119 protein-coding genes, 2 tRNA genes and 5 pseudogenes (2 of these 126 only partly in view) are annotated in these 109,860 nt (G+C 52.5%); 43 read left to right on the top strand and 83 right to left on the bottom strand.

Features of this window, described 5'->3' with window-relative positions:
• The 18 genes from mraY to ylxM all read right to left on the bottom strand — a co-directional run.
• Nucleotides 1-31 carry the 5' end (the start) of a phospho-N-acetylmuramoyl-pentapeptide-transferase gene (gene mraY / locus VSQ30_RS07145; RefSeq protein WP_160641132.1) on the bottom strand. The gene continues 971 nt to the left of window position 1, outside the view, so only the first 31 of its 1,002 coding nucleotides appear in the window; its start codon is at nt 29-31; its stop codon lies beyond the left edge, outside the window.
• A 52-nt stretch (nt 32-83) separates the two neighbouring features.
• On the bottom strand, nt 84-2,354 hold the full coding sequence (locus tag VSQ30_RS07140) for a penicillin-binding transpeptidase domain-containing protein (protein ID WP_237076105.1): 2,271 nt from the start codon (nt 2,352-2,354) through the stop codon (nt 84-86).
• A 188-nt stretch (nt 2,355-2,542) separates the two neighbouring features.
• The gene (locus tag VSQ30_RS07135) at nt 2,543-3,073 is read right to left on the bottom strand and encodes a hypothetical protein (RefSeq protein ID WP_160641130.1); all 531 of its coding nucleotides are present in this window, start codon (nt 3,071-3,073) and stop codon (nt 2,543-2,545) included.
• 66 nt (nt 3,074-3,139) lie between these two features.
• A complete protein-coding gene (rsmH, locus tag VSQ30_RS07130; RefSeq protein WP_334463043.1) occupies nt 3,140-4,072 on the bottom strand; it encodes a 16S rRNA (cytosine(1402)-N(4))-methyltransferase RsmH in 933 nt (310 codons plus the stop codon).
• Between the two features lie 195 nt (nt 4,073-4,267).
• Nucleotides 4,268-4,687, bottom strand: coding sequence for a division/cell wall cluster transcriptional repressor MraZ (mraZ, locus tag VSQ30_RS07125; protein WP_334463042.1), 420 nt, complete (start codon nt 4,685-4,687; stop codon nt 4,268-4,270).
• 295 nt (nt 4,688-4,982) lie between these two features.
• Nucleotides 4,983-5,462 (bottom strand): ATP synthase subunit B family protein, encoded by a 480-nt coding sequence (locus tag VSQ30_RS07120; RefSeq protein ID WP_160641124.1) that lies wholly within the window; start codon nt 5,460-5,462, stop codon nt 4,983-4,985.
• Between the two features lie 56 nt (nt 5,463-5,518).
• Nucleotides 5,519-6,013, bottom strand: a complete 495-nt coding sequence (coaD, locus tag VSQ30_RS07115; RefSeq protein ID WP_334463041.1) for a pantetheine-phosphate adenylyltransferase — start codon at nt 6,011-6,013, stop codon at nt 5,519-5,521.
• Between the two features lie 23 nt (nt 6,014-6,036).
• Nucleotides 6,037-6,621 (bottom strand): 16S rRNA (guanine(966)-N(2))-methyltransferase RsmD, encoded by a 585-nt coding sequence (rsmD, locus tag VSQ30_RS07110; protein WP_334463039.1) that lies wholly within the window; start codon nt 6,619-6,621, stop codon nt 6,037-6,039.
• Between the two features lie 107 nt (nt 6,622-6,728).
• Nucleotides 6,729-8,624 carry an excinuclease ABC subunit UvrC gene (uvrC, locus tag VSQ30_RS07105; protein WP_334463037.1) on the bottom strand — a complete coding sequence of 632 codons (1,896 nt, stop codon included), beginning with the start codon at nt 8,622-8,624 and terminating at the stop codon, nt 6,729-6,731.
• Between the two features lie 196 nt (nt 8,625-8,820).
• Nucleotides 8,821-9,375, bottom strand: a complete 555-nt coding sequence (locus VSQ30_RS07100; RefSeq protein WP_334463035.1) for a GNAT family N-acetyltransferase — start codon at nt 9,373-9,375, stop codon at nt 8,821-8,823.
• A gap of 270 nt (nt 9,376-9,645) precedes the next feature.
• A complete protein-coding gene (locus tag VSQ30_RS07095; RefSeq protein WP_160577729.1) occupies nt 9,646-9,909 on the bottom strand; it encodes an HPr family phosphocarrier protein in 264 nt (87 codons plus the stop codon).
• Nucleotides 9,910-10,142: 233 nt separating this feature from the next.
• Entirely contained in the window at nt 10,143-10,835 is a 693-nt protein-coding gene (gene trmD, locus VSQ30_RS07090; protein ID WP_334463032.1) for a tRNA (guanosine(37)-N1)-methyltransferase TrmD, read from the bottom strand.
• Entirely contained in the window at nt 10,835-11,359 is a 525-nt protein-coding gene (gene rimM, locus VSQ30_RS07085) for a ribosome maturation factor RimM (protein WP_160641119.1), read from the bottom strand. The genes trmD and rimM overlap by 1 nt, the downstream gene beginning before the upstream one ends.
• 100 nt (nt 11,360-11,459) lie before the next feature.
• Complete coding sequence (locus VSQ30_RS07080) at nt 11,460-12,203, bottom strand: phosphotransferase family protein (RefSeq protein ID WP_334463029.1); 744 nt, start codon at nt 12,201-12,203, stop codon at nt 11,460-11,462.
• Nucleotides 12,204-12,272: 69 nt separating this feature from the next.
• Entirely contained in the window at nt 12,273-12,503 is a 231-nt protein-coding gene (locus VSQ30_RS07075; RefSeq protein ID WP_160577725.1) for a KH domain-containing protein, read from the bottom strand.
• A 53-nt stretch (nt 12,504-12,556) separates the two neighbouring features.
• Nucleotides 12,557-12,799, bottom strand: coding sequence for a 30S ribosomal protein S16 (gene rpsP, locus VSQ30_RS07070; protein ID WP_160641117.1), 243 nt, complete (start codon nt 12,797-12,799; stop codon nt 12,557-12,559).
• A gap of 56 nt (nt 12,800-12,855) precedes the next feature.
• On the bottom strand, nt 12,856-14,190 hold the full coding sequence (gene ffh / locus VSQ30_RS07065; protein ID WP_160641116.1) for a signal recognition particle protein: 1,335 nt from the start codon (nt 14,188-14,190) through the stop codon (nt 12,856-12,858).
• 15 nt (nt 14,191-14,205) lie between these two features.
• The gene (gene ylxM, locus VSQ30_RS07060; protein ID WP_160641127.1) at nt 14,206-14,574 is read right to left on the bottom strand and encodes a YlxM family DNA-binding protein; all 369 of its coding nucleotides are present in this window, start codon (nt 14,572-14,574) and stop codon (nt 14,206-14,208) included.
• A 390-nt stretch (nt 14,575-14,964) separates the two neighbouring features.
• On the opposite strand from ylxM, the gene VSQ30_RS07055 reads away from it, so the two are divergent.
• The 5 genes from VSQ30_RS07055 (at nt 14,965) to VSQ30_RS07035 (ending at nt 18,987) form a co-directional block, all read left to right on the top strand.
• The gene (locus VSQ30_RS07055) at nt 14,965-16,017 is read left to right on the top strand and encodes a threonine aldolase family protein (RefSeq protein ID WP_334463021.1); all 1,053 of its coding nucleotides are present in this window, start codon (nt 14,965-14,967) and stop codon (nt 16,015-16,017) included.
• Nucleotides 16,018-16,196: 179 nt separating this feature from the next.
• On the top strand, nt 16,197-16,415 hold the full coding sequence (locus VSQ30_RS07050) for a hypothetical protein (protein ID WP_334463019.1): 219 nt from the start codon (nt 16,197-16,199) through the stop codon (nt 16,413-16,415).
• Nucleotides 16,412-16,999, top strand: coding sequence for a histidine phosphatase family protein (locus tag VSQ30_RS07045; RefSeq protein ID WP_334463017.1), 588 nt, complete (start codon nt 16,412-16,414; stop codon nt 16,997-16,999). Before VSQ30_RS07050 ends, VSQ30_RS07045 begins: the two co-directional genes overlap by 4 nt.
• Nucleotides 17,000-17,010: 11 nt before the next feature.
• A complete protein-coding gene (locus tag VSQ30_RS07040) occupies nt 17,011-17,415 on the top strand; it encodes an NUDIX hydrolase (protein WP_334463015.1) in 405 nt (134 codons plus the stop codon).
• 201 nt (nt 17,416-17,616) lie between these two features.
• Complete coding sequence (locus VSQ30_RS07035; RefSeq protein ID WP_334463012.1) at nt 17,617-18,987, top strand: MATE family efflux transporter; 1,371 nt, start codon at nt 17,617-17,619, stop codon at nt 18,985-18,987.
• A 115-nt stretch (nt 18,988-19,102) separates the two neighbouring features.
• On the opposite strand, the gene VSQ30_RS07030 is transcribed toward VSQ30_RS07035, so the two are convergent.
• The 4 genes from VSQ30_RS07030 to prfB form a co-directional block, all read right to left on the bottom strand.
• Complete coding sequence (locus tag VSQ30_RS07030) at nt 19,103-20,056, bottom strand: 2-hydroxyacid dehydrogenase (protein WP_334463010.1); 954 nt, start codon at nt 20,054-20,056, stop codon at nt 19,103-19,105.
• A 54-nt stretch (nt 20,057-20,110) separates the two neighbouring features.
• Nucleotides 20,111-20,998: a M15 family metallopeptidase gene (locus VSQ30_RS07025; RefSeq protein WP_334463008.1), complete on the bottom strand. Its 888-nt coding sequence runs from the start codon at nt 20,996-20,998 to the stop codon at nt 20,111-20,113.
• 51 nt (nt 20,999-21,049) lie between these two features.
• Complete coding sequence (locus tag VSQ30_RS07020) at nt 21,050-21,556, bottom strand: GNAT family N-acetyltransferase (RefSeq protein WP_334463007.1); 507 nt, start codon at nt 21,554-21,556, stop codon at nt 21,050-21,052.
• Between the two features lie 118 nt (nt 21,557-21,674).
• Nucleotides 21,675-22,802 carry a peptide chain release factor 2 gene (gene prfB / locus VSQ30_RS07015; RefSeq protein ID WP_334463006.1) on the bottom strand — a complete coding sequence of 376 codons (1,128 nt, stop codon included), beginning with the start codon at nt 22,800-22,802 and terminating at the stop codon, nt 21,675-21,677.
• A gap of 552 nt (nt 22,803-23,354) precedes the next feature.
• Here prfB and VSQ30_RS07010 point away from each other — a divergent pair.
• Together VSQ30_RS07010 and VSQ30_RS07005 are read left to right on the top strand one after the other, a co-directional pair.
• Entirely contained in the window at nt 23,355-24,398 is a 1,044-nt protein-coding gene (locus VSQ30_RS07010; RefSeq protein ID WP_334464816.1) for an RING finger protein, read from the top strand.
• Nucleotides 24,399-24,638: 240 nt separating this feature from the next.
• Complete coding sequence (locus VSQ30_RS07005; RefSeq protein ID WP_334463005.1) at nt 24,639-25,514, top strand: UTP--glucose-1-phosphate uridylyltransferase; 876 nt, start codon at nt 24,639-24,641, stop codon at nt 25,512-25,514.
• A 59-nt stretch (nt 25,515-25,573) separates the two neighbouring features.
• Here the strand turns inward: VSQ30_RS07005 and VSQ30_RS07000 are convergent, their stop codons facing one another.
• The 6 genes from VSQ30_RS07000 to VSQ30_RS06975 all read right to left on the bottom strand — a co-directional run bounded on the left by VSQ30_RS07000 (nt 25,574) and on the right by VSQ30_RS06975 (nt 30,414).
• A complete protein-coding gene (locus VSQ30_RS07000; protein WP_334463002.1) occupies nt 25,574-26,488 on the bottom strand; it encodes a SufB/SufD family protein in 915 nt (304 codons plus the stop codon).
• A complete protein-coding gene (locus VSQ30_RS06995) occupies nt 26,485-27,204 on the bottom strand; it encodes an ATP-binding cassette domain-containing protein (protein ID WP_334463000.1) in 720 nt (239 codons plus the stop codon). The genes VSQ30_RS07000 and VSQ30_RS06995 overlap by 4 nt, the downstream gene beginning before the upstream one ends.
• Before the next feature lie 31 nt (nt 27,205-27,235).
• Nucleotides 27,236-29,101 carry a heavy metal translocating P-type ATPase gene (locus VSQ30_RS06990; protein ID WP_334462999.1) on the bottom strand — a complete coding sequence of 622 codons (1,866 nt, stop codon included), beginning with the start codon at nt 29,099-29,101 and terminating at the stop codon, nt 27,236-27,238.
• 122 nt (nt 29,102-29,223) lie between these two features.
• Nucleotides 29,224-29,442 carry a cation transporter gene (locus VSQ30_RS06985; protein ID WP_160641101.1) on the bottom strand — a complete coding sequence of 73 codons (219 nt, stop codon included), beginning with the start codon at nt 29,440-29,442 and terminating at the stop codon, nt 29,224-29,226.
• A 26-nt stretch (nt 29,443-29,468) separates the two neighbouring features.
• Nucleotides 29,469-29,831, bottom strand: a complete 363-nt coding sequence (locus VSQ30_RS06980) for an ArsR/SmtB family transcription factor (RefSeq protein ID WP_334462998.1) — start codon at nt 29,829-29,831, stop codon at nt 29,469-29,471.
• A 133-nt stretch (nt 29,832-29,964) separates the two neighbouring features.
• Nucleotides 29,965-30,414 (bottom strand): manganese catalase family protein, encoded by a 450-nt coding sequence (locus VSQ30_RS06975; protein ID WP_334462997.1) that lies wholly within the window; start codon nt 30,412-30,414, stop codon nt 29,965-29,967.
• Here VSQ30_RS06975 and VSQ30_RS06970 point away from each other — a divergent pair.
• From VSQ30_RS06970 to VSQ30_RS06945, 6 genes are all read left to right on the top strand, one after another.
• Nucleotides 30,401-30,613 (top strand): hypothetical protein, encoded by a 213-nt coding sequence (locus VSQ30_RS06970; protein ID WP_334462995.1) that lies wholly within the window; start codon nt 30,401-30,403, stop codon nt 30,611-30,613. The genes VSQ30_RS06975 and VSQ30_RS06970 overlap by 14 nt on opposite strands.
• 178 nt (nt 30,614-30,791) lie before the next feature.
• Complete coding sequence (locus VSQ30_RS06965) at nt 30,792-31,400, top strand: type IV toxin-antitoxin system AbiEi family antitoxin domain-containing protein (RefSeq protein ID WP_161472684.1); 609 nt, start codon at nt 30,792-30,794, stop codon at nt 31,398-31,400.
• Nucleotides 31,400-32,332, top strand: coding sequence for a nucleotidyl transferase AbiEii/AbiGii toxin family protein (locus VSQ30_RS06960; RefSeq protein ID WP_161472683.1), 933 nt, complete (start codon nt 31,400-31,402; stop codon nt 32,330-32,332). Before VSQ30_RS06965 ends, VSQ30_RS06960 begins: the two co-directional genes overlap by 1 nt.
• Nucleotides 32,316-33,461, top strand: coding sequence for an ABC-three component system protein (locus VSQ30_RS06955; RefSeq protein ID WP_325237718.1), 1,146 nt, complete (start codon nt 32,316-32,318; stop codon nt 33,459-33,461). Before VSQ30_RS06960 ends, VSQ30_RS06955 begins: the two co-directional genes overlap by 17 nt.
• Nucleotides 33,458-33,946: a three component ABC system middle component gene (locus VSQ30_RS06950; RefSeq protein ID WP_325237717.1), complete on the top strand. Its 489-nt coding sequence runs from the start codon at nt 33,458-33,460 to the stop codon at nt 33,944-33,946. The genes VSQ30_RS06955 and VSQ30_RS06950 overlap by 4 nt, the downstream gene beginning before the upstream one ends.
• Nucleotides 33,943-35,655, top strand: coding sequence for a DUF3732 domain-containing protein (locus VSQ30_RS06945; protein ID WP_334462991.1), 1,713 nt, complete (start codon nt 33,943-33,945; stop codon nt 35,653-35,655). The genes VSQ30_RS06950 and VSQ30_RS06945 overlap by 4 nt, the downstream gene beginning before the upstream one ends.
• A gap of 19 nt (nt 35,656-35,674) precedes the next feature.
• Here VSQ30_RS06945 and VSQ30_RS06940 read toward each other — a convergent pair whose 3' ends face one another.
• A complete protein-coding gene (locus VSQ30_RS06940; RefSeq protein ID WP_334461212.1) occupies nt 35,675-36,982 on the bottom strand; it encodes an IS4 family transposase in 1,308 nt (435 codons plus the stop codon).
• A gap of 168 nt (nt 36,983-37,150) precedes the next feature.
• On the opposite strand from VSQ30_RS06940, the gene VSQ30_RS06935 reads away from it, so the two are divergent.
• Both VSQ30_RS06935 and VSQ30_RS06930 read left to right on the top strand, forming a co-directional pair.
• The gene (locus tag VSQ30_RS06935; RefSeq protein ID WP_334462990.1) at nt 37,151-37,390 is read left to right on the top strand and encodes a hypothetical protein; all 240 of its coding nucleotides are present in this window, start codon (nt 37,151-37,153) and stop codon (nt 37,388-37,390) included.
• 144 nt (nt 37,391-37,534) lie between these two features.
• The gene (locus VSQ30_RS06930) at nt 37,535-38,830 is read left to right on the top strand and encodes an ATP-binding protein (RefSeq protein ID WP_334462989.1); all 1,296 of its coding nucleotides are present in this window, start codon (nt 37,535-37,537) and stop codon (nt 38,828-38,830) included.
• 125 nt (nt 38,831-38,955) lie between these two features.
• Here the strand turns inward: VSQ30_RS06930 and VSQ30_RS06925 are convergent, their stop codons facing one another.
• From VSQ30_RS06925 to VSQ30_RS06890, 8 genes are all read right to left on the bottom strand, one after another.
• Entirely contained in the window at nt 38,956-39,159 is a 204-nt protein-coding gene (locus VSQ30_RS06925; RefSeq protein ID WP_334462988.1) for a hypothetical protein, read from the bottom strand.
• Between the two features lie 15 nt (nt 39,160-39,174).
• Nucleotides 39,175-39,744 (bottom strand): TetR/AcrR family transcriptional regulator, encoded by a 570-nt coding sequence (locus VSQ30_RS06920; RefSeq protein ID WP_066534041.1) that lies wholly within the window; start codon nt 39,742-39,744, stop codon nt 39,175-39,177.
• A gap of 248 nt (nt 39,745-39,992) precedes the next feature.
• Nucleotides 39,993-40,367 carry a TnpV protein gene (locus tag VSQ30_RS06915; protein WP_066534039.1) on the bottom strand — a complete coding sequence of 125 codons (375 nt, stop codon included), beginning with the start codon at nt 40,365-40,367 and terminating at the stop codon, nt 39,993-39,995.
• Between the two features lie 131 nt (nt 40,368-40,498).
• The gene (locus tag VSQ30_RS06910) at nt 40,499-41,215 is read right to left on the bottom strand and encodes an ABC transporter permease (RefSeq protein ID WP_334462987.1); all 717 of its coding nucleotides are present in this window, start codon (nt 41,213-41,215) and stop codon (nt 40,499-40,501) included.
• Complete coding sequence (locus VSQ30_RS06905; protein WP_347280596.1) at nt 41,212-42,030, bottom strand: ABC transporter ATP-binding protein; 819 nt, start codon at nt 42,028-42,030, stop codon at nt 41,212-41,214. The genes VSQ30_RS06910 and VSQ30_RS06905 overlap by 4 nt, the downstream gene beginning before the upstream one ends.
• Nucleotides 42,027-42,824, bottom strand: a complete 798-nt coding sequence (locus VSQ30_RS06900) for a MerR family transcriptional regulator (protein WP_172464020.1) — start codon at nt 42,822-42,824, stop codon at nt 42,027-42,029. Before VSQ30_RS06900 ends, VSQ30_RS06905 begins: the two co-directional genes overlap by 4 nt.
• Nucleotides 42,825-42,926: 102 nt before the next feature.
• On the bottom strand, nt 42,927-43,301 hold the full coding sequence (locus tag VSQ30_RS06895; RefSeq protein WP_172464019.1) for a TnpV protein: 375 nt from the start codon (nt 43,299-43,301) through the stop codon (nt 42,927-42,929).
• Nucleotides 43,302-43,512: 211 nt separating this feature from the next.
• On the bottom strand, nt 43,513-44,049 hold the full coding sequence (locus VSQ30_RS06890) for a PadR family transcriptional regulator (protein ID WP_016301204.1): 537 nt from the start codon (nt 44,047-44,049) through the stop codon (nt 43,513-43,515).
• Nucleotides 44,050-44,170: 121 nt separating this feature from the next.
• Between VSQ30_RS06890 and VSQ30_RS06885 the strand changes: the two genes are divergently transcribed.
• The 6 genes and pseudogenes from VSQ30_RS06885 to VSQ30_RS06860 all read left to right on the top strand — a co-directional run.
• On the top strand, nt 44,171-44,638 hold the full coding sequence (locus VSQ30_RS06885; RefSeq protein WP_334462982.1) for a hypothetical protein: 468 nt from the start codon (nt 44,171-44,173) through the stop codon (nt 44,636-44,638).
• Between the two features lie 200 nt (nt 44,639-44,838).
• On the top strand, nt 44,839-45,315 hold the full coding sequence (locus tag VSQ30_RS06880) for a DUF998 domain-containing protein (protein WP_334462980.1): 477 nt from the start codon (nt 44,839-44,841) through the stop codon (nt 45,313-45,315).
• Nucleotides 45,316-45,369: 54 nt separating this feature from the next.
• A complete protein-coding gene (locus tag VSQ30_RS06875; protein WP_334462978.1) occupies nt 45,370-45,819 on the top strand; it encodes a hypothetical protein in 450 nt (149 codons plus the stop codon).
• Nucleotides 45,820-45,859: 40 nt separating this feature from the next.
• Nucleotides 45,860-46,171: a hypothetical protein gene (locus VSQ30_RS06870; RefSeq protein WP_334462977.1), complete on the top strand. Its 312-nt coding sequence runs from the start codon at nt 45,860-45,862 to the stop codon at nt 46,169-46,171.
• 61 nt (nt 46,172-46,232) lie between these two features.
• Nucleotides 46,233-46,418: a hypothetical protein gene (locus VSQ30_RS06865; protein WP_022741251.1), complete on the top strand. Its 186-nt coding sequence runs from the start codon at nt 46,233-46,235 to the stop codon at nt 46,416-46,418.
• Nucleotides 46,419-46,558: 140 nt separating this feature from the next.
• Nucleotides 46,559-47,617: pseudogene (locus VSQ30_RS06860) on the top strand (recombinase family protein); the annotation flags it as partial.
• Between the two features lie 588 nt (nt 47,618-48,205).
• On the opposite strand, the pseudogene VSQ30_RS06855 reads toward VSQ30_RS06860, so the two are convergent.
• The 3 genes and pseudogenes from VSQ30_RS06855 to VSQ30_RS06845 all read right to left on the bottom strand — a co-directional run.
• Nucleotides 48,206-48,418 (bottom strand): annotated as a pseudogene (locus tag VSQ30_RS06855) (manganese catalase family protein); the annotation flags it as partial.
• Entirely contained in the window at nt 48,419-48,670 is a 252-nt protein-coding gene (locus tag VSQ30_RS06850; protein ID WP_160641098.1) for a spore coat protein CotJB, read from the bottom strand.
• The gene (locus VSQ30_RS06845; protein ID WP_237076103.1) at nt 48,667-48,873 is read right to left on the bottom strand and encodes a spore coat associated protein CotJA; all 207 of its coding nucleotides are present in this window, start codon (nt 48,871-48,873) and stop codon (nt 48,667-48,669) included. Before VSQ30_RS06845 ends, VSQ30_RS06850 begins: the two co-directional genes overlap by 4 nt.
• A 474-nt stretch (nt 48,874-49,347) precedes the next feature.
• On the opposite strand from VSQ30_RS06845, the gene VSQ30_RS06840 reads away from it, so the two are divergent.
• Both VSQ30_RS06840 and gltA read left to right on the top strand, forming a co-directional pair.
• Nucleotides 49,348-50,190: a sulfide/dihydroorotate dehydrogenase-like FAD/NAD-binding protein gene (locus VSQ30_RS06840; RefSeq protein WP_334462975.1), complete on the top strand. Its 843-nt coding sequence runs from the start codon at nt 49,348-49,350 to the stop codon at nt 50,188-50,190.
• Nucleotides 50,191-50,229: 39 nt separating this feature from the next.
• Nucleotides 50,230-51,618, top strand: coding sequence for an NADPH-dependent glutamate synthase (gene gltA, locus VSQ30_RS06835; protein ID WP_334462973.1), 1,389 nt, complete (start codon nt 50,230-50,232; stop codon nt 51,616-51,618).
• A gap of 209 nt (nt 51,619-51,827) precedes the next feature.
• Here gltA and VSQ30_RS06830 read toward each other — a convergent pair whose 3' ends face one another.
• On the bottom strand, nt 51,828-52,658 hold the full coding sequence (locus VSQ30_RS06830) for a Cof-type HAD-IIB family hydrolase (protein WP_334462971.1): 831 nt from the start codon (nt 52,656-52,658) through the stop codon (nt 51,828-51,830).
• A 348-nt stretch (nt 52,659-53,006) separates the two neighbouring features.
• Between VSQ30_RS06830 and VSQ30_RS06825 the strand changes: the two genes are divergently transcribed.
• Complete coding sequence (locus VSQ30_RS06825) at nt 53,007-55,346, top strand: SpoIIE family protein phosphatase (RefSeq protein ID WP_334462969.1); 2,340 nt, start codon at nt 53,007-53,009, stop codon at nt 55,344-55,346.
• 109 nt (nt 55,347-55,455) lie between these two features.
• Here VSQ30_RS06825 and VSQ30_RS06820 read toward each other — a convergent pair whose 3' ends face one another.
• Together VSQ30_RS06820 and VSQ30_RS06815 are read right to left on the bottom strand one after the other, a co-directional pair.
• Nucleotides 55,456-56,208 (bottom strand): hypothetical protein, encoded by a 753-nt coding sequence (locus tag VSQ30_RS06820; RefSeq protein WP_334462967.1) that lies wholly within the window; start codon nt 56,206-56,208, stop codon nt 55,456-55,458.
• 75 nt (nt 56,209-56,283) lie between these two features.
• A complete protein-coding gene (locus tag VSQ30_RS06815) occupies nt 56,284-56,907 on the bottom strand; it encodes a recombinase family protein (RefSeq protein ID WP_334462965.1) in 624 nt (207 codons plus the stop codon).
• Nucleotides 56,908-57,127: 220 nt separating this feature from the next.
• On the opposite strand from VSQ30_RS06815, the gene udp reads away from it, so the two are divergent.
• Complete coding sequence (gene udp, locus VSQ30_RS06810) at nt 57,128-57,913, top strand: uridine phosphorylase (RefSeq protein ID WP_334462963.1); 786 nt, start codon at nt 57,128-57,130, stop codon at nt 57,911-57,913.
• Between the two features lie 66 nt (nt 57,914-57,979).
• Here udp and VSQ30_RS06805 read toward each other — a convergent pair whose 3' ends face one another.
• The 8 genes from VSQ30_RS06805 to VSQ30_RS06770 all read right to left on the bottom strand — a co-directional run bounded on the left by VSQ30_RS06805 (nt 57,980) and on the right by VSQ30_RS06770 (nt 66,716).
• Nucleotides 57,980-58,798, bottom strand: a complete 819-nt coding sequence (locus VSQ30_RS06805; protein ID WP_334462961.1) for an ABC transporter ATP-binding protein — start codon at nt 58,796-58,798, stop codon at nt 57,980-57,982.
• Nucleotides 58,791-59,801 carry an ABC transporter ATP-binding protein gene (locus tag VSQ30_RS06800; RefSeq protein WP_334462959.1) on the bottom strand — a complete coding sequence of 337 codons (1,011 nt, stop codon included), beginning with the start codon at nt 59,799-59,801 and terminating at the stop codon, nt 58,791-58,793. Before VSQ30_RS06800 ends, VSQ30_RS06805 begins: the two co-directional genes overlap by 8 nt.
• Nucleotides 59,802-59,816: 15 nt before the next feature.
• Nucleotides 59,817-61,058: an ABC transporter permease gene (locus tag VSQ30_RS06795; protein ID WP_334462957.1), complete on the bottom strand. Its 1,242-nt coding sequence runs from the start codon at nt 61,056-61,058 to the stop codon at nt 59,817-59,819.
• Nucleotides 61,059-61,071: 13 nt separating this feature from the next.
• Complete coding sequence (locus tag VSQ30_RS06790; protein ID WP_160644912.1) at nt 61,072-62,082, bottom strand: ABC transporter permease; 1,011 nt, start codon at nt 62,080-62,082, stop codon at nt 61,072-61,074.
• A 224-nt stretch (nt 62,083-62,306) separates the two neighbouring features.
• Nucleotides 62,307-64,241 (bottom strand): ABC transporter substrate-binding protein, encoded by a 1,935-nt coding sequence (locus VSQ30_RS06785; RefSeq protein ID WP_334462954.1) that lies wholly within the window; start codon nt 64,239-64,241, stop codon nt 62,307-62,309.
• 326 nt (nt 64,242-64,567) lie between these two features.
• The gene (locus VSQ30_RS06780; RefSeq protein ID WP_334462952.1) at nt 64,568-65,269 is read right to left on the bottom strand and encodes a helix-turn-helix domain-containing protein; all 702 of its coding nucleotides are present in this window, start codon (nt 65,267-65,269) and stop codon (nt 64,568-64,570) included.
• Between the two features lie 31 nt (nt 65,270-65,300).
• Nucleotides 65,301-66,257, bottom strand: coding sequence for a helix-turn-helix transcriptional regulator (locus VSQ30_RS06775; RefSeq protein WP_334462950.1), 957 nt, complete (start codon nt 66,255-66,257; stop codon nt 65,301-65,303).
• A gap of 312 nt (nt 66,258-66,569) precedes the next feature.
• Nucleotides 66,570-66,716, bottom strand: a complete 147-nt coding sequence (locus VSQ30_RS06770; protein ID WP_160642307.1) for a hypothetical protein — start codon at nt 66,714-66,716, stop codon at nt 66,570-66,572.
• Nucleotides 66,717-67,008: 292 nt separating this feature from the next.
• On the opposite strand from VSQ30_RS06770, the gene VSQ30_RS06765 reads away from it, so the two are divergent.
• Both VSQ30_RS06765 and VSQ30_RS06760 read left to right on the top strand, forming a co-directional pair.
• Entirely contained in the window at nt 67,009-68,001 is a 993-nt protein-coding gene (locus VSQ30_RS06765; protein ID WP_334462947.1) for an SPFH domain-containing protein, read from the top strand.
• Between the two features lie 23 nt (nt 68,002-68,024).
• Nucleotides 68,025-68,216: a type II toxin-antitoxin system antitoxin gene (locus VSQ30_RS06760; protein WP_160642308.1), complete on the top strand. Its 192-nt coding sequence runs from the start codon at nt 68,025-68,027 to the stop codon at nt 68,214-68,216.
• A gap of 111 nt (nt 68,217-68,327) precedes the next feature.
• Here VSQ30_RS06760 and VSQ30_RS20750 read toward each other — a convergent pair whose 3' ends face one another.
• On the bottom strand, nt 68,328-68,885 hold the full coding sequence (locus tag VSQ30_RS20750) for a DUF4368 domain-containing protein (protein WP_502876271.1): 558 nt from the start codon (nt 68,883-68,885) through the stop codon (nt 68,328-68,330).
• Nucleotide 68,886: 1 nt separating this feature from the next.
• Here VSQ30_RS20750 and VSQ30_RS06750 point away from each other — a divergent pair.
• Nucleotides 68,887-69,540, top strand: a pseudogene (locus VSQ30_RS06750) (VirB4-like conjugal transfer ATPase, CD1110 family); the annotation flags it as partial.
• Nucleotides 69,541-69,604: 64 nt separating this feature from the next.
• Here VSQ30_RS06750 and VSQ30_RS06745 read toward each other — a convergent pair.
• The 13 genes and pseudogenes from VSQ30_RS06745 to VSQ30_RS06685 all read right to left on the bottom strand — a co-directional run.
• A pseudogene (locus tag VSQ30_RS06745) lies at nt 69,605-69,982 on the bottom strand (response regulator transcription factor); the annotation flags it as partial.
• A 206-nt stretch (nt 69,983-70,188) separates the two neighbouring features.
• A complete protein-coding gene (locus VSQ30_RS06740; RefSeq protein WP_334462944.1) occupies nt 70,189-70,557 on the bottom strand; it encodes a TnpV protein in 369 nt (122 codons plus the stop codon).
• A gap of 282 nt (nt 70,558-70,839) precedes the next feature.
• The gene (gene ilvB, locus VSQ30_RS06735; protein ID WP_334462942.1) at nt 70,840-72,459 is read right to left on the bottom strand and encodes a biosynthetic-type acetolactate synthase large subunit; all 1,620 of its coding nucleotides are present in this window, start codon (nt 72,457-72,459) and stop codon (nt 70,840-70,842) included.
• Between the two features lie 36 nt (nt 72,460-72,495).
• On the bottom strand, nt 72,496-72,966 hold the full coding sequence (ilvN, locus tag VSQ30_RS06730) for an acetolactate synthase small subunit (RefSeq protein WP_334462940.1): 471 nt from the start codon (nt 72,964-72,966) through the stop codon (nt 72,496-72,498).
• A 40-nt stretch (nt 72,967-73,006) separates the two neighbouring features.
• Entirely contained in the window at nt 73,007-73,603 is a 597-nt protein-coding gene (locus VSQ30_RS06725; RefSeq protein WP_334462937.1) for a GNAT family N-acetyltransferase, read from the bottom strand.
• Nucleotides 73,604-73,759: 156 nt separating this feature from the next.
• Nucleotides 73,760-76,585, bottom strand: coding sequence for an excinuclease ABC subunit UvrA (gene uvrA / locus VSQ30_RS06720; protein ID WP_334462935.1), 2,826 nt, complete (start codon nt 76,583-76,585; stop codon nt 73,760-73,762).
• A 344-nt stretch (nt 76,586-76,929) separates the two neighbouring features.
• Complete coding sequence (locus tag VSQ30_RS06715) at nt 76,930-77,463, bottom strand: nitroreductase family protein (RefSeq protein WP_334462933.1); 534 nt, start codon at nt 77,461-77,463, stop codon at nt 76,930-76,932.
• Nucleotides 77,464-77,856: 393 nt separating this feature from the next.
• Entirely contained in the window at nt 77,857-79,857 is a 2,001-nt protein-coding gene (gene uvrB / locus VSQ30_RS06710) for an excinuclease ABC subunit UvrB (protein WP_334462931.1), read from the bottom strand.
• Entirely contained in the window at nt 79,847-80,605 is a 759-nt protein-coding gene (locus VSQ30_RS06705) for a JAB domain-containing protein (RefSeq protein WP_334462930.1), read from the bottom strand. Before VSQ30_RS06705 ends, uvrB begins: the two co-directional genes overlap by 11 nt.
• Nucleotides 80,606-81,184: 579 nt before the next feature.
• Entirely contained in the window at nt 81,185-83,140 is a 1,956-nt protein-coding gene (locus VSQ30_RS06700; RefSeq protein ID WP_334462928.1) for an ABC transporter ATP-binding protein, read from the bottom strand.
• On the bottom strand, nt 83,127-84,860 hold the full coding sequence (locus tag VSQ30_RS06695) for an ABC transporter ATP-binding protein (protein WP_334462926.1): 1,734 nt from the start codon (nt 84,858-84,860) through the stop codon (nt 83,127-83,129). Before VSQ30_RS06695 ends, VSQ30_RS06700 begins: the two co-directional genes overlap by 14 nt.
• Before the next feature lie 195 nt (nt 84,861-85,055).
• Nucleotides 85,056-85,544, bottom strand: a complete 489-nt coding sequence (locus tag VSQ30_RS06690; protein WP_334462925.1) for a MarR family winged helix-turn-helix transcriptional regulator — start codon at nt 85,542-85,544, stop codon at nt 85,056-85,058.
• Between the two features lie 85 nt (nt 85,545-85,629).
• On the bottom strand, nt 85,630-85,908 hold the full coding sequence (locus VSQ30_RS06685) for a helix-turn-helix domain-containing protein (protein ID WP_160641573.1): 279 nt from the start codon (nt 85,906-85,908) through the stop codon (nt 85,630-85,632).
• 97 nt (nt 85,909-86,005) lie between these two features.
• On the opposite strand from VSQ30_RS06685, the gene VSQ30_RS06680 reads away from it, so the two are divergent.
• Nucleotides 86,006-86,275 (top strand): hypothetical protein, encoded by a 270-nt coding sequence (locus VSQ30_RS06680; RefSeq protein ID WP_160641572.1) that lies wholly within the window; start codon nt 86,006-86,008, stop codon nt 86,273-86,275.
• Nucleotides 86,276-86,420: 145 nt separating this feature from the next.
• Here VSQ30_RS06680 and VSQ30_RS06675 read toward each other — a convergent pair whose 3' ends face one another.
• From VSQ30_RS06675 to galE, 5 genes are all read right to left on the bottom strand, one after another.
• Nucleotides 86,421-87,191: a type III pantothenate kinase gene (locus VSQ30_RS06675; protein WP_160641571.1), complete on the bottom strand. Its 771-nt coding sequence runs from the start codon at nt 87,189-87,191 to the stop codon at nt 86,421-86,423.
• Nucleotides 87,188-87,865, bottom strand: a complete 678-nt coding sequence (locus VSQ30_RS06670) for an ECF transporter S component (protein WP_334462923.1) — start codon at nt 87,863-87,865, stop codon at nt 87,188-87,190. The genes VSQ30_RS06675 and VSQ30_RS06670 overlap by 4 nt, the downstream gene beginning before the upstream one ends.
• A 263-nt stretch (nt 87,866-88,128) precedes the next feature.
• Nucleotides 88,129-88,728 carry a pentapeptide repeat-containing protein gene (locus tag VSQ30_RS06665; protein WP_334462922.1) on the bottom strand — a complete coding sequence of 200 codons (600 nt, stop codon included), beginning with the start codon at nt 88,726-88,728 and terminating at the stop codon, nt 88,129-88,131.
• A gap of 24 nt (nt 88,729-88,752) precedes the next feature.
• Nucleotides 88,753-89,340, bottom strand: coding sequence for a Maf family protein (locus VSQ30_RS06660; protein ID WP_334462921.1), 588 nt, complete (start codon nt 89,338-89,340; stop codon nt 88,753-88,755).
• Nucleotides 89,324-90,346, bottom strand: a complete 1,023-nt coding sequence (galE, locus tag VSQ30_RS06655; protein ID WP_160641569.1) for a UDP-glucose 4-epimerase GalE — start codon at nt 90,344-90,346, stop codon at nt 89,324-89,326. Before galE ends, VSQ30_RS06660 begins: the two co-directional genes overlap by 17 nt.
• A gap of 185 nt (nt 90,347-90,531) precedes the next feature.
• On the opposite strand from galE, the gene VSQ30_RS06650 reads away from it, so the two are divergent.
• The 5 genes from VSQ30_RS06650 (at nt 90,532) to VSQ30_RS06630 (ending at nt 92,625) form a co-directional block, all read left to right on the top strand.
• Nucleotides 90,532-90,951: a putative ABC transporter permease gene (locus VSQ30_RS06650; RefSeq protein ID WP_334462918.1), complete on the top strand. Its 420-nt coding sequence runs from the start codon at nt 90,532-90,534 to the stop codon at nt 90,949-90,951.
• Between the two features lie 86 nt (nt 90,952-91,037).
• The gene (locus tag VSQ30_RS06645; RefSeq protein ID WP_334462917.1) at nt 91,038-91,610 is read left to right on the top strand and encodes a TetR/AcrR family transcriptional regulator; all 573 of its coding nucleotides are present in this window, start codon (nt 91,038-91,040) and stop codon (nt 91,608-91,610) included.
• Nucleotides 91,604-92,332 (top strand): class I SAM-dependent methyltransferase, encoded by a 729-nt coding sequence (locus VSQ30_RS06640; protein WP_334462916.1) that lies wholly within the window; start codon nt 91,604-91,606, stop codon nt 92,330-92,332. The genes VSQ30_RS06645 and VSQ30_RS06640 overlap by 7 nt, the downstream gene beginning before the upstream one ends.
• Nucleotides 92,333-92,429: 97 nt before the next feature.
• Nucleotides 92,430-92,506, top strand: a tRNA-Asp gene (locus tag VSQ30_RS06635).
• A 43-nt stretch (nt 92,507-92,549) separates the two neighbouring features.
• Nucleotides 92,550-92,625, top strand: a tRNA-Thr gene (locus VSQ30_RS06630).
• A 40-nt stretch (nt 92,626-92,665) separates the two neighbouring features.
• Here VSQ30_RS06630 and VSQ30_RS06625 read toward each other — a convergent pair.
• From VSQ30_RS06625 to VSQ30_RS06600, 6 genes and pseudogenes are all read right to left on the bottom strand, one after another.
• Nucleotides 92,666-93,925 (bottom strand): tyrosine-type recombinase/integrase, encoded by a 1,260-nt coding sequence (locus VSQ30_RS06625; RefSeq protein WP_334462915.1) that lies wholly within the window; start codon nt 93,923-93,925, stop codon nt 92,666-92,668.
• Between the two features lie 14 nt (nt 93,926-93,939).
• A complete protein-coding gene (locus tag VSQ30_RS06620) occupies nt 93,940-94,986 on the bottom strand; it encodes a GNAT family N-acetyltransferase (RefSeq protein ID WP_334462914.1) in 1,047 nt (348 codons plus the stop codon).
• 64 nt (nt 94,987-95,050) lie between these two features.
• A pseudogene (locus tag VSQ30_RS06615) lies at nt 95,051-95,425 on the bottom strand (helix-turn-helix domain-containing protein); the annotation flags it as partial.
• A gap of 177 nt (nt 95,426-95,602) precedes the next feature.
• On the bottom strand, nt 95,603-96,205 hold the full coding sequence (locus tag VSQ30_RS06610) for a DUF2589 domain-containing protein (protein WP_334462912.1): 603 nt from the start codon (nt 96,203-96,205) through the stop codon (nt 95,603-95,605).
• Between the two features lie 71 nt (nt 96,206-96,276).
• Nucleotides 96,277-96,813 carry a DUF2589 domain-containing protein gene (locus VSQ30_RS06605; protein WP_334462911.1) on the bottom strand — a complete coding sequence of 179 codons (537 nt, stop codon included), beginning with the start codon at nt 96,811-96,813 and terminating at the stop codon, nt 96,277-96,279.
• 14 nt (nt 96,814-96,827) lie between these two features.
• Nucleotides 96,828-97,325, bottom strand: coding sequence for a hypothetical protein (locus VSQ30_RS06600; protein WP_334462910.1), 498 nt, complete (start codon nt 97,323-97,325; stop codon nt 96,828-96,830).
• Nucleotides 97,326-97,999: 674 nt separating this feature from the next.
• On the opposite strand from VSQ30_RS06600, the gene VSQ30_RS06595 reads away from it, so the two are divergent.
• On the top strand, nt 98,000-98,194 hold the full coding sequence (locus VSQ30_RS06595; RefSeq protein WP_334462909.1) for a type 1 periplasmic-binding domain-containing protein: 195 nt from the start codon (nt 98,000-98,002) through the stop codon (nt 98,192-98,194).
• A 160-nt stretch (nt 98,195-98,354) separates the two neighbouring features.
• Here VSQ30_RS06595 and VSQ30_RS06590 read toward each other — a convergent pair whose 3' ends face one another.
• Entirely contained in the window at nt 98,355-98,705 is a 351-nt protein-coding gene (locus tag VSQ30_RS06590) for a type II toxin-antitoxin system PemK/MazF family toxin (protein WP_160644276.1), read from the bottom strand.
• 251 nt (nt 98,706-98,956) lie between these two features.
• Between VSQ30_RS06590 and VSQ30_RS06585 the strand changes: the two genes are divergently transcribed.
• The gene (locus tag VSQ30_RS06585) at nt 98,957-99,763 is read left to right on the top strand and encodes a hypothetical protein (RefSeq protein ID WP_237076404.1); all 807 of its coding nucleotides are present in this window, start codon (nt 98,957-98,959) and stop codon (nt 99,761-99,763) included.
• Between the two features lie 314 nt (nt 99,764-100,077).
• Here VSQ30_RS06585 and VSQ30_RS06580 read toward each other — a convergent pair whose 3' ends face one another.
• The 5 genes from VSQ30_RS06580 to VSQ30_RS06560 all read right to left on the bottom strand — a co-directional run bounded on the left by VSQ30_RS06580 (nt 100,078) and on the right by VSQ30_RS06560 (nt 103,279).
• Nucleotides 100,078-100,206, bottom strand: coding sequence for a hypothetical protein (locus VSQ30_RS06580; RefSeq protein WP_334462908.1), 129 nt, complete (start codon nt 100,204-100,206; stop codon nt 100,078-100,080).
• A 38-nt stretch (nt 100,207-100,244) separates the two neighbouring features.
• Complete coding sequence (locus tag VSQ30_RS06575) at nt 100,245-100,391, bottom strand: hypothetical protein (RefSeq protein ID WP_334462907.1); 147 nt, start codon at nt 100,389-100,391, stop codon at nt 100,245-100,247.
• A 313-nt stretch (nt 100,392-100,704) separates the two neighbouring features.
• Nucleotides 100,705-101,052 carry an SPFH domain-containing protein gene (locus tag VSQ30_RS06570; RefSeq protein WP_334462906.1) on the bottom strand — a complete coding sequence of 116 codons (348 nt, stop codon included), beginning with the start codon at nt 101,050-101,052 and terminating at the stop codon, nt 100,705-100,707.
• Nucleotides 101,053-101,060: 8 nt separating this feature from the next.
• A complete protein-coding gene (locus VSQ30_RS06565) occupies nt 101,061-102,482 on the bottom strand; it encodes a sensor histidine kinase (protein ID WP_334462905.1) in 1,422 nt (473 codons plus the stop codon).
• A 92-nt stretch (nt 102,483-102,574) separates the two neighbouring features.
• Nucleotides 102,575-103,279 carry a response regulator transcription factor gene (locus tag VSQ30_RS06560; protein ID WP_334462904.1) on the bottom strand — a complete coding sequence of 235 codons (705 nt, stop codon included), beginning with the start codon at nt 103,277-103,279 and terminating at the stop codon, nt 102,575-102,577.
• A gap of 153 nt (nt 103,280-103,432) precedes the next feature.
• Between VSQ30_RS06560 and VSQ30_RS06555 the strand changes: the two genes are divergently transcribed.
• From VSQ30_RS06555 to VSQ30_RS06530, 6 genes are all read left to right on the top strand, one after another.
• Nucleotides 103,433-104,188, top strand: coding sequence for an ABC transporter ATP-binding protein (locus VSQ30_RS06555; protein WP_334462903.1), 756 nt, complete (start codon nt 103,433-103,435; stop codon nt 104,186-104,188).
• Entirely contained in the window at nt 104,185-104,907 is a 723-nt protein-coding gene (locus tag VSQ30_RS06550) for an ABC transporter permease (protein WP_334462900.1), read from the top strand. The genes VSQ30_RS06555 and VSQ30_RS06550 overlap by 4 nt, the downstream gene beginning before the upstream one ends.
• Entirely contained in the window at nt 104,904-105,674 is a 771-nt protein-coding gene (locus VSQ30_RS06545) for an ABC transporter permease (RefSeq protein WP_334462899.1), read from the top strand. Before VSQ30_RS06550 ends, VSQ30_RS06545 begins: the two co-directional genes overlap by 4 nt.
• Before the next feature lie 6 nt (nt 105,675-105,680).
• Nucleotides 105,681-105,965, top strand: a complete 285-nt coding sequence (locus VSQ30_RS06540; RefSeq protein ID WP_334462898.1) for a hypothetical protein — start codon at nt 105,681-105,683, stop codon at nt 105,963-105,965.
• A 183-nt stretch (nt 105,966-106,148) separates the two neighbouring features.
• Entirely contained in the window at nt 106,149-106,448 is a 300-nt protein-coding gene (locus tag VSQ30_RS06535) for a COG3415 family protein (RefSeq protein ID WP_334462897.1), read from the top strand.
• A gap of 66 nt (nt 106,449-106,514) precedes the next feature.
• Nucleotides 106,515-107,075: an IS630 family transposase gene (locus tag VSQ30_RS06530; protein WP_334462895.1), complete on the top strand. Its 561-nt coding sequence runs from the start codon at nt 106,515-106,517 to the stop codon at nt 107,073-107,075.
• Nucleotides 107,076-107,369: 294 nt separating this feature from the next.
• Here the strand turns inward: VSQ30_RS06530 and VSQ30_RS06525 are convergent, their stop codons facing one another.
• Entirely contained in the window at nt 107,370-109,283 is a 1,914-nt protein-coding gene (locus VSQ30_RS06525) for an S-layer homology domain-containing protein (protein ID WP_334462893.1), read from the bottom strand.
• 458 nt (nt 109,284-109,741) lie between these two features.
• Between VSQ30_RS06525 and gdhA the strand changes: the two genes are divergently transcribed.
• A protein-coding gene (gene gdhA, locus VSQ30_RS06520; protein WP_334462892.1) for an NADP-specific glutamate dehydrogenase crosses the window boundary here: on the top strand, nt 109,742-109,860 show its 5' portion. Its footprint extends 1,213 nt past the window's final position; 119 of the gene's 1,332 nt are visible here — the first part of the coding sequence; the start codon lies at nt 109,742-109,744; its stop codon lies off the right edge, out of view.

Raw genomic sequence — 109,860 nt, 5'->3', positions numbered from 1 at the left:
CCGCTGCCATGCAATAAATCACGTTGTTCATGTTTTATCCTGCCTTCCCTCTTTTTTCCTCTCGCTGCCCCTGCCCTATGGCGCTACTCGTCTAGCTCCACTGTGGGCACGTCTGTCACCACATTTTCCACGAATGTCAGGGTGATAACCGTTCCCAGCTTCACTCTGTCGCCTGGGTCTATGCTTTGCAGGCTGACAGTGGTGCCATTGACGGAAGCGCCCTTGACGCTTACCTGCAGGCCGTTAATGCTGGCAACATAGATGGCGTTTGCCAGGTCATAGCCGCTGAAATCAGGCACTTCCACCAGGGTGCTGTCCTCGTCATAGCCCTCAGTGTACAGTACCACCTTGCCGCCCTTGGGTACGGCCCCGCCGCTTTCAGGAATCTGCTGGGTGATAACCGCGTCCCCGTCCTCGCTGCCGATTACGCTGTAGGTAAGGCCCATATCCTCCAGCAGGCTATAGGCTTCCTCCAGGGTTTTGCCTGCAACAGAGGGGGACACCATGTCAAGCTGCTCATATTCGTCCTCTGTATACTGGGCGTCCACCCCCAGGTAAGGCAGCACCTCCTCCATAATTTTAGAGAAGATAGGCCCTGCCACCGCGTTGCCGCCGGTCTGGTTGTTCTGGAGATCGTCCCCGCCAGGCTCGTCAAAGAACACCAGCAGGGCATACTGGGGATCCTCTGCCGGCGCAAAGCCGCAATAGGAGGCTATGTATTCCATGGGCTTGGATCTGTCCTGGTTGTGCTTATCCACCTTTTCCGAGGTGCCTGTCTTACCGCACACCCGGTATCCCATCACATAGCCGCCGTTGGCCGTTCCCACCTCCGCGTTCTGCCGGAGGATGTCCGCAATGGTGGAGGCTGTCTTTTCCGAAATCACCTGCCGGCGGTAGGTGGTGTCCGCCGTCTTGACAATGTTCCCCTCCTCGTCCACAATGCGATCCACCACATGGGGCCGCACCAGATATCCGCCGTTGGCAATTACGCAGCTTGCGGTAATCATCTGCACAGGGGTGATGGTAAAGTTCTGCCCGAAAGATTCGCAGGCAAGCTCTACCGGGCCTAAAGCTTCCGTGCTGTGGTAGATACTGTAGGATTCACCAGGCAGGTCTATGCCTGTCTTTTCCGTAAAGCCAAAAGCTTCCCGGTATTTGGAGAAGGTTTCCGCCCCCAAAAGCCCGCCAATATGCATAAACCAGGGGTTGCAGGAGTTGCACAGCCCTTCCCGGAAGGTGGTAGTGCCATGGCCCGCATGTTTCCAGCAGGAAATGGGATCCTTCATGCCGTCAAATTTCACAGATCCATCGCAGGTGTAGCTGCTGGCCTCCTCAATCACGCCTTCCTCCAGGCCCATGGAGCCTACGCACATTTTAAACACCGAGCCGGGGATATACGTATCCGCCACAGCCTTGTTGCGCCACTGGCGGTTCAAAGCGGCGCTGTAGGCCTCATCCTGCTCATCGTCCGGCAAAGCCTCAATATCCGCCAGCATACTTTCATCCAGGACTGTAAAGGGATCGTTGGGGTCATAGTCGGGCTTTGTGGAAAGGCCGATAACCCCGCCGGTTTTCACGTCCATCATAATGGCCACCGCGCCGTTTTTCACCTGGTATTTTTCAATGCCCTCTGCCAGGTACTTTTTCAAAATGCTCTGCACTGTCTCGTCAATGGTGAGCACCAAATCATACCCATTCTCCGCCGGCACCATCTGCTCCTTTTCAAAGGGCATATCCAGGTTCCAGCCGTTGCGGGCGGAAACCATGCGGCCCGGCGTGCCGCTAAGCTCGTCGTCATAATAAAGCTCCAGCCCCTCCAGGCCGTTGCCGTCCATGCCTGTAAAGCCCAGGATGTTGGAGGCCACTGTTCCGTAGGGGTAATAGCGCTTGTAATCGTCAATCAGCCGCACGCCAGAGTCAATCCCATGCTCTTGCAGGAAATTATTCACCGCGTCCCGGGTGTCAGATTCAATCTTGCGCTTTATCACTTCATAGAAAGAGTCTTTCTTCCCGGTTTTCTGGTAAAGCTCCTCCTCGTCCAGATCCAGTATGGGCGCAAGGCCGGAAGCTATGGTGCGCCGCAGCTCCTCGTCCCCCGCTATAAAGTAGGGTTCCAGCACCACTGTCCACACGCTGGCGCTCTGGGCCAGCACCTTGGTGCCGGTAGCGTCGTAAATAGATCCCCGCATGGCAGGCAGGGAGGTGCTTCGCAGGCTCTGATCCATGGCCGCGGTTTTCATCTCCTCCCCCCGCATAATCTGCCAGTGGAACAGGCTTACAGCCGCCGCCCCAAACCCTATTATCACCAGCGCCGCCGTCAGCCCCATGGCCTTATGGCGCATTTTCTCCGCCATTCCTTTTGGCATCCGCCTTCACCGTCCTTTTCAGGGCCTATGCCCGGATTTTTCAGCCGTACTGTTTTCAAGCATGCCGCTATAAAGAAAAAGCGGGGCAGGCCGCATCTCCCCCCATTTCACCGCTTTTCTGTTACTATTGTTATTCCCGCCAAGCCCCCGCTATAACCCCGCAGGAGCAAATTCCTTTAGGCAAACAGGCTTCTTAAAGAGGCCAGAAGCTTGTCCAGCACCGAGCCGCCGTCCAGATCCTGCAGCACCCTGCCCTGGTCGGCCCGGGCCACGTTGATGTATGTTACCTGGGTGCCGGAAATTTTGCTCATCCCCAGCTTCCCGGCAGCATACTGCTCCACCTGGGCGTCGTTCATCCGCAGGGCCGCCTGCATATTCAACTGGATTTCCACGCTCTCCGCCTTGGCAAGATCATCTGTCACTGTGTTTATTTCCTGGGTAAGCTCTGTAAGCAGCACCTGGCTTTGCACCACGGAAACCACTGTGATAAAAACCACGCTGGAGAACAGGAAATACACCACAAACCGGAACACGTGCCTCTTGGGCTTAACCTGCTTTTGCGTACCCTCCTGTGGCAGCTCCACCACATTCTCCCGGGCTTTGCGCTCCCTGCGGGGCTGCTGCTGCGGCTGTTCCACAACAGCAGGCGCTGCCGCACTCCGTTCCTCGAACAAGGCGAAATCATATGCTTCTGAAAAGTTTGCCATGGCGCTCACCTCCTTTTGGCTTTCTGCCAGCCGAACCGCTTCTATAGTAAAGGAGCCGCGCCCCTGTTATTGTCCGTTTTTCTCAAAAACCCGCAGCCTCGCGCTTCTGGCCCGGGGATTTTCCAGCAGTTCTTCCGCCGAGGGGCTAAGCCCCTTTTTGTAAACCAGCCTCCCCTGTGGCTTTTTCCCGCACACGCACACGGGGAAATCCGGAGGACAGGTGCATCCCTGGCACCAACGGGCCATTTCCCGCTTCACCATCCGGTCTTCCAGGGAGTGGAAGGTGATAACCGCCAGCCGCCCCTTGGGGGCCAACAGTGCAAAGGCTGACTCCAGCCCTTCCCGGAGCCTGTCCAGCTCTCCGTTCACCGCAATGCGCAGCGCCTGGAAGGTGCGCCGGGCCGGGTGCCCTTCTGCCCTGCGCACAGCCGCCGGGACAGAACCCTTGATAATCTCCGCAAGCTGCAGGGTGGTGGCAATCTCCCCCTGCTCCCGGGCCTTGCAGATGCCCGCCGCAATCCGCCCCGCACTGCGATCCTCTCCATACCGGGCAATAATCCTTGCAAGCTCCTCCCGGGGCAGGGTGTTCACCAAATCCCTGGCGGAAAGGCCGGCCTGGCTCATGCGCATGTCCAAGGGCGCGTCGTGATGATAGGAAAAACCGCGCTCCGGGGCATCTAACTGGTGGGAAGAAACGCCAATGTCCAGCAAAATGCCGTCTGCCGCTTCAATGCCATGCTTCCATGCCAGTTCCTTCATCTGGGCGAAATTCCCCTGGGCCACTGTAGACTGGGGATATTTTGCAAGCCTCTCCCCTCCTGCGGCGATAGCGTCCGGATCCTGATCGATAGACAGCAGCCGTCCGCCTGCAAGGCGCTGGAGAATCGCCTCCGAGTGCCCCCCTCCCCCCATGGTGCCGTCAATGTACAGGCCGTCAGGGCGGATATGAAGAGCTTCTATAGTTTCCCGAAATAAAACGGGCTTGTGGTTAAATTCCATATATGCTTCCTGTTTTAGAGCGTGTTCACATAAGTTGAATATGCAGATTTTCGAGGGGATTTAGTGGGGTTCAAGGCAGGAACCGCAAGAAAGGCGAACGTTTGAAAAGCGTTTTCGCATCTTCGAGGATTCCTAACACAGAAGCCCATAAAATAACCCGAAAAGATGCGTGTGATTGCTTTGTGTGTACACGCTCTAGAAATCCAACAGATTCATGGAGGCCTCAATGGCCTCGTCGGTCTGGCTTTCATTGTAGGCGGCCCACCGGGCCGTGTCCCAGATTTCCGCCCGCACTGCCGCGCCGATAACGGTTACGTCCCGGGTAAGCCCCGCGTGATCCCGCAGGTTCTGGGGAATGAGAATGCGCCCCTGCTTGTCCGGCTCCACCTCGGCGGCGCCGGAGAAGAAATAGCGCTGGATGCCCTTGCCCTGGGCCAGGGGGATGGCCGCGACCTTCTCCACCAGGCTGTCCCACTGGGACTGGGACAAAAGGAACAGGCAACCGTCCAGGCCCCGGCAGACATAAAACTTGTCCCCCAAGTCCTCCCGGAACTTGGAAGGCACTGTCACCCGGCCCTTCTGGTCCATATTATGCTGATATTCACCAGTCAACATAATTCCTGCGCCCTTCCGATTTTTGCCCCGGAGAAAAGCGCCTGCACCAGAAGCCACCCTGCCCCACTTTTATGCCACAGCGTGGAACTTCTCCCCACTTTTCACCACCCGGCTTCATTATTATACCCTAGAAGCCCACTGAATGCAATTCGGAAAATCCGTTCGACCCCTTCTGAGAAAAGGAACGATGGTATGTTCGGGCAGATAGTGGGGGAACAGAAATTCCCCTCGCTATATCTAGCGAGGGGAATTCTAAAAATCATGGGATTTATTGAATTTGCTGGAATCTTCCGGGTCACATTTGTGAATTTCGCTGGGAAGCCTTGATATTCTGCCTGGTTTTCCGCAGTTCAGACAGTCCTTCCGCCAAAGCTTCGTCTGTGCGGCGCATTAAATCGTCTACATAATCATTGCTGGCCTTGCGCATTTCCTTGAATTTTGCCTGGGCCTGGGCGATAAGCTCGTTGGCCTTCTGCTGGGCCTGGCGCACAATCTCCTGCTGATCTACCAGCGCCCTGGCCTTTTCTTCTGCCACGCGGATAATGGTTTCTGCCTCCCGCTGCGCCTCGTTGAGAATCTGCGCCCGGTCTGCCACAATGGCCCTGGCCTTATGCACCTCTGCGGGGATTTCTTCCTTAATTTCGTCCAGAATCTGCCGGACCTCCTCGCCGTCTACAAACAGCTTGCCGCCGGACATAGGCATTTTCCAGCCCTTTTCCAGCATGTCATACATTTCGTCGATGAGATCTTCAATAGTCGCTTGGTTATTTGCCATGGAAAACTCTCGTCCCTTTCTTTGCTGATTCCTGACGGGAAGCCCGCAGGCTGCCGCTAACCCTGTTTACAAAGGCGTTCCTGGATGGTATGCAAAATGCAGTCGGGCACAAAATGGGAGATATCCCCTCCGAAGCCCGCAATCTGCTTGACAACGCTGGAGCTTAAAAACATGTTGTCAGAGCTTGTGGGCAGGAACATGGTTTCTAAATGCGGGTTCAGCTTTTTGTTTGCCAGCGCCTGCTGGAATTCATATTCAAAGTCTGACACGGCACGCAGGCCCTTCACCACCACCATGGCGCCCTTCTCCATGGCGTAATCCGCCAGCAGCCCTGTCACCCGGTCTATTTCCACATTTGCAAGGCCCGCGCCGTCGCACACTCGCTGCAAAAGCTCCATGCGCTCCTCCACAGAGAAGCTGAAATGCTTCTGGGGGTTCACCGGCACCGCCACAATAATCCTGTCAAATATCTTGCACGCCCTGCTGATAATGTCCAGATGGCCCATGGTCACCGGGTCAAAACTGCCGGGGCAGATTGCTGTCCGTATCATAGCTTGTCTCCTTTTCGGGGGTACTATTCTCCCACAGGCCTGCAATAGCTTGTCAGCATAATCTTCCCATACCGATACTGCCTGTACAGGGCAAAGCCCTCCGCTGCCTCCGGCATCTGTTCCTCCCTGGGGTGCTCGCACACAATAATACCGCCAGGGTTCATGTGCCTGGCTACCGCGGGTAAAGCCTCCTGCAAAAGGCCTGTGCGGTAGGGCGGGTCTAAAAAGGCTATGTCAAAGCTACCCGGGCCGCTGTGCAGGAAAGCCCTGAAATCCATGGGCGCCAGCCGCGCCCGGCCCTCAAGCCCCAAAGCCCGCAGGTTTTTTTCTATCACCTGCTGGGAGGCCCGGGAGGCATCCACCAGCACAGCCTCTCCCGCCCCCCGGCTGAGGGCCTCCAGGCCAATCTGCCCGGAACCGGCAAACAGGTCTAAAAACCTGCGCCCCTCAATGCGGAACTGCAGTATATCAAACAGGGCTTCCTTCACCCGGTCAGAGGTAGGGCGCACTGCGTCCCCTTCCAATGACAAAAGCTTTTTGCCCCGCATAGTGCCTGAAATAATGCGCATATGCTTGTCTCCACGTAATAAATCAAGGGATATGGCCATCCTGCCTGAAAACTTGTTTTTCCAGTGTATTCACTGTATTATCCCATTATTTTCTCCATATGTCAACTGTTTAAACCATTTTATCGCGGTTTATTCCCTGTTTTTCTTCAATTTTCAGGGCTTTGCGCCCCTGTTTCCCCTTCCGCCTCCAGGCTCCCATGGAAAAATTCAAAAACCCGTCGGGCAGCGGGCTTTGTCATGCCCGGGGCTGTTTCCAGCTCCCGCAGGTCTGCCCCCGCCACATTGGCAACGGTTTTGAAGTGCTTCAAAAGGGCCTTGGCCCGGGTCTGGCCGATGCCCTCAATAGACGTAAGGGTGGAGGAAATGGCGGCCTTTTTCCGCTGCTGCCGGTGATATCCGATGGCAAAGCGGTGTACCTCGTCCTGAATGGAGGACACCAGGGTGAAGGCCCGGCGGGTGGAACTGATGGCAATCTCCCCCCCTGTCAGGGCGATAGCCCGGGTGCGGTGCTTGTCATCCTTTACCATGCCGAAAAGGGGCACCGCTATCCCCATTTCGTCTAAAAGGGGCTGCACTGCCGCCACATGGCCCTTGCCGCCGTCTAAGAGGATTAAATCCGGCAGGCGGCCAAAGCCTGTGCCGTCCCCCTCCTGCTGATGGGCCTTATATTCCTCAAACCTGCGGCGGATAACCTCCCGCATGGATCCATAGTCGTCCTGGCCCTCCACAGTCTTGATTTTAAACTTCCTGTAGGCAGACTTCAAGGGCCTGCCGTTTTCAAACACCACCATGCCTGCCACATTCTCCCCGCCCTGGAGGTTGGAGATGTCGTAGGACTCGATATAGGCCGGGGCCTTTTCCAGCCCCAGCAGGCGGCGCAGCTCGTCTAAGGCGGAAGCGTCCCGCCCTGCGGTGCCTGTGTGCTGGGCAATGCTCTCGGCGGCATTGGTGCGGCACATCTGCACAAGCTGGTGCTGCTCTCCCCGCTGGGGCGCCGTAATGTGTACCGCCCGCCCCCGCTTTTCCGAAAGCCACCGCTCCAAAAGCTCCCTGTCCTCTATCTCCCCATCCAGGGCAATCACAGGAGGAATCCGATCCCGTATGCCGTAATACTGCCGCAGAAACTCCGACCGGGCTTCCGGGTCAGGCTGGCAGCCTTCGGTGAGGAAGCTTTCCCGGTCGCTGAGCTTCCCCCCTGTAAAGCGGAACACCTCAAAGGCGGTGTGGGTTTCACCCTGGGCCAGGGCAAACACGTCCTGCTCCTCCACCCGGCTTGCCACCACTTTCTGGCGCTCCTTCATCTTGTTGATGGCGCTTATCCTGTCCCGCAGCCGGGCCGCCAGCTCAAACTCCATGTTCCCGGCGGCTTCCTCCATTTTGGCGGTAAGGGCGCGCACAGAGGTGCTGCTGCCCCCCTTGATAAAGTCCAGGGCCTGCTGGAAGGCCTCGTTATATTCTTCCTCCCCCATGCGGCCCCGGCAGGGGGCGCAGCACTGCTTGATGTAGTAGTTGAGGCAGGGCCTGCCCTTGCCGAAATCCTGGGGGAATTTCTTATTGCAGTCTGGCAGGCGGAAAATTTTCCGGGCGGAGTCAACGGTTTGCTTAATAGACCAGGAGCTTAAATATGGCCCGATATACTTGGCTCCATCGTCCTCCATTTTTTTCACCTCGGTAATCCGGGGCCAGCTTCCGCCGCTAACCCGGATATAACTGTACCCCTTGTCATCCTTCAGCAGGATGTTATATTTGGGCTGGTTCTGTTTAATGAGGCTGCTTTCCAGCACCAGGGCTTCAAACTCGCTGTCCGTGATGATGTACTCGAACCAGTCCACATTCTGCACCATCCGGCGCACCTTTTCCTCGTGGTTGCGGTCGGAGCCGAAATACTGGCTCACCCGGTTTTTCAGGGCCTTGGCCTTGCCAATGTAGATAATCTCCCCAGTTTTGTCGTGCATAATGTACACCCCTGGGGACAAGGGAAGCTGCATGGCCTTTTTCCGCAGTTCCTTCTTCTTTTCCGCCCGTTCCTCTATGCTGTCCATTGCGCCCTCCCCTATGCGGTTACCGTATATATGGGGCTGCCGCCCCATGCCCCGCCCAAAGGGGCTTTTTGAAAAAAGCCCCTTTGGAATCCTCAAAAACTTTTATATTACTTCTGCACACAATAGCAGGAAATTGGGTATATTCCCCCGCCCTGCGGGCGGGGGAATATATGGCTATCCTTTCCTATTATTTCTTTCAGAAATAATACTCTGACGCCAGGATGCTGTACATGCAGGCGTCTACAATGCCCTTGTTGCTGTGGTCGGCCTGGCGCAGGGTGCCTTCGTAAGTGAGTCCGCACTTTTCCATCACCTTGCCGGAGTTGGGGTTATTGGGATCGTGCTGGCTTTCAATGCGGTTTGCCCCCACTTCCTCAAACAAAAAGGGGATGATGGCGGAAAAGGCTTCGCTGGTAATCCCCATGTGCCACCAGCGGCTGCCAATGCAGTAGCCGATGTGTACCTTATCTGTGGCTTCATCCTGCTCCACCACGCTGATGCTGCCAATAGGCTCTCCCAGTTCCTCCAGCACAATGGCCCACTGGTAGTAAGAGGGGTTCTGATAAGAGGCTGTCCACCCCTCCAGCACCCGCTGGGCGTCCGCTATGGACTTGGCTGTGGGCCAGCGCAGGAATTCCGTCACCTTTGGGTCGCTTTCCCAATTGCGGAACATGGCCTCCTTGTCCTCCATGCGGAAGGGCCGCAGGGTAAGCCGCGGGGTCTTTATCACTTTTGTGCCTAAGTGCGTCATATGCAAACACCTCCGTAAAAACGTCATGCCATATTAAGTTTAAAAAGCAAACACAGTCCTCAAATATTTTCCGTCCCGGGAGCACGCCATGTACGCGACGGCGCACGAAAGCCGCATAAACCCTTTATGCGGCGGAAGCTTCCATCCCTGTCCCCCGCGTCTTGGGTCAAGCGTCACGCTTGCGCGTCTTGAGTGCAGCGCCGCAATGCTAAAAAGAAAGCACCGCTGTAACGCGGTGCCTATCCATGCAGTGCCCCTGCCGGGGAAAAATTACTCGGCAAAGCCAGACTCTACCAGCTTAACCAAAGCGTCTACCGCGTCCTGCTCGTCGGAGCCATCGGCAATAATACGGATGGTGACGCCGCCTACGATGCCCAGGGACAATACGCCCAGCAGGCTCTTGGCATTAACCCGTCTTTCTTCCTTCTCCACCCAGATAGAGGCCTTGAACTCATTAGCCTTCTGGATAAAGAATGTTGCAGGACGTGCATGAAGGCCCACCTGATTCTGAACCAAAACTTCCTTAGCGCACATGTACATTCACCCTCCTAGTAATTTAACAGCATAAAATAGGCTCTGGAAAAAAATCCGTCTAAAAGGCGGAAAGCTTTTGGAAATTGAGTTAATTATATCATATTTGCGGCGAACGTCAACAGATTCCAGCCAATTTTGTTTCCATGAACAGTCTATGAATTTTTTTCTAGCCTTCCTTTGTGCAGCTTGCCCGTTATGTTGAAAACTTTTTGAGGGTTTTGCGCCTTTCTGCTTCAGCCCTTCCCATACTTTTCCAGCAGATCCGGCCTGTTTTGGGCGGTGACAGCCAAAGCCTGCTCCTGCCGCCAGGCCCGGATGTTCCCGTGATGGCCGCTGAGCAGCACAGAAGGCACAGCGCGGCCCCGCCAAACCTCCGGGCGAGTATACTGGGGATATTCCAACAGCCCGGAAAAGTGGCTCTCCTCCGTAAAGCAGGCCTCCTCCGACAGCACTCCCGGCAGCATCCGGCTTACAGCATCCGCCAGAATCATGGCAGGCAGCTCCCCCCCGGTAAGCACATAATCCCCAATGGAAACCTCCTCTGCCCCATACTCGTCCAGCAGCCGCTGATCTACCCCCTCATAATGCCCGCAGAGAATCACCAGGTGGGAAAAGCCTGCCAGCTCCCTGGCCTTCCCCTGGTTCAATACAGGCCCCCTGGGAGACATATACAGGATATGCGGCAGGCTTCCCGTATGTTCTTTTATGGCGTCAATGCCCCGGGCAAAAGGTTCTGCCAGCAGCAGCATCCCCTTCCCCCCGCCGAATACGGTATCGTCCACCCTGCCTCTGGGATCCGGGGAAAAATCCCGGAGCTGGTGGCAGCAAATCTGCAAAAGGCCCTTTTTCCTGGCCCTGCCCACAATGCTTTCCCCCAGCACCGGGGGGAACAGCTCTGGAAACAGGGTGAGGATATCCATGCGCATCAGGCTTCCTCCTCCCCGCCGTCAAAGATGCCGGGAATGGGCAGCAGCCGGATCACCCCGCCCTCCAGGTCTGTCTCTTGTATCATATGTGGCACAGCCGGGAACAAATACTCTTTCCCTTCCTTTGACACAATGCGATATACGTCATTGGCCCCGGTTGGCAGAATTTCCTGTAAAACGCCGTATTCCTGCCCGGTAATGCCGTCAACAGCCCGCAGGCCAATCAAATCCTGCAAAAAGTACTGTCCTGGCGCAAGGCCCACGTCCGCCCGGTTCAGGTAGAGGATTTTTCCCCGCAAAGCGTCTCCCTGCTCCACAGAGTCCACCCCCTTCAGCCGCATAAGCAGCCTCCCCTTGTGAACCCGGGAAGCCAGCAGCCCCGCGTCCCGCTCTCCCGCGCTGTCAAAATAGAAGCGCTGTATCTTTTGCAAAAACTCCGGGGAGTCTGCCCAAGGCTCCAGGCACACCTCTCCCCGCACTCCATGGGTGCGCACAATCCTTCCCGCTTCCAAATACTGTTTCATATGCCCTCCTTGCTGCCCCTGCCTCCGGCGGCCTATTTAAGAAGCCCAACCGCATCGAAAGCGGAAGGCTTCCGGTCCGGCGGCCGGGGACTTGCTTCTGTTATGGTTTTAGAGATTCCTTTATGAGGCCCATAAGGGTTCCCTGTTCCTCTTCAAAGCCCTCGGAAAGCCGCGCTCCCGCCAGCACAGGCAGCCAGTGCAGGATTTCCTCCCCCCGCCGCCCTGTCTGGGCGCAATAGGCCTTTAAATACCCCTCTGCCAGCAGGGGCATGTGCAGGAGGTATATCATATAGGTGCGGCAGGCGTCTGCGTCCGGGTGGCCCGCTGTGGCGTTTGCCCAGTCGATAACGGTATGGCGTGCGCCGTCTGTCAGCACATTCCCTCCATGGAAATCGCCATGGCACAGGGCATTTCCCTGGGGAAGCCCTGCAAGCAGGGCGAAAAGCCTGCTTTTCTGGCTTTCCTCCAGCACATTGCCCCCTTCTATGCGGCCCCGCAGCCAGTCTGCCAGGGCAAACGGCAGGGACACCGGGGCCTGGTGTATTTCCGCCTGCAGCCGGGCCAGAATTCCCACGGCTTCCTCCCACCAGGCAGGCTCCTGCTCCAGCAGCCCATGGAGGGTTTTCCCCGGCACGCTCTCCATCTGTATGGCCGGGCAGCCTTCCACGTCTGCCACCCCATATACCGCCGGGACGGGCAGGCCCGCTTCCGCCGCCAGCGCCCCGATATACGCTTCCCGGAATACGCTTGAAATCCTGGCGCCTGCATGAAACACTTTGCAGGCTCGTCCGTCTATACTGTATACGTCTGCCCGGGCGCCCCTGCCCATTAACGCACCTGCCATTTTTTCTCCTTCCTAAAACAAAAAGCGGGCCGGTAAAGGCCCGCAAGCTTGTTTTTCCCGCTGCCCGCGTCAGTCAATCTCAACCATAATCTTCTGGTCGTTGCGGGTGGCGGCGGCACGCATAACCACGCGGATTGCCTTAGCAATGCGGCCCTGCTTGCCGATAACCCGGCCCATGTCGTCCTCTGCCACATGGAGGTGGTAGATGGTGGCGCCGTTTTCGGCTTCCTCACTGGTAATAACGATCTCTTCCGGCTTTTCTACCAGCCCGGAGGCAATGGCTTTTAATAAATCCTGCATTGTTTTAGAACGTTCCTTTCTCTATGCGTATTTTTCCCTTATGGACGTTTTTCTCAGATAACGCCGTGCTTCTTGAACAGAGCCTTCACCGTATCGGTGGGCTGGGCGCCGTTTGCAATCCACTTCTTGGCCTTCTCGGGATCAACCTTCACCACGCTAGGCTCTTCCATGGGGTTGTAATAGCCGATTTCCTCAATAAAGCGGCCGTCGCGGGGGAAGCGGGAGTCCGCCACCACAATGCGGTAAAAGGGGTTCTTCTTTGCGCCCATTCTTCTCAGTCTGATTTTCACTGCCATAATTCGTTTCCTCCAAAATAATGATAATATATGATAGGGCCTTGCGGCCTGGTCAACTAAAACGGCATTCCGCCGCCCATGCCCCGCAGCATCCTGCGGCCTTTTTTCCCGCCAAACTGCTTCATCAGCTTCTGGGTCTGCTTAAACTGGTTTAAAAGGCGGTTCACGTCCTCCACCTTCTGCCCGCAGCCTGCGGCAATGCGCCGCTTCCGGGAAGCGTTGAGGCTTTCCGGATGGGAGCGCTCATAAGGGGTCATAGAGAGGATAATGGCGGCGGTGCGATCCATCACCCGCTCGTCAATGTCCAAATCGTCCACCTTGCTGCCCATGCCGGGCAGCTTTGAGAGGATGCCTTTAATCGGCCCCATCTTCCGCACCTGCTCGAACTGCTCCAGCATATCGTTTAAGTCCAGCTTATTGTGCATCAGCCGCTCTGCCGTTTTGGCGGCTGCCTTTTCGTCCAGCTTCATCTGGGCGTCTTCAATCAGGGACAGCACGTCCCCCATGCCCAGGATGCGCCCTGCCATGCGGTCGGGATGGAAAACCTCCAGATCCCCCAGCTTTTCCCCTGTGCCTGCAAACTTGATGGGCTTGCCTGTCACAGCTTTTACAGACAGGGCCGCGCCGCCCCGGGTGTCGCCGTCCAGCTTTGTGAGGATAACGCCGGAGATGTCCAGCAGATCGTCAAAGGACTTCGCCACGTTCACAGCTTCCTGGCCTGTCATGGAGTCCACCACCAGCAGGATGTCCGTAGGCTCCACCGCCTCTTTAATGCGGCGCAGCTCCTCCATCAGCTCTTCATCAATCTGCAAGCGGCCCGCTGTATCAATAATTACATAGTCATTGCCGTAATCCTTTGCGTGCTTTACGGCTTCCTTTGCTGTAACAACCGGGTCTTGGGCGCCTTTTTCATACACCGGCGCCCCGGCTTTTTCCGCCACCACCTGTAGCTGCTTGATGGCTGCCGGGCGGTAAATATCCCCCGCCACCAGCAAGGGCCTGTGGCCCTGGGTTTTCAGCATATGGGCCAGCTTTGCGGCGTGGGTGGTTTTGCCCGCGCCCTGCAGGCCGCACATCATAATCACAGCAGGCGGGTGGGCAGGCATTTTCAGCCTTGCCTCCGCGCCCCCCATCAGGCCGGCAAGCTCTTCGTTTACAATCTTTATCACCATCTGGGCGGGGGTCAGGCTTTCCATCACCTCCGCGCCAATGGCCCGTTCTGTCACCTTGCCTGTAAATTCTTTGGCAACCTTATAGTTTACGTCCGCTTCCAGCAGCGCCAGCCGCACCTCCCGCATGGCTTCCTTTACGTCTGCCTCGCTGAGCTTGCCCTTGCTGCGCAGCTTTTTAAACGAATTGCTAAGTTTTTCCGCTAAGCCCTCAAATGCCATGGCGCTCCCTCCTCATCAGCTTTCTCCCGCAATTTCCTCTGCCTTTTCCAGAATAACCGCGGCGTTTTCGTCAATTTCCGGCACCTGCCCCTTTTGGGCGTTTTGCTCTTGTATGTTCAAGGCGCAGTCGCAGATAACCGCCAGCGCCCCCTGTATCTCCTGAAAGCGCCGGGCCAGCCCCAAACGCTCTTCCATCTCGAAAAGCTGCTGCTCCGCCCGCTTGATGGCGTCCCGCACCCCCTGCCGGGTGATGTCCCATTCCTGGGCTATCTCCGCCAGGGACAAGTCCTCATTATAATAGGCGTCTATAACCTCCCGCTGCTTCTGGGTGAGCATATCGCCGTAAAAATCCAGCAGATATGAAATTTTCAAGTCCTTTGCCATCAAAGCCACCTGCCGCTTTCTCTTTGTGTAAAGTCTTTTTCTTTACAGCTTCTTTATTATACATGAGCGGCCTTTGTTTGTCAATACACCTGTTTTCTTTTTTTAAATTTACTTTTTACTGCCCTTATGGTATAATTTACAGGCGTCTTGCAGGAAACCCTGGACGCTTATACCAATCCGGATCACCTGCCGCCCCCTGTTTTTGAAGCGCCGGATTTTTGAAAAGCCGCTGCCGGATGCGTCTGTTTCATCCAGCCTTATGCCCTGAAAAAGTGATGAACAAACTGTGAATTATGGTAAAACACGGGCAAAAAACGTCATTTTGTAAAACTTTTGTAATCTTTTATACCAAACTGCCTGTATAGAGAAAATTTCCAGGAGGGAAAAAACATGGTTTATTTTAACTGCGACTACACCGAGGGCGCCCATCCCCGGATTATGGAAAAGCTGCTGGATACAAACCTGGAGCAGACCCCGGGCTACGGCACAGATATCTACTGCGAGCAGGCCAAGGCCCTGATTTTGCAGGCCTGCCAGTGCCCCAAAGCCCAGGTGCATTTCCTGGTGGGAGGCACCCAGGTTAACTTTACCATTATCCGCGCCGCCCTGCGGCCCCACCAGGGGGTTATCGCGCCGGAAACCGGGCACATTCATGTCCATGAAACCGGCGCGGTGGAGGCCACGGGCCACAAAATCCTGGCCCTGCCCTGCGGGGTGGAGGGGAAGCTTACCGCCGCCCAGGTGGAGAAAGCTGCCGCCGAGCACTTTGCAGGCAGCATGCCTCCCGCCCATATGGTGCAGCCCAAGATGGTGTATATCTCCCAGCCTACGGAAAACGGCGCGCTGTACTCTCTGGAGGAACTGGAAGCCCTCCACACTGTCTGCCGGAAATGGGGGCTTTTCCTCTTTGCCGACGGCGCGCGCATGGGTTATGGCCTTACGGCCCGGGGCGCGGACGCGGCCCTTCCCGATATGGCCCGGCTGTGCGACGCCTTTACCATTGGCGGCACAAAATGCGGGGCGCTGTTCGGGGAGGCGGCTGTGCTTGTAAACCCGGCCCTGCAGGAGGATTTCCTCTATGCTGTGAAGCAAAACGGCGGGATGCTGGCAAAGGGACGGCTTTTGGGCCTGCAGTTTTCAGGGCTGTTTGAAAGCGGGCTGTACTATGAAATCTGCCAGAAGGCAAATGCCTTTGCCTATGAGATTGCCGATGCCTGCAAAGAAGCTGGCTTTCCCGCATACGCCCCCTCCCCCACCAACCAGCAGTTTTTTATCTTCCCGGACGATGTGCTGGAAAAGCTGCAGCAGCATTTCCATTTCTCCTTCTGGGAAAAGACAGACGAGGGGCATACCGCTGTGCGCATCTGCACAAGCTGGGCCACCACAGAGGAAAACGTGCAGGCGCTTATAAGCGCCATCAAAGCCGCCGGGGCAGAAAAATGAAAGTGCTGAGCCTGCGGGAGCCTTGGGCTTCCCTTATCCTGCTGGGGAAAAAGCGCATCGAGACAAGGAGCTAGCGGACAAACTACCGGGGGCCGCTGTGCCTCCACGCCAGCGCCGCCAGGATAAACCACAGGGATCCCCACATACAGGAACTGCTGGCCCTTATCCCCGGGGCGCCCATGGCATATGGGAAAATCCTCTGCCGCTGCGTGCTGGCAGACTGCGTGCCCATGGACGGGGCTTTCCTGGAGGAGATGGAGCGGCACAAAACAGAGAGGCTGTGCGGGGAGTATGCCCCCGGGCGGTTTGCCTGGATGCTGGAAAACATAGAACCTTTAGAGCGCCCCATCCCTGCCAAGGGGATGCTGGGGTTGTGGGAATGGGAGGGAGAAGGATGACGGAGCTGTATTTTATCCGCCACTGTGAGCCGAATTATGAAAACCATGACGACCTCACCCGGGAACTGTCCCCGAAAGGGCAGGCCGACACCGGGCTTGTCGCAGGGTATCTCCGGGACAAGAACATCAGCGCCGTGCTTTCCAGCCCTTTTAAACGGGCGGTGGACACAGTGGCACCCTTTGCCCGGGAGGCTGGCCTGCCCGTTATAACAATGGAAGATTTACGGGAGCGCCGGATAGACAGCGGCTGGATTGAAGACTTTGAAGGCTTTGCCCGCAGGCAGTGGGCAGACTTTTCCTATAAGCTTTCAGACGGGGACGCTCTGGGAGAAGTCCAGGCGCGCATGGAGGCCGCCCTGGAAAAAATCCTGACAGACTATGAGGACGGGCGGGTTGCCATCGGCTCTCATGGCACAGCCTTAAGCGTGCTGGTACACAGCCTGCGGCCCGGCTTTGGCTATGAGGGCTTCTCCCGGATACGGGGCCTGATGCCCTGGGCTGTGCATTTTACCTTCCTGGGCATGGACTGCATACGGGTGGAGGAAACAGACCTGTTTACCAGGGAAGCCAGGGAAATTTTATGAGGGGGAATACCATGCAGGGTTATAACATTATTGTGGTGTTTGATGAACGCCGGGAAAGGGTGCTGCTGTGCAGGCGGCGCAAAGAGCCGTATAAAGGGCTTTTGAACTTTGTGGGCGGCAAGATAGAGCCGGGAGAGGAAGGGCTTGCCGCCGCTTACCGGGAGCTGCGGGAGGAAACCGGGCTGGCGGAGGCGGATATTTCTCTGTTCCACTTCATGGATTTCACCTATTACCTCCATGCCCCCTGCCGGCTGGAGGTGTACGCCGGCAGGCTGAAAGGCCCCGTCCAGGTGCGGGGAGAGGAAAACCAGCTTATCTGGCAGGACGCCAAAGAGGACATGTTCGACAGAACCCGCTTTGCAGGCATGGGCAACATGGGCCATATTATGGCCCTGCTGGAGCAGGAAGAACTATAAGATTATGAGCAGGAGGAAAACCATGAGGATTCTTAAAACCATACCCGGTGTGAACGCCTTCCGGGCCTGAAGGTGGCCAGGCGGAAGCCTCTTTGGAGCGGGCGCTCCAGAGCGGAAGGCGAGCTTTAAACACACACCTTTGCAGGCCTCTTTTCATGAAATGCGGCAAGAAAAAACAAACTGAAGAAAGAGGCTTTATCTATGAAAAAAACGACTGATATGACCCAGGGCAAACCTTTAGGGCTGCTGCTGGGCTTTGCGGCGCCCCTGATGGTGGGCAGCGTGTGCCAGTTGCTCTACACCACAGCCGACAGCGCGGTGGTGGGCAGGCTGCTGGGGGTGGACGCTTTCGCGGCAGTGGGGGCGGCAGGCTTTTTGAGCATGCTGCTGTTTTGCATCATCTCCGGGCTGATTCAGGGCTTTACCATCCTGTTTGCCCAGCTATTCGGAAAAAAGCAATGGGAAACCTTGCGGGGGGCCATTGCCATGGCGGCGCTCCTTTCCGCGGGGATAGGCGTTCTGCTGACCCTTTTGGGGCTTTTCTGCGCAGAGCCTGTGCTGGCCCTTACGAAAACCCCGGAGGACATCCGGCCCCAAGCCCTGGTGTATGTCCAGTGGATTTTTGCAGGCACCCTTATCACCATGGCAAACCGGCTTTCCGGCATGCTGCTTCATGCCCTGGGCAACAGCCGCGCCCCGGTTACAGGCAGCATTGCCTCCTGCGTGCTGAACGTGGCTTTAGATCTGCTTTTCGCAGGGGTATTCCATTGGGGCGTGGCAGGAGTGGCGGCAGCCACAGTGCTGGCCCAGCTTGCCTCCTGCGGCTACTGCCTGGTGCAGTTAAGGGCGATTCCCCAGGCACAGCTCTCCCGGCAGGACTTTGCCGCCAAACCAGCCCTGCTCCGGGAGCTTATGCGGCTGGGCGGGCCTTTTGCCCTGCGGGACGGAGTTATCGCCATTGGCGGGCTGTTTGTGCAGGCGGCTATCAACAGTTATGGCAAACTTTTTGTGGCGGGGATGGCAGCGGCGGAAAAATATTTTGGCCTGCTGAACATCACAGGCAACGCGCTGGAAGGGGCCTTCTCCACCTATGCTGCCCAGAACTACGGCGCGAGCCGGATGGACAGGATGCAGGAAGGGCTGCGGTGCAGCATCCGGCTGGCCCTTATCAGCGCGGGGATTATGGATGTGCTGATGCTGGTGCTGGGCAGGCAGCTTATCGGGCTGCTGGTTTCCGGAGAGCCACAGGAGGTGCAGGCCATTACCCAGGCGGGCTACACCTATCTGCTGGTGATGGCCCTGCTGATTCCCCTTATGTTCCTTTTGTGCCTGTACCGCTCCGGGCTGCAGGGCATGGGCAGCACCTTTGCCCCCACCCTTTCCGGCTTTGTGGAACTGGGATTGCGGCTTTTATCTGTGCTGCTTCTGCCGGGGCTTTTGGGCCGCTGGGCTGTATATCTGGCAAATCCCCTGGGATGGCTGGGGGCCATGCTCCTGCTGGGGATTTCCTACCACAAGGTTTATAAGAAGCAGGCACAGGCCCTGGGGGCAGGAAAGAAGCCATTTAACTGATTTTTGCCAAGAGACAGGAAGCACAAAAGCGATAAAATACCTCTTTTGAACCAGGCGGTTCAGCCGCTTAACTTGAAAATCGGGATGTACCGATTTTCAAGTGCGTTTACTATAATCAGCAAATCTGGTTTTGCACCGTTCCGCCCAACCAAGCTTTCAGGTTATCGAACACAATCTCTGCCCGGCGCTCCAGGGCCTCCCGGGTGGCAAAGGCCACGTGGGGGGTGAGCAAGGTATTGGGAGCATTCAGCAGGGGGTGGCTGTCCGGGATAGGCGGCTCTGTTTCAAACACGTCTATGCCTGCCCCAGCAATGCGTCCGGCCTGCAGGGCCTCTGCCAGGGCGGCGTTATCCACAACAGGCCCCCGGGCTGTGTTGATAAGCATGGCTGTGGGCCTCATAAGGCCCAGCATCTCCTGGCTGATAAGACCCCTGGTGGCGTCATTTAAGGGCACATGGAGACTGACAATATCGCTTTGGGCCATCAGTTCCTCCAGGGGCAGGAAGCTTACGCCCAAAGCCTCCAGCTCCGGCTTTTTGGTGCGGCTGTGGGCCAGCACCTTCATGCCAAAGGCCAGCCCCAGCCGGATAACCGCGGCACCTATCTTTCCTGTGCCCACAACGCCCAGGGTTTTGTTGAAAAGCTCTGTGCCCACAAGCCCGTCCTTTGTGCCGCCCTGCCGCACCGCTTCGTTGCAGGGGACGATGTTCCGGGAAAGGGCCAGCATCATGCTCAGGGCAAGCTCTGCCACCGCCACATCCGAATAGCCGGAGGCGTTGGACACAGAGATGCCCTTTTCCCTGCAGCAGGCCACGTCCAGGTGATCCACCCCGGTAAAGGCCACATCTACATAGCGCAGGCGCTCACACTGGCGCAGCACCTCCCCCGGGAAGGGCAGGTTTGTGATGATGACGGCGTCTGCCTCCCGCACCCGGGGGCAAAGGGCCTCGGCGTTTTGGGGCCTGTCGCCAAAGGCTTCTACCTCATGGCCCATGGCCCGGATTTCCTCCAGGCAGCTTTCCAGCAGCTCCTGCCGGATGCCCAGGGGTTCCGCAAGCACAATTTTCATGTTTTTTCCTCCTCACAGTTTGCTTTTATAATAATCCCGCCAGTTTCCTGCTGGTTACTGGCTGTTCAGATAGGCCACATATTCCTCCAGGCACATGGATCGCTGCTGCATGGCGGCGGCATTGGCGCTGCCCACATACCGGATGACTGTGGGATCCGGCTTCATGCCTGTCATGTTCAGCTTGCCCTCGGGGTAACGGAAAACAAAGCCGTATTTCCCCATGTTGTTCCGCAGCCAGGAATAGGTTTTGGAGTCTCCGAAGGTTTCCGGGGAACCGGAAACCCGGACGCACAGCCCTGTTTGAAAATCGCTTTGGCCTGCGGCGGGCTGGATGCTGGCGGCCTCTGTCTTTGCCATTACCGCTGTCAGGCCCTCGTCCCCATTCATCAGCTCGTCCACCAGTTCGTCAAAACGCCTGCCCTGCTCCTCATAGGATACATATCCCTCTGTAAAGGTAAGGGCCAGGCCGTCCTCCTGGGCGGCGGCTGTCATCTGCCGGAGTGCGTCGGCTATGCGGGCATCTACCGCCACGCTCTCCGCTGTGTAGAGGACTGGCTCAAAGCCCTCCTCCGCAGGGGTTGTCCGGTTTATGACAAACAGGCACATGTCGTTGTCGTAAACCGGCAGGCCCATATCGTCATATACGGGCAGGGGGGCCATGCTGCCTGTGAGGAGGGGATCCTCCTCTGTAACGCTGGGGGGCAGGATGAACTCCCGCTGGAAATAGGGGATGAGGTAGCTCCACACAAAAAGCGCCGCCGCCCCCAGGGAAACCAGGACAGCCAGCACCGACACCACCCGCATCCAGACTTTAATGCGCCGGGCCTTGTGGTTTTGAATCTGCTTGTCCCGGGAGACAAAAATGTTCCGCCCTGCCGGGCTGATATCCAAAATGTGGTTTGTGCTTCTTAAAAACTGCCTTTTCTGCCGCCTGCGCCGCAAGGCCCTTCCCCCTTTCTCTCCCTGTTTGAGGCACGCCGCCCCTTTGCGCTGTTACCTGTCTGTGCGGAAGGTGAACAGATCTGCCGGGGTACCGTCGTCATAGGCGATGTCCGCCCGGCTTTCCAATTTGAAATTGCCGCCTGTGAAGCCGCTTACCACCTTGTCCCAGAAAACTACGGAACTCTCGTTGCGGGGAGTGCGCTTGAGTTGCCACAGGCCGGGAAAGCGGCGGAAAAGCTCGTAAGCCGCCCATGTGCCCAAGCCGCAACGGCGATACTTGTACATCACAAAAAATTCGGACATGCAGTAGTCCAGAGGATCCCCCGCCTCGGGATAGTCGTTTACCATGGCAAAGCCCGCTAGCTTCCCGTCCGCTTTAAGAAAAAAGGCCCAACGGCCCTTTTCCGTCCAGTAGTTGTCCAGGTAGCTGTAGCCGTAAAGCCCTAAATCGTTTATATCTGCGCCGTCATACTGGGAGAATTCATAATTATATTTTTCCAAAAGGTTCCGGAGGATCTCCTTCTGATCTACCGTTACCTGCTCTATTGAAAATTGCATAGCTTTACCTCTCCAAAACTTGGTTTTCGGTTCAAACATTCCCAAAGGGAATGTTTCCCCTTCTTTCCAAAAGGGGTTGCGGGGTTCTTAGGGGCAGCGGCCCTAAGCCACTGGAGGCCTACTCCACGCCTTCCCGCAGGGCGTTCTGGCTCTGGGCGGTGAGGTAGGCGTTGATAAAGCCGTCCAGGTCGCCGTCCATCACCGCATTTACGTTGCCGGTTTCAAAGCCTGTGCGGTGATCCTTCACCATGGTGTAGGGCATGAACACATAGGAGCGTATCTGGCTGCCCCAGGTGATTTCCTTCTGCTCCCCTTTGATGTCGCTGATTTTCTCCAGGTTTTCCCGCTCCTTGATTTCCACCAGCTTGGAAATGAGCATCTTCATGGCCACGTCCCGGTTCTGGTACTGGCTGCGCTCCACCTGGCAGGAAACCACAATGCCTGTGGGGATGTGGATAAGCCGCACAGCGGAAGAGGTCTTGTTGACCTTCTGGCCCCCCGCGCCGGAGGCCCGGTACACTTCCATCTTGATATCGTCAGGGTTTATCTCCACAGAGTTATCTTCCTCAATTTCCGGCATGACCTCCAAAGAGGAGAAGGAGGTGTGCCTGCGGCCCGCGGCGTCAAAGGGGGAAACCCGCACCAGCCGGTGGACGCCCGCCTCGCTTTTCAGATACCCATAGGCGTTTTCCCCTTCCACCAGGATGGAGGCAGATTTCAGGCCAGCCTCGTCCCCGTCCAGGTAATCCAGGGTGGTAACCTTATACCCCTTGCTTTCCGACCAGCGGGTATACATGCGGAAAAGCATCTCTGCCCAGTCCTGGGCTTCGGTGCCGCCGGATCCGGCGTGGAAGGTTAAAATGGCGTTGTTGCTGTCATATTCCCCGGTGAGCAGGGTGGAAAGCCGCATGGCTGCGGTCTGCTCCCGGATGGCTTCCATCTCCCCCTGGATTTCTTCCAGCAGGGACAGATCTTCTGCCTCGTCCCCCATTTCCACAAGGGCCAAGCAGTCGTCCAGGCGGGCCGCCAGCTTCTGATATCCCTCGTCTTTGGCTTTCAGCCCCGCCATGCGCTGGGTAACTTTCTGGGCCTCCTGCATGTTGTCCCAGAACCCAGGCTCCGCGGATTTGTGCTCCAGCATTTCCACTTCTTCCCGGAGCTTGGGCAGCCCCAAGGCTTCCTCCAGCTTTGCCAGGGCTTCCTGCTGTTCCTCCAGTTGACGCTTACATTCTTCAAATTGCAGCATATAGCTTCCTCCCGGTGAAGGTTATAGTCAACACACTGGAAAACGGGCAAGATATTTTCCGCGTGTTGGATAATGAGCCTGTATTTTTCCTTAAGCCCGCCCTGGGGGCAGGCAGTACTCTGTTAATGATAGCAAATCAGGCCGGAAATGTAAAGGCGGTAGCGGTAAAAAAGAGTGTCCAAACCCGGAAGAAAGCCGGGACAGGGAGGTATTCCCATGGGGAAAGGAGGAGGGATGGGGTGTTTTTGACAGGATTTTGCAAACAATTTATTAACAGACTGAAAATTAAATGGGATTGCATTGCGCTTTCCCGGAGAATCGTGTACAATACCAGATAAGAAAAGAAATCACGACACCTGCTAGAGTCTGTTTTAAAACCAGAGAAATGCCAGTATTTTTGTTCAGGGCGGTCAGATTCCAGAAAAAAACCGCAAGCCAACCTGCCGGTTGGCGAGGATTTTTGACGCAGAAGATGGCCGCTTTGGGGTAAAAAGACAGCGTTTTCGATTTTTCAAACAAGACCTAAAATACAAAGAAGGAATGGCTTTGGCAATGCTGGATTATACCCATATCAAATGCCCTGTCTGCGGCGACGCCTTTAAAGAGGACGATGACATTGTGGTCTGCCCCCAGTGCGGCGCACCCTATCACCGGGCATGTTACCAGGAAAAAGGCAAGTGCATTTTTGACGATCTCCATGAGGCTGGGAAGGAGTGGGCGCCGCCTGCGCCCCCCCCGCCTAAGGTTGAACCCTCGGCGGAAATCAAGGACAGGGAGTGCCCGGCCTGCGGCACCCTCAACAGCCACAGCGCCCTGTTCTGCAACCGCTGCGGCACGTCCCTTTTGGGCGCGGGCCAGCCGGATCAGAAGCCGCCCCAGGCGCCCCCTCCCTTTGTAAGCCCTGCGCCGCCTGTCTCCCGCAATGCCTATGGCGGCGTGGTGCCCCCCTTCTCCTTTGATCCCATGGGCGGCGTCAGCCCGGCAGAGCTTCTGGACGAAGGCATAAGCTTTGGGGACGCTTCCAAGTTTGTGAGGCAGAACACCACCTATTATATGCCTGTGTTCCGGTATATCAAGCAAACCGGGCGCAACAAGTTCAGCTTTTCCGCCTTCCTCTTTTCCGGGGCCTGGCTGCTGTACCGCAAGCAGTATAAAACCGGGGCGCTGGTGGCGGGGCTGATGTTCTGCCTGTATCTCGCTTACCTGCTGGCAACGGTTTTTGTCTCCGCCCCGCTGCTGGCGGAGCTTGCCGGGCAGGTGGGCATGGACATTACCCAAGGGTTCTCCCCCACCAACGAGCAGATGCTGGCTATCAGCCAATTGGTGGCAAACGACCTTACCATGTATTTAAAAATTTCCCTCCCCCTTTTGTGCCTGCTCGCCATGCTGGTGGTGATGATTGTGGTGGGGGTGCGGGGCAACAAAATGTATATGCGCCACTGTGTGCGCCAGGTGCGGCAGATAAAAGAGCATGGCGCCCGGGGAAGCGATGTTTCCCTTACTTTGGAGGCAAAGGGCGGGGTGAACATCTCCATTGCGGTATGCATGTTTGTGTGCTATGTGCTGCTGGTAAACGTGGTGCCCCTGCTGCTGTAGCAGCCTCCCCGCCATTAGGGTGTGTCCACATAAGATGAGTGCGCGGATTTTCGAGCAAAATTTTACAGGATTCAAGGCGAAGAACCGCAAGAAACACTTTCGTATTTCGAGGATTCTTAACACAGAAGCCTGTAGGATTTGCCAAAAAGACGTGTGCATCAGCTTAATGCGAACACGCCCTAAGAACCCGGACGCGCTGCGGGCTGGGTTTGAAATCTGCAAAAAGGAGCCGAAAGCCTTATGAAAAAGATACGCAAGGCGGTGATACCCGCCGCGGGCCTTGGCACCAGGGTGCTGCCGGCCACCAAGGCCATGCCCAAGGAAATGCTGCCCATTGTGGACAAGCCTGCCATACAGTATATTGTGGAGGAGGCCGCCGCTTCGGGCATTGAAGATATCCTGATTATCACAAACCGGGGCAAGGGCCTTCTGGAGGATCACTTTGACCGCGCCCCTGAGCTGGAAGATCGCCTTATGGGCAGCCCTGAAAAGGAGGCCATGCTGGAGCAGGTGGTAGCCCTTTCTAGGCTTGCCAATATCTACTATGTGCGCCAGAAGGAGACAAAGGGCCTGGGCCACGCGGTGAGTTGCGCCCGCAGCTTTGTGCAGGGGGAGCCTTTTGCCGTGCTCTATGGGGATGATGTGATTTTCGGGAAGGATCCAGTGTGCGCCCAACTGATACGGGCCTATGAGTCCTATGGCGTTGGCGTTGTGGGGGTAAAAGAGGTTTCCCCGGAGGCCATCCGGAAATATTCTTCTTTAAAGGTGGAGCCGCTGCGGGACAACCTGTTCCGCTGTACGGATATGATTGAAAAGCCCGCTCCCGGCCAGGAGTTTTCCCTCTATTCCATTCTGGGGCGCTGCGTACTCCCGCCGGAAATTTTTGACATTCTGGACGATACGCCTCCAGGCGCGGGAGGGGAAATCCAGCTTACAGACGCCATGCGCACCCTGGCCCGCCGGGACGGCATGACTGCTGTGGACTTTACCGGCACCCGCTATGATATGGGCAGCAAGCTGGGGATTATGCAGGCCAGCGTGGAGGCTGCCCTGGCCCATCCGGAAATCGGGACAGATTTCCGGGCCTATTTGAAGGAGCTTTCCAAAAGCTTATAAGGCAAAAAGAAAGAAGCAGGTTCTTTTTAGGGAACCGCTTCTTTTTTATGCCCATGGCCCTATGACAGGAACCCCTCTATAATGGCCTGTTCCGCTTCCGCCTGGGAAAGCCCCAAGGTGCGCAGCTTTAAAATCTGCTCTCCCGCAATCCTGCCGATGGCGGCCTCGTGTATCAGGGCAGCTTCGGCATGGCGGGCGCAGAGGCTGGGGACGGCGTCCACCTGGGCACACTCCGACACCAGTGCGTCGCAGGCGGAGTGGCCCTTGCAGGGGGCATTGCCTGTTATCCGGGAGGAAAAGCTTTGGCGGGAATACGCCCGGGCAACGGCCCGGGAAGCCAGCTCCGCCGCTGCCCCAGCCCCGTCCAGCCGCACCGTAAAGGCGGACTTCGCCTGTTCCCTGCCCTGTGTCACCAGCCGCTCCACCAGGAAAAACCTGGCCCTTTCCGCCAGCACTGCTTTCGTGCTCCGGCTGGCTCTGCCCACCCCGCCCAACTGGGCTGTGTCCATTTCCAGCAGGGCGCTTTCCTCCAGGTATATTTCTGTTTCCGGGCTGATGGCGCGCAGGGCTTCATCGCCGCTGCCTGCGTGCTTTTCCACATACCGCACCTGGGCGCCCGGCCCCAGAAAAAAGCGGTGTATGCCGCTGTGCCGGGCAGGCTCCCCATTTTCCGTATGTATCCCGCAGCCAGCCACAATGGTGGCCCTGGCCCCTGCCGCTATATGGAAATCGTTATAAACCAGGTCGTCTATGCCCCCGTCTGTTATGCAGGCCGGCACTGCCACCGTCTCCCCTGCGCAGCCAGGCAGAATGTGGATGTCAAGCCCGGGCAGCCCCTCCTTGGGGGCAATCTCCACAAACCGGGTGGAGCGCATTTCCACGCAGGCCCCATTTTCCCGCAGGCTGCAGGCCCCTTCCCACTTTCCTTTCCAGCCTGCCACAGTTTCCAGAAGCTTTTTTGTAATGCTGTTCATAGGGATACCGCCTCTCCCCTGCCGCAGCCAGGGCAGGAAAGGCTGAGCCTGGGCAGCACCTTTGCCGGAGGGCCTTGCTCTATTATCCGGCCTTTTTCCAGCACCAGGATTTCATCTGCCGTTTCCAGAAGCCGCTCCTGGTGGGACACAAGCAGCAAGGATTTGCCTCCCTGCCGCTTTAATGCCTTAAAAACCGAAACCAGCCCGGAAAAGCTCCACAGGTCAATGCCCGCTTCCGGCTCATCAAAAAGCAGGAGCCTGCCTTTTCTCGCCAGCACTGTGGAAATTTCCAGCCGCTTCATCTCCCCGCCGGAAAGGCTGCCGTCCGCCTGGCGGCCCAGGTATTCCCGGCCGCACAGGCCTGCTTGCGCTAAAAGGGCGCAGGCCTGCTCCTGGAAAAGGGGGCGTCCAGCCGCCAGCTCCAGCAGCCGCCCTACGGTGAAGCCCTTAAACCGCACCGGCTGCTGAAAGGCAAGGCACACACCCTTTTTGGCCCGGGCCGTCACGTCCAGGCTGGAAATGTCCTCCCCTTCCAGCAGGATTTCCCCGCCGGCTGGGCGCTCCAGCCCCGCGATGATTTTCAGCAGGGTGCTTTTCCCGCTGCCGTTCGGCCCAGTGACAGCCGTAAAGCCGCCTGCTTTTACTTGTAGGCTCACCCTGTCCAGCACCTGCTCCCCGCCGGGGGCCTGCCATGAAATATCCCGCACCTCCAGCATCCTCCGGCTCCTTTCCCAGGCTTTTTGCGCCTTATTCTTTTGGCAGGTTCAGCGCCCGCATGGCGTTGAGGATTGCCAGCACCGCCACCCCCACGTCGGCAAAAACCGCTTCCCACATGTTGGAAAGCCCCATGGCGCTGAGGATAAGCACCAGTCCCTTTACCGTCAGGGCAAAGATAATATTCTGCCTCACAATGCCCAGGGTGCGCCGGGAAATCTTCATGGCCTGGGCGATTTTCGAGGGCTTATCGTCCATCAGCACAATGTCCGCGGCCTCTATGGCAGCGTCTGAGCCAAGCCCTCCCATGGCAATGCCGATATCTGCCCGGGAGAGCACAGGGGCATCATTAATGCCGTCCCCCACAAAGGCCAGCTTCCCCTTTGCTGTTTTCTGCTGGAGAAGCGCCTCCACCTTTTCCACCTTATCCCCGGGCAGGAGCTGGGTGTACACAGCGTCCAGGCCCAGCTCCCGCGCAACGCCTTCCCCCACCTCTTTGCGATCCCCAGTGAGCATAACAGTCTGCCGGATGCCCTGGGCTTTCAGGGCCTTGATGGCCTCAGCCGCGTCTGGCTTTACCTCGTCCGCAATGACCAGATAGCCCTTGTAAGCGCCGTCTGCCGCCACATGCACCGCTGTGCCCACCCTGGTGCAGGGGGTGTATGATATGCCCAGCTCCTCCATCAGCTTATCATTGCCTGCGCACACAGTTCTGCCGTCTATCACTGCCTGCACGCCCCGACCGGAAAGCTCCTGGGTTTCCGTAACGCGGCCCTGCTCCGGCTCTTTGCCCCAGGCTTCCTTTAAGGAGCGAGAAATGGGATGGTCGGAATAGCTTTCCGCCAGGGCCGCCAGCTCCAGCAGCTCCTCCTGGGTGCAGCCATGGGGGGCAAAGCCTGCCACGCGGAACACGCCCTGGGTGAGGGTGCCGGTTTTATCGAACACCATGCTTTCTGTTTTGGCTAAGGCCTCCAGGTAATTGCCGCCTTTCACCAGAATCCCCTGGCGGGAAGCGCCGCCAATGCCCCCGAAAAAGCTTAAGGGCACAGAAATCACCAGGGCGCAGGGGCAGGAAACCACCAGGAAGACAAGGGCGCGCTGCACCCAGCCTCCCCATCCGCCCCCTGTAAACAGGGGAGGCAGCACTGCCAGGGCTGCCGCTGCGCACACCACAATGGGGGTGTAATACCGGGCAAAACGGGTGATGAAATTCTCTGCCTTGGCCTTCTTGCTGCTGGAATTTTCCACCAAGTCCAATATTTTAGAGACAGTGGATTCCTCAAAGGGCTTTGTCACCTCTACCCGCAGCAGGCCGCTGACATTTACACAGCCGCTGGTAACAGCGTCTCCCGCCTCCACCTCCCGGGGCAGGGATTCTCCTGTTAAGGCCGCTGTGTTCAGGGCGGAACTGCCCTCCCGCACAATGCCGTCCAGAGGCACCCGCTCTCCTGGCTTCACAATGATGATATCCCCCACTGCCACGTCCTCTGGGTCAACCTGCTCCAGGGCGCCGCCCCGTTCAATGTTGGCGTAATCCGGGCGGATGTCCATGAGGGAGGCAATGGACTTCCGGGATTTCCCCACCGCGTAGCTTTGGAACAACTCCCCTACCTGGTAGAACAGCATGACAAACACGGCTTCCGGGTATTCCCCGTCCCCAAAGAATCCAGTACAGAAGGCTCCTACTGTTGCCAGGGCCATCAGGAAGTTTTCATCAAACACCTGGCCGTGGCAGATGTTTATCACGGCCCGCCACAGCACATCCCAGCCAATGGTGAAATAGGCTGGCAGGAACAAAAGGAACCGCCAAGGCCCCTCCAGGGGTATGAGCACTGCCGCAATCAGCAGCACCCCGCTTATAAGTATGCGCAAGAGCATCTTTTTTTGCTTCCCAGTCATAGAAAATCGCCATGCGATACAGGATTTACACAAAGAGACGGAAAAAAACGGCCCTTTATGCCCGGTATCGTTCCTTTCTTCCATATTTTTTGCAAATTTCCTTGCTCAGTTTCCCTTCCCCATCAGCGGACTATCTGGCAGTCTGGTTCCACCTTTTTGCACACCTTTACGATTTGATCCAGTATTTCCTCAAAACGGCTGTCGTCTGCCTCCACCGTAAGCCGCTGGGACATAAAGCTTACAGTGGCGTCCTGCACCCCGTCTATTTTGCGGATGGCGTTTTCCATCTTTGCAGCGCAGTTGGCGCAATCCAAATCGACCATTTTAAATTTTTTCTTCATACAAAAGCCCTCCAAAATCTGAAAATTTATTCGGTCACATGCTCCATGCCCTGATCCAGCATGGCCCGGACATGGTCATCTGCCAGGGAGTAAAACACAGTTTTGCCCTCCCGGCGGTATTTCACCAGCTTGCTCTTTTTCAGCACCTGGAGCTGGTGGGAAATGGCAGACTGGGTCATGCCCAGAAGCTGGGCAATGTCGCACACGCACATTTCCGCCTCGAACAGCACATAGAGGATGCGGATGCGGGTGGAGTCCCCGAAAATCTTGAACAGCTCTGCCAAATCGAAAAGCTCCTCTTCCCCTGGCATGGCTCCCATTACCTGATCCACTACCGCCTGGTGTACGTACAGGAATTCGCAGCGGGGGGCAGTTTCCCGGTTTTCCATATCCAATCATCCTTTCATATGAGCAATTGTTCATATATAGTATACACAAACACCGGCAGGCTGTCAACCCCGCCTGCCGGCTTTTTGAAATTTTATTTTAGGGCGTATGCGCGGATTTTCCGGTTCCTCTGCTTTACGGCGCTTTGTCGAAAGAGGGGTTGAAGGCGTAGAAGTTCTTGGAATCCAGCTTGTCGGTGACAATGCGGAGGCCCTCGCCGAAGCGCTGGAAGTGCACGATCTCCCGCTCCCGCAGGAACTTGATGGGATCCCGCACGTCCGGGTCGTCGGCAAAGCGCAGGATGTTGTCATAGGTCATGCGGGCCTTCTGCTCCGCGCTCAGATCCTCGTTCAGGTCGGCAATGGTGTCCCCGGTCACCGCGAAGGTTGCGGCGCTGAAGGGCGCGCCGGAAGCCGCTACCGGATACACGCCAGTGGTGTGATCCACAAAATAGGCGTCAAAGCCCGCCTCCTGTATCTGCTCCGGAGTCAGATCCCGGGTAAGCTGGTAGACAATAGTGCCTACCATTTCCAGGTGGGCCAGTTCTTCGGTGCCTACATTGTGCTCAGAAATGTTCCAAATCAAGCCCTATACGGACAAGCCCGGTGCTTTCGGCCTATCTGTACATAGCTTTGTCAGCTATGAAAGAATCGGCAAGCAGGAGGAGGAAAGATACAGGAAAGGCGGCAGAAAGCCTTATTTCATCGAGCTTGGCGGTACTCCGAGATGGATAAACCTCTATGCGGTAGCGGATGCGGATGTCTATTATAACTATGAAGCGTGAGAAAAAGAGCTTGTCTGAAAGAAGTTGGACAAGCTCTTTTTCTGTACTAAACTACACAACTGAATAATTAGGATTGATTGGTTAGATGCCATTGACTTTGCTTTGAAAAAAGGCTATAATGTACTAAACTACACAATCGTTTGATTAGCAATGTTGAGTTTAGTGCAGAGGTGAATCTATGCTTAATCGTGAAGATAAGAAATTTCTCAGAGGAGTTTTTTCAAAATATGATTATATTATGACCACATCGCAACTGAAAGAAGAAAAACTGTTTTATCGAGATATTCAAAAATTGCTGAACGATGGATATATCGAAAAAATTAAAAGAGGTTATTATGCTTGGGTAGAAGCAACGACTAAAACAGAAGTCCGAATTATTAAAGGTATGTTCCCCGATGCAGTGCTCTGTATGGAAACAGCTCTATTCTATTACCGATACAGTGACCGCAATCCCGCTGAATGGAGTATTACCATTGATAAGAATGTTTCGAGAAACCGTACAAGCATTGATTATCCGTTCGTAAAGGCATATCGAGTTGAGCCGCCATTAGTAACATTGGGGGAAACAACAGGAGAAATTGATTATATAAAAATTAGAATCTATGACCGTGACCGAACGATTTGCGACATTCTGCGGAATATGAACAGGATGGATAAAGAAGTTTTTAATAAGGCTATCCAAAGCTATGTGAAAGACCCTCAAAAAAATATTCCTAACCTTATGGAATACGCAAAGGTATTGAGAGTTCAGAAAAAAGTAAAAGATTTGATTGGAGTGTGGTTGTGATGGCTGACATTGCGGCATCTGTTTTGGCAAAACTAAGGAACAAAGCGAAAGCGGCTGGTATTAGCTATCAGCAGTGCCTACAGCTTTTTATGCAGGAGGAGTTTTTACGGAAGCTCTCAAAGTCTGGACTGAAAAAATTCCTTGTTCTTAAAGGTGGTCTGTTTATTTATACGCTTACCAATTTTGAAAGCAGAGCGACCATTGATGTGGACTTTCTTCTTAGGGATATGTCAAACTCCATAAATGTTGTTGAAACTCTGATAGATGAAATCCTTAAAGTCCCAACAGGAAATGACTATATTGAGATGACGGCAAGCGGATTTGAAGAAATATCTCCGCAGAGAAAATATCACGGTATCAGTGCTCAAATTGTCGGGAAGATAAAAAATGTTCGTGTTCCGTTCAATATAGATATGGGGATTGGTGATGTTATTGTTCCTCATGCTATGGAACAGAAAATTCAGACACAGCTTCCAAACTTTGAAGCTCCTGTTATTTTCACCTATTCACTCGAAAGCACCATTGCGGAAAAGTTTGATGCTATCCTGCAACGGTTTGAATTGACAGGCAGGATGAAAGACTTTTACGATATTTACTATCTTGCGAGAACCTTTGATTTTGATGGAGCGAAATTGCAAGCCGCTATCTTTGAAACCTTGCAGCGTCGGGGGACTCACTACGACAGGAATAGTTTTAAGCGTGTTGTTTCTCTTGCCGAGGATATGGATATGCAGAAGCGGTGGAAATATTTCTTGAAAGCCATAAAAGATGATTCGCTTGAGTTTTCGGTGGTCATTGAGGAAATGCAGACTTTTCTTGAGCCTGTATTTAAAGCGATTGTGAATGAAGATGAGTGGCAAGGAGAATGGGAAAGCAATATTAGCAGATGGTCACATCTGGGTGGAGGTATCGACCATGACAAAAGCAATTAATGATGCAACGCTAAATAAAGCTGGTGACATATACCAGTATTTAATAGCATTAAAAGATTGTTTTGAATTGAACGATGGTGATACTCTGCAAATTGAAACAAATGGTGATGTAAGTATTATAAATGATATAGGAGGTCGCTTTCAGAGAGAAGTAAAACATCATTTTGGTAATAAATCTCTTTCGGACAGAGACATAGATTTTTGGAAAACACTTGCAAATTGGTATATAGACTATGAGCGTGTAAAAAACTTTTCCAATTATATACTCAGTACTACAGCTACAATCCAGAACAATTCTCCGTTTTATGGCTGGAATAGTATGCAAAAGACTGAAAAGCTAAAACGCTTAAAAGATATCGGAGCTATCTCTAAGGAAAAGGAAGAGACATTTAGAAGCCAATATAACAGAATTTTTGTTGATTCATATGATGAAGGTCGTCTTTTAGAAATATTAGATAAATTTACTATTGAGGATGCCAAAACTTCAATAGATGGTATATCTGATGAATTTTCAAAATATGTGGGTCATATTCCTTCCGAAAATAGAGACGGATATATAGGTGCTTTGCTTGGCGAAATTCTAATAAAAGTAAAGGAGCCTCCTCACAAATGGGAAATAACCAAATCAGCATTTGATGAAATCCTACAGGTGCAGTCAACAGCATATGGTACAAAAGGAACTATTCCACTTCCAAAGGAGTACGCAAAAGCAGTTCTGCCTAAAGACAAAATTACTACATTCGAACAGAAAAAATTTGTAGCGTCTATCCGTGAGATTAAGTATGACAAAATGATTCCAAATGCAATGTTAGATTATTGGAAAGCAGATTTGACTGTTGCTAAATATTTTAGGGATAACCTTATGTATTTAGAAAGTCTTGAGTCGTATGTGGAAGATTTGTCTGCAAAGATGCAATATAGCAAAGCAAATAGTGATTTGAATGCTGAAGGAGCAACCGAGGAAGAACAAATAAGAATTTCAAAGCAACTTTATAATGGTGTAATGAGTTGGGATGCCAATGATTTTGGCTCTATCATTCGTAATCAAGGGTATTTTCAGCGAGGAGTTATACATAACATAGTGGACGAAACAGAATTCAAATGGAAAGTAGGTGAAGATAAAGAATGAGCATAAGTAATATCAAAAAGCTTTCAATGAATCCTCATTTTTATTCTTTGCTAATGCAAAGTTTTCTTTCTGGTTATGAAAAACCTTGTGAGATTAAATTACCATTTATGGCAATTCCTATTCTGCTATATGCTGAGTCACGAGAAAAATTAGTAAATGCAAATATAAGAAGTCGAATTGATACATTGTTTCAGTCACCTCAAATTGTTGATGAAAGTAAGATTTCTGGTAAAACAAGGTTATCTGGCTATGTAGATAGATATAATTCACTTAAACCATATTGTAAGAAAGCAATAATCATTCTATCTTCTGAAGAAAAAATAGCCGTTAGCAATCAAAAAATTGTGCTTATAAAGAAAGTAAATTACAAAGATTTTGAGGGAGCAATTAAAGATTGGATTAAATGTGCATTTTATCTTGGAGTTGTGTTTTCAAAAACTACTGAAGACCATCTATCTTTCTTTTTAGGAGTTGATTCAAAATGAAAAGTTATATAAAAGCTATTATTATATTCAACGAAAATGATGAAAAAAGATTAGTGCCGCTTAAGCAAGGAGTGAATATAATTACAGGCGAATCAAAAACTGGGAAAAGTGCCTTAGTTGAAATAATTGATTATTGCTTGTGTAGTACTCGTTGTACAATACCAAAAGGCAAAATAACAGATTTCTCTTATCTATATGTGCTTGTAATGGGTATAGGTGATAATACTTATATCATAGCTCGCTATAATTGGGATAATGGTGGAAAAATGTATTCTTCCAAAGAAGAAAAGGATTTTAACTATAAGGTTTTGAGCTTGGATTATTTTTCTGAAAAGCCTACTTTGCCGTATAAAGATGCTCAATATGAAATTGAATGTGCATTAGGTCTATTTGTAACAAATATGGCTACCGATGCTGACCAGCAGGGTAAAAAAGCATCATTAAGAAATATGGTTTCATATTTGTTTCAACATCAAAACTTAATGGCAAGCAAATTTGCACTATTCTATCGCTTCTCGGATTATTATAAAAGAAAGGATATTATTGACCAATTCCCTGTCTTTGCAGGAATGATTAGCCAAGAGTATTATAGTGATTTAATCCAGTTAAACACCTTAAAGGCTCAACTAAAACAAAAATATAAGAGACAAAAGGCAAATGAAAAGAGTACAGCTTATATTAAAGAAAATCTATCACCTTTATTAACAGATTACTTTGCATTACTTGAGAAAGATTTCGATGACAAAATATCAGCGCAAAAAATGCTGAAAATGGCTTCTAACTTACCAGAATTTGATGACACGCAACTTTTTGGAGAATCAAAAATAGCAGAAAGATATAGCGTGTTGAATGAGGAACTGGAGGAATTAAGAAATGAAGAACGAGAAATCTTATTGAAAATAAGGAATATTGACAACGCATCAAAAACGGGCAATGAGTTTACCGAGATGTTAATGGACTTAAAGCAGCAGACAACTGTAGCCGAAATTGAAACTACGGAATATATCTGCCCTCTTTGCGGTCACGATTGTCAAGAAATTGCCGAAAATGATTCACAGCTTATTGAGGCTACAGAATGGTTGGATAACGAATTGAGAATTACAGAAAAATACACTGCCGATTTTTCAGAAGATGTCAGAAAGCTCAAAGATGAGCATTCAAAAATAGATGCAAAAATCATAGAAGTTTGGAAGCAAATAGAAATGGTTGAGCAGAAATTCATTTCATCCAAAGCTCTGGTATCAAAGAGAGAAAAGGTTAATTATGCTAAGGCAAGATTAGCATTGTATGCAGAAATGAGCGATTCTGGTATTTTTGAAACTGTTGATGAAGATATTGCTGAGTTAAAGGAAAAAATCCAACAACTTGAAGAAAAAATCCAAGGCTTTGATGTTGACACCAAAAAGGCAAAAGCACAAGCTTTTTTATCAGAAAATATGAATCGCCTTTCATTGTCGTTAGACTTTGAAGATGAATATCGCCCAATTAACCTTAATTTTGGTTTGCTTGATGAAACTTTCGATATATATCAATATCAAAATAATAGAGAAAAAATCCATCTTTACGAAATGGGAAGCGGAGCGAATTGGGTATCATGTCATATTGCATTATTTTTAAGTTTTCTTCGTTACTTTGCAAAGCAGGATAATTCACCTATGCCACTATTTATGTTTTTTGACCAACCAAGTCAGGCAATGCCATTAAGTTAAGCGCCGCCAAAGATCCCCGCTATCGTGCCGGAAGATAAAACCAAGAAATCCGATTACCCGAGGAAACAGGTCTCTGGAAAGCCCGTCCCCGCCTTACCGGAAAGCGTTTCCTGTAAAGCAACCCTTCCAGTTCTCGAAAAGGTTTCCGTAAGAAAGCACAGCAGGCAAAGACAGCGTCGGAAAAATTGAGGCGCTGTTTTTGTTTTGTGTTGTGGCAGGAAAGCTTCACGTTCCAGGCTGCTGCCTGTGCAAAGTTAAAAATCAGGAAAGCAGCAAAAACCTCCTGTAAAATAAGTTCTGGAATTTTGGAGTGGAGATGAATGAGCGCCACTGAATATTTCAGGCTGCGGAAAGATGTTTCGATGCCCCAGCGTTTGGCGTAAAGAGCTTTCAAAGTTTCGGGCGGAAATTGATTTTTATTCAGATTTGTCAGGAAGGTTTCCGTTTTTCCATTGCAGAAATTTACGCGTACGATACGGAAAGAAAGCCGGTAAAAGCCAACGCTTTCTACAGGCAGGAAATCGAAAACACGCTGACTTGTAAGCTTATAATAATCTGCCGGAACAGGGATATTTCTTGTTTCCAGTTTTCGTTTTGTGAGGCGCCCCAAAGTGAGGCTTGCGGGTATATCAAATTCGGGAAAACAAGGAAGTTTTACACCAAAAACCGAATCCCTTTCCTTCAGGCGGATGACATATTTCCATCCCCGGTTTTCCAGATGCGCCAAGTTGTTCAGGGACGCATAGTTCCGGTCAGCTAAAAGGATAACCGGCTCTGAAATCCGCGAACGGTCTGTCATTTCACACAGAGCTTTGCCTTCATTTTTCTCGTGTTCCTTTTGGACAATTAAGTCTGTATAAATGCCGTTTTCCAAGTCAAAAAGAGCGTTTATCAGGTGCTTGTTCCAACCGTGCTGGCGGTCTGTTCCGGGCAGATAAGAAAGCAAATCTGCAGGGTATGCTGATGATTTCAAGGACGTTCCATCCACTGCCAGCAGCCGATATCCCCGGTACTTCTTTTCGGGGGTAAGTGAATTTGAAAAGCTGTGAAATAAGTCCTCCAAGGCTTTAGGCAAAAGCTTTTTCCGCTGCTGCACAAAGGCGGAGGCAGAAGGTGTTTTTTCTTGAAAACGGAAAGCTTTCATGAGATTTTTGCCCACGCTTTCACAGCTCATGGTGAGCAAGAAGAAAATGATATTTTCAAAATCCAGCGCCCTGCGGCGGGTGAAATCCCGTCCCGGCCGGCTGGCGTAAATTTGGGGATTCTTTCCCATTTTCCTTACCTGAGACAGCAGCTTTTTTCGTAAGTTTTTTGCGGTTTGTTTCATTTTATAAGCCCCTTGAAGTTTTTATTTTTCAAGGGGCTTCGCCGCATATTTTTCTCATTTTGTCAAGGGCTTTTTGCCGGTTTCTTTATCTTTTTACAAAATGCTTAACTTAATGGCATTGCCCGACTTGCGAGTAATGTCTCCGTATTAAATAAGTTCCATTATGTCATGGAATACAGCCTATACAAGACCGTTGCGGCAAAATACCGTATCACGATGACAAAAGCAAAGCTCAAATATACCAAAAACAAAGAATTTAAAGTGCCGTACAAAACACAGAAAGGTACAAAGTATGCAGTCCTCTACAATGAGGGATTCCGCAGGGTGAAATATGCCCTTGGAAGTTATGCAGACATCATACCCGAATATGAGCAGATGAACAAGCCCACCAAGGTTGGAGAGGTGTAAATAAAAAATACGGTGTTCATGTCGAAATTTAATGCAATCTTAAAGATGATTCGTGTATTTCAATGTGATTTTCAAGGTAAAGCTCATTGATATTTACACGAATAAGTGATATACTATGGTTAGCACCTTGAAGGAGGTCTGATTATGTATCGAAAAATTATGAGCTTTTTAGAAGCGTGGAAAGACAGCGAACACCGTAAACCCCTTATTTTACAGGGAGCAAGACAGGTCGGCAAAACCTATTCCATTCTGGAGTTCGGGCGCACACACTATGAAAATGTGGCGTATTTTAATTTTGAAACCAGTCCCAAGCTGAACGAAACCTTTGAGGAAAATATCAGCCCCGATTATCTGATACCGATTTTATCCCATATCGCAGGGCAGACTATTGTGCGGGAAAAGACGCTGATTGTCTTTGATGAGGTGCAGCTCTGCGAGAGAGCGTTGACATCTCTGAAATACTTTTGCGAGGACGCTCCCGATTATCATATTATTGTGGCGGGAAGTCTTTTGGGCGTTGCGGTAAACAGGGCAAAGTTTTCTTTTCCCGTGGGTAAGGTGGATATGAAAACCCTCTATCCTATGGATATGGAGGAATTTATGGTAGCCTGCGGCGAAAACGCCCTTGTAGAGCAGATTAAGAACTGCTTTGCAGAGGATACACCTTTGCCCTCTGCTTTGCACGATGCGGCAATGCAGCTTTACCGTCAATATCTTATCGTCGGCGGTATGCCCGAATGCGTAATGCAGTTTGTGGAAACAAAGGATTATATCCTTGTGCGCCATACGCAGGATACGATTTTGGCAAGCTATCTCAATGATATGAGCAAGTACAACAATCTGAATGAAATCAAAAAAACAAGGCTTGCTTATGACAACATCACCGTGCAGCTTTCCAAGAAAAATACCCGTTTCCAATATAAGCTGATTAAAAAAGGCGGCAGGGCTTCCGAGTTTGAAAACGCTATTGAATGGCTCTGTCTGTCTGGTATCGTATCACAGATTTACAAGGTAGAGCAGATAAAAAAGCCCCTTGAGAACTACCGTGACATTGATGCGTTCAAGATTTATGTTTCCGACTTAGGACTGCTCTGTGCAAAGAAAGATTTAGCGGCAAATGATGTCCTCTATATGGTCGAGGAACTGAACGACTTTAAGGGCGGTATGGCAGAAAATTATGTTAATGTGCAGCTTGCCATTAACGGATATAAGACCTACTATTGGGAGTCCGAGCGTGGAGCTGAGATAGATTTTGTCATTCAGCGTGACGGTGAGCTTATTCCCATTGAGGTCAAGTCTGCCGACAACACACGGGCAAAGAGCTTAAAGGTTTATATGGAAACCTACAAGCCTGCCTATGCTATCAAGCTCTCTGCAAAGAACTTTGGCTTTGAGGATAATAAAAAGATTGTTCCTCTTTATGCTGCATTTTGTATCTAAACTCAATCATATTACGAAGATAACGCTCACAGAAATGTGGGCGTTATTTTTATGCAGACAGCTTTTATCATTCCAAAAACAGACGGAAATTTCAAAATAAGAAAGGACGAAAAGCCTATGATAGATTATAAAAAAATCATCTGCCTTAAAGCTGGCGTTCCCATAAAAATAACGGGAAAGCCCAAAAAAGAATAAATAGCATTACCCGCACTATCAGGTAAAAGAATCGCAATCAGCCACAAGCCATAATACACACAAAAAACGATTGCTAAATAAACAAAAATTCTTTTGGTTTCAATTTGATGAAAATTAAATCTATCTCTTTTCATATATTTCTCCCTTGTTCATCTTTTTGCCTGTGATAAAAAAGCACTGGCGGTTTGCTTCACCATCGCTGCTACTTCTTCTTTTGAAGATGTTATAATTCCAGAAGCGATAAATGAAGCAAGCCCATGCGTATAAATCATTGTATTTTGAAAGAAATAGCAGACATTTTCTTTTGATATTTTCAAATAATCTGCAACTTGTTCAACAATAGCCGCATTTTCATCAGCGTTAACCAAAACGTCAAATCTACCTGTTTGAAGTCCGCACTCTCCACTCATATAAAGATATTTGAAAAGATTTGGCTCATCAAATGCAAGATTTATGTATGCCATTCCAATACCCGCAAAGGCTTCCACCCCGTTTTGAGTGCGAGACCGCATTTTTTCATTGGCATATTTCAAAGCATAACTAGCCAAAGCCTTACGAAGTCCGTCCATATTTTCAAAGTGCCATACTAAGGGCTGTGTAGAACAACCAATTTCTTTTGATAATGTCTTGATATTGATAGCTGCGTACCCATCACGAATAAGCATTTTCAATGCTGCCTCCAAAATGACCTCCTTTGAAATTTGCGTTTTCCTTGCCATATTATCACCTCTAATTCCCATAATCTCGTTTATATAATTGAATTTATATTATAGCTAAATCCAATGTTTGTCAACCCATCTGGATAAAAGTTTACAAATTTTATTGACACAAAATTACCGTCCGAAAAATAGTAGGTAATACTTTTCTCTGCTATATCGCCTTTATCCCCAACAATTTTAAGACAAAAGATAAAGAGGGTAGGATTATTTAACCTTACCCTCCAATTTTGGCTTGCTATGCGTTTCACTTATATGTATATGATTTCCCTCTCTATAACCTCCCTCGCATACGCCCTTATGTTATTGAGCCGTCCCGTCCATTCTAAGGCGTTTTCTTCCTTTAGGCGTTCCGTTATGCCCTGTGCCTGTTTCATGCCCTCTATGAGCCGTTCAAAGCGTTCCTGCGCCTGCCTGTCAATGTCGGCAAGATAAGCGTTGAGCCTGCCGCTTGTGAGAAGATTGGTGTATGTAACTTTGCGGTACTGCTTCAGATAGTCCAGATGCCGCTGTCCCCATGTGCCTATCGGCTGTTTTTCTTCGGCGGGTAAAGCTATACATGGGATTAAATAGTCACCTTGCCTTTCGTATTTGCCGCCCAATTCCTCAAAAATCGTCTTTGCCATTGTCTGTTACCTCCACATTCTTTTTTATTTTGAATGTCCGCAAAATCCGTCCTACATCAGCGGGGCGCCACGGACAGTCAAGGTCATGGGAGGACACCAGACGCTTTTATTCAAACGGTTGTCCTCCCAAGCTATTTCGATTTTTGTTTCTTTAAAAGTATGCCACATACAATTACTGCCATAAAAAAGACAATGATTAGATACCACAAATTTTCAAAACAAACTCCATTATCCAACATCAATCGGTATCCCCAAGAAGCGGGGAAAAAACGCCCTATCACTTCAAGAAAAACAGGTAACAAATCAATGGGAAACATAATTCCCGAAAGCATAATTGAGGGCAGAAACACTAACTGTGCTATCATCGTCAACTTGGCTTGATTTTTTATCATCAGCCCTAAAATGCTCCCTATACTTAACGACACAATAATGTATAAAGCAAGCGCAAAAAAGAAAATCTGAAGTTGTGCTGGCAAAACTGCTTCAAATAATACGGGAGCCAGTAACACTATCACAGCACAGGCAATCATCAAATGGATAAATGCAGAAAGAAACATCGTAATAAGACCCAGATAGATAGGCACTCCGTTTGCTTTATAAACTTTGTTTATATCACTTCCATATGTTTCAATCAGCGATGGCGGCAATCCAATAAACGCCCCCATCGAAACATTCATTATAATCATAGATTGGATGAGCGTACTTCTCATATCGGGCATAACAGAAGTGAAAATACCGCCCATAAGAAGAAAGAAAATAAGCGGAATGATATAACAGGTAACTAACAAGGATTTGCTTCTTATATCCAATTTCCACTGTAACGCAACGCCATATAAAAACCCACTCATTCTGTTTTCCTCCTTGTCATTTCCATAAAATGCTGTTCCAGTGTGCCACGGTCAACTTTAATATCTAACACATGAATTTCCTTTTGTTTCAATTCGCCAAGCAGACTAATTAATGTATCTTCAATATTGTCCGTTTCAAAAATACTGCGCCCTTGCTGCGTTTTGATATGGATAAAATATTTTTTCCCAACCTTGTCTGTAAGTTCCGAAGCTGTGCCGCAAAAAACAATATTTCCGTGATTTAAAATGGCAATACGGTCGCATAAGGTTTCTACCTCTGCCATATCATGGCTTGCCAAAACAATGGTTTTTCCTTGTGATTTGAGCTTTCGGATTTGCTCATGAAGTGAAAGTCTGCCCTCCACATCAAGTCCCGCAGTCGGCTCATCGAGGAAAATAATATCTGGATTGCTGATAAGCGCAAGGGCAAGATGTAAACGCCTTTTTTGCCCTGTGGACAGCCTGGCATACTGCTTTTTCTCAATTTCTTTGATACCAAGAGTATGAAGCATAGAGTAGTCAATCTTTGCTGTATTCCATTTTGCAAACAGCTTTACAGCCTCCATAGGTTTGATGTGAGCGGGCAAAGATGATGATTGCAGCTGAATGCCCATTTTCCCATTTACGATAATTGTGCCGCTGTCGTATTTCTTCAAACCCTCGATACATTCCAGAGATGTGGTTTTTCCTGCTCCATTTACGCCAAGCAGAGAAAACACTTCTCCTTTTTCGACTTGAAAATTAAGTCCCTTAAGAACAATATGGCTGCCATAGCTTTTCTTTAATTCACTAACTTGTATTGCAGGGTTCATCATTCCACCTCCTCAAACGGATTTACTCCGAGTTTTGAAAAGTAAACTTGCAAAGCCAGCTCTAAATAGTCGTTTACTATTTTTTGTCTTTCTTCCCAAGCGTTTGTAGCAGTATCAATATTGCCTATTTCCATCAATTTCGGCAACATACTCATATCGCCGTTTGTAAATTCCATAATCAAGCCCCAATATTCTTTTACAACCCGCTGGCACTTTTCACTTTCGGGGGGCACATTTTCCTTTTGAAACTGTACGATTTCATCGCTCAAACGATTAAACCTGTCCATAAAGTCCAAACCACTTTCCCTGTCAAATTGATTACGGATATGGTCAAGCGTGTCGTCATCGAAACGCTTAATAAGGTAGTAAGAGCCATTTTTCATTTGCAGATTAACAATAATATCTGCATATGCCTTAAAATTGACTGTCTGCATTTGTAACACTTCTGCTTTTAACTGTTCTATTGCTGTCAAAGAATCTGTTAGCTGTTCTATTTTCTCTCGTATGCTATCTGCCTGTTCGGTAAGGGCAGTTGCCACATCAGTCGGTGTTTCTAAAGAAATTAAGCGTGACTTTATATCATCCAAAGAAAATCCTAACGATTTCAAGGACAAAATCTGATGAAGTGTAACTAAATCTTTATCCGTATAAAGCCTGCGCCCACCCTCACTTTCTGCTGATGGAGAGAGTAATCCCTCTTTATCGTAATATTGCAAAGTTCGGACAGTTGTTCCCATTTTCTTCGCAACTTCTCCAACTGTCATATATCCATCTGGAATTGCCCTGCATTTTGCCATAGTCCTTTACCTCCTGAAACATATTATAAATCATTACGCAACGTAACAAGCAAGACCTTTTGAAAAATTTTTAGGCGGCAAGATAATCCTGCCGCCTTTGCTTTATGCGAAAATAATTTCCTCGTTCACAATCTCCCTCGCACATGCCCTTATGTTGCCTAGCCGCCCTGTCCATTCTAAGGCGTTTTCTTCCTTTAGGCGTTCTGTTATGCCCTGTGATTGTTTCATATTCTCTATGAGCCTTTCAAAGCGTTCCTGCGCCTGCCTGTCGATATCGGCAAGATACGCATTAAGTTTACCGCTTGTGAGAAGATTGGTGTATGTAACTTTGCGGTACTGCTTCAGATAGTCCAGATGTCGCTGTCCCCATGTGCCTATTGGCTGTTCTTTTTCGGCGGGTACGGTCAAGCACGGTATTAAGTAATTTCCTTGTCGCTCGTACTTGCCGCCCAGTTTTTCAAATAATGATTTTGTCATTTTGTAATTCCTCCAAATAAGATATTCACTCCACATTGTTGTGCCTGCTGTCTTAAACAAAATTTTGAGTTTTCTCCTTATCTGGTTTCATTCATGGTTGAATCCTTACAGAAAATCAGCTCAATGCCTGTTTCTGCATTATATAAATAGCGGATATTGTTTGTAGTCATAGGTTTTCCTCACAGTCTGTTATCCATTTCATGGACTTGGGTTATATGTTGGCGTTGCAGCTTTCAAGTAAACGGTTTGTTCCTGTTATTTCAGCATCTACAAGGTCAATCATTCTTTTTACATTTGCAGAATGGGCAGAAGAAACTTCATTTTCCCATAACGGATTGATTTGTTTATCAATCCCTGCACGGTACTTTTGCAAAATATTAAGCCGCTCCTGCAAAAGTTCCTGCTGTTCATCAGGGGTAAATGTACTTAGAAAAAAAGCGGCAATAGAAAAGATGTTTGTATCATAGTTGAATTGCAGAATTGATGCTTTTAAAGTGTTTATAAATTCGCTTTTCCCCTTATCAGAAAGTTTGTAAACGGTGCGGTCTGGCATATTTCCGACTTTCTCGGTAGTGCCAGATATAAATTCCTTTTTCTCAAGGGTTTTTAATGTCGAATATACCGTTGAATCAGCGATATTAAACCACCATTTCACATTCATGTAGTTTAAGAGTTTTATTATCTCGTATGCGTTAAGTGGTTTTTCGTATATGAAACCTAAAAGCATTGTGGCAGGTTTGGACAACATATTTTTTCCTCCTTGACATTGGATTGTATTTATAGTACTTTATATATAAAGTAGTTTTTATTAACACTACTATTATAACATATCAATGTAGAAAAAGGAATACTGGAAAAGGAGGTTTTTTATGCCGCAGCTCAATAAAGGGGGTAAATTTGTATTTGGTCTTTCCGTTATAAACCCCGATTTAACAATACACATCCCGCCACAGGCATTGTTGGAATATGATGCACTGCGGGATGGAAAAGTGATAATTTTTACGGGAAGCAAAATAACAGGCGGCTTTTGCGTGACGACATATCCGCTGCTGTCAAATTCAAAACTCAGCCATATATTGGAAGAAAGCCCTGCGTTAAGGGACTGCCAGCTTTCCGAGGGTGAGTTTACCCGATATAAAGGGCGTAAATATGCGTGGATTAACATTGATAAGGACGGAGCTGTTAAATTGCCGCAAGATACGTTGGACGTTTTAGAATTACAATCTGGAATGGAATTGTTGTCAATCCGCAGCAGTGATATTGCCTTTACAATGGGAGCAAAAGGACCACTGCTTGAAAAAGCACATAATTTTCATGGAGAAATTAAGAGATATTAGGGGAGATTGGAAAATGGGAAATATAATAACCAGTAAGATATTTCATTCAGTTATGCTCTTTACAGTTGTTGGCGAGTTTTTTCTTCCGTGGATATTGTGTCGGTATTATGATGGGTACAATAGTAAAACAATGGCAATGAGTGCGTTGGGAAGTCTGCAAAGCCCCGTTCGTGTTATTTATAATACATGGTTAATATGGCTTGGATAATACATGGTTAATATGGCTTGGATGTTTTCTGGCATTTGCAGCGGTTGCATATTTTTTTATTACGAAAAAAGACTTTCCAATCTTATCGGTTTTACTGTTGTTTTCACTAGGGACATTTGCTGTCGGAGCAGGATTGGTTTCGGGAATATTCCAGGTGAATGAAAACAAAGACATTGTTACTGCGGCTTCAAAAGTACATGGAATAAGTGCGGCAATCGGATTTATGGCATTATTGTTTTTCCCATTGTTAAATGGGATTTTAGCATTTAAGCAGAACAATGTCATTTTTGGCATTATATGTGTTATTTCTTTTATCTTGGCATTAATTTTCTTTGTCTGTTTTATCATGGGAGATAAAGAGCAGTTTCAAAATACCATGTTGAAATATGAGGGATTGTGGGAACGGCTGTCTTTACTTTGTATGTATATTCCTCTTACTTACAAGGCTGTCCATAATCTGCTGTCCTAAAGATAGCGGTTAAATGGAAAAAACAGAATGATTGCATGAAATGGAGATAAGATTATGGACTATAAAGAAACAGATTTCAGTTTTCTATACGATGATTTAACTGAGGAATATGGAAATGAACAAGGTAAACAGCTTTATATTTTAATGTGTGAAAAATATACGAATCTATGCGAGAGGGAAGCAAAATCTAAGAATGACGAAATAAATCAGCATATTTTCAAAAGATTGTTGCCAATCATGGGAATATATTTAACTCTTGTTGAACAGGGTTTTACCAAAGAACAAGCATTTATGATTGCCTATAAGGAAATACAGCACAATGCACACAGCTTAGCGGAAGAAAATGCTAAATTTACAAAAATGCCATTTACATATGGTTTATTTAAAATGTTTGCCAAATCGCATATGAGCAAAAAGTACCCAACAGAGGGGTTTACGGTAGAATGGAAAAGACATGATAGCCAAATTCAGTGCTTGGTAAGACGTGTCTTACCTCTCTTTTAAGGACGGGCGTGGAAAGCAGCAGAATATTGAGATTGACGAAATGCTGTACCAGACATTTGACAGATTTGAGCTTGAGGACATATCCCATCTGAACAGGGTGAGCAGGCACATTGAACACTCCGAGCTGACCGATGAAACGCTGAATGACAGAGCTTTTTATAAGGCAGAACGGATTGAGGATATGGGAACTCTTGACAAGCGTTTTCTTCCTGCAATGGACAAAGCGTTGGCAATTAGTATTGGTTTAAACGGATATTCGCAATGCCCGATGAAGCAGGGCAGGCTTTTGGCTTCCTTACCTGCTCATGAATGTTGTCCGCTGCATGATGACAGCGTTCAAAAAAAGGATTAGCCCCCTCGTTATATGGTACAATCATTCGCTCATACATTGAGAATGAGGGAGGTGCTGCCTGTTGGAGCATAGAGAATTTAGGTATGTTGGCGAGCCTGTTCCAGAATTGAATGAGCAGGAACACGCAGCATTTCTTATGAATTTTCAAAGGTCAATCCTTTTATCATTAGAAAAACGGAATCTGTTGACCGCATCACAGCGGGAACGCTGCCTGCTTGAGCTTGAAAAACAATATCGTCTAAATTAGAAAAAGCAACGTCAGGCATAACCGCTTGACGTTTTTACATAGTCAAGTGTGAAAATTACAAATTTGCACATTCGACATACCATTTTCAATTGACTATACTGAAAATACGGCAAGGGATTGTCGGGAAAGGAGATATTCTTATGTCAATAGATAAATACGAAACCCTAAACCAAGAAAGGAAGATACAGCACACAAAGAGAAAGGTTGCCGCATACTGCCGTGTATCTACGGACAACGAAGACCAGGCAAATTCATTTGAAAGCCAGCAGCGTTATTTCAGACAGTATATAGAGCGTAATCCCGATTGGGAGCTTTACGAAGTGTTCGCAGATGAAGGAATCTCTGGTACGAATACAAAAAAACGGAAAGAATTTAACCGCATGATTGCGTGTGCAAAGAACGGTGATTTTGATTTGATTGTAACAAAAGAAATCTCCCGTTTTGCGAGAAATACCCTTGATAGTATATTCTATACCCGTGACCTCAAAAAGCACGGTGTGGGTGTTATCTTTATGAATGATAACATCAACACTTTAGACGGCGATGCAGAGCTTCGCCTTGCCATTATGTCCTCGATTGCACAGGAGGAAAGCCGTAAGACTTCCGAGCGTGTGAAATGGGGGCAGAAACGTCAGATGGAGCAGGGAGTTGTGTTTGGGCGGAGTATGCTTGGCTACGATGTGAAAGACGGCAAAATGTATATTAATGAGGATGGGGCAAAAGTTGTCCGTCTTATCTTCCACAAGTTTGTAAATGAGGGGAAAGGAACTCATGTGATTGCCCGTGAGCTTCGGGAGGAGGGCATTAAGCCCATGCGTGTAAAAGAATGGCAGAACACAGTCATTCTCCGTGTTATCCGCAATGAAAAATACTGCGGTGATTTGGTGCAGAAGAAAACCTATACGCCAGACTTTTTATCCCATGAAAAGAAATATAACCGAGGGCAAGAGGAATTTGTGATTATCAAAGACCATCATGAGCCGATTATCTCCCGTGAGCTTTTCGATAAGGCAAACCGCATTTTGGATGAAAAATCGCTTTCACAGGAGGGCAAAGCAAAACACAGCAACCGTTATCCCTTTTCTGGGAAAATCAAATGCGGATGCTGCGGTTCAAGTTATGTGGCGAGATATAAAACCCGAAAAAATGGGAGCCGCTATAAGGCGTGGCGGTGTCTTGAAGCTGCAAGACATGGAAGCCCTCATGTGGACAAAGCAGGGAATCAAGTTGGATGCAGTGGACTTAGCATACGCAACGAAGATGCAACCCACATCATGTACCTTGTCACGAGCAGCTTAAAGTATAATAAGGAGAAAATCACTAACAATTTGCTTGCTATTATCAAGTCTATTATCGCAATGGATACCGCAGGTACAGACAGTGAGAAACTAAAATCGCAGATAAAAGCCATAGAACAAAAACGCACAAACCTCATTGACCTTTATACATCTGGCGATATTACCAGAGATGAATTTTCAGCAGCAAGAGCAAAATGTGAGAATGAGATTGCCGAATTGCAATCCGTGATAGATAGCATAGACAAACAAAGGGAGATGATTGAAAAACAGCAAGAGCTTGTCGCTGAAATTACAGAAGCGATGAATGAACTTATAAACGGCGTGGAATATGAAGATGATTTTTACAAAGAAATCTTAGATAAAATGGTTGTGAATGATAAAGACCATATTGACGTGTATTTGAACCTGCTCCCCCTCAAATGGAGCTACACGGTTGCAAAAAGTGTAAACTGTCCGCAGGGTAAACCGCTAAAAAAAGCTGGGGCCCCTGAGATGGAACATTTCAGGGGCTTCTCTACCTATATCCGTCAGTATAGCCCGCAGTTCTGGATAAGGCATGGAATACCGCTGGCTGAGATACCGCAGGGAAGCGCCTATTTCACCATGAGGCCCGCCATACTGGCTGATAATAATCTTTGCAAGCTTCGGGTTGGGGTTGTGGATGTGTACCGGGTACTGCAAACGTTTTTCATACACAAACATTTAATTTGCCTCCTTTTCCCAGGGCCAGGGGTCGCTAATCCAGGCCCAGCGGCTGGTATTCCGGGGGGTTTCTCCAATAGGCCCATACTTTTCCTCAAACTCCTTGGTAAGCTGGGCTAGCTGCCGGCGGTATTCCTCCAGCTTCCGGGCTGCGTCGCAGTTATTGGGATGGGTGTCTAAAAACAGGTGAAGCTCCCAGGAGGCGAACTTAATGGCGCCAATGCGCCTGCGCAGGGCTTGCTCGTCACTCATCTCGGCTCCCCCCTTCCGCCGGTAAAGGGCTTATCCAGCACCGGAAACAGGGTGCCCGCATCCAAGGCACGCTCCGCGCTGTGCAGGTTCGCCTGCCACTGCTGGTATGGCACATATGCCATGGCCGGCACCGGATCCTCAGGCAGGGGCTTGGGGTCATTATACAGGCCGCAGGACTGGCCCGCTATCATTTCTTCTGCCAAAATGATCGCTCCTCTCCAAATGGTCTTTGCAATAGGGTCTGGGGTGTCTGTCTTGTCCCCTGATACAGGGTATGCACCGCTGCGAAAAAAGGTGAAAAGCAGGAATTTTTCTCCCATTATGCATTTTTCTTGATTCCAGGCTCTCTGTGTGCTATAATGTCCCAAGGACACAGAGAAGGACTGGCCACATCTGTGTATAGAAAAGAGGCGTGACCCCTTTTGAGCTTGGCGGCACAGGTGTGTCCGCGCTGCTCTGCCTGAAAATGGGCTTTACCCGATTTTCAAGCGCGTTTACTATCTACTAGCGGCAGGGCAGGGGCAAAGTTCCCTGGGGCCATGCTGCTGGCAGCCCCAGTAGGATTCCAGAAAAGATAAAAATGAAAGCGTACCGTATCGGCGGCAAAAATGCAGGACACATCTACCCGTCCTGCAAAACGCCTCAGCACGGTATATAAAAGAGGTGTACAGGACATCATGTATCAAATTGTGAAGAAGCGTGTTTTAAATCCCACTGTGACGCTGATGGAAATAGAAGCGCCGCTGGTGGCAAAAAAAGCCCAGCCAGGACAGTTTATCATCCTGCGAGTGGACGAGGACGGAGAGCGCATCCCCCTGACCATTGCGGACTTTAACCGGGATCAGGGTACTGTCACCATCATTTTCCAGATTGTGGGCGCTACAACGCAAAAGCTGAACCACCTGCATGAAGGCGGGTTTTTGCAGGATTTTGTCGGGCCTCTGGGCAAGCCCACCCACACCGAAGGCCTGAAAAAAGTGGCTGTGGTGGGCGGCGGCGTAGGCTGCGCCATTGCTTACCCTGTGGCAAAAAAACTGCATGAGCAGGGCTGTGAAGTCCATTCCATTGTGGGCTTCCGCAACAAAGATCTGGTGATTTTAAAAGAGGAATTCAAATCTGTCAGCCACATGTATGCCCTGATGACAGACGACGGCTCTGCCGGAGAAAAAGGGCTTGTAACAGACGCTTTGCGCCGCCTTATTGAAAGCGGCGAGCAGTATGACCAGGTGATTGCCATCGGGCCGCTGATTATGATGAAGTTTGTCACAAAGCTGACAAAGGCATTTGACATCCCCACCGTGGTCAGCATGAATCCCATTATGATTGACGGCACCGGCATGTGCGGCGGCTGCCGCCTGACTGTGGGCGGGGAGACGAAATTCGCCTGTGTGGACGGCCCGGATTTTGACGGCTTCCTGGTGGATTTTGACGAGGCCATGGCCCGCGGCGCCATGTACCGGGACTTCGAGCGCCAGGCTCATGAGGAGGCCTGCAATTTGTTCAGAGGGGGAAAAGCATAAAGGTAAGTTTTATGCTTTTTAGAAAGGATGGAATGAAGTATGCCGAATATGTCGCTTAAGAAAAATGAAATGCCTTCCCAGGCACCGGATGCGCGAAACAAAAACTTCCTGGAGGTGGCCCTAGGTTACACGGAAGAGCAGGCTTTGGACGAGGCCCAGCGGTGCCTGCACTGTAAAAACAAGCCCTGTGTTTCCGGCTGCCCTGTACAGGTGCGCATTCCGGAATTCATTGAAAAAGCGGCCGCCGGAGACTTTGAAGGGGCCTATCAGGTCATTGCCCAGTCCAGTTCCCTGCCTGCTGTATGCGGGCGGGTATGCCCCCAGGAGAGCCAGTGCGAAAAGCACTGCGTCCGGGGTGTGAAAGGCGAGCCTGTGGGCATTGGGCGGTTAGAGCGCTTTGTGGCGGACTGGCACAACCAGCACGCTCAGGAGGCCCCCAAAAAGCCCGCTTCCAATGGGCACAAGGTGGCTGTGGTAGGCTCTGGCCCGGCTGGGCTTACCTGCGCGGGGGACTTGGCCCGGCTGGGGTATGCAGTCACCGTGTTTGAGGCCCTGCACACCGCCGGCGGCGTGCTGGTATATGGCATCCCGGAATTCCGCCTGCCCAAGGCCATTGTGCAGAAGGAAATTGACGGCCTGAAGGCCATGGGCGTGAAAATTGAAACCAACATGGTCATTGGCCGGGTGCTCTCTATTGACGAATTGCTGGAGCAAGGCTTTGAGGCTGTGTTTATTGGCAGCGGCGCAGGCCTGCCCCGGTTTATGAACATACCTGGGGAAAACCTGAAGGGCGTATACTCAGCCAACGAGTTTTTAACCCGCGTAAACCTGATGAAAGCCTACAAAACCAGCAGCGGCACCCCTATCCACCGCGCCAGAAAGGTGGCTGTGGTGGGCGGCGGAAACGTGGCTATGGACGCTGCCAGGTGTGCCAAACGCCTGGGGGCAGAGGAAGTGTATATTGTCTACAGGCGTTCGGAGAAGGAGCTGCCTGCCAGGGCGGAGGAAGTGGAGCACGCCAAAGAGGAGGGCGTCATCTTTAAGCTTTTAAACAACCCCATCAGGATTTTGGGAGACGAAAGCGGCAGCGTCCAGGGCATAGAGTGCCTGGAAATGGCCCTGGGAGAGCCAGACGCTTCCGGGCGGAGGCGGCCTGTGGAGAAGGCTGGCAGCCAGTTCACGCTGGATGTGGACTGTGTGATTATGGCTATCGGCACCAGCCCCAACCCGCTGATAAAGTCCACCACAGAAGGCCTGGAGACACAGAAGTGGGGCGGCATTATTGTGGAGGAAGAAACAGGCCTTACCAGCCGGGAGAATGTCTATGCCGGGGGCGACGCAGTGACAGGCGCCGCTACCGTTATCCTGGCCATGGGCGCGGGCAAGACGGCGGCGAAAGCCATCCACGAATCCCTTTCAAAAAAATAGGGTTTGTTTGAAAATAGAGAAAATGACAAATTTTTGGTCAGAAGTGGTCAGATTCCAGGAAAAAACCGCAGGTCAACCTGCCGGTTGACGAGGATTTTTGACGCAGAAGATGGCCGCTTATGGGCAAAAAGTTAACGTTTTCGATTTTCCAAACAAGCCCCAGTCCCACACAAAAACAGGCATCCCCAGGATGCCTGTTTTTTCCTATATCATGCCTCCAGCACAAAGCGGCGGACAGCCTCTGCCACCCCGTCCTCGTCATGGGGAACCGTGGTATACCCGGCGGCGGCCATGGCCTCCTGAGAGCCGTCTCCCATGGCCACAGACACCCCGGCAGCTTTCAGCATGGTAACATCGTTGCCGTTATCCCCCAGGGCCAGCACGTTTTCCCGGGAAAGCCCCAGCATCCCCGCAACCGCCAGCACAGCGCTGCCCTTGTCCGCGTCTCCGGCATTGATCTCCAGATTGTCCGGAATGGAGGATGTAACCCGCAGGCCGCCCAAATCCTCCAGCCGCCGCCAGATTTCATCCCGGGCCTCCCGGGTCAAAAAGGGCAGGTTAATTTTCTCCGGCTGGATGCCTTCTTCCACCAAAGCGTCAAAGCTTTCTACCAGCCGGTAGCGCTTGGCGTCCACAAAATGCCATTTGCTGGGAGGAAAACCAAAATATGTCCGTGCCATCTCCGGATAGCCCTGCCGGGTGATAGCGCTGCCGTTTTCATAATATTCTATGTAAAAATCATATTCACGCAAAATTCCCTGCACCTGCCGGGCCTTTTCCGCTGAAATGCACCGCTTGTAAACGGCCTTCCCTGTGTGCAGGTCATACACAGCCGCGCCATTTGCCGTTACCGCATACCGCACCCCAGGCAGGGCCGTCACCGCCTCCGGGAGAAAGTCCCGCATACGCCCGGAGGCCGGCAGCAGATGCACGCCCCTCTCCCCTGCCGCCTGGAGCGCCGCCCGGTTCCCCTCTGACAGATATTTGTGATCCAAAATGGCAGTGCCGTCTAAATCAAATGCAATTAACCGGATATCCATAGTTCCCTCCCGCTTCCTTTCCCTGTTTGCAGTTATTATACCATAAATCCCCTGAAAAAGACAATGAAAACCATTTCCCCCTGGGCCAAGGAAAATCCCCCTTCCCTTTCAAACAGCTTTTTGACCCCTCCATGCCTTTTTATTTTACATAACTTTTTTCGCGCCCACCGCCCCTCTCCCGCCCCCATAAGGCAGGAACAAGATTTTTGCGGGAGGATATGACAAAAACAGGCTTCCTCAAAGTGACAAAACTTTTTCCCCCTTCCAGGTATAATTTTCCCGTAACTCACATATAGGAGCTGCAAATTTACCATATAACAGGCGGTGTTTTCATTGGAAGGTTCAAAATTGCAACAGCTATGGCAGCGGGTGGAGGAGCTGGCCCGCTCGGTCTATGCCCGCAAGGCTGTGGTGCAGGGGGCGGGATTTTTTGCGGGGCTGCTGTGCAGCCGGGGGCTGGTTTTCGGAAAGTATGCGCCCTTTGGCGTGGCGGCAGTGGCGGCCATGCCCCAGGAGGGCCTGTGGGCCAGCGCCCTTGGCTCCTTTTTAGGCTACCTGCTGCCCTCCCCAGCCTATGTGCCGGTGCGGTACTGCGCGGCGCTGCTGGCTGTGGCGGCTATCCGCTGGTCTTTGTCCGAGCTGAAAACTGTGAACACCCATCCCCTTTTTGCCCCGGCAGTGGCTTTCCTGCCCCTGCTGCTCACCGGCATGACCATGGTGTTCCTCCACGGCTCGGTTACATACTCTGCCGCCCTATATGTGGCAGAGTCCTTTCTGGGCTGCGGCAGCGCCTATTTCCTCCGGCGCTGCGCAAACCTCCTGCTGGGCCTGTCCAGCGATGGCGCAGGCCGGGGAGACGCCCTGCGCAGCGGCCCCCTGGAGCCTGGGGACATTGCCGCCCTCACAGTTGCCGCCGGGGTGCTGGCCCTGTCCTGCTCCGGCGTGACAGTGTCCGGGGTTTCCCTGGGCCGCATTTCCATGATTCTCCTAGTGCTCACCTGCGCCCGGTCTGGCGGGGTAAGCGGCGGCGCTGTTTCCGGGGTGACGGCAGGGGCTTTGCAGGGCCTTTCCACAGCAGGGCTTTCCTATCTCTCCGGCGCCTACGGCCTGGGAGGGTTGATGGCAGGGGTATTCACCCCCATGGGCAAAACAGCGACAGCCGCGGCTTTCATTCTCTCTCACGGGGTAGCGTCCCTGCAGGTGGGGTTTGGCGACTCCCAGCTTCTCACAGGGGCCATTGAGACAGCGGCCGCCACGGTGCTGTACATGTGCATTCCCAAAAGCCGGCGGCTGGGAGAGCTTTTCGGCTTGCGGCAGGACTCTTTAAGCGGCGGGGCTTTGCGGGCCAACATCGTCATGCGCCTGCGCCACGCCAGCCAGGCCCTTTCCGGGGTTTCCGCCTCTGTGGAGGAAATCAGCAAAAAGCTTCAGTCTGTGTGCGCGCCCAGCCTGCAAGGCGTGTATGATAAATCTGTGGAGACAGTGTGCGCTGGGTGCGGGCTTTCCGCTGTGTGCTGGCGCAAACATAAAGAGCAGACCTTGGAAAACTTCTCCCAGCTTGCAAAGCCTTTAAAGGAGAAGGAGCGCATTGACACAGCCGATTTCACCAAAGACTTTACAGACCGCTGCGGCAGGGCCGGGGAGATGCGGGATGAAATTAACAAAAACTATGCCCGTTATCTTCTGCGGGAAGCCGCCCAGCTTCGGGCCGCCCAGGTGCGGGAGGCGGTGGAAGGCCATTTCCGCACCACTGCCGGGCTTTTAGAGGAAATGGCCGGGGAATTTTCCCTTTACGAGCACTTTGATGAGGAAGCCGCCCAGCGGGTGGCAGGCATCCTGCGGGATAACGGCGTGACCCCCCTGGAGGTGTGCTGCCGGGTGGACAAGTTCGGCCGCATGACCATTGAGGCAGAAATCCAGCGGGAGCGGCAAAAGCGCCTGAACCGGGGCGCTTTCACCCGGGAGATTTCCGCAGCCTGCGGGCGGGTGTTTGCGCCTCCCTGCGTCAGCACCGCCGGAGAGCGCTGCCGGGTGCAGATGAGCCAGCGGCCCCTTTTGCAGGTGGGCCGGGGCTTCTCCCAATACAGCGCCGGGGGCGGCGCCTTCTGCGGGGACAGCACCAACGTGTTCTATGATGGATGCGGCAGGCTTATCGCGGTTTTAAGCGATGGCATGGGCACCGGGGGCCGGGCCGCTGTAGACGGCGCCATGACCTCCGCCATGGCAGAGAGCCTTTTAAAGGCAGGCATCGGCTTTGACAGCATGCTGCAAACAGTGAATGCCGCCCTGATGGCAAAAAGCGGGGACGAAACCCTTGCCACCATGGACATTGCCTGTATCGACCTGTTCACCGGGCGAACCGAGCTGCGCAAGGCCGGGGCGGCCTGCACCATCCTCCGCCGGGGCCGCAGGGCTGAAGCCATTGAGGCCTCCAGCGTGCCGGTAGGCATTATGCCGGGGGTGGAGTTCGCCGCCTGTGCCCGGGACTTAGCTGCCGGGGATTTGGTGGTGATGGTCTCGGACGGGGTGGTTGCCGCTGGGCACGAATGGCTGATGGACGTGGTTTTAAGCTGGGACGAGGAAGAAAACCCCAATCTGCTGGCCCAGCGCATTACGGAGGAAGCCAAAAAGCGCCGGGCAGACGGCCACGAGGATGACGTGACAGCCCTGGTGCTGGTCTTGCAGTGAAGGACCGCGTTTTGGGCGCCTGTAAAATAACATACAAGGCCCGCCCTGGGCAGCAGTTTTTGCCTCCTGCTGCGCCCAGGGCGGGCGTTTCCTTTGCATAATAAAATTTTTAAACCTGCATGTCTACCCCAGGTGCGGCAGGGGCCGCCTCTCCCCCTCCGGCTGCTTCCGGCGCGCTGGCAGCGGCATACTGCTGAGCCGCATATTCCGGGGAAGGCCCCAAGGCGCCCTGCAGGGCCTGGGCCTGCTGCCGCAGTTCGTTCCGGGTGGCGGAAAGCATTTTCTGCTGCTGCCCGTCAATTACGGCCTCGTGCATATAAGAGCGCTCCCGCAAAAACCGCAGCATCTTTGCCCTGCGCAGTTCCTGGTTCAGGCGCTGTGCCCGCTCCCGTTCTTCTTCCTCTATCAGCCGTTCCCGCCGGGCTTCCTTCAGCTCTTCCTTCTGCAAATCCTGCTTTTTCTTCCCAGCCCGGCTCACCGCCTTTTCAAGCTGGCGCAGGGCTGCCTTAATCTCCTCCGTATTTTCCGAATCTGTCCGCAACGCCGCCCGCAACTGGGCAATGCGCCTGCGGGCATATCCCGCCGCCATGCCCACCTGGCTCTTGTTTTTGGCCCGGGCCAAACGGGCATAGGCTTCCAGAGGAGCGTCGCCATACCGGGGCTTTGTCTTAATGCGCTCCAACTGTTCGCGGTGGCGTTCCATTTTTTCCCGGGACTCCTTGATCATTTCCTGGATGGTCTGGCTGTCTTTGTCTGCCACAGTTTCCAGGTGTGACGGCATGCCGTTCTGGCTTCCCTGCCCCGCCTGGGCCTGTTCCTGGGCATATCCCTGGGCGCTGGCCTGTACCTTTATATCGCTCACGGCAAAATCTCCCCTCTCCTCCTCTTATTTATTATATCGGCAGGATTTCCCCAAAGCGATAGTCCTTTTGCCACATTATTTTCCTTTCCCTCCCTCATTTTTCTGCATTTCATAGAGCACGGCCCGGTAGCGGAAGCTGGAATTGGACATGCCCGCCTCCCGGGCAGCGGCAACCCCTGTAAGCTCCCCGGCCTGCCAGCGGGCATACACCAAAGGGAAATTTTCCGGCAGGGGAGCCGGCGGCCTGCCAAACCGCACGCCCCGAGCCTTTGCCGCCGCGATGCCCTGGGCCTGCCGGGTGCGTATGTTTTCCCGCTCTTTTTGGGCCACAAAGGACAGGATTTGCAGCACCAGATCGGCAATGAAGGCGCCCATCAGATCCTTCCCCCGGCGGGTGTCCAGCAGCGGCATATCCAGCACGCACACATCGGCAGACTTTTCCTTGGTCAGCACCCGCCACTGCTCCAGAATCTCCCGGTAATTGCGGCCCAGGCGGTCTATGCTGGAAATATAGAGCAAGTCCCCGGCCCGCAGCCTCCGCACCATACGCTTGTACTGGGGCCGCTCGAAATCTTTGCCAGACTGCTTGTCCATAAACAGGTTTTCGGCCGGAACAAGCCTCAATAAGGCGCGCCGCTGGCGGTCTTCGTTCTGGTCGATGCTGGACACCCGCATGTAGCCATAAATTTTTCCTTTCATAGCTCTCCCTCCAAAATCAGAGTGTGTTCCTGAAGTTGCTCTAATTTTAATGGGAGGCGTGCCGCCCAGGGAAGCGCACATACACCATTTTATCTATATTCTGTCTTATTTATTGGAAGTTTTCAGGCGGTTATTCTTCTCCATATTCTTTTCCCTTGCAATCTTTTAAAAGCAATGGTATGATACATACAGATAAAATCCGGTAAGGAGGAAGCGCCATATGCAAAACTATTCAGGGGAAGCAGGGCTGCAATACCACATCCAACTGCGCCCGGGGGACACGGGCCGGTACGTTATCCTGCCCGGGGATCCCAAGCGCTGCGAGAAGATTGCCCGGCACTTTGATAGCCCCAGGCTCCTAGCGGACAGCCGGGAGTTTGTCACCTACACGGGCCTCTTGGACGGAGAGCGGGTCAGTGTCACCTCCACAGGCATTGGCGGGCCTTCCGCCGCCATCGCGGTAGAGGAATTGGTAAACTGCGGGGCAGACACTCTTGTGCGGGTGGGCACCTGCGGAGGCATGGATCTGGACGTAAAGGGAGGGGATCTGGTGGTTGCCACAGGTTCAATCCGCATGGAGGGCACCAGCCGGGAGTATGCCCCCATTGAATTTCCCGCTGTAGCGGATTTAACTGTGGTAAACGCCTTAGTGCAGGCCGCTGAACAGCAGGGATTCCCCTGCCATACTGGCGTTGTGCAGAGCAAAGATTCCTTTTACGGGCAGCATGATCCGGAAACCAAGCCTGTAAGCGGCGATTTGCTGCAAAAGTGGGAGGCCTGGAAGCGCCTTGGCTGCAAGGCCTCCGAGATGGAATCTGCGGCGGTGTTTATTGTTTCCAGCTACCGCAGGGTGCGGGCCGGCGCTGTTTTCCTGGCAATGGGCAATCAGGAGCGTGGAAAGGCCGGGCTTGATAACCCCATTGCTCACGACACAGAAGCCGCTATCAAAACTGCTGTGGCCGCCCTGCGCATTTTGATTCAGCAGGACAGAAAGAAGAATCCTTGAGGCAAGAAAACTCCCTGCCCAGCTTTTGCTGGACAGGGGGTTTTTTAAATTTCTATCAAATTCCGCTTACCCCACCGTGCTCAAATCCCATTCGCTGAAAATCTTGGGCACGTCGGAAATCAGCCGCTTGGTATAAGCCGCCTTCGGGTGGATAATCACATCCTCCGCAGGGCCTGCCTCCACAAACGCGCCATGCTCCATAATGTACACAGAGTCGGATACATAGTACGCCAGGCCGATGTCGTGGGTGATGAAGATGATAGTCATATTGATCTCATCCCGCAGCTTCAACAGCATATCCAGAATCGTCGCACGGGAACAGGCATCCACCATGGACGTGGGTTCGTCCGCTATCAGAATCTTCGGCTTCAGCAGGAAGATTCTCGCTATCATCAAACGCTGCATCTGGCCGCCGGATAGCTCGAAGGGATACTTGTTCGTAAGCTCCGCATACTTCAGGTTTACAAACGAGCACGCCTCTGTCATCTTGTCAAACTTCTCCTGGTCAGACAGGTGCTTCCCCCCTGTCATGTTGATGCAGTCCAGCAGCAAATCGTCTATCTTGTTGAACATATTGAAGGATGAGAACGGATCCTGGAACACCGCCTGGATGTTCTTCCAGTATTCCTTCCTCTTCTTGCCGTTGGAAATGTCCCGGGGCTGCCCGTTAAAGTACAGCGTCCCCTCTGTGATGTTGATAAGACCCAGGATCATCCTGGCAATGGTCGTCTTCCCAGAGCCGGACTCCCCTACGATGGAGATAACCTCGCCCTCGCGGAAGTCAAAGTTTACCTGCTTCACTGCCTCGGTGCGGGTCTTGCCATAGCCGAAAACCTTGGTGATGTTCTCACCCTTCAGTACTGATTTCCCCAACTCTCTAGCCATTTCTCCCGTACACCTCCTTCAAATAGTCCACTTCATAGCAGCAGCGGTACATCCTGTGCTCCTCAAACTCCTTCTCCGGCACCTCATATACCTTGCACTCCGGCTTTGCATACTTGCACCGGGGCGCAAACCGGCAGCCGGCCGGCGGGTGCTTCAGGTTCGGGGGCGTGCCGGGGATGGCCTCCAGCTTCGTCTCCCTGGTGCCCTCTTCCGGCACAATGATGGAACCCATCAGGCCCTTGGAATAGGGGTGGATGGGATCGAACACCATTTCCTTGGCTGTGCCCCGCTCCACTATCTGCCCTGCGTACATAACCATAATGTCGTCTGTCACGTTGTACAGCAGCGGCAGTTCGTGGGTGATGAAGATCATAGACTTGATAAAGCCCTTCTCCATCAGCTCCCGCATCATCTTGATAACCATCTTCTGGCTGGTAACGTCCAGAGCCGAGGAGGGTTCGTCCGCTATCAGCACCTTCGGCGACAGGATGGTGGAGATGGCGATAACCGTCCTCTGCTTCATGCCGCCGGACAGTTCCACCGCGTGCTTCTGCAGCACCTCCGGGGGCAGGCCCAGGATGCGGAAGCGCTCCACCGCCATGTCATAGATATCTTTCTTGCTCAGGCTCTTGTCGTGGACGCGGATAACGTCCTCTATAAAGCGGATGATCTTCTGGGTGGGGTTCAACGCGTTCATGGCCGCCTGGGGGATATACGCGATTTCCGTCCCCAGTATCTTCTTGCGCACCTCGTCCGGCTTCATCCCCGAAATGTTCTGCCCGTCTATGATGATTTCACCGCTGATATAGTGCAGGGGCGCGAAGTAGTACCCCATCAGGCTCAGGGCCAGCGTGGATTTGCCGCAGCCAGACTCGCCTGCCACGCCCAGGGACTTCCCTTCCTCTATCTTCAGGGATACCCCGTCCACCGCGAACACGTCCTCTTTAAAACGCGTCACATACTTCGTCTTTAAGTCTTTTACTTCCAGCATTACTTTTCCCATGTTCTATCCTCCCGGTTAGTCGCGAAGCTGCGGGTTGAACACCTGGTCTAACCCCGTATTCATCAGGTTCAGCGAGAATGAGATTATCGCTACGGACAGCACCACCGGCACGAATGCCCACCAGCTTCCGCCCTGGATGGCCTGGAAGTTCTGCGCCCAGTTCATCATAATGCCCAGGGTGCTGGTTGTGGAGTTGGAAGGCCCAAGGCCCAGCATGGAAAGCTGCGCTTCCGCCAGGATGCCGGAGGAGATTTGCAGGATCAGCGCCATCACCACGTAGGACGCCACATAAGGCAGGATGTCCTGGATGATAATCCGCGGCATGCTGTGCCCCGAAAGCTTCGACAGGTTCACGTGGTCCCGGTTGCGCAGGGACAGCACCTGGGAACGAACGGAGCGTGCCGTCCAGGGCCAGCCCGTAAGCCCGATGATGGTGCCTACCATCATCGGCCCGCGGCCTGCTTCGCTCAGGGCGTTGGCTATCAGAATCAGGATAACAAAGCTGGGGATAACCGTGAAAATGTTGGTGATAAAGGTCAGGAAGTTATCCACCCAGCCTCCCACAAAGCCTGCCAGCAGGCCGATGGTCAGGCCGATGGCCGTGGCGATAAGGCCCGCCAGCAGGCCAATGCGCAGGGATACCGCAATGGACGCCGAAAGCTCTGTCAGCACGTCCCGGCCAAAGTTGTCGGTGCCCAGCGGGAAAGTCACCTTGTTGCTGATGGATCCCACCGACACAAACTCATTGCTTGCCACTGTCCGGGACTCTGCCAGGCTGCCGTCCTCCTCCCGGGTGGCCAGGATAATATCCGCCCCGGCTTCCCGCAGGGAATTGTCCAGACGCACATACGCCTTCTTCTTCGCGGAGGTGATGCCCTTCTGCTTGTTCGCGGAGTCATAATGGGCAAACCACTGCTCCACCAGCGCATCCCCGTTGCTGATATCAATTTCCGATTCATCCAGGCCGCCGAACTTCACCAGCCAGTCTTTCATGTCTTTCTTGTTGTCTTCTGTCAGCAGGCTTGCCGCGCTTCCGCCTACGGTTTCCACCTTCAGCGCTTCCGCCTTATTCGATCCTGCCACGTCCTGCACCGACACATACGTGCCCGGCGCCGAATATCCCCCGCTTATCATGTCTAGCGCTCCAAACGGCGAAAGCAGCGGGTAGATGATGGCTGTAAGCAGCATCAGCATAAACAGGACGAAGCCCACCAGGAACTTGGGGTTCGTGAATGCTTGTTTTAACTGGTGTTTCATTTCATTACCTCCCTTATTCCGCTTCCATCTGCGCCGCTTTCACGCGGGGATCGATTATGCCGTACAGGATTTCCACCACCAGGTTTGCTATCAGCACCATGATGGTAATCACCAGCGTACAGCCCGACAGCAGCGGATAGTCCCGGGCGCCTATGGCCCCGAACATGGCTGTCCCCAGCCCGGGATAGTTGTACACAATTTCCGCCACCAGGTTGCCGCCTATCATGGTGCCGAAAGATAGCGCCAAGCCTGTAATCTGCGGCAGCATGGCGTTGCGGAACACATACAGCACGATTTTCCAGTCCTTTATCCCCAGGAACCGGCTGTATTTCACATAGTCCGCGTTCAGCTCGTAAATGGACATGGAACGCATGCCGATGGCCTGCCCGCCGATGGTGATGAGCACTGCCGTCCAGAACGGGAGCTGGTAGTGCCGCAATACGGAGGCAAAGAATTCCCAACTCATGCTGGGGTTCATGTCAAAGGAGTACCCGCCTCCTGTAGGCGCTATCTTCAGCACCGAGCTGAACACATAAATCATGATGAACGCCAGGCCGAAGGCCGGGAAGTTGCTGATGAACATGAACAGCGGCAGCACCGCCGCGTCCACCGCCTTGCGTATGTACGCCGCTATGGCTCCTAAAAGGTTCCCCAGGAACCAGCCCACGATGATGGCCGGGATCTGCAGCCCCAGCGTCCACACCACGGAGGATCCGATTATATCATTTACAGTCCGGGGATACTGGGACAGGGAGTTGCCCATATCGCCCTGGAATAATTTTCCAACATATACAAAGAACTGCTCAGGCAGGGATTTGTCAAGCCCGAACTCTTTGGAGTACTGCTCGATCATTTTCTGCTGCACCGATGGGTCTGTTACGCCCTGGGTGGCCTGCACTGCCAGCGCCTTTACAGGGTCGCCCGGCATCAGCCGCGGCAGCAGGAAGTTCAGGAACACGGCTACCACCAGTGTGATCACGTACCACACAATGCGCTTGCCGTAATACTTCATAAAGCCTTTCAACACTATCACCTCATCTTTTTAGTGGCGGCTCCCGGGATTCCTTCCCTCAGCCGCTTTCCCTAAAACAGTATGACACAACGCTTCCTTTTCAGTACTTTTCACCAATCCCTATATAGAAACCGGCGGCGGAGAAAGTCCTATTACCTTTTCTCCGCCGCCTGCTTCTCTACATGTTCATCTCAGTTTTTCTGCATGTACAGCCAAACCAATGGCCTCCTGAAAGTTTAACCTTCCATCAGCTCCAGGTCATACAGGCCGGCAATGCCATAGCCGTCGCAAAGAATCAGCGGGGGCACGTTGCCTTCGTTGCCTTCCTGGGGGAAGTTCGTCCAAACGGTCTCGTTGCACTCATGGAAGTCAACAGGGCGGTACATGGTGGAAATGTGAGGCACTTCGTCCAGGAACAGGATATTAAGCTGCTCCCACAGATCCTTAATCTTCGCCTCGTCGGTTTCCTTGGCCAGATCCATCAGGATCTTGTCTGCTTCCTCGTTATAGTAACGGCCCATATTGAAAGTCATGGTGTCGGGGAAATCGCCGCCGAAGCCATACATGGTCTGGTAAGCGCGCAGCCAGGGGGCGGAAACAGCAGCGCCTGCGTAGCTGTACATAGCGATATCAAAGTTGCCGGTCTGAACATCCTCTGTCCAAGTGGGAGAATCAGGGAAGTAAGCCTCAATGCTGATGCCAATGCTCTTGCCTGCGGCAGCAGCAATATTGATGGCAGCCTGCCAGTCAGACCAGCCAGTGGGACACTCTGCCTTGAACACCAGGTTCTGGCCGTTATACTCGCGGATGCCGTCGCCGTCGGTGTCGGTGATACCGGCTTCGTCCAGCAGCTTGTTGGCGCCTTCTACGTCATTGCCTGCGGACTGATAGGGCTTCAGGGCTTCCTTATCCTTAATCAGGGCCTGCTCGCCGTCGGTGGGGTTGAACAGGGTGCGGGGGAAGTCCGCGAAGGTGTAGGACTGTCCGGTCATAGCGGAAGAGATAACCTGGTCAAAGTCAATAGCCATGGCAAGAGCCTTACGTACTTCCTTCTGATCCAGGCCAGGCTTCTGGGTGTTCAGCACCAGGCCGGGCATGGACATACCTAACTGATAAGGAGCATCATCAAACCAAGTGGAGATAGGCAGATCCTTTTCCAGCCACAGCTTCTGCAGATCAGATACATACTGCTGGTTGATGTCAATTTCGCCAGCCTCGAAAGCACGGGCGGAAGCGGCGTTGTCCTTATAGATGTTGTGGGCAACATACTTCGGCACAGGCAGCTTGCCCCACATGGAGGCATCCTGGCCCCAGTAATCGTCATTGCGGGTCATAACCTCGCGCTGCTCGGAGTCATAGGTGGTGGGACGGTAAGGCCCGGTAACGGGGGCATCCCACATGGTGGCATTCTTTATCTCGTTGCTGTCGCCATTCAGTTCGCCGTCCAGCTTCTCCAGATACGCCTTCTGCATCATAAAGATGTTGGTGAGGAATTCCTCTACCTTGTAGGGGTTGTACTGGGGATCATCGACAGGCTTGCCTTTGATAACCACAGTGCTGTCATCGGTGGCCTCAACGCTCAGAATGTACTGGGTATAGTCAGCAGCGATAGCGGACTCATACTTCACGTGGGCATCCCAGGTGGCCTGTACGTCGTTTGCGGTGAAAGCAGTGCCGTCATCCCACTTAGCAGCGGCCTTGATCTTCACAGTGATTTCAGTCCTATCGTCGTTCCAAACCCGTTCGCCGTCAGCCAGCAGGGGATACAGCTTGGCATCCAGGGGGTTATACATGTACAGGGTTTCCCAGCACAGCACGCGGGAAATACCATTCTGGCCCATGCACATATTCTGGGAGTTTGTGGAGAAGGGGTTCATGTTGATGGGCTTCTTCCACAGAATGCCGCCGTAATACAGGGTCTCCTCACGAGGCGTGGTGGCGGTGGCCATCAGGTCAACGTCTTCCTCAGCCTCGGAAGCCTCGCTGCTCTCCGCAGGCTCGGAAGCCTCGCTGCTCTCAGGCGTGCTCTCGGCGGGCTTGCTTTCGGTCTTGCTCTCGGCGGGCTTGCTCTCAGCAGGCTGGGAAGAAGCTTCCCCGCCGCCGCAGGCTGCCATAGAGAACACCAGGGCAAGAGCCAGCACCAAGGCTGCAACTTTGCGCCAATTTCTCATAACGTACATCCTCCTTAAATTTGCGCGGCACGCAGGCCGCAGGCTTTGTTTGGAAAACAATATGGTTTCATCAAATTCTACACATTTTACCCACATCGTTTTCTTTGTTACATAAAATAACACAAAACCCGGGCCGCTGTATACAAATATTTTCCGCAAAAATAGCCCAATTTTCCGTTTGATTAAAATGTAACCATTCCGTAACTATTTTATGTACAAACTGTAAATCTCTTTATAAATTATTAAGTTCAGCATAAAAATCCGTAAAAAGATTTACGCAAAAATGCCGCCCAGCCTGAAAACGGCAGGCGGCATTTCATGTCTTTTTACGAGGCCTTTCCCACCGGAGGCAGGCTGTCCTCATAGCGGCGCACCCAGGTGTATACCTGCTGGTAAGTCACGCCGTATTTTTCCATGGCAGCCCGGTAGTTATAGCCCACAGCTATGCAGTACCGTACAATTTCCTCTCGCTCCGGCAGGGTGGTGGCCCTGCCCTTGCGGCCCTCCAGGCCCTGGAGGCCTTTCTGATCATAGCTGCGGCACCAGAAATAAATCTGCTGATAGCTCACCGGATATTTTTCCATGGTAGCCCGGTGATCCCGCTGGTGCTCTATGTAAAAGCGCACAATCTCCCGGCGCTCCTCCGGAGAAAAGGCCCGGCCCCTGGGAACCCCTGCTTCTCCCTGGCCTCCGGCCCGCAGCTCGCCCCGCTCCATATAGAGCCTAATCCAGTGGCGCAAAAGGCCGTTAGAGCGGATCTGGTATTTTTCGCATATGTCCCGGTAGCTTCCCTCGCCCCGCAGGTAGGCAAGCACCGCTTCTTCCTTTTGCTCCTTGGAGTAAGGGGTATTGCGCTCCTGGCTGCGCAGGCCCTCTTCTCCCATGGCGCGGTAATTGCTGACCCAGCGCTGCACAGAGGTAACCCCTACCCCCACCCGCTGGGCCACGTTTTGCAGACTTTCCCCGCCTTCCACATGATCCCGCACAGCCCGGAGCTTTTCTTCCGTGGTATATTTACTCTTTGCCATCTTCCTTCGACCGGGCAGCGTCTGCCCGCGGTCAACCTCCCTTTCCCATATCCCGGGGCGGGCAGCCGCCCCCTTTGCCTTCTTCCTCCCCCCGCAGCCTGTCCGCTTCCTGGCGGGCCTGGGCGCTGCGGTACTGCTGCGGCGTACAGCCATAGCGCTCCCGGAAAGCCCGCACAAAATAGCTGGCACTGGAAAACCCCACTGCATAGGTGATGTCGGTAACAGTGGCGTTTGTTGTTGTCAGCAGCTTTGCCCCAGCCCGAAGGCGGTAAGATGTCAGAAAGCTGATGGGGGACTCCCTCAGGTAGAACTTGAACAGATTGGAGCAGGAAGTCTTTTGCACCCCGCCTGCCTGAGCTATATCTTCCAGCTTGATTTTCTGGGAATAATTCTGGCGGATATAGTCTGTCATAGCCTTAAGCAGGGTGAGCCTGCGCTCCTTGACAATACCGCCAGGCTCCTCCTGGCCCGCGAATACATTTTTATAGAGGTTCAGCCACATTTCAAACAGCAATAGCTGGTTTTCTAAAACCTCCTCTCCCCCCTGACGGGCAAAAAGAGTTTCTATGCCCTGCAAAACCTGCTTCTCCCACAGCTCCTCCCCAGACAGGGGCACGCAGGGAAAGCGCCCGGAAAGGAAAGGCACCACAAAACGCTCTTCCACATACCGGGACGTACACAGCAGCACAGGGTGAAGCTGCAGGCATAAAAACTGGCAGCCTGTCCCATCCTCTGAGAAAAAACGGTGCCTGCACTGCGCGTTAATAAACGCACCCTGACCAGCTTCCAGAGGGAACACGCCGCTTTCCGCCTCCAGGAGCAGATGCCCTTCCCGCACCAGGACAAATTCCATCTCCTCGTGGCTGTGCGGCTCTGTGGAGCCGCCATACTCCTCCAGGCTGGCTTCCCGGACACGCACCGGATGGCCTTCAAAGTCATACCGCGAAGTCCTCCGGCCCTCCTCCCGCACTTCTTTGCAAGCCTTCATCTGCTATGCCTCCACCTCCCTGTCCAGAGCATTGCCTTTCGTGAAACGGGGAACAAAAAAGTATACTTTTTGTATATTGTGCTCCACCTTCACCTGTTAAAGGTAAGTTTAACATATGCTTTACAAATTTGCAACATAGAACGAAAAAAACAGGAAATTTACCTAAAAAACCATTTTTCCCACCCTTTACAAAAATGTATAGATTTTTGTAAAAAGGCAGGTAAAGCTTAGAGTCTGTTTAAAAAAGCGCAAAAAATACAGGGCCTCTAAAGGCCCTGTATTTTTTTGAGGGTATGAACAAGAAACAGAAAGCTATGCTGCTGAGCTGGTGCTGGCGGTGGAAACCGTGCTGCCGGCACTGGAAGCGGCAGAGCTTGCAGAGGATCCGTCATTTCCGCTGCAGGCCGCCATGGTGGCAGCCATCATCAGGGCCGCAAGGGCCAAAGCGATTTTCTTCATTTTGTTTTTTCCCCTTTGCTTTTTAAATTTTAAGGCCCGGGCCAGCCAAGCGCTGCCTGGAAGCAGGCCTGTCACCCAAACCATCTAACAATATGAATTTTACCACCAGTTTATTACAAAAACATGTGAGGTTCTTTTACAGTTTCATAAAAAAAGCTTACAATCCCTTTACAAATCTTTCCAATTTCTGAATCTGGCATCCTTCATAAGGATAAAAGCAAAAAAGCTCTTGACAAAAAAGCCGACTGATATTACAATGATATCAACATGAAATCTGAAAGGGGACAGATCGATGGATAATCAAACTGCCATGACCAACAAATATGAAGAAAAAGCCGCAAAAACCAGAAGCGGCTTTGGGATGCTGTTCTGCACCCTGCTGCTGTTCCTGGTTTCTGCGCTGGGCATCGTCTTTGGGGGCATCCTCCTGGACAGGAATTCCATACCTCTGGGGGTGGTGCTGCTGGTGGGAGGCATTCTGCTTGTCTGTGCGGCGGCCATCATGTGCGGGGGCTTCAAGGTTTTAAACCCCAATGAGGCGGCTGTTCTCACCCTGTTCGGCAAATACTACGGCACCATTAAAAAAGACGGCTTCTATTGGGTGAACCCCTTCTGCGCCTGCATCAATCCGGGGAACAGCCGCACTGTCACCACCAATTCTAACGGCATGACTATTACAGCCGGGGGCGGCGGGAAAATCAGCCTGAAAACCATGACGCTGAACAACGAAAAGCAGACAGTTAATGACGAGCGGGGCAATCCTATCATCATTGATACCGTGGTAATCTGGCGGGTGGTGGACACCACCAAGGCTGTTTTCAACGTGCAGAATTACCGCACCTTCCTGTCCATCCAGTGTGACTCCGCTACCCGCAGCATTGCCCGGCGCTATCCCTATGACCTGATGGAGGAAAACGACGTGGCGGAAAAGACCCTGCGAGGCAGCAGCCAGGAAATCGCGGACATGCTGCGGGAGGATCTGCAAAAGCGCGTGGCAGAGGCCGGGCTGGAAATCCTGGAGGTGCGCATCCGCCAGCTTTCCTACGCGCCGGAAATCGCGGCCCAAATGCTCCAGCGGCAGCAGGCTGAAGCTGTGGTGGCAGCCCGGAAAAAGATTGTGGAAGGCGCTGTGGGCATGGTGGAAATGGCCCTGGAGCAGCTTAAAGAGGACGGCGTGGTGTCCCTGGACGAGGAGCGCAAAGCCCAGATGGTATCGAACCTGCTGGTGGTGCTGTGCGGCAGCAAAGACGCCCAGCCCATTGTCAACAGCGGTTCCATTTATTAAAACAAGGAAATCTGTGTGATCTTATGGCAGATAAGGATAAGAAACAAATTTTGCTGCGCATCGCTCCCACCCTGTGGAAGGATCTGGCGGCTTGGGCAGAGGAAGATTTCCGTTCCATTAACGGGCAGATTGAATACCTGCTGACAGAGTGCGTCCGCAAGCGGAAGAAACTGCCTCCCCCGGATGAAAAGGAAGGCGCGGACGGAGAAGCATAAATGAACCACACGCAAAAAAGCGGGCAGCGAAGGCCGACACTCCGTAAAGAAGTGTCGGCCTTGCGGCTAACCAGTAAAGAAATTCTATCTATTGGGACGGTGTAGCTATGGCTACGCCGTCTTTTTACGCCGGCCTGCAAGATACTCCTGGAACAGCTTCTCCATTTCTTCCGGGGGTGGGGCACACCACAGGCCAATGGTGTTGTAGTGAATGTCCACACGCTGGTGCCGCTTGCCGTCTGTCTTGTCAGGTTTGGACACCACGATTTTGTCAATAAACTCGTGGACAATTTCAGGCGTCAACTCCGTCAGCCGTGTCACCTGTCTGGTCCGATCAATGAACCGCTGCAAGTCAGCAGCCCTATCCGTGGTGGCCTCCAAACTGGTTTCCATTTCAGGAATCGCCGCTTTCAACTGCTTCTGTTCGGCTTCCAGCGACACGGATAGCGTGGCAAAGCGTTCCTCGGATAACAAGCCCTTGCTCATGTCCTCATAGCTTTTCTGGATAAGCTGGTCAATCTCCACCACCCGCTGTTTGGCCTTGTCCAACTCCCGGCCCCTGGCGGTCAACTCCTTTTTCTCTCGCAGTCCAAACCGTTCCATCTGCTCCTGAGCAAACCGCTTTTCATAGACCTGGATGTACCACAACAGCCTTTGCAGGCCCTCTATCGTCAATCTGCATATCCACAGTATCGACCAGACCGAAGCCATAAAGACAATCAAGCGGAAAATCACCGACCTTGACAAAATGAAAATCGAGGAACAGAAAAAAGCGGTACGCAGCGGCTATGACATGGATATTATCCCGTCCGACCTTGCCACTTTCGGCAGCGAAGCGAAAAATCTCTTACAGGACTTGCAGAGCCGGAATGAAAGAATGTTCCTCTTGACATTCCTTGTGGTGAACATGGCAGACACAAAAAGGAAACTGGAAAATGACGTATTCGCGGCGGCGGGCATTGCACAGAAGAACAACTGCGCCTTGACCCGCCTTGACTACCAACAGGAAGCGGGGCTTATGTCCTCTGTACCGCTTGGGGAGAACCTTATCCCCATTCAAAGAGGGCTTACCACGTCAAGCACCGCTATCTTTATCCCCTTTATCACGCAGGAGCTTTTTCAGACGGGCGCGGCTTTGTATTACGGCTTAAACGCCCTGTCTAACAACATGATACTCTGCGACCGCAAGCAGCTAAAGAACCCCAACGGCTTAATCTTGGGTACGCCGGGAAGCGGGAAATCCTTTGCCGCCAAACGGGAAATGACAAACGCTTTCCTCATTACAGACGACGACATTATTATCTGCGACCCGGAAGCAGAGTACCCGTATTCATTTCCAGGCCAGAGTGCAGGAGCAAATCGGATGCCTGTTCCTGACCAGAAGCCTGGGCGGGGTTATATCGCTTATACCGCCGGAGTTGGGCCTTTACTCTCGCTACCAATTCCAAAGGGCGAAAAGGCTTTGTGACATAATCATCCGCTCCCAGGGTCAGGCCGGTGATTTTGTCGGTTTCCGCGTCCTTGGCTGTCAGCATGATGATGGGATAAGTATGTCGCTCCCTGATCTTCTGGCAGAGGGCAAAGCCGTTCACCTCCGGCAGCATAATATCCAGAATGGCTAAATCAAGCTCGGTGGATTCAATGCAGGCAAGGGCATCTTTAGCCGAGTAAAACTTAAACACCTCGTAGTTCTCATTTTGAAGATATAATTCCACCAAATCAGTAATTTCCTGTTCATCATCAACCACTAAAATCTTGTCTGACATTATCTAACCTCTTTTCTACAACAGACATTAAGGGTATTCTATCAGATTTTCCCCATGATTTCCTTGCTTTTTGACTGATAATTTGTTAAGAATTTCCTAATTTAGAAAAGTTCCACGCATGATAGTCACAATGTCCTATCCTGCAAGAGAGTAGCAGTGAACAAATTGAGACGCAAAGCAGGCTGCTTTGCGTCCCGTAGTGCTGTTCAGCCAAAAATGAACATCGTATTGACAATTTCTGTTACTTGATTACGGATATTGTTCATACGTCTTACCCATTCCATCTGCCTATCAGCTTTAAGTTGTTCTGTAATGTTTTCCTGATTCGCTATCTGATCCACAAGCTGAGAAAACATATCTTCCGCCTGCTGATTGATGTCAGCCAGGTGGCTATCCAGCTTCCCACTGAGTAGTAAGGCGTTGTAAAGAGCTTTCCTGTGTTCTCGCAGATACCGCCGCCTACGCTGGCCCCAGACACCCACAGGAACACTTTCTGGCACAGCGAGGTTTGGGAGAAAATAATCTCCTTCTTGATGATAGGTGCCGCCCATTTGCTCAAATGTGCATTTCTCCACGACATTTACCTCCAAAGTGTTGAATATCCCTGCAATTCAATCACATTCGGCTGTCTTGACAAAAGTGTTGGGGGACACTTCCTTACGAAGTGTCCCCAAAAGCTGCCCGCTTTTTTGCAGCGTATCGCTGCACCTGTGACGCGGGGAACAAGGCAAAACGGGCCAGCCTGCACCACGCGGAACGAACCAGCAGGAAACCGCACAAATAAACACAAACACAGTTTTTAGATCAAACCTTTTTCCAAAAAGGTTTGCAGGGTTTGGGACAGAGTCCCAAGGTCTTCACACGCTGGGAGTATCCGGATCCACCCGGCACACCAGCACAAAGGGCCGGGGGCTTTTCAGCATCTTTTCAGCAAGGGAAAGCGCCTGGGCATTATTCTCTGCCAGGGCGGCGGGAATGCCATAGGCTTCGCACAGGGCTACGAAGTCCGGGTTGCCACCCATATGGGTGGCAACGTGCCTGCCTGCGTAATGCTGGTTTTGCAGTTCCCGCACCATACCCAAGCGGCGGTTGTCCATCACAATCATCTTTAAAGGCACATTGCAGGCGCAAACTGTGGCAAGCTCGCACAGGCTCATCTGAAACGCCCCGTCCCCGCAGACAGCCACCACCTGCCGCCGGGGCTTCGCAAGCTTTGCCCCCAGGGCAGCGGGCAGGGCATAGCCCATGGTGCCCAGGCCCCCGCTGGTGAGGAACCGCCCCTCCTTCTGGGTAAAGTTGATGGCAGCCCATATCTGGCTCTGGCCTGGATCGGCGGTTAAAATCGCGTCCTCGTCCATGATTTTCGACAGCGCCCGGATAAAGGAGCGCGGCTCCACATAGTCCTCCCTGTCCTCTCCCCGGGGAACGGCTTTGCGCTTATATTCCAGCACGCGGCTGACCCAGGGCGCGCAGTCACAGGGGGCGGCCTGCTCTGTCAGGGCGGCAAGCACCTGCTTCACGTCCCCCACAATGGGAATATCCACCCGCATGTTCTTCCCGATCTCCGCAGGATCCACATCAATGTGCAATATCTTCGCCTGCTCCGCTATCTGGTGGGGCACCGCAATGGCCCTGTCCCCTACCCGTGCCCCGCACAGCAGGATTAAATCCGCCTCCACCATGGCACGGTTGGCATAAGGCCGCCCAAACTTCCCTATCATCCCCAGATACACCGGGCTGTCCATGGGCATCACCCCCAGCCCCATCATGGTGGACACAATGGGAATGCCGGTTTTCTCCGCAAGGGCTGCTATTTCCTCCCTGGCCCCTGCCAGCACCACGCCGCCCCCACAGCAGATCACCGGGCGGCTGGCTTCCCGGATGGCCTGGGCGGCCCTTTTAATCTGCAGGGGGTGCCCTGCCGTCTTGGGCTTATAGCCGGGGATGTCCGCCCGCTGGGGGTAAGAAAAATCTTCCAGCACCTGCTCCTGCACGTCCTGGGGCACGTCGATAAGCACCGGGCCGGGCCTGCCTGTGGCGGCAACATGGAAAGCCTCCCTGAACACCCGGGGCAGCTCCTTTGCCGACTTCACCAGATAGCTGTGCTTGGTGAAGGATTCGCATGCCCCGGTCACGTCCGCCTCCTGGAATACATCCCTCCCTAGCTGCTCCAGGTTCACCTGCCCGGTAATGGCCACTATAGGGATGGAGTCCATATAGGCTGTGGCAATGCCGGTAATCAAGTTTGTGGCCCCCGGCCCGGAAGTGGCTACGCACACCCCCGGCCTGCCGCTGGATCGGGCATAGCCGCTGGCCATGTGGGCGGCATTCTGCTCGGAACGCACCAGCACATGGCGCAGGGAAGAATCAAACATAGCGTCGTAAAAAGGGCAGATGGCCGCCCCCGGATACCCGAAAAGGATCTCCGCCCCCTCTGCTTCCAGGCATTTCACCATTGCCTGCGCTCCTGTCATCATGGCTGTGTCCTCCTTTTCATCCCGCAGTCATACCGCCTATCCCCTGTCCAAGGCTATCACCCCTGTCCGGGCGATTTCCCGGATGCCGTAGGGCCGCAGCAGGGAGCAGAGGGTGTCGCACTTTTCCTGCTCCCCCGCAAAACGCAGCGTCACAGAACCCTTTGCCACGTCTACCACTTCCGCCTTCATCAGGGCGGCGATCTGGTTGATTTCTGCCAGATGCTGGGTTTCGCAGCCGGTTTTTATCAGCATCAGCTCGGCCCGCACCGCGCCTGGGGAAAGGGATCGCACCTTAATTACCGGGATAACCTTGTTAAGCTGCTTTTCCACCTGCTCCAGGATGTAGTCGTCGCCTTCCCCCACAATGGTGACACAGGACATAGTGCTGTCCTCTGTGGCGCCCACTGCCACACTGTCCAGGTTGTATCCCCGGCGGGAAAAGAGGCCCACCACCTTGGAGAGCACGCCGGGCTGGTTTTCCACCAGCACAGAAAGGGTATATTTCATCTTTCGCGGCCTCCTTTCAGGCAAATGAAAGCAAACGGGCTTACCGCCTAAAGCACCTGCACACCTGGGCATAGGCTTCCTCGCTCTCCCCCACCAGAGGAGGCACAATCACCCGGTACACCTGCTCCAGGGACTCCTGCACCTCGTCCGCCCCGGGCATCCTGTCTCCCAGGGGCAGAACCAATATCTGATACTCCACGCCGAACAGCCAGGAATACACAGCGGTTTCCCGGCACCCGCACCCATTGTAAAACCGGATGCGCCGGGTGCGCTCCTCTGTTTGGGCCGGGGTTTCGGCAGACTCCAGGCTTTCCACCTCAATAAGCAAAAAGCCCGCGCCAAGGCCCCTTGCCGCCTCCCCCAGCATACGCAGCCCCCGGGTGCCGATCCCCTGCCCCCTGCGCCCGGCGTCCACCGCGAAATAGTCCAGCAGAACGCCGGAACGCCCAGGCGAAAAGGCAAAGGTGCCATAGGCCCCCAAGCCCTCCTCAAAGCAGCCGAAGGACTTATATTTCCCCTCCCCCGTCAGTTCCCGGATGCTGGAAAAAGGGCGCAGCTCCTCCGGAGGGAAATCTGCCTCCATGCGCTCCCCATAAAGCTTTTCCATTTCCTGCAAACTAAGTTCCCGTATTTCCATAGCATCGCCGCTCCTTTCTCTGTTTTCCCTAGGCCTGCCGCCTGCAAAACTTCTCCGCATATAGAGTCTGATTTTAGGGTCAACCTCTTTCTAAAAGGGGTTGTGGGGGTGGAGGGGGCAAAGCCCCTTCCACGTCGGAGGCATTAAGCGCACGGCCTACAGCCCCAGCATCCCCCTGAGATACTGCCCTGTGTAAGAGCCTTCCACCAGGGCCACCTCCTCCGGCGTGCCCTCTGCCACAATTTTCCCGCCCCGGTTGCCGCCTTCCGGCCCCAGGTCGATAATATGGTCGGCGGTTTTGATGAGATCCAGGTTGTGCTCAATGACCACCACTGTGTTCCCTGTGTCCACCAGCCGCTGCAGCACCTCAATCAGCTTGTGTACATCGGCAATATGCAGGCCCGTGGTAGGCTCGTCCAGAATATAGATGGTCTTGCCTGTGGGCCGCTTGGAAAGCTCTGTGGCAAGCTTCACCCGCTGGGCCTCGCCCCCGGAAAGGGTGGTGGCGGGCTGGCCGATTTTCACATACCCCAGGCCCACGTCCTGGAGGGTCTGCAAACGCCTTGCAAGCTTGGGGATGTCCCGGAAAAACTCCAGTCCCTCCTCCACCGTCATTTCCAGCACGTCATAAATGCTTTTGCCCTTATATTTTACTTCCAGCGTTTCCCGGTTATACCGCTGGCCCTTGCACACCTCGCAGGGCACATACACGTCCGGCAGGAAGTGCATTTCAATGCAGATAATGCCGTCTCCCTGGCAGGCCTCGCACCGCCCGCCTTTCACGTTGAAGGAGAACCGGGAGGCTGTAAAGCCCCGCATTTTGGCCTCCTGGGTGCTGGCAAACAGGGTGCGCACATCGTTAAACAGCCCTGTGTAGGTGGCGGGATTGGAGCGGGGCGTCCGGCCTATTGGAGACTGATCTATCTGAATCACCTTGTCCAGATACTCCAGGCCCAAAATCTCCTTGTGCGCCCCGGGATGGGTGTGGGCCCGGTTCAGGCTTCCTGCCAGCTTTTTATAAAGGATTTCATTTACCAGGGAGGACTTGCCGGAGCCGGAAACCCCGGTTACGCACACCAGCTCTCCCAGGGGGATTTTCACGTTCACCTTTTGCAGGTTATTCTGGGCCGCCCCTTTTATTTCCAGGAAATTCCCGCTGCCCTGCCGGCGCTTCTCCGGCACCTCCACCTTTTTCCTGCCGCTTAAATACTGCCCCGTTACAGAGGCCCCGCACTTCTCAATGCCCTTTACAGGCCCGGCATAGATAATATTCCCGCCATGCACCCCGGCCCCCGGCCCCACGTCCACAATGTAGTCGGCGGCCCGCATGGTGTCCTCGTCGTGCTCCACCACAATCACAGTGTTGCCCAAATCCCGCAGGCGCTTCAGCGTCCCCAGCAGCTTGTGGTTGTCCCGCTGGTGCAGGCCGATGGACGGCTCGTCCAGGATGTACAGCACCCCCATAAGGGAAGAACCGATCTGGGTGGCAAGGCGTATCCGCTGGCTTTCCCCGCCGGAAAGGGTGCCGGAAGCCCGGGAAAGGGTAAGATACTCCAGCCCCACGCTTTGCAGGAAGCCCAGCCGGGACTTGATTTCTTTTATAATTGGTGCGGCAATCATGCTTTCCCGCTCTGTAAGGGCGAGGGCGTCCACAAACTCCAGGGCCTCGGTAACAGACTTGTCGCACAGCTCGCTGATGTTAAGGCCTCCCACTGTTACCCCCAGGCTCTCCGGGGAAAGCCTGCGGCCATGGCAGGCGTCGCAGGGCACAGCGCTCATATACCCCTCAATTTCCTCCTTAATCCAGTTAGAGGAAGTTTCCCTGAAACGCCGCTCCAGGTTGTTGATAACCCCCTCAAAAGGGGCCGTATAGGTGCCACTGCCATATTCCCCTGTGCGCCTCAGCTTAATCTTCTCCCCTTTGGTGCCATACAGCAGCACGTCCACAATCTCTTTGGGCAGTTCCCCAATAGGCGTGTCCAGGGAGAAACCATAGTGCTCGGAAAGACCCTGCATGTACATGGCGGCAATGGTGCTGCCCTCCATGGCCCAGCCGCTGGCCTTCAGGCCCCCTTTGCTGATGGAAACCCGGTCGTCCGGGATAATCAGCCGGGGATCCACCTTCATAAACACCCCCAGGCCCGTACACTTCTTGCAGGCCCCGAAGGGGTTGTTGAAGGAGAACATCCGGGGGGTCAGCTCCTCCACGCTGACCCCATGCTCCGGGCAGGCATAATTCTGGGAGAAGGTGATGTCCTCCCCGTCTATGACGTTCACAATCACCACGCCGCCTGTAAGCCCTGCCGCCACCTCAATGGAGTCGGCAAGCCTGGAGCGCACGTCCGGCTTAATCACCAGCCTGTCCACCACGATTTCAATGGTATGCTTCTGGTTCTTGTTCAGTTCAATAGGTTCGTTCAGATCGTACAGCAGGCCGTCCACCCTGGCCCGCACAAAGCCGGAACGCCTGGCCCCCTCAAACTCCTTCTGGTGGGTGCCCTTTCTCCCCCGCACCACCGGGGCCAGCACCTGCACTCGGGTTTTTTCCGGGAGGGCCAGCACCTGATCCACAATCTGATCCACTGTCTGCTGCTTGATTTCCCGTCCGCAGATGGGGCAGTGAGGGATACCGATGCGGGCATACAGCAGCCGCAGGTAGTCGTATATTTCCGTCACTGTACCCACAGTGGACCGGGGGTTTTTAGAGGTGGTTTTCTGGTCGATGGAGATAGCGGGGGACAGCCCGTCAATCATGTCCACGTCCGGCTTCTCCATCTGGCCCAAAAACATCCGGGCATAGGAGGAAAGGCTCTCCACATAACGCCTCTGCCCCTCGGCATAGATGGTGTCAAAAGCAAGGCTGGACTTCCCCGAACCAGAAAGCCCTGTCAGCACCACCAGCTTGTCCCGGGGGATCTCCACGTCCACGTTTTTCAGGTTGTGTTCCCTGGCGCCATGCACCACGATTTTATCCAGGCTCATCTTCTTTCCCCTTCCTAAGGCCGTGGGGCTTTGCCCCAAACCCTTCTAAGACCTTGGGACTCTGTCCCAAACCCTACAAACCCTTTTGGAAAAGGGTTTGATCCGAAAACTAAATTTATTTGTGTTGATTTGTGCCACTCCGCCCCGCGCGGTGCGGCTTTCCTTGTTCCACTCTGTTTCCCCGCGTCACTGGTGCAGCGGCACGCTGCCCGCGTCTTGGGTCAAGCGTTGCGCTTACCGAAAAAGAATCGTCCCACACCCGGCAGGAACCGAACCTTTCATAGCCCGGTTCCACGCCTGTGTTGGGGGTAGTAAATCTATTTTTTGTCAGGTTATTTAATATACTACTCTGCCTTAAACCCGTTAAACCAAGCCCTGTCCTCAAAGGCCTTTTTCCTTGGGGCAGGCCGGGGCTTCTCGGCGGCCCGCCCTATGGGCAGGAAGCACACCAGGTCATACTCCTGGGGCACGCCCAGGATATCCGCCATCTTCCGCCCGATCTTGTCCTCATCTGTAATGTGCCCCTCATACCAGCAGCTTTCATAGCCCATCTCACAAATTGCCAGCAGCATGTTTTCAATAGCCGCGGCATAGTCCTGCACTTGGAAGCACCGGTCGCGGTACGCGAAAATCTTCTGGGTCAGCACGCAGATCATGGCGGGGGCAGTGGCCCCAGCGGGCGGGTCGATAACAGCCCTCAGCCGCTCCAGCAAGGCGGGGTCGTCTATGGCGATAAGGCTGGTTGTCTGCTTGTTGCACCCGGAGGGCGCTGCCAGCCCGGCTTCCATAATTTTTTTCAGGTCTTCCCGGGGCACAGGGGTGTTTTCATACCTGCCCCGGTAGCTTCGGCGGTTTAAAATGCGTTCTATCATATTCATGGGAGCTTTCTCCTTTTATATATTATGTAACAGCTACGGCGGATGTCCTTTTTCTTCTTTTACTACTGCACATGCCACATACATAGATAAGCCTCCTTCACCATAGCCGGGCCTTCCCCGTCCAGCCTGTTCCCCGCGCCGCTGGTGCAGCGGCACGCTGCCCTCCGGGAGCACCCCCCTTACGCGGCCATACGCGTAAGCCGCATAAACCCTTTATGCGGCGGAAGGTTTCCTCCCTGTTCCCCGCGTCATTGATGCAGCGGTACGCTGCCCACGCCGCTGGTACAGCGGCACGCTGCCCTCCGGGAGCACCCGGCTTACGCGACCGTGCGCGTAAGCCGCATAAACCCTTTATGCGGCGGAAAGTTTCCTCCCTGTTCCTCGCGTCTTGGGTCAAGCGTTACGCTTGCTTTTCCTGGGCAGCGGCGCGTGCCCGGCCCCCTGGCCTTCCAGCTCCTTTATCTTGTCCCGCAGGTATGCCGCATGCTCGAATTCCAAGAGCTTTGCAGCCGCCTTCATCTCCTTGGTATACTGCTCGATAAGCTGCTGGCGCTCCGCAGGGGTATAGCGCTTCTTCTTTTTCTTCCCGTCCTCCTTGTGGGTGGAAATTTCCAAAATCTCCGCCACGCTCTTGGTGATGGTCTTAGGCGTAATGCCATGTTCCTCGTTATATTTCTGCTGGATGGCGCGCCTGCGCTCCGTTTCCGTAATGGCATATTCCATGGAGGGCGTCACCTCGTCAGCATACATAATAACCTGCCCCCCGGCGTTGCGGGCGGCGCGGCCAATGGTCTGGATAAGGGAGCGCCCGCTGCGCAGGAAGCCCTCCTTGTCCGCGTCCAATATGGCCACCAGGGAAACCTCCGGGATGTCCAGGCCCTCCCGCAACAGGTTAATGCCCACCAGCACATCGAAGTCTCCCAAGCGCAGATCCCGGATAATCTCCATGCGCTCCACCGTGTCAATATCGTGGTGCATATACCGCACCTTTATGCCGTACCCCTCTAAAAACCCGGTGAGATCCTCCGCCATTTTTTTGGTCAGGGTGGTAACTAAAACCCGCTCCCCCTTTTCCGTGCGCAGGTTGATTTCCGAAATCAAGTCGTCTATCTGCCCGTCCGTGGGCTTTACGGTAATCAGGGGATCCAAAAGCCCTGTGGGCCGTATCACCTGCTCCACCACCTGGGCGGACTTCTCCAGCTCCAAATCTCCCGGCGTGGCGCTGACAAACACCGCCTGCCGGATATGGCTGTAAAATTCATCGAAGTTTAAGGGCCGGTTGTCAAAGGCCGAGGGCAGCCGGAAGCCATACTGCACAAGCTGCTCCTTCCGGGCGCGATCCCCCGCAAACATGCCCCGCACCTGGGGCAAAGTTACATGGGACTCGTCCACAAACAGCAGGAAATCGTCCGGGAAATAATCCAACAGGGTAAAGGGGGCGCTGCCCGGCTCCCGGCCGGAAAGCACCCGGGAATAGTTTTCAATCCCCTTGCAGAACCCGATTTCCGCAAGCATTTCCATATCATATCTTGTGCGCTGTTCAATGCGCTGGGCCTCAATCAGCTTCCCCTGCTCCTTAAAAAAGGCCACCTGCTTCTCCATCTCCTCATGGAGGTCGGCAATAGCTTTCTCCATTTTGTCCCGGGGCACAATATAGTGGGAAGCCGGGTATATGGCGATGTGGCCCAGTTCGGACAGCACGTCTCCTGTAAGGGGGTTAAACTCCCGCAGCCGCTCAATCTCGTCCCCGAAAAACTCCACCCGCACCGCCTTGTCGCTGGACTCTGCCGGGAAAATCTCCACCACATCCCCCCGCACCCGGAACTTGTTGCGGATGAAATTTATGTCGTTGCGCTCATATTGCAGCTCCACCAGCCTTTTTAAAAGCTCGTCCCGCTCCATCTCCTTGCCTGGACGCAGGGAGATGACCATGGTGCGGTAGTCGATGGGGTCGCCCAGGCTGTAGATGCAGGACACAGAGGCCACAATAATCACATCCCGGCGCTCGGAAAGGGCGCAGGTGGCGCTGTGGCGCAGCTTGTCAATTTCATCATTGATGGCGGAGTCCTTTTCAATATAAGTGTCTGTCTGGGCGATATAGGCCTCGGGCTGGTAATAATCGTAATAGGACACAAAATACTCCACCGCGTTTTCCGGAAAAAATTCCCGGAACTCCGAGCAAAGCTGGGCCGCCAGAGTTTTGTTGTGGGCCAGCACCAGGGCCGGACGGTTCAGCCTGGCAATCACATTTGCCATAGTAAAGGTTTTGCCAGAGCCTGTCACGCCCAGTAGGGTCTGCTCCTTGTCCCCCTGGTTTACCCCCTGCACCAGCCGGCTCACAGCTTCCGGCTGATCCCCAGTGGGCTGAAATTTTGAAACCAGCTTAAAATCCATCCCTGCGCCCTCCCTGTTTTTCTAAATATTCCCGCTCCATGGCCCTGGCGATTTCCAACTGCTCCCGCTGGAAATCCCACATATCCATGCGCCCCTGGTTCCAGGCATCGCTGGCAGCAAAGGAAAAGCACCCGTTGCTGCCAAATACCAGGTGGTCTGACAGGGGAACCTGTACGCTCTCCAAAGCCAGCTCCACCTGCCGGGTGACAACCACATCATTGCGGGAGGGCATGGCCTGCCCGCTGGGATGGTTGTGGGCCAGCAGGGCAAAAGCCGCGTCATGGTCAATGCAGAGGGAAACGATTTTGCGGATATACATAGGCACCTCGCTGATAGCGCCCTCGCACACAATATTGTTGTATATCACCCGCTTCTGCCCGTCCAGGAGCAGCAGCACCACAGCCTCGGTTTTCCGTCCCGCAAGCTTGGGAAAAAGGACGGAAGCGGCAGATTCCGTATCATACACACGCCGCAGCCCGGAGGCCTGATCCTCCAGGGTCTCTCTCGCCGCCTCCGCTGTAGCGCCCAGCAGGCGGACAGCGGGACTGCTCATCCCTGCAATCTCCAGCAGCTCCTTTTCCGGGGCAACCAGCACCTCTGAAAGGCTGCCAAATACCTCCAGCAGCTCTCCCGCAGCCCGGGCCGCGGTTTCTGGAGGCAGCAGGCAGGAGAGCAGCTTGCCCAAAACCGCCCTCTGCCGCAGTTCCATAGCGGAAGGCCCTGCGCTTTTCTTTCTCGTTCTTGCCATCCCCAGGCACCTCCCGTTCTTTTAACTCCGTATCTGTCGGAACCCTTGGCAGCCCCTTTCTTTTCAACAAAAAACCGCCAGGGGCTTTCTCAAATCCATATAGTCATGCAGCTTAAAAAATACTCTTTCCAAGCCGCATGACTATATAATACAAAACATTTGTTCACATGTCAATCTTTCCCGCAGATTTTTTTCAAAAACAGGGACAAACAAAAAAGAAAGCCCGGGAAAATGCCAAAGGTATAAGCAACGCAAAAAGAACACCCCAATCTGTGGCTATGCTGCGATCAGCCTTACCTGTTCCTGGTTAATCATCCCCGGCCACTTCCCGCAGGCCATGGCGGCGCAGTCCGTTTGGGGCCGAAAACGGGCAAAAAATTTTGCAATCCCATTTTGCGAGATTGCAAAATTTCCAGCAATATGCAAACGGTTTTCCGCGAAAAACCTAGTATTTAAGCCATTCCCCGGAGTTTTCCACATTTTTTCATGTTGATAAAGCAGGCCTGCCCTGGGTTTTGCAGGTCACTTGAAAACTTACAACAGCGCTTTGCGGCAGGCTGAAACCATATCCCGGGAAAGCTATTCCAGCTCAAAGGCACCTGTGTAAAGCTGGTAGTATTTCCCCTTCTGGGCAATAAGCTCTTTATGGCTGCCCCGCTCGATAATGCGGCCCAGCTCCAGCACCATAATGCTGTCGGAATTCTGCACAGTGGAAAGCCTGTGGGCGATGACAAACACAGTGCGGCCCTGCATCAGCCCGTCCATGCCCTGCTGCACCAGGCGTTCGGTGCGGGTGTCGATGGAAGAGGTGGCCTCGTCCAGCACCATCACAGGGGGATCTGCCACAGCCGCCCGGGCAATGGCCAGAAGCTGCCGCTGGCCCTGGGAAAGGCTGCCCCCGTCCCCGGAGAGCACTGTGTCATAGCCCTTTGGCAGGCGGCGGATGAAGCTGTCGGCGTTTGCAAGCTTTGCCGCCGCTTCCACCTCCTCGTCGGTGGCGTCAAGCTTCCCGTAGCGGATGTTGTCCCCCACCGTCCCGGTGAACAGGTTGGTGTCCTGGAGCACAATGCCCAAAGAGCGGCGGAGATCCGGCTTTTTAATCTTGTTGATGTTGATGCCGTCATAGCGGATTTTCCCGTCCGCAATGTCATAGAAGCGGTTTATCAGGTTGGTGATGGTGGTTTTGCCCGCGCCTGTGGCCCCTACAAAGGCTACCTTCTGCCCGGGCTGGGCCTCCAAAGACACGTCGCGGAGCACCAGCTTTTCCTCATTGTAGCCGAAGTCCACCTCCCGCAGTTCCACCCGGCCTGTCAGCCGGGTGTAGGTGACAGATCCATCGTGATGGGGGTGCTTCCAGGCCCACAACCCTGTGCGCTCCGCTGTCTCCGCAAGCTTTCCGTCCACCTCTTTTGCGTTCACCAGGGTAACATACCCCTCGTCCTGCTCTGGGGACTCATCCATCACGTCAAAGATGCGCTCGGCTCCAGCCAGGGCCATAATGATGGTGTTGAACTGCTGGGAAATCTGGCTGATGGGCTGGGTAAAGCTGCGGCTTAGCTGCAAAAACGCCGCGATGCCTCCCAGGGTCAGCCCGCCTATGCCGGAAAGGGACAGGGCGCCGCCAGCGATGGCGATGAGCACATACTGCAAATGGCCCAGGTTGTTCATAACCGGCCCCATGATGTTGGCATAGCTGTTGGCTGCGTCGGCCTCCCGGCGCAGTTCTTCGTTGAGGGCATCAAAATCCGCCTTGGCCCTGTCCTCATGGCAGAATACCTGCACCACCTTCTGCCCGGTGACCAGCTCTTCGATAAAGCCGTTCACCGCCCCCAAGGCCCGCTGCTGCCGGACGAAATACTTGCCGCTCTGCCCGCCGATGTGCTTGGTTACCGCCAGCATGAAAGCCACGAACAGGACTACCAGAGCCGTGAGGGGGATGCTGGTGGTTACCATGGCGCAGAACACGGAAACCACTGTGATCACCGAGGAAAAGGCCTGGGGGATTCCCTGGGAAATCATCTGCCGCAGGGTGTCTGTGTCGTTGGTGTAGCGGCTCATCAGGTCGCCGTGGGTGTGGGTGTCGAAATACTTGATAGGCAAGGCCTGCATGTGGGAGAACAAATCGTCCCGGATTTTTTTCAGCATTCCCTGGGAAATGCCCACCATCAGCCAGTTATATAGGAAGGTGGATCCAACGCCTAAAAGGTAGATAAGCGCCATCCTGCCAATGGCCCCCAGCAGGGCCGCCATCCCCTGCCCTACACTGGAAAAGGCCTGGGACGTGCCGGCATATACTGCCATAAGGGGTTCGATGTAATCGTCAATGAGGGTTTGCAGGAACATGGATCCAAGCACCCCGGCCACAGCGCTTAGCAGGATGCAAAGAAGCACCACGGCAAACCGCGCCTGATACCCCCGGCCCAAATAGCTTAACAGCCGTTTTATGGTTTTCCCCTGGTTTTTAGGCCCCTGGCCTTTTACAAAGGCTCCCGGCCCCCGGCCCGGAGGGCCTCCGTGTACTCTAGGCTGCGCCATGGTCATCCTCTCCCTTCTGCTGCGATTCATATACTTCCCGGTAAATAGCGCTCTTTTCCATCAGTTCCTCATGGGTGCCCGCATCCGCTATCTTACCGCCATCCAGCACGATAATCTGGTCGGCATCCTGGACAGAGGCTACCCGCTGGGCAATGATGATTTTCGTGGTGCCGGGGATTTCCTCCCGGAAGGCCTGGCGGATAAGGGCGTCTGTGCGGGTGTCCACCGCGCTGGTGGAATCGTCTAAAATAAGGATTTTCGGCTTTTTCAGCAAGGCCCTGGCAATGCACAGCCGCTGCTTCTGCCCGCCGGACACATTGGAGCCTCCCTGCTCGATATAGGTGTCATAGCCCTCTGGGAACTGCCGGATAAACCCGTCTGCCTGGGCCAGCTCGCACACATGGGCAAGCTCCTCGTCTGTGGCGTTTTCATTGCCCCAGCGCAGGTTTTCCTTGATGGTGCCGGAGAAAAGCTCGTTTTTTTGCAGCACCATGGCAACCTCCTCCCGCAAGGCCCGGAGGGTATAGTCCCGCACGTCCGCGCCGCCCACCAGCACCCGGCCCCCGGTGCAGTCATACAGCCGGGGGATAAGCTGCACCAGGCTGCTTTTGCCAGCGCCTGTGCCCCCCAGAATGCCCACAGTCTGGCCAGAGGCAATCTCCAGGTTAATTTCGGAAAGGCACACGCGCCCCTCCTTTTGATAGCGGAATTCCACGTTCTCAAAGCGCACAGAGCCGTCTGCCACAGCCGCAAGGCCCTTTTCCCCGTCGCTAATTTCGTTTTCCTCCTCCAGTAGCTCTGTAATGCGCTCTATGGAGGCCCGGGACATGGTAATCATCACAAAGAACATGGAGAGCATCATCAGGCTCATAAGGATTTGGCTGGCATAGGACAAAAGGCTCATAAGCTGGCCTGTGGTCATGGAGCCTTTGAAAATCAGCTTTGCCCCAAACCAGGAGATGAGCAGAATGCAGGCATACATGCAAAACTGCATTAACGGGGCGTTAAAGGCCAGGATTTTTTCCGCCAGGGCCGAATCGTGCCGGATGTCCTCGCTGGCGGCTGTAAACTTCTCCGTCTCGTGCTCCTCCCGCACAAAGGCTTTCACCGCCCGAATGCCCCGCAGGTTTTCCTGCACCACCACGTTCAGCCGGTCATAGCGCTTGAACATGCGCTCGAACACCGGGTGGGCCTTGCTGGCGATAAACAGCAGCCCTGCCCCCAGAACCGGGATGGCGACAAGGAACACCAGGGACAGGCCGGGGTTCAGGTAAAAAGACATGATAAGGGAAAACACCAGCATGGCAGGCGCCCGCACCGAACGGGTCATCATCTGGAAGGCGTTTTGCAGGTTTGTCACGTCAGTGGTAAGCCGGGTGACAATGCTGGCGGAGGAAAATTTGTCGATGTTCCCAAAGGAATAGCCCTGCACCTTGTGGAACATATCCTGCCGCAGGTTGGCTGCAAACCCGGCGGAAGCCTTGGCGGCGCTGCGTCCTGCCAAAAAACCAAAGGCCAGGGAAATAAGGGTGGCTGCAGCCAGGGCAGCGCCCACCTTGAGGATAGTCCGCATGTCCCCTGCTTCAATGCCCTGGTCAATCAGCACTGCCATCAGCAGGGGGATTACCACCTCCATCACCGCTTCCATGGTGACAAAGGCCGGAGCCAGCAAGGTGTCCTTCTTATACTGCCGGACGCTGCCGGCAAGCTTTCGTATCATATGCACCGCTTCCTTTCTTTCGTTGGGGGCCTGCCCCAAACCCCGCTTAAGAAACTTTTTTAAGGAAAAAGTTTCTTAAAAATCTTCAAAAACCTTCACAGGTAAGTGTGGCGGATGGGGATGGCTGCCTTGAATTTTTATAAGTTTATATCCTTACAGTACGTTCCCTAACAATATGGGCAGAAAAGAGCGCTGTCACTTCATGGCGCTCTCAGCATTGTCGCGTATCTTGCCGCACAGCCGGAAAAACTCCTGCTTTTCCTCCGGGGAAAGCCCCTGGGAAAGCTGCTCCTCTGTTTTGCGGATGCACTCCCCCACCCGCTCATGCAGCTCCACTGCCTGCGGGGTCAACTGGATTTTTTTCAACCGCGCGTCCTCCCCTACAGACTGCCGGGTTATCCAGCCGTTTTTCTCCATCAACTGCAAAATGCCCGTCACGGTGGACCGCCGCACCCCGAACTGCTCCTGGATATCCCGTTGGAACACATCCCGGTTCCGGTTTTCATAGAGATACCCCATCACCCAGGTCTGGGTTTTGGTGGGCTTTTCCGCCATGTCCTGAAAGGCCTGCTGATCCACCAGCCGCTTGCACAAAATGTGCAGCCGGTGTATCTGAAAGCCGATTTCGTCCCAGTGCTCCTTGCGCGGGGCCGGATGCCCCTGAAGAGGTTCGCGATTTTCCATCTGGCTGCTCCTTTCCGGGATCCCCCAATCTGTTAGTTCCCAAACTGTTAGGACACTATCATTATACCGCTGCTTTTTTCCCCTGTCAAGTGCTTTTGGAAAATTTTGAGGCACCGGGCTTTTCCTTATCCGGGGCAGGCTCCCTGCCCAAAGGCGGCGGGCGCTGGGGATTATCCGTCAGGCACATGATATAGTCCATGGTGGTGCCGAAAAACTTTGCCAGCACCATCAGGGTTTCCGTAGGCGGCACCCGCTCTCCCCGCTCATATTTGGAAATCAGGGTCTGCTCGATGCCTGTCTGCATTTGCAGGCCCACCTGTGTTAGCCGCCGCTTTTTCCGCAGCTCCCGCAAGCGATTTTCCATCCGGCTCACCTCCTCGCCCCTGTCCTTATAGAACATTTTGGCATAAAGGAGTATTGACAAAAAGGACGATTTGTCCTATTATAAGGGAGGAAAATTTTTGGAAGGGATGGTGGCGGTGGAAAATAACAGTTCCATGTGGGAAAAGCTGTACAGGCTTTCTGCCTGGGCGCTCTTTGGGCTTTTGCTGGGGCTGGGAGGGGCCGCAGGCGTTTGGCTGTTTTTTCTAAGCGGGTTTTCCTTCATTGGCCTGGGGGCAGGAGGCGCTGCGGCAGCCATGGGGTTTGCCTTGGGAACGCGGATGCTTTCCAGCGCCATGCTGCGGCTGGAAAGCCTGGCGGCTTGCAGCGGGAAACAGCGGAAGCCATAAAAAAGTGCGCGGCCCTTTTGCGGGTACGCGCACTTTCTTTGCGGTTTTATTTATGGCAATACCGCATAATTCTAACTGGTATATGGCGAAAAAGCTCCCGCGGGATGCCGCTTAAGGCGGAAGCAGGGAATTGTGCGGTGCTGCCTTATGCCTTCCTGTTTTTCTCATAGAGCAGGTGCAGGCCCTTTAAGAGCAGGTTCGGCTCATAGTGGATTTCCCTTTTGCAATAAGGGTGGACAACTGCCATCAGCCCCCCTGTGGCCACTGCCGTAACCTTCTCCCCCAGGGCTTCCTCCACCCGGCCGATAAGGCCGTCCAGCATACAGGCGCTGCCATAAATAGCCCCGGCCTGCATACAGTCCACCGTGTTGGTGCCGATAACCCGGGGCGGGGCTTCCAGATGGATATAGGGAAGCTGGGCCGCCCGGGCGCTGAGGGCGTCTACAGAGGTGCGCAGGCCGGGCATAATCATGCCCCCCAGGTGGGCGCCGTTCTTTCCCACCACCGACATAGTGGTGGCAGTGCCCATGTCAAAAATAACCAAGGGCGGGTCGTATGCAGCCAAAGCCGCCACCGCGTCCACCACCCGGTCTGCCCCAAGCTGGGCCGGGTTGTCGATACGGATATCCAGGCCTGTTTTTAACCCCGCGCCTACAACCAGGAATTCCTTCCCCGTCATCTGCCGGGCCGCGTCCGCAATGACAGTGCGCAGTTCCGGCACCACGCTGGCTAAAATTCCTCCCTCTAAGCCCTTGGGATCCACCCCCTGCCGGGAGAGCAGGCCCTCTAAAAGCAGGCTGTATTCGTCTGCTGTCTTGTAGCGGTCGCTGCGGATGCGCAGGGTGAAAAGGAGATTGTCCCCCTCCAGGCACCCCAGCACTGTGTTGGTATTGCCTATGTCAATTGCAAGAATCATGCTTTCTCCTCCTGTTCCCTGTTGGGGATAACGCGGGCCTTGTCAAGCCCCGCGCATATGGCCCCGCAAAGCACTGCCGCCGCTATGGCCTCGGGAATGCCGTTTGCCAGCATAATGCTTAAAATGGCCCCACTAACCAGGGTATGGGAAATGCCCTGGGCCGCGGCAAAAGCCTCTCCCAGCACAAGGCCCATCAGGCCCATTACCAACACGGTGTTCACCGCCGCGCCGGCAATCCCCGCCAGCACAAAGCCTGTCCTGCGGCCCCAGGCCCTTCCCTTTGCCAACCGGGACATGCCGGCAAATACGAACCAGGGCACCGCGCCTGTAAGGATGCGGGGCACAAGGCAGATCAGCAGCGCCCACAGGCTGCCCTTGTCCGTTCCGGGCAGGGGCACAAAGGGGGAAAAGGCAAAGCTTAAAAGGCTGGGGGCCATGGTGTTTTTCCAAAGGCTGACAAGGCCGAAAAGAGCGCCCAGCCCAGCCCCCCGCTTAGGGCCAAGAACCACAGAGCCGATAATGACCGGCACATGCAGGATGGTGGCCTTGATAAGGGGCAGGTCGATAAGCCCCAAAGGCGTGAAAGCCATTAAGAGAATAATGGCGGCGAACAGGGCAGTGAGCACCAGCTCCTGCATGGGACGGGCGGGGTGTGCTGTTTTGCTTTCCATCATAAAAAACCTCCACTGCTGTTCCCTTTTTCCGCAGGGATACAGCGCGTATTTTTGCCGGAACGCCGCTTGCAGTATGCCCTTTTGCGCCCCGCGAAAGCCTGAAAGCTTTCAGGCTTTTCACACAGGTTCCTGTCCTGCCCCAGCGGGTGCAGGCTGTTATAAAGGCGCAGGCATGGCTCCAGCCTTGCCAGTATACCACAAAAGCTTTGAAAAAGAAAGAGCAAAGGCAAAAAGAAACGTTCCTCTGCCTTTGCTCCTGTCTGTCATCCTCCGTCAATCTCCAGCCCCAGGCCATACAGAAGGCTTACCGCCTCGGGCATGGAGAACTTCGCCCCCTTCACCTGGTTGCCCTCTATGGAGAAGCCGTACTCCGCGGCCCCCCGGAAGTCTGCGCCGGAAAGGTCGTTGTGGGAAAAAGCGGCGCCCCGCAGCAGGCAGCCGGAAAAATCCGCCCCGCTAAGGCGGCAGTCCTCAAAAAAGCTGCCGGAAAGATCGCAGCCAGCAAAAGAGAACTTCCCCAGCTCCAGGTGGAAAAAGAGGCAGTGGTGCAGGGTGCAGCGGGCAAAGCTGTCAAAGGGCAGGAAACCCAAATCCTGCTTCCGGGGATCTAAGAGGGCGGCCCAGTCTATTCCCAGCACCGCGCAGTCCTCAAAGGAATTGCCCATGGCCTGGACGTTGTCAAAGGAAAGCCCTCCTAAGCGGCACCGGGCAAAATGGCACCCGGTGAAGCGGCAGCTCTGGAAGGAAAGCCCCTGGAAGCGGCAGTCCGAAAAGAGGCAGTCCTCGAACAGGACGCCGCGAAAATCCCCCTCCTCCAGCCGCAGGGCAGAAAATTCCTCTCCCGCATATTCCTTTTTTGCCATAAGCTCCCTCCATGGGGGGGCTGCCTATCCCAGCATGGCCCGCAGCCGCCGCAGGGTTTCCGCCACAGGCAGGCCCACAATGTTGGAATAGTCTCCCTGAATGCTTTCCACCAGGATAACCCCCGCGCCCTCAATGCCATAAGAACCGGCCCGGCCCCGGGACTCCCCCATGGCCACGTAGGCGGCGATTTCTTCGTCGGTCAAATCGTAAAACTTCACCTGGGTCACTTGGTGGAACACCTGCTGCCCGCCTTTTGCCAGCAGGCACACCCCGGTGAAAATCTCGTGGGTGCGGCCGGAAAGCCTGCGGAGCATCCGGCAGGCGGCCCCGTCGCTTTCCGGCTTGCCCAACACCAGCCCGTCAATGGACACTATGGAATCCGCCGCGATAACCGCCCTGCCCGGGCACAGGGGAGCCACAGCCCGGGCCTTCCGGGCGCTTAATTCTTCCACCGTCTGGGCGGGGGTGAAGCCCTCCGGCACGTCCTCATCCACCCCGGAAACCACCACGTCAAAGGCTATCCCCGCCTGCTCCAGCAGCATTTTCCGGCTGGGGGACTGGGAGGCCAGCACCACCCTCTCCCCTATCAGCAGCTTATTCCCCATAGCCATCGGGGTTCTGCCTCTGCCAGCGCAGGGAGTCTGCGCACATGTCCTGCAAGGTTCGCTTTGCTTCCCAGTGCAGTTCTTCCTTTGCTTTGGAAACGTCGGCGTAGCTTTCCGGCAAGTCCCCGGCCCGGCGTCCTTCTATCACATAGGGGATCTCCTGCCCGGCAGCCTCGGAATAGGCTTTCAGCACCTCCAGCACAGAATAGGCCCGGCCTGTGCCCAGGTTATACACCCGCAGGCCGCAGTTCCCCTTTTCAAACAGCTTTAAAGCCGCCACATGGCCCTCCGCCAAATCCACCACATGGATATAGTCCCGCAGGCAGGTGCCGTCGGGGGTGGGATAGTCGTTGCCAAACACGTGGAGCTTGTCCCGCTTGCCCACTACGGTTTGGATGATATAAGGAGAAAGGTTGTTGGGGATGCCAGCAGGATCCTCCCCTATGCGGCCGCTTTCGTGGGCGCCCACAGGGTTAAAATACCGGAGAAGCACGGGGTTAAAGCCCTGGTTTGCGGCGGCATAGTCCTTCAAAACCTGCTCAATCATCAGCTTGGTGGTGCCGTAAGGGCAGTTGGCGTGGTTCGGCAGGGGTGCGTCCTCCCGCAGGGGAGGCTGTGTCAGGTCGCCATATACTGTGGCGGAGGAGCTGAACACAATGTTCTGCACATGGAACTCCTCCATAACCTTTAAAAGGGTAATGGTGGATCCCAGGTTGTTTTCATAATACCGCAGGGGGATTTCCACAGACTCCCCCACCGCTTTCAGCCCGGCAAAGTGAATTACCGCGTCAATACCCTCTTTGCGGAAGATCTCCCTAAGGGCCTTTTCGCTGCACACGTCCTCCTCATAGAAGGTTACGTCCTTGCCGCTCAATTCCTTAATCCTGTCCACCACCACAGCCTTGCTGTTGCAGAGGTTGTCCACAATTACCACCTCATAGCCCTGTTCCAGCAGGACAATGCAGGTGTGGGAACCGATATACCCGGCCCCGCCTGTCACCAGAATTTTCATGCCGCGCACCGCCTTTTCTTTATAAAGTAAAGTAACGTCTGAATCTATATTATAGCGAACCAGGGGGCAAAATACAAGCGGCCCGGGGAAAAAACACCTGCCCCTCATAAAAAGCCCCCTTTGTGGCAGAATACAGGAAAGCCCGGGGAATGGGCAAAGCACGCATAAAAAGGAGGAACGGATGCATGTTTCATGGCCCTGTGCGGGAAGCCTGCATCCTATGGCGATTTATGGACGGACTGCTGTTTTTAACCGGAAGCTGCGCATACCCCACCTTAGAGATGATTTGGCGGGGCCGCACCCACTATTCTATGGCCCTTGCAGGGGGCCTGTGCCTCACCCTGATAGGGCGGATCTGCTGCGGCTCCCTGTCTCACAGAAGCCTTGCCCTGCGGTGCCTCACAGGCTCCGGCATTATCACCGGGGTAGAGCTTTGCACCGGCCTTGTGGTGAATCATCTGCTGGGCTTCGGGGTGTGGGATTACAAGGACATGCCCCTGAATATCCTGGGACAGGTGTGCCTGCCCTATTCCCTTTTGTGGTGCCTGCTCACCCTGCCCGCCATGGCCCTCTGCGATCTGCTCAAGGGCATAAAGCTGGACTGAGCAAATTTTCCCTCTTGACAGGAAAGGGAATCCGTTTTATAATAACAAATGTTACGTAACATATGTTATTATAAAGGAGGCCGGGTATGCCCCCAAAACCTACCATCACCAAACAGGAGATTCTTGCCGCTGCCGTACAACTTGTGCGGGAGGGCGGGCTGGGAAACGTCAACGCCCGTAGCCTTGCCCAGGCCCTGGGCTGTTCCACCCAGCCCCTTTTCCGGGTGTATACCTCTATGGAGGCGCTGCGGACAGACTTAAAGGAAGAGCTTGACCGGCAATATGACGCCTTTATGGCCCAGCGGATGACAGAGGAAAACAGGCTTTTAAGCCAGGCCATTGCCTATGTGGCCTTTGCCCGGCAGGAAAAGCACATCTTCAACGCCTTGTTTATGAACCTGACTATGGCGGGGGCCTCCCTGGAGGACATCCTGAAAGCCCCCTGGAACAGGGCTTCCATTGAAAACGCGGCCAAAACGGCAAATCTGCCTTTAGAGCAGGCAGAGCGGCTTTTCATCCATGTGTGGCTTTATTCCCACGGCATTGCCACCCAGATTGTGTCAAACTGTATCCACCTGCCGGGAGAGCAGGTGGAAGCCCTGCTGGAGGAAGCCTTTTGGCGGCTTGCGGGGCAGGATAAGGAGGAACCAGTATGCTAGAAAGCAAAAAACGCACGCCGGAGGAAACAGCGCAGTACCTGAAGGACTTAAAAAACTGGCTTTTGCAGACCCGGGAGGATCCGGCGGAAGGCATGGCGGATTTTTTCGCCGCCCGGCTGGACAAATACGAAGACGTACATATGGGAAACTGGGGGGCAGAATACCGGGAAATCGCGGGATTTTTCGATGAAGGGCTTGCCAGCCTGCTGGACATCGGCTGCGGCACCGGGTTGGAGCTGGAGGCCATGTTCAAGCGCTTCCCCCAGCTTCAGGTGACAGGCATTGACCTGTCCTCTGCCATGCTGGGCAGGCTGCGGGAGAATTTCCCAGGAAAGGGTATCCGGCTTATCCAAGGCGATTATTTCCAGGTGCCTTTTGGGGAGGAAGCCTTTGACGCGGCCCTGTCCTTTGAAACCCTGCACCACTTCGATTTTCAAAAAAAGCAGGCCATTTATGAGAAGCTGCACCGCGCCCTGGCCCCAGGCGGGTATTATATAGAGTGCGACTACATTGCCTGCTGCCCCGAGGAGGAAACCCTGTGCCAGGAGCACCTGCGGCGCAAACGGGAGAAGAGCGGTATCCCTGAGAGCCAGTTTATCCACATTGATACCCCCCTAACCTGGGAGCACCAGAAAGCCCTGCTGGAAAATGCAGGCTTTCAGCAGGTGCGGGTGCTGTATGAGCGGGAGAGCACCATGGTTATCCGGGGAGAAAAAGGGTGAAACCATCCCTGAAAAGTTTTTTGTCCGCAGGGGTTGACAAGGCGGCTCGAACCGTGTATAATATTGACTGTCGCTCGAAGTGATTCGGGCACCGGATGGCCCGGTAGTTCAGTTGGTTAGAACGCTAGCCTGTCACGCTAGAGGTCGACGGTTCGAGCCCGTTCCGGGTCGCCATCCAGCTTTTAAAGTTGGCATAGTTCACTTCGTGGACTATTGCGCTGCTATGGCTCAGTTGGTAGAGCGCATCCTTGGTAAGGATGAGGTCAGCAGTTCAAATCTGCTTAGCAGCTCCAAGAAACACTCCGTAAGACTGCGGTCTGCGGGGTGTTTCTTTTATCCAATCGTTCCTTGATTTGCCCCGCTGACTACCTTTTGGCTACTTTCCGAAAAACTGTCTCCAACCTGACTACCCCCGGAAAGATACCGCTCCAGTTGAATCAGGCAAGCGGCAGCGCCTTCCTTGTCCATGTGGGTGTAGATGTTGGCGGTCATTTGGATGGTAGCGTGTCCCATCAGGTACTGTGCCGTTTTCAAGTCGATACCGGCCCGGTAGAGATTTGAGCAATAGCTGTGACGCAACAGATGGGCGCGGACTTCACAGGGGGCAACCCTGACCACCTTATCCCACATTCGCCGGAAAGCAATCTGCGTCATAGGCCGCCCATCTGTGCAGGTCAGTAGATATAAACCCGCATGTGGCGTAGCGTCCAGAATAGCTTGCAATGGCTGTGGTATTGGGATTGTCCGATGGGCTGACTTGCTTTTTAGCTCTTGCACCGGGTCGGGCTGGTTGTTTTTGAGGAAGGTGGATGCACGGTTCACCGTCAGCTTATCCCCCTGAATATCGCCCCATTGCAGCCCCAGAGCTTCTTCCCGGCGCAGGCCACAGTAGAGACATAACCCCACAATACAAAGCGCCCGATGGTCATCCAGTGGACGCAAGGCTGCGATAAGCGTCTCCTGCTCTTCCAGGGTCAGATATTCCTTCTTTTTGGGCAGGGCGTGGGGCGTAATTTTGATGCCATCCGTGGGTTCACCTTGCACAAGCCCATTTTGCCGGGCCGTGGTAAAGAGTTGACGCAGGGTATTAAGAACTTTGCGCTGCAATTCTTCTGATTTGTTGCTGACACCTTCCATCACACGGCGGACGTGTACCGGGCGAACGTCCCTAAGCCGCATTGTGGCAATGAAAGGCAGGATGTGGTTATTATAAGCGTTACGGTATCCTGCCAACGTATTAGCTCTCAACCCGCTTTTGTATGCAGTTATCCACGTCTTTGCCCACTCATCCACGATGGTGGTGTCCCCCACCACAAGTCCCTGGCGGTCTTGATCCCGGAGCGCGTCGGCGGCCTGGTTCACCTCGGCGATGGTGCGGTCATAGGCCAGCTTCTGCCTGCCGTCTGACAGGGTGACTTTCTTTTGATAGCGTCCATCCTTTCTTTTTTCATAAAATAAAATGAAACCGTCCTTTCTGCAAAGGGAAAATACGTTCTCTCTTGCTTTTAAGGGCGGGATGGGGTACAATATCGTTGTCGAGGCGATGTGTGCCCTATCCGGCCCATTGCTTGCCGCTTTTGGTGCTACCAACACCGAAAGCGGCTTTTTTATTGTCCAAAATAAATGTCAACGTCCAGATTGCCAAACTTGTAAAAACAGATTGCCCTTTTCATCATTTCCTCGCTGGCATTAAAGTAGTCAGCCAGTCCAGAGCCGATGCACCCGCAATCACCCACCCGGTACATAAAACGGTTTGCCAAAGCCTTTGTCACTCCATAATGCCGGTACTGCGGATGCACCGCCAGGAAGTCGATGCTCCCGGTCTGATAGGAAAAAGTGGTGGCCCCAATAATCGTAGAGCCATCCCGCATAATCAAAGCCTGCCGCCGTTGAACATATTGCTTGACCTGTTCCAGATGTGAGGTTTCATCCAGGCAGGGAAAACCGTCAATGACAAGGGTGATAAAATTCATCCAGTCAGGAATATCCGCCAGCGTAGCATAAGAAATTTCCTGCATAATTGTATCAGGAGCAGTTGGATTTTTGTTCAATGTAAACTCCAGTTGTAGAGAATAAAAGACCTCGTTTTGCCGATACTCCAGCTTTCCATTCATGTATTCTATGACAAGCTGTACCAAATGGTTATTCCCTTTATCATACGGGCCGATAATACCGGAGGGATGTACGATAACTGCCTGTAACCCCTTCCGGGAAGCATCCAGTACACTCTGTGTCGCCTCCGCCTTCGTCTTTGCATACCCGCCTACTACAGAAGCCGCCGAAAAAAAACCTGCCTCATAAATTGTTTCACGGTAGGCCATCTCAGGTATAGCATGGACAGAACTCACGTAGACAAACCTGTCAACCTCTTTTTCTCTGCATATATGTATCATGTTTTTTGTTCCATTCACGTTGACCTCATATACGAGCGGTGATACTTCCCGCTCTATGCTGATAATCCCTGCTGTATGGATGACCTTCACTGTTTTCATATCTGCATTTTCAAAAAGCGGGGATAGTGTTTCTTTCCTGCACACATCGCCATGGACATAATGAATATTGGGGGCCTTAATCACTGGCTTTTCTTCTGGAAGCAGAAGCCCATATACTTCACTGTCCGTATTCTGTAATAAGCGGATAACTGTACTTCCCAAATGACCCGCTGCTCCTGTGACAATATATCTTATGCCCATATCCATCCCTCTTTCTGTCCATTTTAGGCGATTCCATTGCGTCAACCAGAATCACCTCATACTCGGCATCACTTTTCAGCGGCGCTTTCCGTCCTGGCAGCGAAAACGTTCCATCCTTTATCAGCGTGTCTTCTACCCACTTGATCCCTCGGTAGATATTATTTTCCGCTATTCCATAGCTGGCTGCTATATGGGCATAGGTACGGTATTCCCGCAGATATTCCAGGGTGGCCAGCAGCAGATCCTCTATGCTCAGCTTTGGCGTCCTCCCACGGCGCCGGTGCTTTTCCGCATATCCTTTTTGCAGAATTTCTACCATCTTGTCAAATGTTACTCGCTTTACCCTGGTAATTCTCCGAAATTTTGTGTTTGAATATTTCGCTAGCTTTTCGTATTTCATGCTTCTACTTTATCGCTCTATTTTTATTTTCGCAAGAGGTCTATTGAAAAACTGCTCCCGCTTTTTTCCCATAGCTATAAAAAAGTAGAGTGCATCCACAAAAGATACACTCTGTTTCTTCTTTATTCCTGCGTTGGTTCTGTACTGCCGCTGGGCGACGCGCCACCACCAGAATCTTTACCGTCTTTTTTTCCGCTGGGAAGAAGATTGCCCTGCTTGGTTTCCGGGTGGGGGGGTAGCGGCACTGTTGGTAATCGCGTCCAGGATGCGCATAAAGCCTTCCGATGCATCCTGCTTGCGGGCGCTTACATTAAATGTATATTTGGCCCTGATATCCGTATGGCGCGTCTGAGAGGAGCTATGTGTAACATTCCCTGTAAACTTTGTCGATACCGGACTCCACCAGGATTTGTACTCCGTCTCAACCTTTGCATCCTCCTGGTTCTTCTTCTCGTCATCTTCTGCTGTGGATACCTCCAAATCAAAAGAAATATGCACGTCTTCAATCGCCAGGTTCGGGATGCCGGTCAAAGCCAGAAAAGGCGCTTCAATATGGCGATCCTGGGTTTTGGGCGTTCCGTCTGCTTCCAGCACATTCTCCTGATAATTGAAAGTTACCATGCGGACCTGGCCTTTTTCGTCAATGCCCACGTCCTTAACAAAGTGGGCCAGCGCCATGCTCATGTCCGTCTGGGCCTTTATGGCGGCAATTAGAGGCGCTGAAACCATCTTGTCAATGGGCAGATTGTTTACAATTCCACCCACAACCGCGTGATCCATACCATCATCTCCCTATAAGTTATTTATAATTTTGAAACCGCGAAACAAAAAATTTGCGGTTTACGACCAGTTTAGTTTTTCTCCGGCTTTTCTGCTCGATCGCCCCCCTTTATTTCAAAAGGAGTGATCGCGTTGTCCAGCTTCTCCACAATGCGGGCCAGCGCTTCTGGCGGCGGAGTGGATTTAAACTTCAAATTCACGTCCACGGCGGCATCCTCATCCGGAACAGCACCAGCAAGCTCTACCAGAAAACTGCCTCTGTCTATGGAAAACTTAGAGCCATCGCCGTTTAACGGAGCGGTGGTTTCCTTGATATTTATGTCTTTCAGCCTGACGCTCAGTTTCACGTCCATCTCATCCAAATAAAGGGTATGATGGTCGCTTAAGCAGATAAGAGGAACGTCTATGGCGTATCCGTCACGGATGACGAACCGCTTTGCCAATGGGGCCTGGGTTTTGGGGTCTATGTATTTATCCATGGTGGCAAGATGGTGCTGCTCCATGATTTCGGCGCTGGAATTTACGCAAAACTGCAGTCCCCGTATAACGTCAGACAAAGTGATGCCTTCTTCGTGATCCTCTTTCTTGTTCCACTTAGAAATTCCCATATATCCCGCCCCTCTTATCGAGTGAATTTGTAGTATTCGTTGGAGCTTCCAGAAAGATTTGAAAAACCAGCACCACGAAATGTATGACCCACTCGCAAAACCAGTTCTGTGTTTTCCCTCTTTATATCATCCTCTTTGCGTCCTTTGGCCAGTCCGTATAACTGCGCGTCACGCCGATTTTTGACCGTTACGATCATCTGTGCAATAGTGTTAAGGAGTTCATCGCCGGGTGGAAGTGTCACGTAATCTATTTCACACTCTTTTTGTCGCCTTACATAAATAGAAGTGAATGCCGATACCGGGACACGCCTTTTAAAGCAGACCTCCGCATTAAAAGCAGTACGCTGATTTAAGTCGCTCAATTCCCCGCTGGTTCCCGTCTGGCCTTTATAATCGCATAAAGACACGCTGATAATCCGTAAAGGAAAACAATTCGCTTTCTCCATAAAAATTCGCACTGGCTTGGCGCCGGACGCGCCGAATTCGGCCTTGGGGGCCAATTTGCCGTTCATTAGAAAACGCGCGTATACACCGTCTGCCCCGGACTTATTCACGTCCCTTGTACGAATAAAATAGGGGACCTTTTTGTTTTTTGCTCCTCGCGGACGGCATTGCTGCAACTGATTTCTCCTGCCAGCATAATATCGCACAGAGAGCGCACGTTTGTGCAGTGTATACAGCCCTGGATGCTGTTCTTTATGTCATCATTCAATGTAACATACATAGAGCGTTTTCTCCCTACAGATATTCAGACGCTTGCATATGTAGAATAATGCTGTCGTATTATAGCACATTTGGGGGAATTTTGACAAGTGTGGATTTTTTAGGGAAGTGTCCAAAGACAGAGTTAAAGGAAGTCAAAGAGAGAAAAAGGGACAGCAGTGCCATCTGCTTTTTGAAAAGGGCTACCGGAACGTGGCTCTGGTGGGCACTGGGCAGAACATCTCCAACCACGTGATGCGGGAAAAAGGATTCCTTGCCACCTGCGCCAAGCTGGGGATGTCGGCGAAGCTGTGGACAGGGGAGTCGAAGGGGGGACAGCGCCTTCTACGGCTACAGGCTGACAAGGGAAATCCTCCAGTCCGGCGACGTGCCAGAGGGGGGTCTACAGCGCAGACGAGTTTGCCATGGGAGGCATCAGGGCCTGCCGGGAGCTGGGGGGGTGTCTTTGCCGGGGGCCATAGGCATGATGGGCTATGGATCCCCTCACTTTAACGAGTACCTCACCCCCTCTTTAAGCTCTGTGGGCTTCCCTGTTTCCAATATGATACAGGACTGCGTGAACCTGCTGCTGGACAAATACTATAACAACAGCCAGGAGTGCAAGTCCATCCGCTTCCAGGCGGACTTTACCTTCCGGGAAAGCTTCCGGCCGGATTAGGAAGCGCCCAAACTGCGCGTTTAGCTTTTGATTTGCCACCTTCTTCAAAGGTGGTGGGGTATTTAGGGCTGAAGCCCCTAAACCGCCGGAGCCATAACCTAACGGAATGGGGATTCCCTAAAAGGAAGGGGCCGCGCAGATGCGCGGCCCCTTGCGGGCTTTATGTAGCCCGCAGGCCGAAGCTGATGGAGAGGGCCTGGTTCACCCTGTCCATAGAGTCCCTATCCAGCTTGCCCATTTTCTCCCGGAGGCGGTGCTTGTCGATGGTGCGCACCTGCTCTAAAAGCACCACAGAATCTTTTAAAAGGCCGCTGCCCTGGGCGTCCACTTCTATGTGGGTGGGCAGGTTTGCCTTGTCCCGCTGGCTGGTGATAGCCGCCGCGATAACTGTAGGGCTGAACCGGTTGCCCACATCGTTCTGCACAATCAGCACAGGCCGCACGCCTCCCTGCTCCGAGCCTACCACAGGGCTTAAGTCTGCATAATAAATATCGCCTCTACGCACGTTCACCATATTCACGCTCCGCATAAGAATTGCCATGGGGTACGGGGCCGCCCGTACCGCTCCTTCCTGCTGTATTGCCATAACCGGCTTTCACAGGTATTTTGCCCTGGAAAAGCCGGCTTTAATCAAAGGCAGGATTTTTTTGAGGAATCCCTCTGTTCCATTTTATTGGCCCGGCCCGGTTTTGTGCGCGGGCATTGCACCATTTTCCCCTGCCGTCATACTATAGTACCAAGAACACAAAAGGAGGAGATTCCATGCCTGATAATGAGTACGTCTCCCAGCAGGAGGGAGAGGGCGGTTTTAAGGAAGCTGTGTGCATCGACGCCATGCGCATATACGATTCGTGCAGCGATAAAGACTGCCTGGAGGACATACGGGTGCTGTTCCCCGCAGCGCGGCAGCAGCTTGTAGACAGTGCCACCAATGTGCGCATCAAGGATGTCAGCGTCATCACCGTGTATGTGGATCTGCAGCCCATCCCCTTTAACAAGGGCTTTTACTCGGTGGATATGACCTTTTTCTTCGATGTGTGCCTGGACTTGTTCGGCGGGCCTACCACCTGCGCGGTGCCTGTAAACGGCGTTTCCGTGTTCAACAAAAAGGTAATCCTGTATGGCAGCGAGGGGAATGTGAAAATGTATTCCTCGGGCAGCTACTGCGACGACGTGACCATGCCGGAGGACGAGAAGGTGCTGCCCAAAGCCACTGTGCAGGTGGCAGAGCCTGTGGCCCTGTCCGCGAAGCTGTGCGAGTATCCCTGCGGGGCCTGCGACCCCTACTGCCGCATCCCCGACTGCGTGTGCCAGCGGTATGGCGGGGACTTTGAAACCGGCCCCCAGCACAACTGCGTATACGTGACCATCGGCCTTTTTATCATCGTGCAGATTGTGCGCAATGTCCAAATCCTTATCCCGGCGTACGACTTCTGCGTGCCTGAGAAGGAGTGCGTCACGTCCTCTGACAATCCTTGCGACCTGTTCCAGCGCATTGAGTTCCCCACTGACGAGTTTTTCCCGCCTAAGCCCACTGACCTGGGCGGCGGCTGCGGCTGCGGCAGGTAGCCCCGGAAAAAGCCTCCGGGCTTTGGTCTGGAGGCTTCCCTTTTCAGCGAAGAGCTGTGCAAAAACCCGCCCCAGGTGTTTTACAGGCGCCCGGGGCGGGCTTCTTTATTGTACGGATTTCAGCTTGGCTTTCTCGCTGTTACGGGTGCTGCCCTAAAGATGTGTTATAAAAACCGCTGTACTTTGTGGGTTTTACCAAAAGAAAAAAGGGCTGTCCCCTCCATTTCTGGAAAAGACAGCCCCTCTCGGCTCTGCCCGGCAAACGCCTATGCCGGGGTATATTTGGTTTTGGCGTTTTAGTCCTCTAAGGTCTTTTACAGCTTGTCCTCAAGCTTTGCCAGCAACTCCTTTACATTCTCCGGGTCCTGTTCAGCTATGGCATCTTGTACGTCCTGCAGCACAAAGCGGAGGAACCCTTTAAATTGTGCGTCTGTCCATGCCATTCATAAAGCACTCTTTGGGTCTTGCAGCAGCCATCCCGCTAATCCTCCAGGGCTTTCTGCAAATCCTCCTTGATCTTTTTAAACATCTGCTCTTTTTTCACCAGGTCTTTCTCGTTTTCCGCCGATTCCATCGCGTTGAGCAAAAAGCGAATAAAAACCTTAAACTGCGCGTCTGTCATGCCCATATACAGCAGCCTCCTTTCGGCTTTTCTATCTATATTCTACCATATAGGACATGACACGTCAAGCGCCCTCCCGACTGCGTTTTGGCGGCTGCAGTACGGTTTCCTGCCATATACGCTTAACCACCACGCCATACTTTATCGGTATCAGCTCTACCCGCTGGCCTTTTTGCAGCACGCTTTTAGCGGCTTTTACAGTTTTTTCATCTAAAAAAATATTACCCGTTTTTCAGTTCATCCTCTATCATTTTGCGGTATGTTCCCACATTGTCTGCTACGGCGGGCTTCAAATACGGCTGGGCGCGCTGGCCGTTGGTTAAGTGCCAGTTGCCTTTGCCTTCATGACTTCGTTTACCGCCGGGGTAATCAGTACATCCTCATCCTTTGTGCCTACATTCTTCACTATGGAAAAGGACTTGCTGGGGGCTACACGGTAGTTTACGGCCAGGTTTACCGTAACGGTCTGCAAGTCTAAGATGAAAGCCGCTGTAGACACTTTCAGCTTCACGATACGATTATCCATTTCCGTCACTTTCTGCCACGGGGCTTTGAAATGGAACCCCTCTTGAAGCACGGTTTCGCTTACCTGCCCAAAGGTAGAAACCACTCCTGTATGCCCTGCGCTGACAATGGTAAAGCCTGACAAAGCTACCCCCACCGCCATTAAAGCCCCTATCCCACAGCCGATAATCCTGTCCCATCGAACACGCCATTAGGCAAACTCAAATCGACCTCAAATCCGCCGTGTTCACTATGCTTTATCCGCATTTTTCCGCTGTGTGCGAATATGATTTGTTTGACAATGAGCAGTCCTAGACCGTGACGCTGTTCAGTTGTTTTTTCGTCGCACACCATATAATGCGGCGTATTATTCAATTTTTCGATCTGTTCATCTGTCGCGCCCACACCGTCATCGGAAACAATCACAGTACAAATATTATCTTCAACCTTTACACGAACGAAGATATGACATCCCTGCTCGTTATGATTCATGCTGTTTTGAATCAGATTACTTACTGCTCTTTTCATTAAGTCTTTGTCAACATTTGCGGTACAGGAAGTTAATTCTTCATCTGTTTCCCATTCAATCGTGTACTTTTCATCAAGATTCATATTGATAAAATCAACTACGACCTGACGGACAATGGCGATCAGATTTTGCCTTTCAGGGTTTAGCGGCTGCATATTATATTCCAACTTAGAGGCAAGGTTTAAGTCGTTAATCAGGTTTCGCATCCGTTTACTTTGCCGTACAATAACCGCCGCTTTTTGGCGGTTATCTTCTGATAACTGCACATCGTTTTCCAACTGTCCGGCATAGCCCATTACCATCGACAGAGGGGTTCGTATGTCGTGGGACACTCCTGCAATCCAATTTGCTCTTGCGGTTTCTCTTTTGCGGAGCTGCCTGCTTTGCGTCTGTAAAATATCTGAGGTCTTGTTGATGTTTACCGCAAGCTCGGATAAAAGCCCCTTTTCCCGGATATGGACTTCTTCGTTCGTTGATAAAGCCTGTATTCCGCTGACAATCGGTTTCACGGATTTTAACAGCTTGGAATTGGCAATCATATAAATGGTAAAAATGGAGGCTATATTGATTGCTAAAACAGAAAGAATCGTTTTGGGTAAGCTGGCGATGAAATTGTAATCCCAACTCGGCCACATATGCTTCCAAAAGCTTTCTTTCGGATAGCCGAGAACCGCAAGTCCGTTTTCGGCTTCTCCTGTAAATGTAGGATACCCGTCGATATAGCCACGGGTCAGGTTCGCTATATCCGAAACGGTGTATGTCATAGGTACGGTTTCGGGAAGATTATCCGTCTGCCATACTACTTTCATTGTTGCATTTTCAATAAATACCGCCCATACATTTGTGTTTTGAAGCTCAAGCGCCATATCTTCGCTTAAAACATATCCGTTTTCATTTTCGGACAGGTCATCGGCAACTTCCTGTGCCGTAATCCAAGGAGAACCATTCGGCGCCTGATTCAGCGTATATATTCCCAATAAAGCAAAATTCAGAATAATGAGCAGCAGCGAGGACAAGAGCATAATACCGACAAATCGCCGTATGAGTTTCGGTACGCTTTTCATATCAATCGCCATGCGATACATAATTTGCACAAAGAATCAGGAAAACACAGCCTATTGTGCCCGGTACCGCTCCTTTCTTCATGTTTTTCACATTACTTGCCCTCCGTAACCAGTTTATACCCAAGCCCTTTCATCGTTATCAGAGAAACAGGTTGAGATGGATTCGCTTCAATTTTTTCTCTGATACGGCGGATGTGTGCCATCAGCGAATTTTCATAACCGAAAGGATTATCCCCCCAAGCCGCTTCGCACAGAGCGTCGATTGTGACAATTCGCCCGGCGTTTCGATACAAAGCGGAGAGGATGTCGTGTTCCTTTGCCGTAAGAGAAATATGTTCTCCGTTTTTTATGACTTCTGCACGCTCAAAATCAATTTCGCTGTCATGCAGTTTTACAAGGGGATTTTCGGCTTTATAGCTTCTGCGGAGAATGGCATTTACACGGAATAAAAGTTCCTTTGGTAAAAAGGGTTTTACCATGTAGTCGTCCGCGCCAAGCCCAAAGCCACGGAACTTATCATCATCCTCGCCGCGGGCAGTTAAGAACAGCACAGGATAATCAGCCGCTTTTTTCAGTCGTTCCATCAGATTAAATCCATTCCCGTCAGGGAGCATTACATCGAGAATCGCAAGTTCAGGCTGATAGGTGTCAGAAATTGCAACCGCTTCACTTACCGTTTTTGCCGTTCTGATATTTTGAAATCCATCCTCGTTTAAGATGGATACCACCATATCTAAAAGCTCCTGCTCATCATCGACAAGCAAAATGCGTTTTTGTTTTAAGTAATCAAAGTCCATAAGGGTACCTCCTTTGTGCTTCCTATTATACCATAGAAATCTTTCATTTTCTAATATGCGCTGAAATGTAAAGTAAATGTAAGGACACGAGAAGGTTGGCACAAGGTTGAGAAGTTACAATGTACTTGCGATGATAAGAAAGGGGCAAACACAATGAACATCATTGAAACAAAAAACTTAACGAAATCGTATGCAGATTTTACAGCGGTTTCGGGTATCAATCTGCATATCCCGAAAGGTGCTGTATATGGCTTCCTCGGCCCGAATGGGGCGGGGAAATCTACTACCATGAAAATGTTTTTGGGGCTTACCAAACCCACCGGCGGTTCCTTTACGATTGATGGGAAGATGTACTCCGACAACAGAGTGCAGATTCTAAAAGAGATCGGCTCGTTTATTGAAGCCCCCGCTTTTTATGGGAATTTAAGCGGTGAGGAAAATCTCGAAATTATCCGCAAAATATTAGGGCTGCCTAAATCCTCCGTAGAGGAAGCACTGGAAATCGTGGGACTGACGCAGTTTAAGAAGCGGCTTGCAAAAAAATATTCTCTTGGAATGAAACAGCGGTTAGGTCTTGCAAGCGCCCTAATTGGAAAGCCGCCGATCCTGATTTTAGATGAGCCGACAAACGGACTTGATCCTGTCGGTATCCACGAAATCCGAACGCTGATCCGTTCCTTACCGGAGAAATTTGATTGTACTGTTTTGGTATCGTCGCACCTGCTGTCCGAAATAGAACTAATGGCGGATACCATCGGTATCTTGAATCACGGTCACTTGCTGTTTGAGGGAACGCTCGACCAGCTTAAATTCAATGCAGCTTCACAGGGCTACCCTACGGACAATCTGGAGGATACTTTCCTCGCCCTGATCGACGCCGACAACAAACATAGGGGGGCGGTGCGATGAGCGTTTCGTTGGAATACAAAAAGGTAAAACGGACCGGCTTTCTACCGGCATTCATCGGTGGTGGAATATTGGCGGCGGCTGTTCCTATTGTCAATATGGGAGTCCGTTCGGAAATGTATCTTAACCAGCCGGGCAGTCCGATACAAATTCTGCTTGGCGCAAACTGGCAGATGATGGCTATGCTGAACGTACTGCTTGCAGTAGCCGGAACTTGCCTGCTGTATCATACGGAATATGCCGACAACGCTATGCAGAAAATGAAGTCCCTGCCCATTCGGGAAAGCTCTATTTTCTTTAGCAAAGCGGTTTTGACGGTTTTTATGAGCCTTTTTGTGCTTGTCATTGAAGCTGGAGCAATCACATTCTGTTCTTATCATTGGTTTGAGATCGGAAGCGGTTTTTTTGGTGAACTGTGCAAATGCTTTGGGTATTCGTTATTGTTGATGTTACCCTGCATTATTTTGTCGCTTCTCATTTCGGAAGCCTGTAAAAATATGTGGGTTTCACTCGGAATCGGCGTAATATGCGTGTTTACCGCAACTATGCTGCCAGCAACGAATTTCGCCCTTTCACTCTTTCCCTTTGCAATGCCTTTTCAGATATTTGCGAGTACAGATATGACGCAGTCAACGCACTATATCTGCGGGGCAATCGCAGAGCTTGCTGTTTGTGGATTGGCGCAACTCGTTTTTGTAAAGGCAAGGAGGTCGTTTGAATGAGCTTTTTAACACTTATCGGCGTAGAGTTCAAAAAGATACGCCGATCTAAAATACTTTTCATTTTGGCTGTGGCTGCCGTCATTCTTTGGATACCATCTATCTTGAATGCCAAAATGAATTTTGGTATGCAGGCAGAGGGAATTTCGCCAGAAAACAATTTCTTTATTCAGGGCTTTATGGGAATGGCGTGGTTTATGTTCCCTGCGAGTATGGTAGTCGGTACAGTTCTTTTAAGCCAGACGGAAAGAGCAAACAAGGGCATTTTGAAAATGCTTTCCCTGCCGATCGGCACAGCAAAGCTATGTATCGCCAAGTTTGTTGTATTACTAGCGCTGGCGGCAACACAAATCTTAATGATGACAGGTGTGTACTACATCAGCGCCGCTATCAGTTCGGGGACGCAGGATTATAACTTTATTCTGCCACCGCTGCTTGTTCTAAAAGAGATTAGCTTGATATTTCTATCCGCAATACCGATGATTGCATTTTTTTGGATGTTATCAGTTTGTATTCAAACTCCGATTTTTTCTATCGGTATTGGCTTAGCTTCGATAGTACCATCGGTATTGATCATCAACACAAAGGCGTGGTTTGCCTATCCAATGTCGTATCCGTTCTTTGTGATAACGGCAGAATACGGAAAACTTGCAGCAAATCTTGATACGGCGCAGGTTGAACTCATGCCGTGGATACCTGTCGCCGCCCTTATTACAATCTTATGTTTAGGCATTTCCTGCCTCCGTTTCGGGCAGGCTGAAAGGAGATAATTATTTATGAAAAACAAAATTTTAACCGCTGTCAGCGCTATTATGCTTTTTATTCCGTGGACAATTCTTCCGCTTAGGACTTTTGACTGGGCGCTGGAATCGCCGGTTGCCGAAATTATGATTGCTTGCTACGCTGCATTTATGATTTTCAGCGGAGTGTTCACCATTATTTCGTATGTCAAAGCAAAAGCTCAAAACAATTTGATGAAGGTCTGCCTGATTGTAAACAGCCTTTATGCAGTTGCGGGCGTCGTATTCTTAGGAATGTTGATCAATACGCAACTTATGTGAGGTGAGCGTTATGAAAAAAATAAAAGCAATCATATCTGTTGTTTTGGTTTTAAGTATTGTCGGCTGTCTTTCAGCGTGTGGCTCTAATCACGATAAAGGCATCTTGAAAGATAATCTATATCAATCCAATAAAATAACAGTGAATTGACATGAGGTGTAGAATGATATCAGAAGGCGATAGCAATGTTACACAACGAGGCGAGAAAACTACTGGTACAGGCATACGAAAAGACCCACGATGCGCAAGCAGTGGCAAAGTGTTTCCATGTGAGTACAAGCACAGTGTATCGTTTGAGCGGACAAATGAGGAAAACTGGCAGTGTAGAACTTCAAACCAGTCAGCGAGGAAGGAAGCCAGCACTGACAGAAGAAGATTTGCAGGATATTGACCAGCTGATCACAGCCCAGCCGGATATCACGATCGACGAGATATCGAAAAACATGGACTGTATGTCAGCAACGAAACGGTGCGAAAGGCCGTGATTGGGCTGGGTTATGTTTACAAAAAGAAGTCCTTTTACGCAGCAGAGCGGGAGCGTGTTCGATGTTGTGGCAGCGAGAGAGGCCTGGAGTGAAATGATAACGCAGTGCGAAGCGGACAAACTGGTATTCCTGGATGAAAGCGGCGTAAACACGGACTTGAGCCGCCGCTATGGGCGGGCCATTGGAGGGGAGCGGTCAGTAGACAAGACTCCCTTAAATACGCCTGCCAATACCACGATTCTTTCCTCCGTAAGACGCAATGGTGAGACTGCTTATACGATTTACAGCGGTGGAACGACCCGTGAAAAATTTCTGGACTATCTCAAAAACACGCTCATTCCCACGCTGCACCAAGGGGATATTGTCATCATGGATAATATGCGCACGAATCATGTCAAAGAGGTCCGAACGCTTTTGCAGGGGGCTGGCATGAAATTGCTGTACTTGCCAGCGTACAGCCCTGATTTGAATCCAATTGAAAATATGTGGTCTAAAATCAAGGCCATTCTTCGCAAGCTGAAAATCAGATTATTACCCCAGCTCCCGCATGGCATTGCTCAGGCTTTCTCGTTGATCCGTCCTTCCGACTGCGCTGGTTGGTTTTCTGCCGCTGGCATTCCTTGCTAATTTCTTGGATTGCTATAGCTGTACAATCTTCTCTGACATGGTTTGCTCTCTCCTCTCTGAATGGTGTGTCGCTACTTCATTCTACCAGAGAGCTGCAAACCTTGTCTTTTTTATTTGCGCAACTTATTGTACCTTATCAAATTTTGTGTTTGAATATTCCGCTATCTTTTCGTATTTTATGCTTCTATTTTATCGCTCTATTTTTATTTTCGCAAGAGATCTATTTATAAAAGGAGCCAACAAAACGCCTTTGCAGGAGTTTCATTGGCTCTCTTTACTTGTGTGTTTTTACTTTTAATGGCAGCCCTTCTGCTTGCATTTCCAGACGGCTGTGGGGTCTGTGGGATCCCACGTATGCCAGGAAGGGATCGTCAGGCCAGCAGGCTTTTTCAGAGGGCCGCTGGTCTCCTGGGAGGTGATGGTCACCTCTGTGCCCAGTTTGCAGTTGTCATATATCCACTTAGCATCCCGGCAGTTCAGGCGGATGCATCCAGCAGAGCGGGTATTCCCCAGGTGGTTATACTCGCCCACCTCCAAATCCATGTTGCTGTGGGTCCAGTTGGGTACAGAATGGAACAGGTAATTGCCAGAAATCTGGGTACACCACTGCGCCCAGGTGTTGCCAATCATTTGCAGCCAGCGATACCGGGTGGGGGTGCGGAAGTATCCTGTAGGAGTGCCGTAGCCGCAGGAAACACGCATGGCTTTTACTGGCACGTTAAAGGTGCTTCCTCCCTTTTCCTTGGCGTAGATAATCAAATAATTGGAGGGCTTATATACCTTGATATAGTAAGGCCCGGAAACCAGGCCCAGGGAGGAAATGTCATCCTGGATTAAGCCATTTACATAATAGCGCCGCCATTTTCCCTCGCTGCGAAAGCCTGTAAAAGCCGCGCCAGTGCTTCCGTCCAGCAGATATTTCACGCCCTGGATGGTCTGCATGCCCCGGAGAAATTTCCGGGTAGTGCCGTCCAGGTAATACCGCTTTCCGTCTTCGTCCTTTATCCAGCCGCTGGTGGGCTTGCTCAAATCCTCTTCATAAGCGCCCCAGGCCTCTGCGCCCTCCTCTGTCTTTGTAAACTCATGGGTAGTGGAAGCCTCTACAATGTGGGGATACATCCAGTTGGAGGGGAACACATCGTAAAAATTCTTGACAGTGGTTTTTTCCTTGATGCCCGGATCCGGCTGGCGGCCCAGCATCTTGTTCAGGATAACCACAGCCTCTCCCCGGACGATAGCGGCGTTAGGGCGGAAGGTGCCGTCCTCATAGCCGCTTATCCAGCCCTTGCTGTAAGCGGTGGCAATGTATGGCGCAGCCCAGGAATCGGATGAAACATCGGCAAAGGGGCAGGCTATGTCCTGAAGGGTGTCGCAACTGACCGCCATCTTCACAAATTCTGCCCGAGTGATGGAATATTCCCCTTTGAAGCTGCCGTCAGCATAGCCCTGCAAAATACCAAAGGCAGACATCTCATTTACCGCTTGGGCATACCATTTGCTGGCAGGCACATCCGGGAATCCCAGGACGCTTTCCCCGCTGGGAGCACGTAGCAGGTTATAAAAAAGCTGGGCGGCCTCGCTGCGGGTAACATTTTTAGTAGGCTTGAAGGTACCGTTGGCGTAGCCTTTTATGTAAGCCTCGTGGGTATCGGTTTGCAAAAACTCCGCCGCTGTACGGCTCCAACGCGCTGTGTAGGTGGTATTCTCTGTAACGGGCAGTTCGGCAGGCTCCACCATTTGACCGGCTTTGTCAAACCATCCCAGCACTTGGGCGGCAGGCAGTTCCGGAATCTGGGGCGTCTCCGGCGGCAAGGCCCCATCCTCTACTGTATACTCTTTCATGCCGAATTTACCCATCTGGAAGGTTACTGTATAAGTGGTAACCTCCGGCTCCTCCGGAATGTCTGGATCCCCTTCTGGATCTTCTTCCGGATCGCCGCCATCCGGGTTCCCTGGTTCCGGCGAAGGGCTGCTGTCAGGGGAAACAGGATCCGTTGCCTCTCCCCCCGGCTGGATTCCTTCCTCTGCTGCAAGGGGCGGGAGATCCTGTTGCAGCAAGTCCTCTAAAACAGAAGCGGATCCGCTTTCCGGGATTTCAGGCGCTTCCGCCGCTGAAACAGGGGTGCCTGCCAGCAGCAGACAGCATAACAGGGCGGCAAGAGGGCGTTTGCAGGCACTGGGGCGTAAGCCCCGGAAAAAGTGGGCCATAAAATTAACTCCTTATTCCTTGAGGTGGTATAGAGCCTGAAAAACGCATTTTTCAAGCTTCCGGCTGGCTGGTCTGCTTTATAGGCGTAAGCCAGCGCCGCTCTCATAAAGGGGATTTCTTCCTCACAATCCCCTTATCCCCGGCGGGATACAGAAAGCATTTAGATTATACCATAAGCCTGTACAAAAAGGAAGCCGAATTTTCGCAAAATCCAAAGTGATTTTTGCCTCCCCCGAACAGGCAGGGTTTCCTTTCTGCCGCTCGCAGGGTTATGCCCCTTATGGCTTTCACAAGAAGCGGCCCCCGCCTAGTGCTATTTTTGTACAAATCCCTATATTTGAAGCTCAAAACGAAATTATATAAATTGCTTCTTGTAAATTTCCCGGGTTTATGGTAAGATATACCCGTGTTTTTGCAGGATTCATGTAATCAACTTGCAATTTGGAGGGATAGTATTATGTCTTATGTAAGCGAACAGTTGGAAATTTTGAAGAAAAAGAATGCGCACGAGCCAGAGTTCATCCAGGCTGCCACCGAGGTGCTCACCTCTCTGGAGCCTGTTATTGAGCAGAATCC

This window comes from Acutalibacter sp. JLR.KK004 (assembly GCF_036941085.1).
Taxonomy (GTDB): domain Bacteria; phylum Bacillota; class Clostridia; order Oscillospirales; family Acutalibacteraceae; genus Acutalibacter.
The sequence above is the reverse complement of the archived record's forward strand: the minus strand, read 5'-3'. Positions and strand labels throughout refer to the sequence as shown.

What these genes read in the sequence shown, in the direction of transcription:
- VSQ30_RS06570 (WP_334462906.1), bottom strand. Translation starts at nt 101,052, where the DNA reads ATGGCGGTGGGGGTAGCTTTGTCAGGCTTTACCATTGTCAGCGCAGGG.
- VSQ30_RS06640 (WP_334462916.1), top strand. Translation starts at nt 91,604, where the DNA reads ATGCTAGAAAGCAAAAAACGCACGCCGGAGGAAACAGCGCAGTACCTG.
- VSQ30_RS06850 (WP_160641098.1), bottom strand. Translation starts at nt 48,670, where the DNA reads ATGAGTGACGAGCAAGCCCTGCGCAGGCGCATTGGCGCCATTAAGTTC.
- VSQ30_RS07020 (WP_334463007.1), bottom strand. Translation starts at nt 21,556, where the DNA reads ATGCAATTTTCAATAGAGCAGGTAACGGTAGATCAGAAGGAGATCCTC.
- VSQ30_RS06585 (WP_237076404.1), top strand. Translation starts at nt 98,957, where the DNA reads ATGCCTGATAATGAGTACGTCTCCCAGCAGGAGGGAGAGGGCGGTTTT.
- VSQ30_RS06940 (WP_334461212.1), bottom strand. Translation starts at nt 36,982, where the DNA reads ATGAAACAAACCGCAAAAAACTTACGAAAAAAGCTGCTGTCTCAGGTA.
- VSQ30_RS06610 (WP_334462912.1), bottom strand. Translation starts at nt 96,205, where the DNA reads ATGGATCACGCGGTTGTGGGTGGAATTGTAAACAATCTGCCCATTGAC.
- VSQ30_RS07095 (WP_160577729.1), bottom strand. Translation starts at nt 9,909, where the DNA reads ATGTGCGCTAAGGAAGTTTTGGTTCAGAATCAGGTGGGCCTTCATGCA.
- VSQ30_RS06925 (WP_334462988.1), bottom strand. Translation starts at nt 39,159, where the DNA reads ATGAAAAGAGATAGATTTAATTTTCATCAAATTGAAACCAAAAGAATT.
- galE (WP_160641569.1), bottom strand. Translation starts at nt 90,346, where the DNA reads ATGAAAATTCTGGTGACAGGCGGGGCCGGGTATATCGGTTCCCACACC.
- VSQ30_RS06800 (WP_334462959.1), bottom strand. Translation starts at nt 59,801, where the DNA reads ATGGGAAAAGTAATGCTGGAAGTAAAAGACTTAAAGACGAAGTATGTG.
- VSQ30_RS06685 (WP_160641573.1), bottom strand. Translation starts at nt 85,908, where the DNA reads ATGGAAAATCGCTTGCGGGAGCTGCGGAAAAAGCGGCGGCTAACACAG.
- uvrB (WP_334462931.1), bottom strand. Translation starts at nt 79,857, where the DNA reads ATGGATTTTAAGCTGGTTTCAAAATTTCAGCCCACTGGGGATCAGCCG.
- VSQ30_RS07140 (WP_237076105.1), bottom strand. Translation starts at nt 2,354, where the DNA reads ATGGCGGAGAAAATGCGCCATAAGGCCATGGGGCTGACGGCGGCGCTG.
- VSQ30_RS06915 (WP_066534039.1), bottom strand. Translation starts at nt 40,367, where the DNA reads ATGGCAAAGACGATTTTTGAGGAATTGGGCGGCAAATACGAAAGGCAA.
- VSQ30_RS06675 (WP_160641571.1), bottom strand. Translation starts at nt 87,191, where the DNA reads ATGATTCTTGCAATTGACATAGGCAATACCAACACAGTGCTGGGGTGC.
- VSQ30_RS06770 (WP_160642307.1), bottom strand. Translation starts at nt 66,716, where the DNA reads ATGAAGAAAATCGCTTTGGCCCTTGCGGCCCTGATGATGGCTGCCACC.
- VSQ30_RS06885 (WP_334462982.1), top strand. Translation starts at nt 44,171, where the DNA reads ATGCCGCAGCTCAATAAAGGGGGTAAATTTGTATTTGGTCTTTCCGTT.
- VSQ30_RS06970 (WP_334462995.1), top strand. Translation starts at nt 30,401, where the DNA reads ATGTTCCAAATCAAGCCCTATACGGACAAGCCCGGTGCTTTCGGCCTA.
- VSQ30_RS07120 (WP_160641124.1), bottom strand. Translation starts at nt 5,462, where the DNA reads ATGGCAAATAACCAAGCGACTATTGAAGATCTCATCGACGAAATGTAT.
- VSQ30_RS06775 (WP_334462950.1), bottom strand. Translation starts at nt 66,257, where the DNA reads ATGAAGGCTTGCAAAGAAGTGCGGGAGGAGGGCCGGAGGACTTCGCGG.
- VSQ30_RS06665 (WP_334462922.1), bottom strand. Translation starts at nt 88,728, where the DNA reads ATGGCAAAAAAGGAATATGCGGGAGAGGAATTTTCTGCCCTGCGGCTG.
- udp (WP_334462963.1), top strand. Translation starts at nt 57,128, where the DNA reads ATGCAAAACTATTCAGGGGAAGCAGGGCTGCAATACCACATCCAACTG.
- VSQ30_RS07045 (WP_334463017.1), top strand. Translation starts at nt 16,412, where the DNA reads ATGACGGAGCTGTATTTTATCCGCCACTGTGAGCCGAATTATGAAAAC.
- VSQ30_RS06895 (WP_172464019.1), bottom strand. Translation starts at nt 43,301, where the DNA reads ATGACAAAATCATTATTTGAAAAACTGGGCGGCAAGTACGAGCGACAA.
- VSQ30_RS06545 (WP_334462899.1), top strand. Translation starts at nt 104,904, where the DNA reads ATGAGCTTTTTAACACTTATCGGCGTAGAGTTCAAAAAGATACGCCGA.
- VSQ30_RS06840 (WP_334462975.1), top strand. Translation starts at nt 49,348, where the DNA reads ATGTATCAAATTGTGAAGAAGCGTGTTTTAAATCCCACTGTGACGCTG.
- VSQ30_RS07075 (WP_160577725.1), bottom strand. Translation starts at nt 12,503, where the DNA reads ATGCAGGATTTATTAAAAGCCATTGCCTCCGGGCTGGTAGAAAAGCCG.
- VSQ30_RS06695 (WP_334462926.1), bottom strand. Translation starts at nt 84,860, where the DNA reads ATGATACGAAAGCTTGCCGGCAGCGTCCGGCAGTATAAGAAGGACACC.
- VSQ30_RS06550 (WP_334462900.1), top strand. Translation starts at nt 104,185, where the DNA reads ATGAGCGTTTCGTTGGAATACAAAAAGGTAAAACGGACCGGCTTTCTA.
- VSQ30_RS07005 (WP_334463005.1), top strand. Translation starts at nt 24,639, where the DNA reads ATGAAAAAGATACGCAAGGCGGTGATACCCGCCGCGGGCCTTGGCACC.
- VSQ30_RS06580 (WP_334462908.1), bottom strand. Translation starts at nt 100,206, where the DNA reads ATGGCATGGACAGACGCACAATTTAAAGGGTTCCTCCGCTTTGTGCTG.
- VSQ30_RS06950 (WP_325237717.1), top strand. Translation starts at nt 33,458, where the DNA reads ATGAGCATAAGTAATATCAAAAAGCTTTCAATGAATCCTCATTTTTAT.
- VSQ30_RS06535 (WP_334462897.1), top strand. Translation starts at nt 106,149, where the DNA reads ATGTTACACAACGAGGCGAGAAAACTACTGGTACAGGCATACGAAAAG.
- ylxM (WP_160641127.1), bottom strand. Translation starts at nt 14,574, where the DNA reads ATGGCAAAGGACTTGAAAATTTCATATCTGCTGGATTTTTACGGCGAT.
- rpsP (WP_160641117.1), bottom strand. Translation starts at nt 12,799, where the DNA reads ATGGCAGTGAAAATCAGACTGAGAAGAATGGGCGCAAAGAAGAACCCC.
- VSQ30_RS07000 (WP_334463002.1), bottom strand. Translation starts at nt 26,488, where the DNA reads ATGAACAGCATTACAAAAAAGCTTCTGGAAACTGTGGCAGGCTGGAAA.
- rsmD (WP_334463039.1), bottom strand. Translation starts at nt 6,621, where the DNA reads ATGGCCATATCCCTTGATTTATTACGTGGAGACAAGCATATGCGCATT.
- ilvN (WP_334462940.1), bottom strand. Translation starts at nt 72,966, where the DNA reads ATGAAATATACCCTTTCTGTGCTGGTGGAAAACCAGCCCGGCGTGCTC.
- VSQ30_RS06935 (WP_334462990.1), top strand. Translation starts at nt 37,151, where the DNA reads ATGGAATACAGCCTATACAAGACCGTTGCGGCAAAATACCGTATCACG.
- VSQ30_RS06560 (WP_334462904.1), bottom strand. Translation starts at nt 103,279, where the DNA reads ATGGACTTTGATTACTTAAAACAAAAACGCATTTTGCTTGTCGATGAT.
- VSQ30_RS06605 (WP_334462911.1), bottom strand. Translation starts at nt 96,813, where the DNA reads ATGGGAATTTCTAAGTGGAACAAGAAAGAGGATCACGAAGAAGGCATC.
- VSQ30_RS07055 (WP_334463021.1), top strand. Translation starts at nt 14,965, where the DNA reads ATGGTTTATTTTAACTGCGACTACACCGAGGGCGCCCATCCCCGGATT.
- VSQ30_RS07135 (WP_160641130.1), bottom strand. Translation starts at nt 3,073, where the DNA reads ATGGCAAACTTTTCAGAAGCATATGATTTCGCCTTGTTCGAGGAACGG.
- rimM (WP_160641119.1), bottom strand. Translation starts at nt 11,359, where the DNA reads ATGAAACAGTATTTGGAAGCGGGAAGGATTGTGCGCACCCATGGAGTG.
- VSQ30_RS06870 (WP_334462977.1), top strand. Translation starts at nt 45,860, where the DNA reads ATGCTGTACCAGACATTTGACAGATTTGAGCTTGAGGACATATCCCAT.
- prfB (WP_334463006.1), bottom strand. Translation starts at nt 22,802, where the DNA reads ATGCTGCAATTTGAAGAATGTAAGCGTCAACTGGAGGAACAGCAGGAA.
- VSQ30_RS06955 (WP_325237718.1), top strand. Translation starts at nt 32,316, where the DNA reads ATGACAAAAGCAATTAATGATGCAACGCTAAATAAAGCTGGTGACATA.
- VSQ30_RS06575 (WP_334462907.1), bottom strand. Translation starts at nt 100,391, where the DNA reads ATGGGCATGACAGACGCGCAGTTTAAGGTTTTTATTCGCTTTTTGCTC.
- VSQ30_RS06555 (WP_334462903.1), top strand. Translation starts at nt 103,433, where the DNA reads ATGAACATCATTGAAACAAAAAACTTAACGAAATCGTATGCAGATTTT.
- VSQ30_RS06920 (WP_066534041.1), bottom strand. Translation starts at nt 39,744, where the DNA reads ATGGCAAGGAAAACGCAAATTTCAAAGGAGGTCATTTTGGAGGCAGCA.
- VSQ30_RS06600 (WP_334462910.1), bottom strand. Translation starts at nt 97,325, where the DNA reads ATGAACGGCAAATTGGCCCCCAAGGCCGAATTCGGCGCGTCCGGCGCC.
- VSQ30_RS07010 (WP_334464816.1), top strand. Translation starts at nt 23,355, where the DNA reads ATGCTGGATTATACCCATATCAAATGCCCTGTCTGCGGCGACGCCTTT.
- VSQ30_RS06660 (WP_334462921.1), bottom strand. Translation starts at nt 89,340, where the DNA reads ATGGCTATGGGGAATAAGCTGCTGATAGGGGAGAGGGTGGTGCTGGCC.
- VSQ30_RS06690 (WP_334462925.1), bottom strand. Translation starts at nt 85,544, where the DNA reads ATGGAAAATCGCGAACCTCTTCAGGGGCATCCGGCCCCGCGCAAGGAG.
- uvrC (WP_334463037.1), bottom strand. Translation starts at nt 8,624, where the DNA reads ATGGACAGCATAGAGGAACGGGCGGAAAAGAAGAAGGAACTGCGGAAA.
- VSQ30_RS06900 (WP_172464020.1), bottom strand. Translation starts at nt 42,824, where the DNA reads ATGGCAAAATGCAGGGCAATTCCAGATGGATATATGACAGTTGGAGAA.
- VSQ30_RS06890 (WP_016301204.1), bottom strand. Translation starts at nt 44,049, where the DNA reads ATGTTGTCCAAACCTGCCACAATGCTTTTAGGTTTCATATACGAAAAA.
- VSQ30_RS06565 (WP_334462905.1), bottom strand. Translation starts at nt 102,482, where the DNA reads ATGAAAAGCGTACCGAAACTCATACGGCGATTTGTCGGTATTATGCTC.
- VSQ30_RS06830 (WP_334462971.1), bottom strand. Translation starts at nt 52,658, where the DNA reads ATGGATATCCGGTTAATTGCATTTGATTTAGACGGCACTGCCATTTTG.
- VSQ30_RS06945 (WP_334462991.1), top strand. Translation starts at nt 33,943, where the DNA reads ATGAAAAGTTATATAAAAGCTATTATTATATTCAACGAAAATGATGAA.
- VSQ30_RS06965 (WP_161472684.1), top strand. Translation starts at nt 30,792, where the DNA reads ATGCTTAATCGTGAAGATAAGAAATTTCTCAGAGGAGTTTTTTCAAAA.
- trmD (WP_334463032.1), bottom strand. Translation starts at nt 10,835, where the DNA reads ATGCGCATGGATATCCTCACCCTGTTTCCAGAGCTGTTCCCCCCGGTG.
- VSQ30_RS06780 (WP_334462952.1), bottom strand. Translation starts at nt 65,269, where the DNA reads ATGGCAAAGAGTAAATATACCACGGAAGAAAAGCTCCGGGCTGTGCGG.
- VSQ30_RS07030 (WP_334463010.1), bottom strand. Translation starts at nt 20,056, where the DNA reads ATGAAAATTGTGCTTGCGGAACCCCTGGGCATCCGGCAGGAGCTGCTG.
- VSQ30_RS06540 (WP_334462898.1), top strand. Translation starts at nt 105,681, where the DNA reads ATGAAAAACAAAATTTTAACCGCTGTCAGCGCTATTATGCTTTTTATT.
- rsmH (WP_334463043.1), bottom strand. Translation starts at nt 4,072, where the DNA reads ATGGAATTTAACCACAAGCCCGTTTTATTTCGGGAAACTATAGAAGCT.
- VSQ30_RS06765 (WP_334462947.1), top strand. Translation starts at nt 67,009, where the DNA reads ATGGATAATCAAACTGCCATGACCAACAAATATGAAGAAAAAGCCGCA.
- ffh (WP_160641116.1), bottom strand. Translation starts at nt 14,190, where the DNA reads ATGGCATTTGAGGGCTTAGCGGAAAAACTTAGCAATTCGTTTAAAAAG.
- VSQ30_RS07080 (WP_334463029.1), bottom strand. Translation starts at nt 12,203, where the DNA reads ATGGCAGGTGCGTTAATGGGCAGGGGCGCCCGGGCAGACGTATACAGT.
- VSQ30_RS06760 (WP_160642308.1), top strand. Translation starts at nt 68,025, where the DNA reads ATGGCAGATAAGGATAAGAAACAAATTTTGCTGCGCATCGCTCCCACC.
- VSQ30_RS07035 (WP_334463012.1), top strand. Translation starts at nt 17,617, where the DNA reads ATGAAAAAAACGACTGATATGACCCAGGGCAAACCTTTAGGGCTGCTG.
- ilvB (WP_334462942.1), bottom strand. Translation starts at nt 72,459, where the DNA reads ATGATGACAGGAGCGCAGGCAATGGTGAAATGCCTGGAAGCAGAGGGG.
- VSQ30_RS06990 (WP_334462999.1), bottom strand. Translation starts at nt 29,101, where the DNA reads ATGACTGGGAAGCAAAAAAAGATGCTCTTGCGCATACTTATAAGCGGG.
- VSQ30_RS06670 (WP_334462923.1), bottom strand. Translation starts at nt 87,865, where the DNA reads ATGATGGAAAGCAAAACAGCACACCCCGCCCGTCCCATGCAGGAGCTG.
- VSQ30_RS06905 (WP_347280596.1), bottom strand. Translation starts at nt 42,030, where the DNA reads ATGATGAACCCTGCAATACAAGTTAGTGAATTAAAGAAAAGCTATGGC.
- VSQ30_RS06785 (WP_334462954.1), bottom strand. Translation starts at nt 64,241, where the DNA reads ATGAGAAATTGGCGCAAAGTTGCAGCCTTGGTGCTGGCTCTTGCCCTG.
- VSQ30_RS06725 (WP_334462937.1), bottom strand. Translation starts at nt 73,603, where the DNA reads ATGGAAATACGGGAACTTAGTTTGCAGGAAATGGAAAAGCTTTATGGG.
- VSQ30_RS06595 (WP_334462909.1), top strand. Translation starts at nt 98,000, where the DNA reads ATGATGGGCTATGGATCCCCTCACTTTAACGAGTACCTCACCCCCTCT.
- VSQ30_RS06650 (WP_334462918.1), top strand. Translation starts at nt 90,532, where the DNA reads ATGTTTCATGGCCCTGTGCGGGAAGCCTGCATCCTATGGCGATTTATG.
- VSQ30_RS06875 (WP_334462978.1), top strand. Translation starts at nt 45,370, where the DNA reads ATGGACTATAAAGAAACAGATTTCAGTTTTCTATACGATGATTTAACT.
- VSQ30_RS06700 (WP_334462928.1), bottom strand. Translation starts at nt 83,140, where the DNA reads ATGGCGCAGCCTAGAGTACACGGAGGCCCTCCGGGCCGGGGGCCGGGA.
- gltA (WP_334462973.1), top strand. Translation starts at nt 50,230, where the DNA reads ATGCCGAATATGTCGCTTAAGAAAAATGAAATGCCTTCCCAGGCACCG.
- VSQ30_RS06525 (WP_334462893.1), bottom strand. Translation starts at nt 109,283, where the DNA reads ATGGCCCACTTTTTCCGGGGCTTACGCCCCAGTGCCTGCAAACGCCCT.
- VSQ30_RS06960 (WP_161472683.1), top strand. Translation starts at nt 31,400, where the DNA reads ATGGCTGACATTGCGGCATCTGTTTTGGCAAAACTAAGGAACAAAGCG.
- VSQ30_RS06985 (WP_160641101.1), bottom strand. Translation starts at nt 29,442, where the DNA reads ATGAAGAAAAAATTTAAAATGGTCGATTTGGATTGCGCCAACTGCGCT.
- VSQ30_RS06805 (WP_334462961.1), bottom strand. Translation starts at nt 58,798, where the DNA reads ATGGCTAGAGAGTTGGGGAAATCAGTACTGAAGGGTGAGAACATCACC.
- VSQ30_RS06995 (WP_334463000.1), bottom strand. Translation starts at nt 27,204, where the DNA reads ATGCTGGAGGTGCGGGATATTTCATGGCAGGCCCCCGGCGGGGAGCAG.
- VSQ30_RS06910 (WP_334462987.1), bottom strand. Translation starts at nt 41,215, where the DNA reads ATGAGTGGGTTTTTATATGGCGTTGCGTTACAGTGGAAATTGGATATA.
- VSQ30_RS06815 (WP_334462965.1), bottom strand. Translation starts at nt 56,907, where the DNA reads ATGAAAGGAAAAATTTATGGCTACATGCGGGTGTCCAGCATCGACCAG.
- uvrA (WP_334462935.1), bottom strand. Translation starts at nt 76,585, where the DNA reads ATGAGCCTGGATAAAATCGTGGTGCATGGCGCCAGGGAACACAACCTG.
- VSQ30_RS06645 (WP_334462917.1), top strand. Translation starts at nt 91,038, where the DNA reads ATGCCCCCAAAACCTACCATCACCAAACAGGAGATTCTTGCCGCTGCC.
- mraZ (WP_334463042.1), bottom strand. Translation starts at nt 4,687, where the DNA reads ATGTTGACTGGTGAATATCAGCATAATATGGACCAGAAGGGCCGGGTG.
- VSQ30_RS06705 (WP_334462930.1), bottom strand. Translation starts at nt 80,605, where the DNA reads ATGGCAAGAACGAGAAAGAAAAGCGCAGGGCCTTCCGCTATGGAACTG.
- VSQ30_RS07100 (WP_334463035.1), bottom strand. Translation starts at nt 9,375, where the DNA reads ATGACGCACTTAGGCACAAAAGTGATAAAGACCCCGCGGCTTACCCTG.
- VSQ30_RS06715 (WP_334462933.1), bottom strand. Translation starts at nt 77,463, where the DNA reads ATGAATATGATAGAACGCATTTTAAACCGCCGAAGCTACCGGGGCAGG.
- VSQ30_RS06930 (WP_334462989.1), top strand. Translation starts at nt 37,535, where the DNA reads ATGTATCGAAAAATTATGAGCTTTTTAGAAGCGTGGAAAGACAGCGAA.
- VSQ30_RS07050 (WP_334463019.1), top strand. Translation starts at nt 16,197, where the DNA reads ATGGCATATGGGAAAATCCTCTGCCGCTGCGTGCTGGCAGACTGCGTG.
- VSQ30_RS06980 (WP_334462998.1), bottom strand. Translation starts at nt 29,831, where the DNA reads ATGGAAAACCGGGAAACTGCCCCCCGCTGCGAATTCCTGTACGTACAC.
- VSQ30_RS07040 (WP_334463015.1), top strand. Translation starts at nt 17,011, where the DNA reads ATGCAGGGTTATAACATTATTGTGGTGTTTGATGAACGCCGGGAAAGG.
- coaD (WP_334463041.1), bottom strand. Translation starts at nt 6,013, where the DNA reads ATGATACGGACAGCAATCTGCCCCGGCAGTTTTGACCCGGTGACCATG.
- VSQ30_RS06795 (WP_334462957.1), bottom strand. Translation starts at nt 61,058, where the DNA reads ATGAAACACCAGTTAAAACAAGCATTCACGAACCCCAAGTTCCTGGTG.